Consider the following 112,742-nt stretch of genomic DNA (forward strand, 5'->3'; position numbering starts at 1 on the left):
CGACGCCGGCGATGCGCTGGTCGACCGCATCAAGCCGCTCGCCAGGAAGACGATGCGCGAAGGCGTGCTGGCCGGCATCGGCGGCTTCGGCGCCCTGTTCGAAGTGCCCAAGCGCTACAAGGAGCCTGTCCTCGTGAGCGGCACCGACGGCGTGGGCACCAAGCTCAAGCTCGCCTTCGAATGGAACATGCACGACACCGTCGGCATCGATCTCGTGGCGATGAGCGTGAACGACGTGCTCGTCCAGGGGGCTGAGCCCCTCTTCTTCCTCGACTATTTCGCCTGCGGCAAGCTTGACGTCGACACGGCGGCTGCAGTGGTCGGCGGCATCGCCCGCGGCTGCGAACTCAGCGGCTGCGCCTTGATCGGTGGCGAGACGGCTGAAATGCCCGGCATGTATCCCGCTGGTGAGTACGACCTCGCAGGATTCGCTGTCGGCGCGGTCGAGAAATCGCTGATCCTCACCGGCCAGAACGTGAAGCCGGGCGATGTGGTGCTGGGTCTGGCATCGGCCGGCGTGCACTCCAATGGCTTCAGTCTGGTGCGCAAGGTCATCGAACGCGCGGGCAACGCGCTGCCCGCTACGCTCGACGGCAAGCCGTTCCGCGAGGCTGTCATGGCGCCGACGCGGCTCTACGTGAAGCCGGTGCTGGCAGCGCTCGCCAAGCATCCGATCAAGGCGCTGGCGCACATCACGGGCGGCGGCCTGCTCGAGAACATCCCCCGCGTGCTGCCCGAGGGCACCGCCGCCCACCTTCGCAAGGGCAGCTGGCCGCAGAGCGAACTCTTCGCCTGGCTGCAGAAAGTCGCCGGCATCGACGACATCGAGATGAACCGCACCTTCAACAACGGCATCGGCATGGTGGTCGTGATCGACGCTGCCGAGGCCGTAGCCTGCGCGGCGACGCTGCGCTCGGAAGGCGAGACCGTGCACGAGATCGGCGTGATCGCCGAGCGTGGGTCCGGCGCGCCCGTCGTCGTCGCCTGAGCAACCCTGCGCCGCGTGAGCGAGTCCACACCCGTCCCTTCGCGCGCGCTGATCGCGTCCAGCTACCTGCTGATTGCCGGGGCCCTGCTGTTGGTCATGTGGCAGGGCTTGCTGCCCGGCCTGCTGTGCGTCTGCATCGGCTTCCTGGGCACTCGATGGATCGCCCGCCTGCTGGACGCAACACTTCGAGGCTCCCGACGACTGAGTGCGAACGATCCGGCTTGGTCCATGACCCCGCAGTTTCCCCGTGTTGCCGCGGCGACCTTGGTGATGCTGGCGCCGATCGGCCTGCTGACGCTCGGGTTCGCGGAGGCTCGAGAATTCGTTCTGAACGCGCCTGAGCAATACCAGGAACTTCTCGACTTCATCGCCCGCACGGTGCTGGAGTTGCGGCTCAAGTTGCCCGCCATCGCCGCCTATCTCCCTGAAGGCTCTGCGGAGGTGCAACGTGTCATCGCCGGCTACCTGCGCGCCCAAGCCGGCTCGCTCGCGCTGACCGGTCGTGCGTGGCTGGGCGGCGTGCTGTTCGCGTACGTCGGCCTGATCGTCGGCTCATTGGCCGCCATTGCCAATCAACCTCCTTCGAACCGCCCGCTGGCCCGGCAACTCAGACATCGCATCGTCCTGTTCGGCGAAGCGTTCGGACAGATCGTCGCCGCGCAGTTCTGGATTGCGGCCTTCAATACCTTCCTCACGGCCATATTTCTGCTGTTCCTGCTACCGCTTTGGAAGATGGAGTTGCCCTACACCCCGGCGCTCATCACCCTCACCTTCGTCGCCGGGCTGGTGCCGATCGTCGGCAATCTCATCTGCAACACCGTCATCACGCTGGTGGGGCTTTCGGTTTCGCCGTTCGTGGCGCTGGCTTGCCTTGCGTTCCTGATCCTGATCCACAAGGCCGAATACCTTATCAACGCCAAGGTGGTCGGAAGCCGCACGCAAATGTCGGTCTGGGAGTTGCTGGCCGTCATGTTCGTGGCCGAAGCGGTTTTTGGTCCAGCGGGTCTGGTGGCGGCTCCGCTGTTTTACGCCTATCTCAAGAAAGAACTGAAGGCGGCCAGGCTCGTCTAGGGCATCCAATGTCCTGAATTGATCGATTCCAGTCCGACTCGGGATGGTTGATCGCCTTCCATTGCTGGAAAATCGGTCGCATCATCCACCGACATTCGAAAGTCGCCGCCCATGAAGACCTGTCTCATAGTGATCGATGCGCAGGAATCCTTTCGCCATCGCCCGTATTTCGACGATCGCAGTCTGGCACCCTATCTGGCGGCCCAGAATGCGTTGATCGCGGGCTTCGCTGCGGTCGGGGCGCCCATCGTGCGGGTCCTCCATAGCGATGGGCCAGCCGTTTCAGACAACCCCTTCGCGCTGGAATCCGGGCAGGTGCGGCCCATCGAAGGCCTGGCTGCCTTCGAGCCCGCGGCCACATTCACCAAGGGCCGCCACAGCGCACTTGTCGGCACCGGACTCGACGTCTGGCTGACCCGGAATCGCATGGATCGCATCGTGATCAGCGGCATCCGCACCGAGCAATGCTGCGAAACGACGGCGCGCCACGCCTCGGACCTGGGCTGGCAGGTCGACTACGTTCTCGATGCCACGCTGACCTTCGACATGATTCAGCCCGATGGCAAGACGCTACCGGCGGCCGACATCAAGATGCGCACAGCCACGGTGCTCGAAGGCCGGTTCGCCACGATCTGTGGCGTAGATCAGGCGCTGGCGCGGCTGGCATGAGTCCCATCCCTCGAAGCTTGCGCGTCGCAATCCTCGCGTTCGACGACGTAGAGGCGCTGGACCTGGCGGGGCCCTACGAGGTCTTCACCACAGCCAGCCGAATGCAGCAGCGAGACACGCCAGCCAGTCCGCCTCTTTTCGAGGTGACTTGCGTCGCACGTTCCAGGGGGCCGATCCGCATGCGAGCGGGGCTTTGCGTGCTGCCCGGTCACAGTTTCGACGACGCGCCGAATCCGGATGTGTTGATCGTGCCCGGCGGCGTGGTCGATGTCGCGATGCAATGCAGCGCGACGACATGAGCCTGCACCTCGTCGCACGCCTCGCCGGCGAGCCGCTGGCACAGCGGACAGCAAGACAGATGGATTTCGCATGAACCCGGCTCGACTGACGGGCGAAGCGACGATCCGCGTCGTCTTCGCGCTGCTGCCTCAAAGCCTGGTGCTCGACTGGGCCGGTCCGGCGGAAGCGCTCCGGATCGCGAATCAGCTGCTCGTGTCCGGGGGGCAGTCGCCGCGATTTGAATTGGTGTTTGCAAGTCCACAGTCGACCTCGGCGAGTTCGGCCGGCATTACCCTGACGGGCCTGCAGCCGCTGCCTTCGGACTGGAACGGTCCATCCTGGGTGGTCCTCGTTGGCTCGCCCGGCGAAACGATCGCTGTCGACAACGAGCCGGCGCGGGCCCTTCTGCACTGGCTGCGCGGCTTGCGCCTCGAACGCGGACAACTGGAAGTCGTCACGGTGTGCGCTGGCGCCTTGCTGGCTGCCCATGCCGGCCTGTTGGCGGCCCGGCGGGCTACCACCCACCACCATCACCTCGATGAACTGCAACAGGTCGAGTCTCGTTGCGACGTCGTAGCCAATCGCGTTTTCGTGCTGGACCCGCCGATCTACAGCAGCGCGGGCGAAACGACCGGTATCGATCTGATGATTCACCGCATTGCCGAGACCTGCGGCGAACCGCTCGCGGCAAGGGTCGCCCAAACAATGGTCGTCGCGCTGCGGCGCGGGCCGAACGACCCCGAGCTCTCGCCCTTCCTGGCTTATCGCAATCATTTGCATCCCGCGCTGCATCGCGTGCAGGACGCTGTCAGCGCACAACCCCAGGCCGACTGGTCCGTGCCCCGCATGGCCGATGTTGCGCGCACCTCTCCGCGTCACCTGACCCGGCTGTTCGTGGAGCATGCCGGCGTGGCGCCACTCGAATACCTGCGGCGCCTGCGCCTTGCTACCGCGCAACTGGCACTCCAGTCTGGTGCCAACGTCACGCGTGCCGCGGAAATCTCGGGATTCGGTTCCGATACGCAGTTGCGCCGCGCATGGCGGCAGTTCGGGCGACAGGATTCGTCGCCCTCGTCCGGCAAATTCCGCGCAAGCCGCTCTGCGGCGAACTAAAGGTATCCGCAGAAGCGCAGGACATGCCCGTCGGGCTCGCGGATCGCAAATTCGCGCAAACCCCAAGGCTGAGAGGTTGGCGGCTCCAGAACCACGACGCCGCGCCTCACATAGGCGGCATGCAATCCGTCGACATCGCGCCCTACGTGGATCACGATCTCGCCGCGCCACGGCGAAGCTTCACGCCGGCCGCATTGCCAAAGGCGGATGTACACCGGGTCGCCGTAGCTTCGATCACCCTTTTTCACTCTCGCATAGCTTGGCGGTTCGCCGGCGATGAAGTCGAGTTCGAAGCCGAGCACGTCGCGGAAATAGCGGGCCGCGCGCGCCGCATCGGCCACCGGAAGCACCGGCTGGATGCCGTGAAATTCGTGCAGCGTGCCCAGATCAGCCGCAACGGGCGGTGTGGATTCCATCAGCTCTCCGCGCGTCGCAATGCGGCGACACGTTCGGCGATGGCGTCGATATCGAGCGCATCTTCGGCGTGCGCGAGATACGTCTCGAGGTCGCGCACGGCCTGCGCGCAATTGCCCTGCTCGGCATGTGCCAGCCCCCGATCCCGGTGTTCGGCCCAAGCCTCGGGAAGCAGCGCGATCAGCCGGTCTTGCACCGCGATCGCGCGCTGCCAGTCCTCCTGGGCGTGATGGATTTCCTTCAGGTTGCGCAGCATTCGTCCGATGATTTCGCGCGGCGTTGCGGGCTGAAGGTAAAGTCCCAACGGCACATCGAAGTCGCCGACCAGCCCGTTGCTGCGCTTGTAGGGTTCGAGCCGTTCGCTGAGCTCCTCGCGGGAAAGAGACTTTCCGGTGAAGGGATCGATGACCACCTGCCCTTTCGGCAAAGTGACCTTGAGCATGAAATGCCCAGGGAATCCGACGCCGCGCGCCTGCAGGCCAAGGCCGTGTGCAAGCTCCATCCACAGGACCGCGAGCGAAATCGGAATGCCGCGCCGGGTTCGCAGCACGGCATTGAGAAAGCTGTTGTCGGGGTCGTAGTAGTCGTTGACGTTGCCGCCGAAGTTCAGGTCATGAAAAAAGAACTGGTTGAGCGCCCGTAACCGCTGGAGCGGCGCCGCATCAGCCGGCAGTCGACGCTTGAGACGCGCGAGGAGTTGATCAACGTCGCCGAGCACCTGCTGCACGTCGAGTTCCGGATATTCGTCCTGGGCCAGGCTTGCTGCCGCCTCGAGCAATGGAAATTCTTCATCGCTCTTGACAAGCGAATCGAAATACTCGAGAGCGGTGGGCGCCGAGAAGCTGAACGTCATGTGGCTTTGTAGAGGAGCGGGCGGGGACCGTCAAGGCGTGCCGTTCAGTGCCGCACGAAACTGCGCAGCTTGACGCCGACGACCGCGAGAACCGCGAAATAGAGCACGGCGCCGCCCGCAATCAACGCCGCCAGCAGCCCGATGCGTTGCAGACGCTCCGAACGCATACCGATCCAATCGAAATGCTGCGCACCCCAGATCAGCAGGGCGGAGAGCACCGCCGTGCCGATCAAAACCTGCAATAGGAACTTGCCCCAGCCCGGCTCGGGTTTGTAACTGCCGCGCCGGATCAATCCGATCAGCAGCCAGACCGCATTGACGAGCGCTCCAATGCCGATCGTGAGGGTGAGCGCCGCGTGCTGCAGCACCGGCACCAGCAAGAAGTTCAGAGCCTGTGTGAGGACCAGCACACTGACCGCGATCAACATCGGCGTGCGCATGTCATGCTTCGCGTAGTAACCGGGCGCCAGGACCTTGATCGCTACCAGGCCCATCAGGCCGACGCCATAGCCCATGAGCGCGACAGTCGTACGCTGGACATCGGTTTCGCCGAATGCACCGTTGTGGAAGAGCACGGCAACCAGCGGCTGCGAGAAAACCAGCAACGCCAGCGCGCACGGCGCCGACAGCAGGACCACCAGGCGCAGACCCCAATCCAGCATCGACGAATAGCGCGCGTCGTCCTTGGCGGCACGGGCGCCAGCGAGCTGCGGCATCAGAACCACGCCAAGGGCCACGCCCAGCATGGCGGTGGGAAACTCCATCAGGCGATCGGCATTGGTGACCCAGGTGACGCTGCCAGTCGCGAGGTGCGACGCGATCTGCGTATTGATGAGCAACGAAATCTGCGCCACGCTGACACCGATCAGCGCAGGGAGCATCAGCTTGGTGATTTTCCGTGTCGTCGGGTCATTCCACGAAGCACGAATCGCGCTGGCGCTGGCGCCGATCCGCGGCATCATGCCGAGGCCGCGCAATGCGGGAATCTGGAGCGCGAGCTGCAACGCGCCGCCGACCATCACGCCGACGCACTGGGCGTAGATCGGCTCGATGCCGTGCCGGCTAAACAAGGGCGCGCCAACGACGATCGACAGGATCAGCGCCACATTCAGCAGCACCGGCGAAGCTGCGGGAACCGCAAACTTGCGCCAGGTATTGAGCACGCCGCCCGCCAATGCGACCAGCGACATGAAGCCGATGTACGGGAACATCCACCGCGTCATGACGACCGCGGCGTCAAAGCCGTGCGCGGTCTGCTTCAGGCCACTGGCCATGGCCCACACCATGAGAGGCGCCCCGATCACGCCGAGCACGCAGACGACTACGAGCGTCCAGGTCAGCAGGGTCGCCACATGGTCGACCAGATTTTTCGCTCCTTCGTCGCCCCGCTCGGTCTTGCAGGCCGCCAGAACGGGGACAAAGGCCTGGCTGAAGGCGCCCTCCCCGAACACCCGCCGGAACAGATTCGGGATCCGGAAAGCGACGTAGAAGGCGTCAGTCATCGCGCTGACGCCAAATACTGAAGTCATGAGGACGTCGCGGATGAGGCCGGTCACCCGGGAAGCGAGCGTCAACAACGAGACGGTGGAGGCGGATTTGAACAGGGACACGGGGCAGAAGTGTATGTGCCTGCCCGTGTTCTCCGGATGGAATAGGACGAGTCTGAACGCCTCGCCTATAATGGAGGGCTTTGCTGCATCATCCCCAGACACTCAAGGAATATCACCGTGGCATCCACCAAGCCCAAGAAAAAGAACCCGCGCCTCGCGTCGGGCCGTAAACGCGTCCGCCAGGACGTCAAGCTCAACGCCGCGAACACCTCGCTGCGTTCCAAATACCGCACCGCCGTGAAGAACGTCGAAAAGGCCGTCCTGGCCGGCGACAAAACCAAGGCGGCAGAACTCTTCGCGAAGGCCCAGAGCGTCGTCGACACCGTCGCCGACAAGGGCATCTTCCACAAGAACAAGGCTGCTCGCGACAAGAGCCGCCTCGCGGCCAAGGTCAAGAACCTGGCCCTCGCCCCTGAAAAGGCCGCCGCCTGACGCTTTCAGGCAAACAGCCCGGACTGGTTCGCTGGTCCGCCGTTTGATCGGGGTGCGCTGCAGCAAAGTAGAAAACCGCCTTCGGGCGGTTTTTTCATGGGCGCTCGCCTTGAACGCCTCTATTTCTTATCGACTGCGACAGGCCTCGCGACGGCCACAGGCAGGGCATCCGGTACCAGGCAGGCTTCGGCGACTTGCAAGTCGTTGTCCTTGGCGAAATTGAGACAGAAATCCCAGGCCATGGGTTCGGCATCGCGCAGTTCGCGATTGACGACGACGCACTTCACGCCGTTGATGACGGTTGGGACGCACCAGGGCGAATAGTTCAGGTGGCTTCCCGGTTGGGGGCCACCGGGACGGAACGAGCACATCACGCCCGCCAAGCGTTCCGCCCAGTCACTCGGGCGAAATGTCCGGCCATCTCGAGTGATGCCCTGGATGAAAACTTCTTTGGCGTTGGGAGAAACCATCGGTTGGCGAGAGTGAATGCACGGGCTCGTGCTGCGCCGCACAACGATTCTATCCGGGGGTCCCTTGGGCGACATGCACAGGGGCATTGCTGTGATGAGCAATCCTCACTGAAGCCGTCAAACTGGACGCCTAGAATCCGCGTTCCCTTTTCCGGAGATACGCATGAGCGCCACTGCCGCCCCCTCTTCGCCCCACGTCATGAACACCTACGGGCGCCTGCCGATCGCGCTGTCGCACGGTCAGGGATGCCGAGTCTGGGACACCGAGGGGCGTGCGTACCTCGACGGCCTGGGCGGTATCGCGGTCAATACCCTGGGTCACAACCATCCCGAACTGGTGCCCGCGCTGCAGGACCAGATCGCCAAGCTGATCCACAGCTCCAATTACTACTACGTGCCCGGCCAGGAGCAGCTCGCGGCCAAGCTGACCGAACTCTCGGGACTGACCAACGCCTTTTTCTGCTGTACGGGCCTGGAGGCCAACGAGGCTGCGCTGAAGCTGGCGCGCAAGTTCGGGCACGACAAGGGCATCGAAAGGCCCGAAATCGTGGTTTACGAGGCCGCGTTCCATGGCCGCAGCATCGCCACGCTGTCCGCCACGGGCAATCCCAAGGTGCAAAAGGGCTTCGGCCCGCTGGTTGAGGGCTTCATTCGCGTTCCGCTCAATGATTTCGATGCGCTCAAGAAAGCCACCGAAGGCAACCCGAACGTCGTGGCCGTATTCTTCGAAACCATCCAGGGCGAAGGCGGTATCCATCCCATGCGCTGGGAATACCTGCGCCAGGTCCGCCAGCTCTGCGACGAGCGCGACTGGCTCATGATGATCGACGAGGTGCAGTGCGGCATGGGGCGCACGGGCAAGTGGTTTGCTCATCAGTGGGCCGGCATCAAGCCGGACGTGATGCCGCTTGCCAAGGGCCTGGGTTCGGGCGTGCCGATCGGCGCCGTCGTTGCGGGACCACGCGCCGCCCACATTTTCGGGCCGGGCAATCATGGCACGACCTTCGGCGGCAATCCGCTCGCCATGCGCGCCGGCATCGAGACGATCCGCATCATGGAAGAGCAGAAGCTCCTGGATAACGCAGCCAACGTCGGGTCGCACCTGAAAGGCGCGCTGGAGCGCGAACTGGGCACCGTGCCCGGCGTGACGGAGATCCGCGGCCAAGGACTGATGCTCGGCATCGAACTCGACAGGCCCTGCGGCGTCATCCTCAACCGCGCCTGTGACGCAGGTCTGCTCCTGAGCGTGACGGCCGACAGCGTGATCCGCCTCGTGCCGCCGCTGATCCTCAGCATTGCCGAAGCGGACGAGATCGTCGCGATCCTGGCGCCGCTGGTGAAAACCTTTCTCGCGGAGCCTCTGCCATGACAGCCCAGCCGACCATCAGACACTACCTGCAGTTTTCGGATTTCACCGCAGACGAGTATGCGTACGTGCTGGCGCGCGCCGCACTGATCAAGAAGAAGTTCAAGGCTTACGAAAAGCACCAGCCGCTGGTCGACCGAACGCTGGCCATGATCTTCGAGAAGGCCTCGACCCGCACGCGCGTGAGCTTCGAGGCCGGCATGTACCAACTGGGCGGCAGCGTGGTGCATCTCACCACAGGCGATAGCCAACTGGGCCGTGCCGAGCCCATCGAGGACAGCGCCAAGGTCATTAGCCGCATGGTCGACCTGGTGATGATCCGCACCTTCGAGCAGACCAAGATCGAGTCCTTCGCCGCGCATTCGCGCGTGCCGGTGATCAACGGGCTGACCAACGAATTCCACCCTTGCCAAATCCTCGCGGACATCTTCACCTACATCGAGCACCGCGGCTCGATCGCGGGCAAGACGGTGGCCTGGGTCGGTGACGGCAACAACATGGCCAATACGTGGCTGCAGGCCAGCGAGATCCTGGGCTTCACGGTCCATGTGAGCACGCCGAGCGGCTATGAGGTCGACCAGTCGATCGCGGGAATCCGCTCCTCGGAGAGCTACAAGGTGTTCAAGGACCCCATGGAAGCCTGCCGCGGCGCCGACCTCGTGACCACCGACGTCTGGACCAGCATGGGCTACGAAGCCGAAAACGAAGCTCGCCGCGCGGCCTTTGCCGATTGGTGCGTCGATGCGGAAATGATGCGCGAGGCGCAACCCGACGCTCTGTTCATGCACTGCCTGCCAGCACACCGTGGCGAGGAAGTCGAGGCCGATGTGATCGATGGACCGCAATCGGTCGTCTGGGACGAGGCCGAGAACCGGATGCACGTCCAGAAAGCCCTCATGGAGTACCTCCTCCTCGGGAGGGTCTAGCTCGCCCCCAGGTTGCCCCGCACTTCGTGTCGGGGCGCCCACCCCCTGCCGGGGGCGCAGCCCGTGGCCCGGCGGAGCCGGTTCCACGGCTACCCACGAACAGGCGCGCTACGCGCAGCCGAAGACAAAGCGCAACGCCGGTATTCACCGGCCGGCGAAGCCAAGCCCGTTGGTGAAACACCGCGGAACCGGCTTTGCCGGGCCGCTGGTGTTGCCCCCGGTAGGGGGTGGGCGGGCTACACGAAGTGAGCCCAACCTGGGGGCGAGTTGTTTTAAAACGACACCACGACCCCATTCGCGGCGCTAACTTCGCGCCATGAACCAAAAACTCTGGGATATTTCGCCGCCGGTGCATGAAGGCGCGCCAGTATTTCCGGGCGACACGCCCTATCGGCAGCGCTGGGCCGCCACCATTTCACCGGGCTGCCCGGTGAATGTCAGCGAGATCACGTTGTCGCCGCACGTCGGCGCCCATGCCGACGCGCCACTTCACTACGACCCCGCCGGCGCCACGATCGGCAACGTCGACCTCTTCCCGTATCTGGGCCCTTGCCGGGTGATTCATGCCATCGGATGCGGGCCGTTGATCGAATGGCGACATCTTGCGCATGCTGTCGAAGGTCTGCCACCGCGCGTGCTGGTGCGTACCTACGAACGTGCACCAACCGCTTGGGACGGTGCCCTCGCGGCCTATGCCCCCGCCACCATCGAGCGCCTCGCCGCGATGGGCGTGAAACTGATCGGCATCGACACCGCAAGCATCGACCCGGCCGAGAGCAAGACGCTCGAAAGCCATCAAGTCATTCGCCGCCTCGGCCTTCGTGTGCTCGAAAACCTCGTCCTCGACGACGTTCCCGAAGGCGACTACGAACTCATCGCCCTGCCGCTCAAGTTCGTGAGCGCGGATGCCTCCCCTGTTCGCGCGGTTCTGCGCGAACTTCACCCAAGCCAGCCATGACACTCGACGACTGCCGCCAACTCGATGCCCAGGACACTCTCGCTATCCTGCGCGACCAGTTCTCCCTGCCCGAGGGCGTGATCTATCTCGACGGCAACTCGCTGGGCGTGCTGCCCAAGGCCGTCCCCGCGCGCATCGCCGCCGTGATCGCCCAGGAATGGGGCGAGGGGCTCATCCGATCATGGAACAGTGCCGGCTGGTTCGACCTGCCGCAGCGACTGGGGGACAAGGTGGCTCGGCTGATCGGCGCGGCGCCCGGCGAAGTTGTCTGCACCGACAGCACGTCGATCAATCTCTACAAGGTGCTCTTCGCCGCCCTCAGTCAAGTCAGCCAGGCGGCAGCCGGCGACAAAGGCAAGCGTCGCATCGTTCTCAGCGAGCGCAGCAACTTTCCGACCGACCTCTACATCGCCGAATCGATGTGCCGCGAGCGCGACTTCACGCTCCGACTGATCGACGTGAGCGATCTGCCCGCCGCGCTCACGGACGAGGTTGCAGTCCTGATGCTCACCCATGTCAACTACCGCACCGGCGCGATGCATGACATGAAGGCAGTCACCGCCGCGGCCCACGCAGCCGGCGCACTCACGGTGTGGGACCTCGCGCACAGCGCGGGCGCGGTGCCGGTGGCACTGAACGACAGCAATGCCGACTACGCGATCGGCTGTGGCTACAAGTACCTGAACGGCGGTCCCGGCGCGCCGGCCTTCGTCTGGGTGCACACCCGGCACGCCGGCCAGTTCCAACAACCGCTTTCGGGCTGGTGGGGGCACGCGGCGCCCTTCGAGTTCACGCCGCACTATCGCCCCGCGCCGGGCGTGGCGCGCTATCTCTGCGGCACCCAGCCCATCGTTGCGCTGGCGGCCCTCGAATGCGGCCTCGACACGGTGCTCGCAGCAGACGCGTTGGCGGACGGCCAGGGCAGCATGGCGGCGTTGCGCCGAAAGTCGCTGGCGCTGACCGACAACTTCATCGCGCTCGTGGAAGCACGCTGCCCCGGCAAATTCACGCTCGTGACCCCGCGCGATCACGACCTGCGCGGCTCCCAGGTCTGCCTCGCACTTCGCGACGGCGGCCCGGGCGCCTACGCGATGGTCCAAGCACTGATTGCGCGCGGCGTGATCGGCGACTTCCGTGCCGGAGACGCGCAGATGCCCGACATCCTGCGCTTCGGGTTCACGCCGCTGTATCTCCGGTTCGAGGAAGTGTGGGATGCGGTCGAGCACCTCGTCCAGGTGCTCGAGCGCGAGGAATGGAAACGCCCCGAGTTCAATCAAAAACAGGCCGTGACCTGAGGAATTACGATGAGTACCGAAAAAATCGTCCACGACGAAAAGGCGCAGCTCGATTTCAGCGGGTCGATGAGCTACACCGACTATCTGAGCCTGGACGCGATCCTGACATCCCAGCACCCGCGATCGCCGGCGCACGATGAACTGCTCTTCATCATCCAACACCAGACAAGCGAGCTATGGATGAAGCTCATGCTGCATGAGCTTCGCGCGGCGATCCGCTGTATCGCGGGAGACGATCTGTCGAGCGCCTTCAAGATGCTGGCGCGCGTGTCGCGCATCATGGAGCAGCTGGTGCATGCATGGGATGTGCTGGCGACCATGACGCCACCCGAGTACAGCGCGATGCGTCCCTACCTCGGGAGCTCCAGCGGCTTCCAGAGCTGGCAGTACCGGTGCATCGAGTTCGCGCTCGGCAACAAGAACGCCGCCATGCTCAAGCCGCACGAGCACCGCGCCGACCTGCTGGCCGAGGTTGAGCAGGCCTGGCGCTCGCCGTCCCTCTACGACGAGGCGCTGCGCCTGCTGGCACGCCGCGGCATCGACGTGCCAGCGGATCACCTCGAACGCGACTGGTCGCGCCCCTATGAGGCGAGCGACGGCGTCGAGCAAGCCTGGCTCAAGGTTTACCGCGACCCGAAGAATCACTGGGAGCTCTACCAGCTCGGCGAGGAACTCACCGATCTCGAGGACGCCTTCCGCCTTTGGCGCTTCCGCCACGTGACGACGGTCGAGCGCATCATCGGCTTCAAACGTGGCACAGGTGGCACCGGCGGCGTAAGCTATCTGCGCAAGATGCTCGACGTTGTGCTCTTCCCCGAAATCTGGAAGCTGCGAACGGATCTGTGACCGAGGGGGAGCACCCCATGACGGAGACAAGAAAATGGAGGTGACCCATGTTCAGTGACGACGAACTCGCTCAATTGCGTGCACACGGCATCGTTCTCTTTGCCAAGCGCGTGATCTTCGACGCGCAACCGCCGATGTCCGCCGAGCAGATCGCCGCCGTGCAGGCGGTCTGCGCCGGGCCGCTTCCCCCAGACATCCTTTCGCTCTGGCGCGCAACGGCTGGCGGCCGCCTCGACTACGACCTCCATCTGCATATGAACGGCAACGAGGAGTCCTTCAACTGGAATGAACTCTTTTGGAACGGCAGCGACACCTACCACGACCTGCAAGGCTGGATCGACCATGAACTCGAGGGTGCCAAGGAAGCCGCCGCCGAAAGCGCCGACGCCTGGGATGGCAAACTGACCCTGCTGCCCTTCGGCGGCTTCGAATACTGCGACCGTGTCTATGCGGTGGTCGAATCAGGCGCCGACTACGGCCATGTCCTCGCCTGGAAGCAAGGGCTCCCTTCGGCCTGGACGCATGAGATGCACGAGGACGGGATGACAACCGTGGCCCACGATCTGTGCGCGGCCTTCGAGGCGCTGCATCTCGACGAAGATCCGCTCAAGCCGGCAGGCGAATATTTCACCGGGCAGACGCTCATCGAATACCTTGACGAAAGGCACGAGGACCACGGCCTGTCCATCGAATTGATGGACAAGCTGATCGCCTTCTATCGACAGGCGATGGTCGACTGGCGATCCGCGCTCGCCGACGGTACGCTGGGCCAAAACGGCGCGCTCTCGCGCATCGCACTACGGCATGCGGTCGCCACGGACGACGCAACGCTGGTCGAAAAGCTGGCCGCCTCAGGCGTTGCGCTCGACGGACCGTTGGCCGGCAGCGCGATCGCAACCGACTTGGCGCTCAGCCACGGCGCACACGCGGCGGCGGCGGCCCTCGTGCGTGCCGGTGCGCCTGTGGCGCACGACGCGCTGGACTACATCGACAGCGCTGTGTCACCGGAACTCGTCGACCTGCTGCTCTCGCGCGGCGCCGAGCCCACTGCCACGGCCATCGCCGAATGCGTGGCCTGCGGCGCACCCGCGGCCGCGCGCCTGATCGCCGACGCCTATGGGCGGCAGCATGACGACCTTCCGACTGCATACGCCACCGTCAGGGACGGAATGCTCGCAGAACTCGAATCATCGCTGGTCGAGGTTCACGCCGGGAGGCTGACCCACTACCTGGGGCCCGTCGGTCTCGCAAAGCGCGTCGACCACCTGCAGAGCTTCAGCCTCTGAATCAAGCGTCGTAGAGCCAGGGGACGTCCAGCAGCTTGGCGCCGAGCAAACGCAATGCCGCATCGCGTCCCATGCGCACGAGGCCGGTCGCGTGAAAGATCTCGCCGTTGCGCCGGGCCCGCGCCTGCACATTGGCATTGCGTTCCCAACGCGCGCTGGCGTAACGTGCGAAGGCTGCTGGCACCTCGGCCGCGGTGCCGCCGTCCAGTGCCTCCGCCAGTGCAACGGCGTCCTCGATCGCCATGCCCGCGCCTTGCGCCAGATAGGGCAGCATGGGATGCGCCGCATCGCCGACCAAGGCGACGCGGTCGCCGGCCATCTGACGAGGACTGGTGAGCGGTGGCCGGTCATTGAGCGTCCATGCTCGCCATGAAGGCACCGACTCGAGCAAAGCCTGAAGCTCACCGCAGGTGCGGCCGGTCGCATGTTGCAGCGCCGAGAGGCTGGTTGCTTGATCCCAGTCGCGCGCATCGCCGACGGGTGCCGCCTCGGCGAGCACGACGACGTTGAGCGCGTCGCCTCGGCGAACAGGATAAGCCACCGCATGCAGCCGGGGACCCAACCACACATCGACCCTCGTGCTGCGGAGCGCGGCGGGCAACGCCGACTGGTCGACCATCGCGCGCCATGCCGTATGACCGGTGGCACGGGGCGGTGTCGCGTCTTCGATCACACAGGGGCGCACCGTGCTCCATAGGCCGTCGGCACCAATCAGCGCATCGCCCTCCCACACACGAGCGTCGGTACTGGCCACACAGACGGTGTCGCCGCGCGCAGTCACCTCCGTCACGCGAGCGCCGGTGGTGAGCTTGACGGCGCCGCTCCCGCGCACCGCCGACAGCAGGACCGCGTGCAGATCGGCGCGATGGACGCAGAGATAAGGCGCCGCGTAGTTGTGCAGCATGGCATTTCCGAGCCGCAGCCGGGCGATTTCCTTGCCATCGATCGCGCTCTGAACGACGAGCGCTTCCGGCCTCGCGGCAATGCGCATCAGGCCTTCCGAGACACTGAGTGCCTGCAGTCGCCGCGTCACGTTGGGGCCGAGTTGAATGCCAGCGCCGATTTCTGCAAAGGCGACAGCTTGCTCGAGCAGGTCGATCCGATGGCGCCGGCGCCCCAGCGCGAGCGCACTCGCGAGGCCCGCGATGCCTCCTCCTGCAATCAGGACGTGCGCAGACATCGTGCGGTCTCAGTGCGAGCGCGCGACGCTCGATTTGCTTCCGTCGACCGCCTTGCCGCTCGCCGTCGAGCAACTGCCGCAGCTCTCGCACGAACCGCAGCCCGAGGTCTTGCCAAGCGACGCCGCCAGTTGCTGCGCGCGTTCAGCATCGACAAGGCCCGCGCGCTGCGAGCCGACGGCGACCTTGGCCGCGGCTGCGCGGCGCCAGCTGCCGGGCATCCAGCGCCAAACGGCATAGATCGCGGCGAGTGCGACGATCAGCGCGACGACGATTTGTTGTGTCATCTCATCCTCCTGTGAGCGCCAGGGCCACCCGATAGGTGATCCAGCACGCAATGTAGGCGAGTCCGAACAGGTAGCCGGCCATGATCCATACATAGCGCCAGGAACCCGTCTCGCGCTTGACGGCCGCCAGCGTCGAGATGCATTGTGGCGCGAACACATACCAGACCAACAACGACAGTGCGGTCGCGAGCGACCAACTGCCCGCGATCAGCGGAGCCAACTGCCCCGCAACGTCGTCGCCGGTGGCCGAAAGCGCATAAACCGTACCCAGCGCGCCTACTGCCACCTCGCGCGCCGCCATGCCCGGCACGAGCGCGATCGAGATCTGCCAGTTGAAGCCGATGGGCGCGAAGACGTGCTCCAGGCCACGGCCTATCATTCCGGCCAGGCTGTACTGAATCGCCGGGCCGGTCGCACCTTCGGGCGGGGACGGAAAGGTCGACAGGAACCACAGCAGGATCGTGAGCGTCAGGATGATCGTCCCGACGCGCTGAATGAAGATCCATGCCCGCTCGTAGAGCCCCAGCGCCAGATTTCGCAGGTTGGGCCAGCGGTAGGCCGGCAGTTCCATCATCAGTGGCGAATGCTGCTTGTTGTCGCGGAAGCGCTTCATGACCCAGGCCACGGCCATCGCGGAGACGATGCCGAAGAGATACAGCGCGAACAACACCACACCCTGCAGATTGAACACACCGCCGATGGTGCGCGCCGGAATGAACGCCGCAATCAGCAACGCATAGACCGGCAGACGCGCCGAGCAGGTCATCAGCGGCGCGATCATGATCGTCGTGATCCGGTCGCGCCAGTTGGTGATGGTGCGCGTGGCCATCACGCCAGGAATTGCGCAGGCGAAGCTCGACAAAAGCGGAATGAATGAGCGGCCCGACAGGCCGACGGTGCCCATCAAGCGGTCGAGCAGGAACGCCGCGCGCGGCAGGTAGCCGGAATCTTCCAGGGCCAGGATGAACAAGAACAGGATCAGGATCTGCGGCAGGAACACGATCACCCCGCCGACGCCGGCGATGATGCCGTCGACCAGCAAACTCTGGAGCATTCCTTCCGGCACGTAGTGCTTGATGAACTCGCCGAATGCGGTGGTCGCATCCTTGATGGCGTCCATTGGCACCTCGGCCCAGCTGAACACGGCCTGGAACATCAGGAACATCGTGAGCGCCAGCACCAGCATGCCCCACACCGGATGCATCACGACGCGATCGATGCGGTCGCTGGTCGCCAGGCTGCCCACCGGCTCGTGCACGGCGACGGAGAGAATTCGCCTCACCTCGCGCTGGGTTTCGAGCACGTCGTCGAGTGCCGGGGCCTGCCAGGCGCGCGGCACCGCGGCAGCCACCGGCAGGTCAAGCGCTTCGATGAGGTCCTGTGCGCCGTTGCTGTGCACGCCTACCGTCTCGACCACCGGCACGCCGAGTTCTCGAGCGAGGACGGCGCTGTCGACCACGATGCCCTGCTTCCTGGCCATGTCGGTCATGTTCAGCGCCACCACCATCGGCAGGCCCAGGCGCTTGGCCTCGAGCACGAGCCGCAGGTTGAGACGCAGATTGGTCGCATCGGTCACGCACACAAGCAGCTCGGGGGGCGCCTCCTTGCTCTTGCCCGTGACGACGTCGCGCGTGACGGCCTCGTCGGCGGACAGCGCGTTGAGGCTGTAGGCGCCCGGCAGGTCCAGCACGAAAACGCGGCGACCGGCTGCCGTCCGCAAAGTGCCTTCCTTGCGCTCGACGGTCACGCCCGCGTAGTTGGCGACTTTCTGGCGGCTGCCCGTCAGCAAGTTGAACAACGCCGTCTTGCCGCAGTTGGGATTGCCCAGCAGCGCGATACGCTCCGGCGGGTTCGTCGACACGGCGGCACCAGGCTGGAACGTGAGGGTCGCCTCAACCATGGCCGGCCGCTCCCGGCGTCACGCGAATCAACGATGCCTCGTGACGGCGCAAGGCAAAGGTCGTGTGGCCCAGCCGAACGGCCAGGGGCTCACGACCGGGAACGCCATTGGCGACGATGCACACCGCTTCACCGGGGACGAATCCGATCTCTGTGAGCCGCAAGACCAATTCGCGGTCTTCCGGCGAATCGGGCCGAAGCACGTCGAGCACGGTGGCCCATTGGCGGCTGGGAAGCTGATGGAGGCTGATGGCGGCCAAGGCCGCACCGGTCATTGTGGTCACCCGCGGAATCCGAATCTTCAAAATGAGAATTATTCTCGAAATCGAGGACCAGCGGGCGATTAGGCTGGCGAAGGCCACAAGCATTCATGAATTGGCACAACAACGCGCGCTTTCAGGCCCTTCAGATTCATTTGTCAGAAACGTCTCGAAAGCTCTCGGATGAGTTACTGAAAGATACATTGAAGGCTACACTGCGCCGATAAAAAATCGGTTCAGGGAGTTTCAGTGATACATAGCAACGCTATCGGCCAGCGGTTTTTGGCACGCCTGTCCAATGCCCGGACGGGGCCCGCGAACTTCGCGCTTCGCGGCTTCCATCAGTTCGGCCTTCCTCGTCATCCAGCGATCCAGCCGTGAGCGCGGCTGCGATGACGCGCGCCCTGCGGGGCTGCGCAGCCTTGCCCGTCGTTTTTGTACTTGGCGCATGCGGGACACCTCCGGCACAGGACTACGGCGGCAGTTGGATGCCCGTGAACAGGTTCCAGGACACGCCGGCTGAGATTCCACTGTCTCCGGCCTACACCTTCTACGCCACGCCCATCGATGGAACGCTGAAGACGATGCTCGAGCGATGGGCGACGGACAGCGGCCTGAAGCTCTCCTTCCGCTTGGGCTCCGACTTCGCGCTGTACAAGCCCGTCGCCCGGATCCGCACCACGGATCTCCAGGCGGCGGCATCCGAGCTGAGCGCCGTCTACGCGGCGCAAGGCGTCTCCGTCACGGCTGATAGCAAGCAAATCCTGGTGCAGCCCGCCAGCGATACCCACGTCGATCCAATGCCGACCAACGACCGAGGCGATCCTTGCCAAGCCGGGCTTTGCTGATGTTCAACAAGAATTCCTCCACTCCGAAAATCGACGAGGCCGTTGCCAAGGCCGTCAATTTCGAGCTCACCATTGCCGACATCGCCCGCCGCAGCGAGCGGCGCGCATGGGGCGTGGCAATCAGCGCCATCGCCATGGCGCTGATTCTTGCGGGCGGCTGCTTCTACATGCTGCCGCTCAAGGAAAAAGTGCCGTTCCTCGTCATGGCCGACGCCTACACGGGCACGAGCACCGTCGCCCGCCTCACCGAAGACGTCGTCAACCAGCGGATCACCGCCAGCGAAGCCATCAATCGCAGCAACGTCGCTCATTTCGTGCTGGGGCGAGAGTCGTACGACCTGGCGCTGACAAACCTGCGTGACTGGACCACGGTCCTGACGATGTCATCGCCCGGCGTCGCTGCTGCCTACACGAGCCTGCATTCGTCACTCAACCCGGACAGCCCTTTCAAGACCTACGGCAAGGACCGCGCGATACGCGTGAAGATCTTGAGCATCGTCCTGCTCAACGGCGACGCCAAGGCCACCCCGAGAGGAGCCACGGTGCGCTTCCAGCGCAGTCTCTTCGACAAGCAGACCGGCGCCAGCCGGCCGTTGGACAGCAAGGTCGCGACGATGGAGTTCACCTACAAGCCCAACCTGAAGATGGACGAACAGCACCGGATCGAGAATCCGCTGGGCTTCCAGGTCACAAGCTATCGCGTCGACCAGGATTACGCCTCGGCGCCGCCCGAAGAAATTCCCGTCCCGTCAGCGCCCGATCTCGTCGTTCCGCCGCCGCCAATCGCCGAGCAGGGCGCGACCGCAGCGCCTGCGACAACTGCAAGCGACGGGGCGCAGCGCCGATGAATCCGTCGAATCGATTTTCTCTCGCCGCCGTCGTGTGCGTCGTCGCGGCCATTGCCATGCACAACGCCAGCGCACAGGCGGTGCAGCTCTACGAATACCAAACTGACAGCATCTATCAGGTACGCGCCGGATTGGGCATCACCACGCAGATCGAGCTGAGCCCCAATGAAAAGGTCCTCGACTACAGCACTGGGTTCAGCAACGGCTGGGAGCTGACCCGGCGCGACAACGTCTTCTATCTGAAGCCCAAGAATGTCGACGTCGACACGAACATGTCGATCCGCACGGAGACGCACGCCTACATCTTCGAGTTGAAAGTCGTCGCCACCGATTGGACGACGCTGGAATCCGCGCGCGCCGCTGGCGTCCAGTACAAGATCAGGTTCAGCTATCCGTCCGATGCGAGCTTCTCGAATGAAGTCGTCAAGGCCGAGCGCGCGCCGGAACTCAGCACCTCGCTGGTCAAGGGCCGCACATACAACTTCGACTACGACTACGCGACCCGCAGCACGGGCGCGCCGTGGCTGATCCCCGCGAGCGTCCACGACGACGGGCGATTCACGTACATCAAGCTGAGCGACATGAAGCAGTTCCCTACCGGGAACTTCCCTTCGATCTACATGCGCCAGGCCGAGCACGGCGAAGACTCGGTGGTGAACACCACCGTCGAGGGCAACACCATCGTCGTTCACGGCACCTACCCCTACCTGATCGTTCGCCATGACAGCAACGTCGTGGGCCTCAGAAGGAACACCGTCAAGTGAGCCAGAACGACACTCCGGGGAGCGACAACACCTTCGCGCCCGACAACCCCTATTTCGACCGCTTTCAACAGGCCGATCCCCCCGATCTGGATGCTGCCGCGCCCGAATTGAGGAGCAGCGAGATGCGTCGCATGAACCGACGCGCCCTGGGCTTTCTGGCGGGCATCGTCGTTCTGCTCGCGGCAGCTGCGCTATGGATGTTCGACAGCGTGCTCCAACGCAAGGACGGCCAAAAAAAGCCGCTCGAAGAGACGGTCACCGTCCCTGCGGCGCCACAGCCACACCTGCCGCCGCCTCTTCCCGCGACACGCCAGGCCGAAGCCATAGCGCTCGCACCGCCGCTGCCGGCGCTACCCCCGCAAACCCAGCTGGCCACGACCAGACAGGGGCCGCATCAGCCAAGCTTGATGGAGCGCCGCATGATGTCGGCCGAGAGTTCCGCCGCCATCGGAGTGGGCAGCAACAACGCGCGGCCACCCTCCTCGCCTGCGGCTCAGTCTGCAGGCCCGTTCGGCGGCCCAGGCTCGGAACAGGGCGTCCCGCCCAATAGCGCATATTCGGCGAAGGCACTGGCGCAGACATCCAGCGCCGAGCCACTCATCCGGCCTGACACATTGATGCTGCGCGGAACCTACATCCGCTGCGTGCTCGAGACCCACGTCGTTACCGACATCCCCGGCTTCACTTCGTGCGTCGTCACCGAGCCCGTCTACTCTTTCAGTGGCAAACGCCTGCTGCTGCCCAAGGGTTCCAAGGTGCTCGGCAAGTACAGCACCGAACCGAACGGTCCTCGCGTGGCCGTCATCTGGGACCGCATCGTCACGCCCACCGGCATCGACGTGAACATGGCCAGCCCAGGCGTCGACAGCCTCGGCGGCGCGGGCCATCCAGGCCACCTCGACGAGCATTGGGGGGCGCGTATCGGCTCGGCCATGTTGATCAGCCTCTTCAGCGACGCATTCAAGTACGCGGCCGCCGAATACGGCCCCAGCGGCACGACTGTCGGCAGCGGCGGAGTCGTCGTCCAGTCGCCCTTCGAAAGCTACACGGCCCAGACGCTGCAAAGCCTTGCCACGCAAGCCGTCAGACGCGCGGCCAATCGGCCGGCCACCGTGACCATCCATCAGGGGACCGTCGTGAATGTCTATGTCGCCAAGGACGTGGATTTCAGCGGCGTGGTCGCGCGCTACTGAACCATCGACACGATCGGATTGCACGCCATGACTGACGAACCCGTTGCCGCCGTCTCGAACGAATTCCTGGCCTACCAGTATGAAGTACTGGGCATCCAGGACTACATGACCTCTTCGGAGGTCACCGAAATCTGCATCAACCGACCGGGCGAGCTCTATCTGGAAAGGCGCGACGGCTGGCACCGGAAAGAGGCGCCTGGCCTGACCTTCGCCCGAGCCCTGCAGTTCTGCACCGCCGTCGTCAACGAAAGCAACACAGGCCAGCGCATCACGGACGCCAATCCCGTCGTGTCGCTGACCTTTCCCACCGGCCAGCGCGCTCAGTTCGTCATTCCACCGGCCTGCGAAGCCGGCAACATATCGATCACGATCCGCCTGCCCTCGAAGCAAATGAAAACCCTGGCCCAGTACCAGGAGGACGGCTTCTTCGATCAGATCCTCGAAGAGGGGAACGGCATCGGCGAGCAAGACCGCGAACTGCTCGAACTGCGCGCGGCGCGCCGCTACGCCGACTTCTTCCGGCAGGCCGTTCTCAGCAAGAAGAACATCGTGGTCTCCGGCGCCACTGGCAGCGGCAAGACGACCTTCATGAAATCGCTGGTCAACCACATCCCGGCGGAAGAGCGGCTGGTCACCATCGAAGATGCGCGCGAGCTTTTCATCGACCAGCCCAACGTCGTGCATCTTCTCTACGCCAAGGGCGGCCACAGCACCAGCAACGTCACGGCCAAGAGTTGCATGGAAGCGTGTCTGCGCATGAAGCCCGATCGCATCATCCTCGCGGAGCTGCGCGGCGACGAATCGTTCTACTTCATCCGGAACTGCGCCTCCGGGCATCCCGGCTCCATCACGAGTTGCCACGCCGGCAGCACCGACCAGACCTGGGACCAGCTCGCGCTGATGGTCAAGGCCTCCGCCGAAGGCGCAGGACTGGAATTCGGCACCATCAAGCGCCTGCTGATGATGACCATCGACATCGTGGTGCACATGAAGGCGCACGCCGGGCGTCGCTACCTCACCGGCATCGACTTCAACCCCGGTCGAATGTCCCCCCCGAACACTGCCTAGTCATCGGGCCGCAACGAACAAACAAGAAATGGGAGAGCGCGTTGTGCTGCCTGGAATTGAAATGATGGGCTGCCCGAACCTCGCGGTTCCGGCAACCGTGATGCGCCACGTCGTCGATGTCGAATCGGGCGCCAACCCCTATGCGATCGGCGTTGTGGGCGGACGGCTGTCACGTCAGCCGAAGAGCCTGGACGAAGCGGTGGCAACGGCACGCATGCTGGAGGCCAAGGGATACAACTTTTCCCTCGGCATCGCCCAGGTCAACCGGGCGAACCTCGGGAAGCACGGGCTCGACACGCACGAGAAGGCCTTCGATCCCTGCTCGAACCTGCTGGCCGGCTCCCGCATCCTCGCCGATTGCCACACAAGCGCCGGCGGGCACTGGGGGAAGGCATTCAGTTGCTATTACTCGGGCAACTTCGTGACGGGATTCGAGCACGGCTACGTACAGAAGATCTACGACGCGATCAGCCGCGGCAGCACGGTCGCCGGTACTGGCACCACGGCGGCGGCGATTCCGCTGCGACAGGCCGCACGTTCGGCAGTCTCCTCGTCCATTGGCGCCAAAGGAAGCACGACTGCGCGCGCAACCCGCGCACCTGACCGGATCGCCATGCGCAGCATGACGACGGACCACGAACCAAGCATGCCGATTGCAACCGACACCACGACCGCTGGACCGGTGACCAGCGCAGGCGTCGGCGGCGGATCGAACATCTTCGTGCCGCAGGTGCGCGGCCCGGGCGATTCGCGAGCCACTTCGACAACTCCCGCCGGCCGGACTGGCCAGCGCAACGGAGACCTGGACGGCGCGTTCGTCTTTTGACGGCCCAGGCGATCCGGCTGCGTGACCGCGGCCACCCAAAAAGCGGCGCAGACCGCCTTTTCATCCAACCAGAGAGGAAAACCTGAAATGCAAACTCAACACGTCACCTGCAACCTTGCCCATTCATCCCGACGCGCCCGTCTGCGCTCGCTCCTCGACACGACGCTCGTCGCTGCCCTCCTCGTGCCCGGCCTGGCAGCGGCCCAGGTCGGTGGCTCTGAAGCACTGACCACCACCTGCGGATTCCTCGGGAGCATCCTGAGCCTGCTGAATGCCGCATCGGTCGTGGTCGTCACCATCGCGGTCATCTTTTCGGGCTACCAGATCGCCTTCGCGCACAAGCGCATTTCCGATGTCGCCCCCGTCATGATCGGCGCCATCCTGATCGGCGCGGCGAGCCAGATCGCCAAGATGTTCCTTTCGAGCAGCTCGGGCAGCAACGCCTGCTCTACCGGCACCTCCAGCATCTGGACGCCCACGATGGATCACCTGGCCTCGGCGGTGCAGCTGCTGGCCTCGCATGCTTAAGAACCCGATGTTCCGCGGCTGCACCCGCCCGCCCATGTTCCTGGGCGTGCCCTACGTGCCCTTTTTCATGGGCGCGGGCGGATGCATGTTGCTCGCGATGTACTTCAACCTGTTCTATCTGCTGTTGACCCCGCCGGTGATCTTCGTCATGCGACAGATGGCGCGACGCGACGAAATGATCTTCCGGCTGCTGGGGCTTCGGCTGCAGTTCCGCCTCAGGGCCCGGAACATCCAACAGCACGACGGCATGTGGGTCTTCACGCCCAACAGCTACCGAGGCCAATCCAAGGACGACAGCTGACCATGTCGAAACCGCTATTCAGTCCCGATACAGCCATCGGTGAGTTCGTCTCGCTGTCCACTCACGTCTCGCCGACAGTCATCAAGACCACCGGAGGCGATTTCCTCCTGACCTGGCGTCTGGAGGGCCTGCCATTCGTCGGACGCGAAGAGTGGGAACTCGAGCACCGTCACAACACATTCAACCGGATGCTGCAAACCCTGCGCGCGCCGGATTTCGTCAATGTCGCCTTCTGGGTTCACGACCTGCGCCGCCGCCGCGCCATCACGGACACGAGCCGCTTCGAGCACACGTTCAACCAGTCCCTGTCCGATGCCTACTATGGCGCGCTGTCGGCGCAGAAGCTCATGCAGAACGAGCTGTACCTCACCATGATGTACCGCCCGGTGGTAGGCGGAAAACGCCTCGTCGAAAAATCGAGCGACCTGTCCAGGCTCGAATCCGAACAGCAGCAAGCCATCAGCAAGGTGCACGAGTTGGCCGGCAACGTCGAAGCCGTCCTCAAGGACTACGCACCCACCCGCCTGGGCATGTACGAGACCTCCAACGGCACCGTGTTCTCCGAGACGCTCGAATTCTTCGGCTACCTGCTCAACCACATCGACGAGCCCGTGCCGGTGCTGCAGGCGCCGGTCCACCGCTATCTGGCGGTCAGCCGGCAGCGCTTCTCCGCCAAGACCGGTGCCTTCGTTCTCACCACGCCGGCCGGCGTCAACCACTTCGGCGCCATCCTCAACATCAAGGAATACCCGAGCGGCACCTATCCAGGCATCCTCAACGGACTGAAGTACCTCGATTTCGAGTACGTCATCACGCACTCCTTCAGTCCCATGGGCCGGCACGACGCGCTCAAGGCGCTCGAGCGCACCAAGGGCATGATGATCTCCTCCGGCGACAAAGCCGTCAGCCAGATCGTCGAGATGGACCAGGCCATGGACCAGCTCTCATCCGGCAACTTCGTGCTCGGCGAATACCACTTCACTATCGCCATCTACGCGCCGGACCAGCCGACGCTGACTCAGCACATCGCCACCGCGCGTGCGGAGCTCTCCAATGCCGGCTTCGTGTCGGTCAAGGAAGACCTCGCCGTCACTGCTGCGTTCTATGCGCAGTTCCCTGGCAATTGGAAGTTCCGCACCCGCCTCGCGAATGTCAGCTCGCTGAACTTCCTCGGCCTCTCGCCGCTGCACAACTTCGCCACGGGCAAGAAGCATCGCAACCCATGGGACGAGTGCGTCACCACCTTGCAGACGACCAACGGCCAGCCCTACTACTTCAACTTCCATGCCACGCACCTTGGCGAAAACTCGCTGGGCGAAAAGGCCATCGCCAACACCATGGTGATCGGCAAGTCAGGCACCGGCAAAACGGCGCTGATCAACTTCCTGCTCAGCCAGGTGCAGAAGCTCGAGCCATCGCCGACCATCTTCTTCTTCGACAAGGACCGTGGCGCAGAGATCTTCGTTCGCGCATGCGGGGGCAACTACCTCGCGCTCGAAAACGGCATGCCCACCGGCTTCAATCCCTTCCATTGCGAACGCACGGAAGCGAACGTTCAGTTCCTCTGCGACCTCATCAAGGTCCTGGCCGGCAAGACCGTCTACAGCTCGCGCGAAGAGGAAGACATTTTTCGCGCGGTCGAGAACATGCTCGACACGCCCATGCACCTGCGCAGCATGAGCAACTTCCAGAAGAGCCTCCCCAACATGGGCGACGACGGCATCTTCATTCGCCTGCGCAAGTGGACCGCGGGCAACTCGCTGGGCTGGGTGTTCGACAACCCGGCGGACACCATCGATCTGGATCGCGCCAACATCATCGGCTTCGACTACACCGACATCATCGACAACCCCGAAGTTCGGGTGCCGGTCATCAACTACCTCCTGCACCGGCTCGAAGCCTTGATCGACGGCCGCCGGCTGATCTACGTGATGGACGAATTCTGGAAGATCCTTGCCGGCGAGGGTGGTCTCAAGGAGTTCGCGAAGAACAAGCAGAAGACCATCCGCAAGCAGAACGGCCTGGGCATTTTCGCGACGCAAAGCCCGGAAGACGCGCTCGCCAGCGACATCGCCGCCTCGCTCATCGAGCAGACGGCCACCATGATCCTGCTGCCCAACCCGAATGCGAGCCGCGAGGACTACGTCGACGGCCTGAAGCTCACCGAATCCGAATACCAGGTCGTCGTGAGCCTCGACGAACGCTCGCGCCGCTTTCTCGTCAAGCAAGGGCACATGTCGTCGGTGTGCCAGCTCGACCTTCGCGGCATGGACGATGCGCTGGCAGTCATTTCGGCGTCGACCGACAACATCGAAATCATGCACAGCGTGCTGCGCGAGCGCGCCGCCGCTGAAGGGGTCGCAGTGAATGATCTGCGACCTGACCAGTGGCTCCAGACCTTCTATGGAAGGCGCAAGGGCAGCGGCAAGACACGGCCCGATTCGCGTCGGACGGATGGTCGCTGAACGGTGCCAGACCACGCTGCCTATCGCCCATCCTCCAAGCACAACACCGATGTTCCCTAGTCCCCTCCGAACCCACCGGCCGGCTCGACGTCGCCATCTGCACATCTCGCTGATGCTCGCCTCCGCGCTGTCCGCATCCGTTGCGCATGCGCAATGGTCTGTCGTCGACAAGGAGGCCAACAGGACGCTCAGCGATGCCAACAGCAAGCTCGACGACATCGAGCGCAAGATCGCCAGCACCAACGAGCAGTTGGGCAGCGCCCAAGAGGGTGGCGACGCGAGCATCAACAAGAACCTCGACACGCTCAACAAGCGCTTCGACCTTGACACGTCCAACGCATCACATTCACCCGGTATGCGTGTCGAGGATCCGAAACAGCCTTGGGCCCAGTTGCAACTCGAGCAAGGCGCGGAGCAATGCAACCAGATCGCGGCTTCGCAGCAGGCTTTCTGCATCGAGCTCGTCAGGACCAGGAATGCGCAATACATGTACATGAAGACCATGTATGACAACACTGGTGCGCGCAACAAGCGCTTGACCGACCTGGTAGACGCGCGCGGTCGCCTCGAGGCCTATGACTTCGGCAAGCTCGAAGACAACACCAATCAGATCCTGGCGCTCCAGACCCTCATTGCGCTCGACCGGCAGCAGATGGAATCCGTCAATCACGCCTATCAGGCACGCATCGAGTATCTCAACACCCAGATCACCAGGCAGGCCAACGCGGCGACCAGCGGGATTCCCGTGGACGGGGGTGACCTCAGCGGCGCGATCGGTTCGATCGTGGGCAGTGTGGTCAGCGGCGTCGTGCTGAAGGGTGGCTTGAACATTTCCAGGCATGAGAGCGCTCCGGGCCAGCGAACGCTGAGCATCGAACAGTAGTCGGCACGCACGCCATCTCACGCAAAGCAGGAGCACATGCCCATGGCAGACGCCAGCAATTTCGTCTTCTTCCAACTGATCAACGACTACCTCCGCGACGAGATCAACACCTTCCAGTGGATCCTGCTGACGAGCACGGCCCGGTTGATTGGTGCGATCGGGCTGATGTTGCTCACGGTCTGGATCATGTATCAAGGCTTTCGCATCGTCACGGGGCGCACGCAGCAGCCCATGATGGCGTTGGTGGGTGATGCCCTCAAGGCCACGCTCGTCATCGGCATCGCCACGAGCGCGGCAAGCGCGTCCTCCTCTCTTTACTGGACGCTGACTGATGGCACGGCCAGCGCCATCACCTCGCTGGTTTCGCCGAACTCCGAGAGTCCTTACCAGAGCATCGACAAGAACCTTGCCTACATGCAGGGCATGCTTTCGGCGATCGATACGCTGGCCAGCGGCGGCGATCCTTCCGTGGACAGCGCCAAGGAGAGAGCCAAGTGGTTTTCCGGCATCGGCATTGCCGGCCCGGGCCTGGTTGGCGGATCGATTCTTCTACTCAACAAGATCGCCATAGCCCTGTTCGTGGGGTTCGGGCCGCTGTTCATCGTCTGCCTGTTGTTCGAGCAGACAAAGTCGCTGTTCAGCAAGTGGCTGTTCTATGGCATCGGCACGATGTTCTCGCTGGCAGTCCTCAGCTTCATGGTGGGGCTGGCGAACAACGTGATCCAGTCCGTGGCGGCGGCGTTCCTGACCAAGTACGCGGCGATGCTGGCACTTGGTGGCGCAGGAATGAATGACGAAGGGATCACGTCGATGGCACTGCAGCAGGGCGGCCTGGGCTTGATCCTCACCACGTTGATCGTGAGTGCGCCGCCGATGGCTGCGGCGTTTTTTCAGGGGACGCTGGGAAGCTTCATGTCGTATTCGGCGTTTGGAAGCGTCGGCGCGAGTGGGGCTGCGCGTGATGCGCATGCGCTGGCGCAAGGGCGGGGGCCACAAGTTGGCCTGCCGCTGGGGCAAGGCGCCGCGAACGGCGGCGATCCTGCGTCGTTTCCCAATTCTTCCCAAGGAGGCGCCATGGTCCGAGCCACGCCTCAACCAGATGCAATCAAACAGGGCGTCGCCCGCCTTGGTAACACACGAGGAGTCGTATGAGGCATTCAAGAAACCTTGCTCTGCTAGCCGTTCTAGGCGCAATGTACATACCAACGGCATTCTCGGAGGGCCCATGCCCATCGGGACAGCGAATGGTCGGTCAGCAGGGTGCTCCCGGTGCAGTCTTTCCCATCTGTCAGCCCATCCCTGGCCATGGCAGTTCTCCGCCACAGCCGCGCGAGGTATGGGCCAACCGGTTCGGAGCAATAGCTTTTGACGGAAAGGCGGGCGCCGCAGGCATCGTCGCCGATCAGGACAGTGAATCCAAAGCGCAACAGATGGCGCTGGCAGAGTGCGCGAAGGATGGTGCCCAGGACTGCAAGATCAAGATGTCGTACGGCAACCAATGTGTTGCAGTTGCCTCCAGCGCCAACCGAAGCGGCTTTGCCCGCTCACCGGCTTTGCAGACTGCAGGGACCGAAGCCGTTGCCGCTTGCGGGGAGCCTTCTTGCACAGTCGTCTACAGCGCTTGCAGTCTTCCCGTACGCGTGCGATAGGCCCCAGAACCATGAAGCCACGTCTTGCCGGCGCTTTCATGCTTCTGGCGCTCCTCACCTCTGCATGCAACTCATCCATGAAAACACTCGACATCAAGCGCAACCCGAATCCGAAGATGCGATATGAGATCACGCTGACTGTTCACGATGCGCCAGGCGCGTTCGCGTCCGTGTCGGGATATATGCAGCATCAAGTTCTAGACAAAGCGTGCGTCCCGGAAATTCCATTCGAGGGGGCGAAGGTGATGCCCGACCACCCTGTCGACTTCGCGTTCACTCGTATCAACGATCAAGAGTACGTGGGCACCGTTTATCTCGATCTGCTCCAAGACGACGACTACTACGGACTGGGCGAGTGTCACTGGACCATGACACTCGCAGGCGTCGTCCTCAAGACGCAATCCGCGTCCTTCGTTTCATCCATTCCGTTGTCAAGCATCGTTGCGCGAACCCCAAATTCTGCATACCTTCCAAAGAAGGCCTACTTCGCGAAGGCCAGCGAACCCGCTGTCATGTCCATCAGCGGCATGCCGTTCGGAACACCCGTCGCTGAATATGCCGCCAAGCACCCTGAAGAATTCTTCGTCGTCACCTTGACGAGCAGTGAGATCCGCCAATGATCGCGGGCACTCGCGAACACGCTGCGCTTGCAAATGACGCTTACAGCGATCGATCGAAAGACATAGGTGGAGACAAGTTCGTCTTCATCGATGAAGTCCGCTACAGGATCCTTGCCACAGCGGACCGATCGTCCGGTTATCAGGGTACGGCTTACGAGCGCCTCGACACCGGCGCCGTGGTGATCGCCCATCGCGGTACCGAATCGGTCAAGGATGGCATCACAGACGCAAGCATGGTTGTCGTCGGCCGTAACAATCAACTCGACGATGCCATGGCCTTCACTCAGCGCGTTGTGGAAGAGGCCAGGAAATGGGCTGAACTGAAACACCAACCGCTCAATGTCACCGTCACCGGGCATTCTCTCGGCGGCACTCTGGCTGAGATCACAGCCGCCAAGTACGGCCTGCCCGCCGAGACGTTCAATGCCTACGGCCCCACGAGCCTGAAGGACCTCCGCGACCATGACGTCGATGTGAACGGCCGGTACCCCCATATCGTCAACCACGTCCGTGCCACCGATGTCGTGGGGGCCGGCAGCCCTCATTTCGGCGAGGTCCGTACCTATGCCACTCCGCAGGACATCGAGAGTTTGAAGCGGGGGCGCTACCTCGAAACGGGATTGCTTCACCTGCCCACCAATCCGTTCCTCACCGCTGACTTGTCTGCGCACAAGATGAGCAACTTTCTGCCCAACAACGATGCCACGGGCAGTTCGATCATCAACGCGGACAACGAAGCGCGGGCACGCACCTATCACGGTGCCATCGAACATTTCCACAAGGACGTTGTGCGGAACCGAATCGATCTGACGATGGTGGTCAATCGCGCTCCCTCACCGCTGCACGCACTGAATCCGCTCGACCCCGCAGTCAAGCTCAAGCTGCAGGCAATCGATGCGGGGATGACCATGACAGGTCAGATCGTGGCGAACCAGGTGACGCAGGGCGTGCGTGTGGCTGAGCGCACGGGGCAGCAAACTGCGCAGCTTGTGAGCGATGGCGCTGCCCGTGCGTATGAAGCGCTGACTCGTCCAGGTTCGTGGTTTGACAAGAAGACCGCGACGAATCCAGCTTCGGCTACGCGCCTGGATCAACCAGATCACCCCGACCACGCACTTTTCAAACAGGCCCAAGGTGGCGTGCATCTGATGGATGCAAAGGTCGGTCGCACGCCCGACGAGCGCAGCGACAACCTGGCCGCGGCGCTGGTGGTGGCTGCGCGCAGCGACAGCTTGAAGCGCATCGATCACGTGGTGCTGAGCACCGACAACTCCAAGGTGTTCGCCGTGCAGGGCGCGTTGGATTCGGCGCTCAAGAAGATTGCAAGCGTGCCAACGGTTGACGCCCTCGACACGCCGGTCGCGCAGAGCACCCGGATCCTGGATCAGGCCATTCAGCAGAAGGCGGTGGAGCAACAAGCACAGCGACAACGCCAAGACCCAATGCCCTCGCAACTTCAGCAGCGCTCCGGGGCAACGATGGCAATCTAGAACACGCGCGAACAGGGAGAAAAAGGATGAACCAAAAAAATGTGTCGAGCACAACCCATGACCGTATTCGCAGAAGGACGATGAAACGTCGCATGGGTTGGCTCGCCCTGGGTCTGGTGCTGCCGGCATACGGCCAGTTTTACGAGCCGCTCCAATTCCGCGCCAACGATCCATTTGTCTTTTGCCACTACGGGTACGAGCCACTGCAGATCAATGCCTGCTGGATCCCTGTTTCGCCGTACACGGGTGCGTTGGCATTGACGGGCGTGTGCGATCCACCCAATACCTACGGGCGGCCCTGGACGGCACGCGACATCCAGGCATTGCAGCAGTATGTGACCGCATGCCCCGCAGCCGTGAACAGCGGCGAGTGGTCGGGCAGTGGCGATCCTCAAACGACGCCTTTTCAGCATTGACCCGCAAGGGGCGGGTCCCTTCGAGTCGTCGCGGACGCATGCGCCACGACGTCGCCCAAATCCAATAGGTCTTGACATGAAACAAATCATCCGTCCTTCCGCACTCGCGCTCTGTCTTGCGCTGGCGGGCTGCAGCGGCAGCGACTCTTCAGCCGCGACCACATCGAGCACGGCGCAAGCATCGCGTGCTGTTCCGGACGCTGTCGCACCGACGACTTCTCCCACAGTCGCACCATCAAACCCCTACAAGAAGGACGAGTTGCAGGCCTTTGCAGGCGGCGGCACCCGGATTCTGAGTTCGCAGATCGGCGACTTGAATGGCGATGGTCGGCCTGACGCCCTGATCGTTCTCGATCCGCCGAGTACCAGCCAGACGGCAGGAGAAGGCCCATCGAGACCAATGCTGCTGGTGACTCGCAACGCTGATGGCCATCTCCAGGTGGCTGCACGCAACGACAGGATCGTTCCCTGCGAGCGATGCGGTGGTCTTGCGGGCGATCCCTTTGGTTACGCGCGCATCGACAAGGAGGGATTCACCTTGGTGACGGAAGGCGGCTCTCGCGGGCACTGGTGGAACGAATACACCTTCAAGTACGACACAGCGCGACGCAATTGGATGCTCGAAGAAGTCCGACGCGGCGTCAGGGACACGGTGGATGGCAGCGCCAGTGAGATCACGCTGACAGAGAAGAATTTAGGGACGGTGCGGTTTGAGGACTTCGACCCGTCCACATTGCCGCAAGTGACATTGCCCTGACTGCATCCTGCCGCAGAGCAGGGACGCAGAAAGCTCGACAGAAATGGAAAGAGGGAGTGAATGACGACAAATCGAGAAGCCCAGCTAATGCTGGATGCCGTGGCCGCGGGCATCAGGGCGCCGAAGGAATTGGCCAACTTCATGGCTCAGGTGACCTACGAATCCAGTGATCTCAAGCGGCTCGAAGAAGGTTTTCGATACACCAGGAACATCGCTCAGATCCCCGTTGACTCGGCGTTGCGAAAGGGTCGGGAAGCATTGGAGGCGGCTCGCCTGGAGGCATTGAGCGGCCGCCCTGAACAGCTGGCTGATCTTATGTACGGCGGTCGGATGGGCAACAACGAGCCTGGGGATGGATTCAGGTACCGCGGTCGCGGGTACATACAGTTGACCGGGAAGAATGGTTACCGTGAAGCGGGTGAGGTATTGGGTCTTGATCTTGTCGGTCACCCGGAGTTGGCCGCCGAACCGGAAACTGCCTCGAAGATTGCAGTCTGGTACTGGAACAGGTATGTGCACCGCGTCGCGCCCGAAGACGTCACAAGCGTCACCCATATCATCAACAATGGCGAAATCGGCCTGGCAGAGCGGAAGGCCCGCTTTGCAATTTGGGAAACCAAGCTCACTCCTGAGTTGATGGCAAGCCTGACCGGGAGCGAAGCGATCATTCCAGTGTCGACCGTGGCGCATCGACAAGCGGCGGCCAAGGTTGGCGCTCACGGTGAGGCCGTCCGCGAACTGCAAAACCAACTCAACAATCTCGGCTATACCGACAAGCGCGGCAATGCGCTCAAGGCTGACAGCCACTTCGGCGCCAACACCCTCTACGCCGTCAAAGCTTTTCAGCTGACCCATGGTCTGACGCCGGACGGCATCGCCGGCCCCCATACATTGGGCAAGCTTGATGCGTTGGTCCAACAGACAAGGCAGGCGCAGCAGGTTCCTGCTGCGCCCGTCGCTCAGATCGACAACGCCATGCATCCCGACCACGCGCTGTTCAAGCAGGCGCAAGGCGGTGTTCACAAGCTCGATGCCCAGGTCGGCCGCACACCCGATCTGCAGAGTGACAATCTGGCCGCTGCACTGGTGGTCACTGCGCGCAGCCACGGAATGAGCTCCATCGACCACGTGGTGCTGAGCACGGACACCTCCAAGGTGTTCGCAGTGCAGGGCGCATTGGATTCGGCGCTCAAGCGGGTCGCCAGCGTGCCGACGGTCGAAGCACTCAACACGCCGGTCGCTCAAAGCACGCAATGCCTGGATCGGACCATCGAGCAACAGCAACAGGCCGCGCTCACCCAGGCCCAGCTCGCGCAACAGTCGATGCGCGAGCCATCGCCTTCGCGCGTGTCATGAGCAGGCGACACTCGTGAACAAGTCCAAATTGTGCTGGGCAATCGGCCTGACTTTGATCGTCATGGTGGCGGCCAGCTACTTGTCTGGCTTCATCGTCCTGGTGTTGCTCCACCTCGGCGCCGAATCGCTCAGGTGGGACACCTACCTGGGCTACGTCAGGGCGCTCGACGTTCCACAGGTGCGACCCTATGCCGGCCACATCAAATGGGCCGGCTATATCGGCTTCGGCCTCCCGCTTGCCGCCTGGTCCGCCGCGCTGCTTCTGCTGGTCAGGAAAAAGCCACCCTCCCTCCACGGCGACGCGCGATTCGCGGAAGCCGGTGATCTGAGCAAAGTCGGCATGTTCAAGCCTTCGAGCAATGGCATCCTGGTGGGAAAGTTCAGGGGCGAACTGGTCCGGCTGGGCGGCCAGCAATTCGTGATCCTGGCTGCGCCGACGCGCTCCGGCAAGGGCGTGGGCGTGGTGATACCCAACCTGCTCGACTACCAGGAATCGATGGTGGTCCTGGACATCAAGCAGGAAAACTACGAACTCACCAGCGGCTGGCGAGCCACCCAGGGCCAGGCCATCTATCTGTTCAATCCGTTCGCCGAAGACCGGCGCACGCACCGCTGGAATCCGCTGAGCTATGTGTCGAAGGACCCCTCTTTCCGCGTGTCCGACTTGATGAGCATCGCGGCGATGCTCTACCCGGACGGATCGGACGACCAGAAATTCTGGGTCAGCCAGGCGCGGAATGCGTTCCTGGCCTTCACGCTGTACCTGTTCGAGAAACTGGAATTCGAAGTCAGGAACGGACTGCCACAAGAAGCACGAGCGACGCTTGGCGGCGTCTACCGCCTGTCATCGGGCGACGGCACGGATCTGCGCAAATACTACGAGGGCCTCTCGAAGGAACCGTTTCTCAGTGACAACACGAGGTCGGCCTTCGCGAACCTGTTGTCGCAAGCGGACGAGACTTTCGCTTCGATCCTGGGCTCGTTCAAGGAGCCTCTCAACGCCTGGATCAACCCGGTACTGGATGCGGCGACCAGCGCCGATGACTTCCTGCTGACGGACGTGCGGCGCAAGAAGATGACGATCTACATTGCCATTCAGCCCAACAAGCTGGCCGAGAGCCGGCTGATCGTGAATCTCTTCTTCAGCCAGCTCATCAATCTCAACACGCGCGAGTTGCCGCAGAACAATCCCGGCCTGAAGCACCAGTGCCTGCTGCTGATGGATGAATTCACTTCCATCGGAAAGGTGGACATCATTGCCAATGCGGTCTCCTACATGGCCGGCTACAACATCCGCCTGTTGCCCATCATCCAGAGCGTGGCGCAACTTGACGCCACCTACGGCAAGGAAGTCGCCCGCACCCTGATCACCAACCACGCGCTGCAGATTGTCTATGCGCCACGCGAGCAGCAGGATGCCAACGACTATTCGGAAATGCTCGGCTACACCACGGTGCGCAAGGAAAACCTGACGCGCAGCCGCGGCGACGTTTCACGCGGGCAGTCCGAGGAACGGCGCGCGCTCATGCTGCCGCAGGAACTGAAGGCCATGGGGCCGGACAAGGAAGTCTTCCTGTATGAAGGCATTCCTCATCCGGTGATGTGCGAGAAGATCCGCTACTACCAGGACCGCCGCTTCACGGCGCGTCTGCTGCCCAAAGTGGATATTCCCGCGCTGGCGATCTAGGCGGCCAGCAATTGCCGCAGCACGAACGGCAGGATGCCGCCGTGCTTGTAGTAGTCGACCTCGATCGGTGTATCGATGCGCAGGCGCACGGTCACCTCCTGGTGGCTACCGTCCGAACGGTGCACGACGAGCTTGACGTCCATCTGCGGCTTGAGTTCGCCGCCGATCACCACGTCGATCTTTTCTTCGCCGGCGAGCCCGAGGCTTTCCCACGAATCGGCACCGCGGAACTGCAACGGCAGCACGCCCATGCCGACGAGGTTGGCGCGGTGGATGCGCTCGAAGCTGCGGGCCACCACGGCCTTGATGCCGAGCAGCTGCGTGCCCTTGGCTGCCCAGTCGCGCGAAGAGCCGGTGCCGTATTCCTCGCCGCCGAAGACGATCGTCGGCACGTCTTGTGCGATGTATTTCATGGCGGCGTCGTAGATGAACATCTTCTCGCCACCCGGCTGGAAGAGCGTCACGCCGCCCTCTTCACGCGAGCCGTCGGCTCCGGCGGGAATCATGAGGTTCTTGATGCGCACGTTCGCGAAGGTGCCGCGCATCATCACGTCATGGTTGCCGCGGCGCGATCCGTAGCTGTTGAAATCAGCCTTCGACACGCCGTGTGCCTTGAGCCAGATTCCGGCGGGCGAGCTTTCCTTGATGGAGCCGGCCGGAGAGATGTGGTCGGTCGTGATCGAGTCGCCGAAGAGCGCCATGATGCGTGCGCCGGTAAAGCCGGCGTCGGTCGCATGCGGCTCCATCTTGAAGCCTTCGAAGAACGGCGGCTCGGCGATATAGGTGGACTTGGGCCAGTCGTAGACCTGCCCGGTCGTTCCCTTGATGCTGCTCCACAGCTTGCCGGGGTTGTCCTTGATCTGCTCGTAGTTCTTGCGGAATGCCTTGGCGTTCATGGCGTAGCGCAGGTTCTCGTCGATCTCCTTTGCGGTGGGCCAGATGTCGCCGAGATAGACGTCCTTGCCCTTCTTGCCCTTGCCAACGGGCTCGGTCATGAGATCGACCATGACGTTGCCGGCGATTGCATAGGCGACGACCAGCGGCGGCGAGGCGAGGAAGTTGGCCTTGATGTTGGGATGAATGCGTGCCTCGAAATTACGGTTTCCGGAAAGCACCGCAGCGCCGACCATGTTGTTCTTGGTGATCACCTCGTTGATCTCCGGTGCCAGGTCGCCGGCGTTGCCGATGCAGGTCGTGCACCCGTAGCCCGCGAGATAGAAGCCGAGCTTTTCCAGGTACGGCAGCAGTCCCGCCTTTTCGAGGTACTCGGTCACGATGCGCGAGCCGGGCGCCAGCGATGTCTTGATGTGCGGCTTGACGGTGAGCCCGGCCTCCACCGCCTTCTTGGCCAGCAGGCCGGCCGCGAGCATCACGCTTGGGTTGGACGTGTTGGTGCACGACGTGATGGCGGCGATCAGCACGTCACCGTTGCCGATCGTCACCTTGCCCGAGGGCGACTTGGGCGCCGCGGCGCCGACGTGTGCGGCTTCGCGCGTCGAGCGGTTCGCGACCATTTCGACATTGGGTCGCGGTGAGCCCGGCACCGGATCGTGATCCTGCTCGGCCGTCTCGCCTTCGTGCGTCAGGGGGAAGCGCACATTCAGCGTCTCGGCCGGCAGATTGAAGCCGTTGGCCTCGATGGGCTTGCTGTAAAGCTCCGAGAACTTGGTGGCGAGATGCCCGAGGTCGATGCGGTCCTGCGGCCGCTTCGGGCCGGCGAGGCTGGGCGTCACGGTACCGAGGTCGAGCTTGACGACCTTGGTGTAGTTGAGCGCGCCAGGCGCGGGCATTCCGAAAAGCCCTTGCGCCTTGTAGTAGGCCTCGAAGCGCTCGACTTCCTTGTCGGTGCGGCCGGTGCCCTTGAAATAAGCCACCGTCATCTCGTCGACGGGGAAGAAGCCCATCGTCGCGCCGTACTCGGGCGCCATGTTGCCGATGGTGGCGCGGTCCGGCACCGCGATCGATGCCGCACCCGGACCGAAGAACTCGACGAATTTGCCGACCACCTTCTCGCCGCGCAGGATCGCCGTGACGTAGAGCACCAGGTCGGTGGCCGTCATGCCCTCGCGGAGTTTGCCGGTGAGTTCGAAACCGACCACGTCGGGGGTCAGCATGTAGACCGGCTGTCCCAGCATCGCCGCTTCGGCCTCGATGCCGCCCACGCCCCAACCGACAACGCCAATGCCGTTGATCATGGTCGTGTGACTGTCGGTACCCACCAGCGAGTCTGGGTAGTACACGGGAGGATCGCCGCGGTCACTCGCGCTCTTGTAGACGCCGCGCGCAAAGTATTCGAGATTGACCTGATGCACGATGCCGAAGCCGGGCGGCACCACGCCGAAGGTGTCGAAGGCCTGCATGCCCCACTTCATGAACTGGTAGCGCTCGTTGTTGCGCTGGAATTCGAGCTTCATGTTGAGGTCAAGCGCCTTGGGCGTGCCGTAGTAGTCCACCATGACCGAGTGGTCCACCACGAGGTCGACCGGCACCAGCGGCTCGATGGTCTTGGGCGACTTGCCGAGCGACTTCGCCACGCTGCGCATGGCTGCAAGATCGGCCAGGAGCGGCACGCCGGTGAAATCCTGCAGCACCACGCGCGTCACGACGAAGGGAATCTCCTCGGTGCGCTCCGCATTGGGTGCCCAGTTGGCGAGTTGTTCGACGTGTTCCACCGTCACTTTCTGGCCATCGCAATTGCGCAGCACGGACTCGAGCACGATGCGGATCGAAACCGGCAGCTTCTCGACGTTCGGATACTGCTTGGCCAGGTCCTTGAGAGACCAGTACTTCCCGGCCTTGCCCGACGCGGTCTTGAAGGTTTTCAACAGGGGGGCAAAGGCGTGTGCCGGTTCTTTGGCCATAGGGAAACTCCTGTGAGGTCGTGGAAGCTCCGCAAAGATAGCAGGGTTCCACGACATCGGCAGTAATCTGGCACGCCGAACCACATCAAAGGCTCAGGTCGCCAGTGCCGCGCGTCCTGTATTGCGGCTTTGGCGAAGGCCGACCCACTGCAGTTCGGCTAGCACGACGACGGTCAGGGCCTGCGCCAGCACCCAGGCCCAGCCCAGCGCCGTGATGACGGACCCGGCAGTGGCCAGCAGCGCCACACAGGCCACCGCCCAGGCGAAGTTGCCTGCGACCACCAGCCCGATAAGGCGGCGCGGCGGCAACGCGCGACTCGCCATCCAGGCCGCCGCGGCGGCGTAGGCCAGCAGGAAGGTGCCGGTCGCGAGCAGCAGCGGCGCCGGCAGCCCGGTCATGCGGGCCATTCCATTCAAGAGCACGAACTGCAACGCCCCGGTGGCTGCACACGAAACGGCATCGACCCACATCACGCGGGACAGAAAACGAGGGGAAGCAAAGACGGACATGACAGACTCCTTGATCGACACGCTGCAGGCCCTTCCTGCTGCGTTGGGGTCCATCATTCCGGCTGTCCGGCGGCCGGTCGATGACGTGAAAGGTCATGGCCGCGGCGCAAGGCTTCACTAGGATGGCAGCCATGAGCACCCACCAACCCTCCCCCACAGCGGCCGATCCGTTCGGCACTCACCTGCGCCACTGGCGCCAGCATCGCCGCCTGAGTCAACTCGATCTGGCCAACGAGGCGCAGATCTCGACCCGCCACCTCAGCTATGTGGAGACCGGGCGCGCCGAGCCGAGCCGGGAAATGGTCCTGCGCCTGGCCGAACGGCTCGAAGTGCCCTTGCGGGAGCGCAATGCCCTGCTGGTGGCCGCGGGTTACGCGCCGATGTACCGGCAGCGTTCGCTGGACGATCCCGCGCTGGCCTCGGCCAAGCGGGCGGTGGACCTGGTCCTGAAAGGGCACGAGCCATTTCCCGCGCTGGCCGTCGATCGGCACTGGAACCTGGTCGCGCACAACGCGCTGGTGCCCTTGCTGATGGCCGGCGCGGCACCGGAACTGGTCGAGCCGCCGATCAATGTCCTCCGCCTCAGCCTGCATCCAAACGGCCTGGCCCCCAGGATCGCCAACCTGCACCAATGGCGCGCGCACCTGCTCGAGCGCCTTCAACAGCAGATCGCCGCAACGGGCGACGCCTCGTTGTCGGCGCTGCACGACGAACTGGCCGCCTATCCGTTGCCGAACGTCAGCCACGACGCCCCCGCCGCCGGCGGCGAACTGACCAACGTGGTGGTGCCCTTCCAACTCGTGACACCGGACGGTTTGCTGAGCTTCATCAGCACCACGACCATCTTCGGCACGCCGGTGGACGTCACGCTGCAGGAACTCGCGGTGGAATCGTTCTTTCCGGCGGATGCGCAAACAGCAAAGGCGCTGGCTGTGCTGGCCGGGCAAAAGCCGGGCTGAGTCGGCTCGATCGCGACAAACAAAAAGCCCCGCCAAGGCGGGGCTCTCTGAAGGTTTGTGCGTCGATCAGGCAGCGACCGTCGCCGCAACTTCCTTGTAGTCGTCGATCTTGTCGAAGTTCAGGTACTGGTAAATCTGCTTGCTGGAAGCGTCGATCACGCCGACATCCGTCATGTACTCCTCACGCGTCGGGATGCGGCCGAGGCGCGAGCAGATCGCGGCAAGTTCGGCGCTTCCGAGGTAGACGTTGGTGTTCTTGCCCAGGCGGTTCGGGAAGTTCCGCGTGCTGGTCGACATCACCGTCGCGCCTTCGCGCACCTGCGCCTGGTTGCCCATGCACAGCGAGCAACCCGGCATCTCGGTGCGGGCGCCGGCGTTGCCGAACACGCCGTAGTGGCCTTCCTCGGTGAGCTGATGCGCGTCCATCTTGGTCGGGGGCGCGATCCACAGCTTGACCGGGATGTCGCGCTTGCCTTCGAGCAGCTTGGACGCCGCGCGGAAGTGGCCGATGTTCGTCATGCACGAGCCGATGAACACTTCGTCGATCTTCGCGCCGGCAACGTCGGACAGCGTCTTCACGTCGTCAGGATCGTTCGGGCAGGCCACGATGGGTTCGTGGATGTCGGCCAGGTCAATCTCGATCACGGCCGCGTAGTCGGCATCGGCATCGCCCTTGAGCAATTGCGGGTCCTTGAGCCAGGCCTCTTGCGCGGCGATGCGGCGAGCCAGCGTGCGGGCGTCGGCGTAGCCTTCGGCGATCATCCACTTCATCAGCGTGACGTTGCTGTTGATGTACTCGATGATCGGTTCCTTGTTCAGGTGCACCGTGCAACCGGCGGCCGAACGCTCGGCCGAGGCGTCGCTCAGCTCGAAGGCTTGCTCGACCTTGAGATCCGGCAGGCCTTCGATTTCGAGGATGCGGCCCGAGAAGATGTTCTTCTTGCCCTTCTTCTCGACCGTCAGCAGTCCCGACTTGATGGCGTAGAGCGGAATCGCGTTGACCAGGTCGCGCAGCGTCACGCCCGGCTGCATCTTGCCCTTGAAGCGCACGAGCACCGATTCAGGCATGTCGAGTGGCATCACGCCGGTAGCGGCCGCGAAGGCCACGAGGCCCGAGCCGGCCGGGAAGCTGATGCCGATCGGAAAGCGCGTGTGGCTGTCGCCGCCGGTGCCGACGGTGTCGGGCGTCAGCAGGCGGTTCAGCCAGCTGTGGATCACGCCGTCGCCCGGACGCAGCGAGACACCGCCGCGCGTCGCCATGAAGTCAGGCAGTTCATGGTGCATCTTCACGTCGACCTTCTTCGGATAGGCCGCCGTGTGGCAGAACGATTGCATGACCAGGTCGGCGCTGAAGCCCAGGCAGGCCAGGTCCTTCAACTCGTCGCGGGTCATCGGGCCGGTGGTGTCCTGGCTGCCGACCGAAGTCATCTTCGGCTCGCAGTACGTACCCGGGCGCACGCCCTGCCCTTCGGGCAGACCGCAGGCGCGGCCGACCATCTTTTGCGCGAGCGAGAAGCCCTTCCTGGTGTCGACCGGGCTGACCGGCAGACGGAACAGCGTCGACACCGGCAGGCCCAGGGCTTCGCGCGCCTTGGCCGTGAGGCCGCGGCCGATGATCAGCGGAATGCGGCCACCGGCGCGCACTTCGTCGAAGAGCACGTCGCTCTTGACGGAGAACTCGGCAATCACCTTGCCATCCTTGAGCGCCTTGCCCTCGTAGGGGCGCAGTTCGACGACGTCGCCCATGTTCATCTGGCTGACGTCGAGTTCGATCGGCAGCGCGCCCGAGTCTTCCATCGTGTTGTAGAAGATCGGCGCAATCTTGCCGCCCAGGCAGACACCGCCGAAGCGCTTGTTCGGCACGAAGGGAATGTCTTCGCCGGTGAACCAGAGCACCGAGTTGGTCGCGCTCTTGCGCGACGAGCCCGTGCCGACGACGTCGCCGGCGTAGGCAACCAGGTGGCCGCGTGCGCGCAGGTCTTCGATGAACTTCACCGGGCCGCGCTTGCCGTCCTCCTCGGGAACGATGCCGGGGCGTGCATTCTTGTGCATCGCGAGTGCGTGCATCGGGATGTCCGGACGCGTGGTCGCATCGGGTGCGGGCGACAGGTCGTCGGTGTTGATCTCGCCCGCCACCTTGAAGATGCTGACGGTGATGCTTTGCGGCACTTCGGGACGGCTGGTGAACCACTCGGCGTCGGCCCAGCTCTGCAGCACGGCCTTGGCGTTGGCATTGCCCTTGTCGGCCTTTTCCTTGACGTCGTGGAATTGGTCGAACATCAGGAGCGTTTTCTTGAGGCCTTCGGCCGCGACGGCGCCGACTTCGGCGTCGTCCAGCAGGTCGACCAGCGGTCCGATGTTGTAGCCGCCGAGCATCGTGCCGAGCAATTCGGTGGCGCGAGCGCGCGACAACAGTGCGCTCTTTTCGGTACCGTGTGCCACGGCGGCGAGGTAGCTCGCCTTGACCTTGGCTGCGTCGTCCACGCCCGCAGGCACGCGATGCGTCAGCAGGTTGAGCAGGAACTCGGCTTCGGCGACGTTCGGCGCCTTCATGAGCTCGATCAGTTCGGCGGTCTGCTTGGCAGTCAGCGGCAGCGGCGGGATGCCGAGCGCGGCGCGCTCGGCAACATGGTCAACGTAGGCTTGCAACATCTTTCTTTTCTCCGGATACACAAATGGGCGGGCGGCTCCCGCTCGGGAAGCAAGAGCCGCGCCTTGGGGACGGCTACTTCTTGACGGGGGTCGCCGAGTCGGCGCCTTCGAACAGGCTCTTCGGCGGATTCTTTTTCATGTCCTCGGCGACCTCGACCTGCTTGGCCGCCTGGCATTCATCGGCCAGCCGCAAGCCTTGCTTCTGGCTCATCAACATCGACTTGTTGCCGAGTTGCAGCCACATCGCACCTGCGGACGGGTCCTCCAGGCGGATCGCGCCGGTACGGCTTTCGACCGGGTGGATGCGATAGCGCTTGCCGTCATGCGTCAGGATGAAGAAGCCGGGCTTCTTCTCGTCGGCCTGGATGTTCACGCTGGCGCCGAGTTCGCACTTGATGACGCCCGTGTAGACGCGTTCGGCGACTTTCAGGTCTTCAGCCGACAGGGTGACGTCAGTCTCCTCACTGATCGGCTGCTTTTCTTCCATCTTCTTGACGATCTTCTTGGGCAGCACCTTGTGGGTGACCTTCGGCTTCTTCGCCGGGGCATCGGCTTGGGCCATTGCTGCCAGCGGCATTGCGAAGGCGGCAGCGGCAATCAGCGCAATTGTCTTCATGGTGTGGTTCTTTCGCGGGTTGGGTTTCAGGATGACGACGGGGCAAACCACGCCTGCGCCTCGGTTGGCAAGGTGCGGCCTGTGGCATGCGCCCGTTCTAGGACCTGCCAGAAATGTCGGTAACTGGCGCGGTCATGCAATGTGCCATCGATGCTGACCGGTGCCCAAGCGGCACCAGCCGCGGTCGCAATGATTTTTGTAGCGATTTGAATCTGCCGATCATCGGGTGCGAATGCTTCGAGGATCGGGCGGATCTGGCTGGGATGGATGCTCCACATGCGCGTGAAGCCGAACTCGTTGGCCGCCTTCTTCGCCGCGCTGCGCATCGCTTCGACATCGTTGAATTCGGTGACAACGCAATGCGAAGGCACCTTGCCGTGCGCATGGGCGGCGGAAGCGATTTCGAGCTTTGCACGCACCACGAGCGGATGGGTGAACTGTCCCGCAGCCCCCATGCCCTCGGCAGGAATCGCGCCTCCATGGGCGGACACGAAATCCATCAGGCCGAAGCTGAGTGATTGCACCCGTGGATGCGCGGCGATCTCGAAGACATGGTGAACCGCGAGCGGCGATTCGATCAGCACGTGCAGCGGCAGTGCCTCGGCGCTGGCGGCGTCGAGGGCCTCGACCGCAGCGTGCACGTCTTCGATCGACTCGACCTTGGGCACCATCAGATGGCTCAGCCGATGTCCCGCCCGCCCCGCAATGGTGATCACATCACCGGCAAAAGCTGGATGATCGACCGGATGCACCCTCGCGCCGACACGCATGCCTGGAGCGGCGGAGAGCGCAAGTTCGGTGACGAGTGCCGCATGTTCGGCCTCGCCACCCACGGGCGCGCCGTCCTCGCAATCGAGCGTGACGTCGAAGACGCAGGCACCAAACTCCGCGGCCATCTCGGCCTGCAACGCGAGGCTCTTGCGCATACGCGCTTCGACCCCGCTGTAGTGATCGCAAACCGGCAGCACGACCGCGCCGGCCTGGGCGCCAAGAAGAACCTGGCGCGGATGAACAACTGAAGAATCCGCGCTCATCGTGACAACCTCATGCCTTTCGTTTCGCGACGATGAACATGCGCGGAAATGCAAGCAGCAAGCGGCCATCGGCGCGCGGCGGATAAGCCGTTGCGATCCGACGTTCGTATTCCGCCAGGTAGCTGGCCTGCAACTCGGGCGTCAAGCGATCGACGAAGGGCTTCAGACCGGTGCCGCGAACCCATTCGACGATCGCGGCCGCGGAAGCCATCGGGTGCTGATAGGCAGTGCGCCAGACGTCGACCTTTTCTGCATCTGCGGCGAGGAGGTCGTAGTAGCCCTCGATCCCCAGCAGATCCGTCCGCAGCTTGTCGGCATTGCCGATTGCGTGCGCCCAGGGAGCTTCTCCGGCGACTTCGCGCATCAGGCGATGCGTGGGTTCTTGCCGGTTGTCGGGCATCTGGATCGCCAGGACACCGCCCGGCGCCAAGGCTGCGAAGAGTCTCGGGATCAGGGTCTCGTGATCAGGTACCCATTGAAGGGCGGCGTTGGCGTAGATGAGGTCGGGCGGCGACTCGGGCCGCCACGTTGCGATGTCGCTCAGTTCGAAGCGCGCTTGCGGCAGGCGCTCGCGCGCGCTCGCCAGCATGGCATCGGAATTGTCGGTCCCGACGACTTGCGCCGTCGGAAACCGATGCACCAGCAGCTCGGTGGAGTTGCCCGGCCCGCAGCCGAGGTCGAACACGCGCGCGGCTTCGGCCAGTGGCACCCGCGCAAGCAACTCCTGCGCGGGGCGCGTGCGCTCATCCTCGTAGCGACGATAGAGCGCGGGGTTCCAGTCGAGCATGGCCGGCGGATGCGTGCTCAGAGCAGATGGGCGACGCCAGCCTGTTCGTCTTGCAATTCCTTGAGCGTCTTGTTGATGCGCTCCTGGCTGAAGGCGTCGATGTCGAGGCCCTCGATCAGCTTGTACTCGCCGTTTTCGGTGGTGACCGGGAAGCCGAAGATCACGTCCTTGGGAATGCCGTACTGACCGTCGGACGGGATGCCCATCGTGACCCACTTGCCATTGGAGCCCAGTGCCCAGTCGCGCATGTGGTCGATGGCGGCATTGGCAGCCGAGGCGGCCGAAGAGAGGCCGCGCGCATCGATGATGGCGGCGCCGCGCTTGCCGACGGTCGGCAGGAACACGTCGGCATTCCAGACCTGGTCGTTGATCAAGTCCTTGACGCTCTTGCCACCGACGGTGGCAAAGCGGTAGTCGGCGTACATCGTGGGCGAGTGGTTGCCCCAGACGGTGAGCTTTTCGATGTCGCCCACGGCGGTGCCGGTCTTGGCGGCAATCTGGCTGGCGGCGCGGTTGTGGTCCAGGCGCAGCATGGCGGTGAAGTTCTTGCGCGGCAGGCTGGGCGCGCTCTTCATCGCGATGTAGGCATTGGTGTTGGCGGGGTTGCCGACCACGAGCACCTTGACGTTGCGGCTCGCAACCTGGTCGAGGGCCTTGCCCTGGGCCGTGAAGATCTGGGCGTTGGCGGCCAGCAGGTCTGCACGCTCCATGCCGGGGCCACGGGGACGCGCACCGACGAGCAGTGCATAGTCAGCGTCCTTGAAGGCGACGAGCGGGTCACCGGTCGGGATGACGCCGGCGAGCAGCGGAAACGCGCAGTCTTCGAGTTCCATGATCACGCCCTTGAGCGCCTTCTGGGCTTTCTCGTCGGGGATCTCGAGCAGTTGCAGGATGACCGGCTGGTCCTTGCCGAGCATTTCGCCGGAGGCGATGCGGAACAGCAGGGCGTAACCGATTTGGCCAGCGGCACCGGTGACGGCAACGCGAACAGGCTTTTTGCTCATGGGAAAACTCCAGGAAATGGTGAAACGGTGCATGGCCGCGGAGTGCGGCCGCGAGGTCGGCCCGGACGATGGCGCCCTGGCTTCAGGCCGTCTCGGATTTTATGCCGATTTACTGTTTTGATGGCGCCTGTCTTATGTCTTATATAAGATGTCGACCCGAAGACGCCATTGAAGCGCGCGACCGATGCCATGACCACCACCCCTACCGCCATCGCGGATCTCTCGACACCGTCGTTCAGCCCGCTCTATCAGCAGATCAAGTCGTTGATCCTGCAGAGCCTGCACGCCGGCGAATGGAAGCCGGGGGAACCGATCCCGAGCGAAATCGACCTCGCCGCGCGTTTCCGCGTCAGCCAAGGCACGGTACGCAAGGCGATCGACGAATTGGCGGCCGAAAATCTCGTGGTGCGGCGCCAGGGCAAGGGCACCTTCGTCGCGACACACGCCGAGCAACACGTCCAGTATCGTTTTTTGAAGCTGGTGCCCGACAGCGGCGATGTCGACAGCGAAGGGCCGGCCGAGCGCGAAATCGTCGACTGCCGTCGGCAGCGCGCCGCCGCCGATGTCGCCCGCGCACTGGCCCTGCGCACCGGCGATGCAGTGCTGCAGGTGCGACGCGTGCTGGCCTACCGCGGCACACCCACCATCCTCGAAGACCTCTGGCTACCGGGAGCCCCCTTCAAGGGTCTGACGGCGGAGCGCCTCACCGCGTGGCACGGCCCCATGTACTCATTGTTCGAGACGGAGTTCGGCGTTCGCATGGTCCGCGCCGAAGAAAAGATTCGCGCCGTACTGCCCGACGAAGAACAAGCGACGCTTCTCGCCGTCACGACGGCGACACCGCTGCTGAGCGTAGAGCGCGTGGCCCATACGTACCACGACACCCCGATGGAATTGCGTCGCGGCCTCTACAGGACCGACACCCATCACTACCGCAACGAACTCGGGTGATGATCTGTCTCTTCCCTTCCCTTCAAGCAATGCGCGCACACTCCCGTCCCGGGGCTGCCGCGGAACCGGCTTCACCCGGCCGCAGGCAACTCCCACGACTAGGGGTTGGTAACCATACGACGTGGGCAAGCCTGGGTGCGAGCAACAAGCGTGTTGCGTTGCAATAGAATTTTGAGTTGTTTGCATTTCTGCTACAGATTGCCGCCCCCCTAAAAAAATACTGAAAGCCCCCATGACAGAGCTGGCCACACCACCCCGACCGCAGCGGCGCGAGTTCCGCAACATCAACGCCATCACCGATCTGACGACCTACCGGCTTCCTCCGGCCGGCCTCGTGTCGATCCTCCACCGCGTGAGCGGCGCGCTGATGTTCCTGCTGCTGCCCTTCATCATCTGGATGTTCGACACGTCGGTGTCTTCCGAGATTTCGTTCGCTCGCTTCAAGGCTGCCTTCAACAGCGGCCTTGGTTTCGTTCCGGGCTGGTTCATCAAGCTCGTTGCGCTCGCGCTGATCTGGGCCTACCTGCACCACATCATCGCCGGCCTGCGCCATCTGTGGATGGACGTGAGCCACGCTGCGGTGAGCAAGGAATTCGGCAAGAGCTCGGCCATTGCCACGCTGGCGCTCAGCATCCTGCTGACCGTCGTCCTCGGCGCCAAGCTGTTCGGCCTGTACTGAAAGGGAGCAATCGATGTCTGTGAACTACGGCTCCAAGCGCACCGTCGTCGGCGCGCATTACGGCTTGCGCGACTGGCTCAGCCAGCGCGTCACCGGCGCCCTGATGGCGCTCTTCACCATCATCCTGCTGGCACAGGTGATCTTCTCGCGCGGTCCGATCGGCTATGACACTTGGGCCGGCATCTTTGCCGCGCAATGGATGAAGGTGCTCACCTTCGTGGTGATTGCCTCGCTGCTCTATCACGTCTGGGTCGGCATGCGCGACATCTGGATGGACTACGTCCAGCCCGTCGGCATCCGCCTCGTGCTGCAAGTTTTCACGATCGTCTGGCTTCTGGCGTGCGCAGGTTGGGCCATTCAAGTGCTTTGGAGGCTGTGATGCCCCCAAGCTTTTCGTTTCACGTAATCGCTGCCCCCCGAGGGGGCGAGGCCTCCCTTGGGGCGGCCCGGCAGGAGTCCTGACCCCATGACCTATACAAAAGAACAAATCACGAAGCGCAAGTTCGACGTCGTCATCGTCGGTGCCGGCGGCTCCGGCATGCGCGCCTCGCTGCAGCTGGCGCGGGCCGGCCTCAATGTCGCCGTTCTGTCCAAGGTGTTTCCGACGCGCTCGCACACCGTCGCGGCGCAGGGCGGCGTTGGCGCCTCGCTCGGCAACATGAGCGAAGACAACTGGCACTACCACTTCTACGACACGATCAAGGGTTCCGACTGGCTCGGCGACCAGGATGCGATCGAGTTCATGTGCCGCGAAGCACCAAAGGTTGTGTACGAGCTCGAACACTTCGGCATGCCCTTCGACCGCAATCCGGACGGCACGATCTATCAGCGCCCTTTCGGCGGCCACACGGCCAACTACGGCGAGAAGCCGGTGCAGCGTGCCTGCGCGGCGGCTGACCGCACCGGCCACGCGATGCTGCACACGCTCTATCAGAAGAACGTCGAAGCACGCACGCAGTTCTTCGTCGAGTGGATGGCACTGGACTTGATCCGCGACGCCGAAGGCGACGTGGTCGGCGTGACGGCACTCGAAATGGAAACCGGCGACCTGCACATCCTGCAGGCCAAGACCGTGCTGCTGGCCACCGGCGGCGCCGGGCGCATCTTCGCGGCATCGACCAACGCATTCATCAACACCGGCGACGGGCTCGGCATGGCCGCACGTGCGGGCATCCCGCTGCAGGACATGGAGTTCTGGCAGTTCCACCCGACCGGCGTGGCCGGCGCCGGGGTGCTGTTGACCGAAGGCTGCCGCGGCGAAGGCGCGATCCTGCTGAACAGCAACGGTGAACGCTTCATGGAGCGTTACGCACCGACGCTCAAGGACCTCGCACCGCGTGACTTCGTCTCGCGTTCGATGGACCAGGAAATCAAGGAAGGCCGAGGCTGCGGGCCCAACAAGGACTACGTGCTGCTCAAGCTGGATCACCTCGGCGCCGAAACGATCCACAAGCGCCTGCCCTCGGTGTATGAGATCGGCATCAACTTCGCCAACGTCGACATCACCAAGGAACCGATCCCGGTCGTGCCGACCATCCACTACCAGATGGGCGGCATCCCCACCAACATCAACGGCCAGGTCGTCATCCAGAAGGGCGAGGAAAACAGCGCCGTGGTTCACGGCCTCTACGCCGTCGGCGAATGCTCGTGCGTGAGCGTGCACGGCGCGAACCGCCTGGGCACGAACTCACTGCTCGATCTGCTGGTGTTCGGCCGCGCAGCCGGCAACCACATCGTCGAGTTCAACGACAAGCTCAAGGAGCACAAGGACCTGCCGGCCGACGCCGCCGACCGCACATTGGAGCGTCTCAACCAACTCGAGCGCTCCGCCAGCGGCGAATACGCCCAGGACGTGGCCAACGAAATCCGGTCGGTCATGCAGCAGCACGCCGCGGTGTTCCGCAAGCAGGCATCCATGGACGAAGGCGTCCAGAAGATCGCAGCCGTGCGTGAACGCGTCGCGGAAGTCACTCTCAAGGACAAGTCGCGCGTTTTCAACACCGCGCGCATCGAAGCCCTGGAAGTCGACAATCTCATCGAAGTCGCGCAGGCCACGATGGTTTCGGCCGCCGCTCGCAAGGAATGCCGTGGCGCGCACACGGTCGAGGACTACGAGCGCCCGGCGGACGATCCGGTCGCGCCGCTCGGCCGGGACGACGCGAACTGGATGAAGCACACGCTCTGGTACAGCCAGGACAACCGCCTCTCGTACAAGCCTGTCAAGCTGCAGCCGCTGACCGTAGAGTCCGTGCCGCCCAAGGTCCGCACGTTCTGAGATTCCACGACACAAGCATTACAAGGCATCACGATGAAGCGCACATTCCAAATCTACCGTTACGACCCGGACAAGGACGCCAAGCCCTACATGCAGACCATCGAGATCGAACTCGACGGCCACGAGCGCATGCTGCTGGACGCCCTGATGAAGCTCAAGGCGCAAGATCCTTCCTTGTCGTTCCGCCGCTCCTGCCGCGAAGGCGTTTGCGGCTCGGACGCCATGAACATCAACGGCAAGAACGGCTTGGCCTGCCTGACCAACATGCTCACGCTCAAGGGCACGATCGTGCTGAAGCCGCTGCCCGGCCTGCCGGTGATCCGCGACCTGATCGTGGACATGACGCAGTTCTTCAAGCAGTACAACTCGATCAAGCCGTACCTGCAGAACGACACGGTGCCGCCCGAAAAGGAACGTCTCCAGTCACCCGAGGAGCGCGACGAGCTCAACGGCCTCTACGAGTGCATCCTGTGCGCGAGCTGCTCGACCAGCTGCCCGAGCTTCTGGTGGAATCCCGACAAGTTCGTCGGCCCCGCCGGGCTGCTGCAGGCCTATCGCTTCATTGCCGACAGCCGTGACGAAGCCACCGGCGAGCGCCTCGACAACCTCGAAGACCCGTACCGCCTGTTCCGCTGCCACACCATCATGAACTGTGTGGACGTGTGCCCCAAGGGCTTGAACCCGACCAAGGCCATCGGCAAGATCAAGGAATTGATGGTGCGCCGCGCCATCTGACAAAAGCCTTGGACATCATGCAAGCCACCGACGATCTCAACCAGCCGATCGGCGTACGCGCGCTGAGCAAGCTGAAATGGCGTTGCCGGCGCGGCTTGCTCGAAAACGACCTGTTCATTGCCCGTTTCTTCGAGCGGCACGAGGCAAGCCTGACCCTTGGGCAGGCGCAGGCACTGGAGACATTAATGGACCTGTCGGACAACGATCTGCTCGACCTTTTGCTTCGTCGAAAGGAGCCCGAGCCCGGATGGGCCGGTGCCGGAGTGATCGAACTGCTGCAGTTGATGCGCACTGACGGCGCGCAATTCCTATCTTCCTGAACATTTCCATTGAAAGACCCGAAATGAAAGCATCCGAGACCAAGGCCACCCTGTCGTTCAGCAACGGCGGACAGAACGTCGACCTACCGATCTACAAGGGAACGATGGGCCCCGACGTGATCGACATCCGCAAGCTCTACGCCCAGACGGGTATGTTCACCTACGACCCTGGCTTCATGTCGACGGCCTCGTGCGAATCGGCCATCACCTACATCGACGGCGACAAGGGCGAACTGCTCTACCGCGGCTATCCCATCGAGCAACTCGCGACCAACTGCGACTTCCTCGAGACCTGCCACCTGCTGCTGTACGGTGAACTGCCCAACCCGGACCAGAAGGTCAACTTCACGAAGCTCGTGACCAACCACACGATGGTCAACGAGCAGATGCAGTTCTTCCTGCGCGGCTTCCGCCGTGATGCCCATCCGATGGCCATCATGACCGGCCTGGTCGGCGCGCTCTCGGCCTTCTATCACGACAGCACGGACATCAACAATCCGAAGCACCGCGAAATCGCCGCGATCCGCCTGATCGCCAAGATGCCGACGCTGGTGGCCATGGCCTACAAGTACACCGTGGGCCAGCCCTACATGTACCCGAAGAACGAACTCAGCTATGCAGGCAACTTCCTGCACATGATGTTCGCGACGCCGTGCGAAGAGTACAAGGTGAGCCCGGTGCTCGAGCGCGCGCTCGACCGCATCTTCATCCTGCACGCAGACCACGAGCAAAACGCCTCGACCTCGACCGTGCGCCTGTGCGGCTCGTCGGGCACCAACCCGTTCGCGGCGATCGCGGCCGGCGTGGCCTGCCTCTGGGGCCCTGCCCACGGCGGTGCCAACGAAGCAGCGCTCAACATGCTCTACGACATCCAGAAGGCTGGCGGCGTCGAGAAGATCGGCGAGTTCATCAAGCAGGTCAAGGACAAGAACTCGAATGTCAAGCTGATGGGCTTCGGGCATCGGGTCTACAAGAACTACGATCCGCGCGCGAAGCTGATGCAGGAAACCTGCAAGGAAGTGCTCGGCGAACTGGGCCTCGAGAATGATCCGCTGTTCAAGCTGGCCATGGCCCTCGAGAAGATCGCACTGGAAGACGAATACTTCGTGTCGCGCAAGCTCTACCCGAATGTCGACTTCTACTCGGGCATCGTGCAGCGCGCCATCGGCATCCCGGTCCCGCTGTTCACCGCCATCTTTGCGCTCGCGCGCACTGTCGGCTGGATTGCCCAGTTGAACGAAATGATCGGCGACCCCGACTACAAGATCGGTCGTCCTCGCCAGTTGTTCGAAGGTTCGCCCAAGCGCGACGTCAAGCCGATCACGCAACGCTGATCACCGCTTTGCCCTCACCCAGGAAAGCTGCCTTCGGGCAGCTTTTTTGCGTTTTGGCTTACATGGCCTGAATGGGCGGGACGGTAATTTTGGAATCGGAGGGTCACTCCTTCATTCACCTGTTCCTTTCGATTCCTAAGGAGTTCCGTCATGAAAAAAATCGCTGCAATGATGGCCGTCACTTTTGCCTTGGTCATCCCGCTCGCTGGATGCAACACCATGAAGGGCGCAGGCCAGGATATTCAGAAGGGTGGCCAAAAGATGGAAGACGCGGCGACGACGAAGAAGCAGTGAGGATTTGGACGCCCGCGGCGCTCATCGCGCCGCGGCAATGAAGTCATCGCAGATCACGATGACTCAACCCCCAAAACAAGGAGAAAATAGGGCCCACCATCTCTGAACGAGATGCCAGAGCCCCTATGACTTCCTCCGAACGCAGTTTCGCCCGCCGCATCGACCTGACGTCGCTGCAGTTGTTCGTGGCCGTCTGCGAACTGGGCAGCATCGGACGGGCAGCGGAGCGCGAGTTCATTGCGGCTTCGGCCATCAGCAAGCGCCTGTCGGACCTGGAAGCCACCCTTGGCACCCCCCTCCTCTATCGCCACGCGCGCGGCGTCGACCTGACACCCGCGGGCGAAAGCCTGCTCCATCACGCCCGCTCGGTGCTCTACAGCCTCGAAAAGATGCAGGGCGAGCTCAGCGAATACGCGGACGGCGTGCGAGGCCACGTTCGCGTCCACGCCAACATCTCGGCCATCGTCCAGTTCCTGCCGGAAGACCTCGGCGCATTCACGCGCGAGCACGACGCCATCAAGATCGATCTTGAAGAGCATCTCAGCAGCGAGGTCGTGCGGGCGGTCCACGAAGGCGCCGCCGACCTGGGCGTCTGCCATCTGCCGGAGGGCACGAGCGAACTGCAGAGCCTTCCCTATCGCAAGGATGCGCTGGTGTTGGTCGTGCCGGCGCGACATCCGCTTGCGTCGAAACAGGCGGTCGACTTCGCCGATTCCCTGGATTTCGACCACGTCGGGCTGCACACCAACAGCTCCATCTACGTCGCCATGCACCAAGCCGCGCTGGCCCAGAACCGCGCGATCAAGCTTCGCATTCACGTGACGGGACTCGACGCGATGTGCCGGATGATCGACAACGGCCTCGGCATCGGCGTGATGCCGCTTCGCGCCTTCGAGCTCATGCAAGGCGGCATCGGCCGCGGCCTGAAGAACATCGCGCTCAACGACCGGTGGGCCGCGCGGGAGATTCGCCTGGTCGCGCGCGATTTCTCCACCCTCCCGGTAGCGGCCCGCATGCTCGTCACGCACCTGCACTCGCCTTCCTCGGCGCCCGAACAACTCGCCGCATAAGACATTCATTTCCCCACGAAAGAGACCACCATGTCACGCACGCTTTACGACAAGCTCTGGGACGAACACGTCGTCCACACCGAGGAAGACGGCACCGCGATCCTCTACATCGACCGTCACCTCGTCCATGAAGTGACCAGCCCCCAGGCTTTCGAAGGCCTGCGCGAAGCCGGGCGCAAGCTGTGGCGTATCAGCTCCGTGGTGGCGACCGCCGACCACAACACACCGACCACCCACTGGGAGCGCGGCTACGACGGCATCGAGGATCCGATCAGCAAGGAGCAGATCACCACGCTCGACAGCAACATCAAGGAATTCGGCGCCGCCGCGTTCTTCCCGTTCCTGAGCAAGCGCCAGGGCATCGTGCATGTGATCGGCCCCGAATCGGGCGCCACGCTGCCGGGCATGACCGTCGTGTGCGGCGACTCTCACACCTCCACGCACGGCGCCTTCGGCGCGCTCGCGCACGGCATCGGCACCAGCGAGGTCGAACACGTCATGGCCACGCAGACGCTGCTCGCCAAGAAGGCCAAGAACCTGCTCGTGAAAGTCGAGGGCAAGCTGCCCCTGGGCTGCACGGCGAAGGACATCGTGCTCGCGATCATCGGCAAGATCGGCACCGCGGGTGGCACAGGCTACACGATCGAATTTGCCGGGTCCGCGATTCGAGACCTGACCATGGAAGGCCGCATGACGGTCTGCAACATGGCGATCGAAGCCGGCGCGCGCGCCGGAATGGTGGCCGTTGACGAAAAGACCATCAACTACGTCAAGGGCCGTCCCCTCTCGCCCACGGGTGTCGAGTGGGACCAGGCCGTGGCCTATTGGAAGACGCTGCACTCCGATGCCGGCGCGCATTTCGACACGGTGGTCGAACTCGACGCAGCGCAGATCAAGCCGCAGGTGACCTGGGGCACTTCGCCCGAAATGGTCGTCCCGGTGGACGGCCGCGTGCCGGATCCCGACAAGGAAAAGGACGCGAACAAGCGCGGCGCGATCGAACGCGCCTTGACCTACATGGGCCTGGAGCCGAACAAGCCGATGAACGACATCCTCATCGACAAGGTGTTCATCGGCTCCTGCACCAACAGCCGCATCGAGGACATGCGCGAAGCCGCTGCGATGGTCAAGAAGCTCGGCCAGAAAGTTGCCAAGAACGTCAAGCTGGCAATGGTCGTTCCCGGCTCGGGCCTCGTGAAGGAACAGGCTGAGCGCGAAGGCCTGGACCTGATCTTCAAGGCCGCAGGCTTTGAATGGCGCGAACCCGGCTGCTCGATGTGCCTCGCCATGAACGCCGACCGGCTGGAGCCGGGCGAGCGCTGCGCATCGACCAGCAACCGCAATTTCGAAGGACGCCAGGGCGCGGGCGGCCGCACCCATCTGGTCAGCCCAGCCATGGCCGCCGCTGCCGCGGTGCACGGCCATTTCGTCGACGTCCGCCAATTCGCCTGAACCTGGAGCCACACACCATGCAGAAATTCACCGTGCACAAGGGCCTCGTGGCACCGATGGACCGCGAGAACGTCGACACCGACGCCATCATCCCCAAGCAATTCCTGAAGTCGATCCGCAAGACCGGCTTCGGCCCGAACCTGTTCGACGCCTGGCGCTACCTGGATCCGGGCGAGCCGGGCCAGGACCCCAAGTCGCGCAAGCCCAATCCGGACTTCGTGCTGAATCAACCGCGTTACGCGGGCGCCTCGGTGCTGCTTGCGCGCAAGAACTTCGGCTGCGGATCGTCACGCGAGCACGCGCCCTGGGCGCTCGACCAATACGGCTTCCGCGCCATCATCGCGCCGAGCTATGCCGACATCTTCTTCAACAACAGCTTCAAGAATGGCCTGCTGCCGATCGTGCTGAGCGAATCGCAGGTCGCGCAGCTTTTCGACGAGACCTTTGCGTTTCCGGGCTACAGCCTGACCATCGACCTTGAACGCCAGGTCGTGATCAAGCCGGACGGCACCGAGATTCCGTTCGAAGTCCAGGCTTTCCGCAAGTACTGCCTGATCAACGGATTGGACGACATCGGCCTGACGCTGCGCCACAAGGACAAGATCAAGGCCTTCGAGACCGAGCGCCTGGCGACGAAACCGTGGCTGTCGCACCAGTTGATCGCCTGATCGCCCACAATCAAAACTTCCAGACAAACCTTCATGAAAATCGCAGTACTCCCCGGTGACGGCATCGGCACCGAAATCGTCGCCGAGGCGCTCCGTGTCCTCGAAACGCTCGATCTCTCGTTCGAGACCGAAACCGCACTCGTCGGCGGCGCAGCCTACGAGGCCCACGGCCATCCGCTACCCGAATCCACGCTCAAGCTCGCCAAGGAAGCCGACGCCGTGCTCTTTGGCGCCGTGGGCGACTGGAAATACGACAAGCTCGAACGCTCGCTGCGTCCCGAGCAGGCCATTCTTGGCTTGCGCAAGAACCTCGGCCTGTTCGCGAACTTCCGTCCGGCCATCTGTTACGAACAACTCGTCGATGCGTCGAGCCTCAAGCCCGAGTTGATCGCCGGGCTGGACATCCTCATCATTCGCGAACTGACCGGCGATATCTATTTCGGCCAGCCGCGTGGCCGCCGCACTGCCGTCGACGGCCACTTCCCAGGCGCTGAAGAAGCTTTCGACACCATGCGCTACTCGCGCCCCGAGGTCGAGCGCATCGCCCACGTCGCATTCCAGGCGGCGCGTAAACGCAGCAAGCGCGTGACCAGCGTCGACAAGGCCAATGTGCTGGAGACCTTCCAGTTCTGGAAGGACATCGTGACCGAGGTCGGCAAGGAATACCCCGACGTCGAACTCGACCACATGTACGTCGACAACGCAGCCATGCAACTGGTCAAGGCGCCCAAGAAATTCGATGTGGTGGTCACCGGCAACATGTTCGGCGACATCCTCTCGGACGAGGCCGCGATGCTCACCGGATCGATCGGCATGCTGCCCTCCGCATCGCTCAATTCAAGCAACCAGGGCCTCTACGAGCCCAGCCACGGCAGTGCGCCAGACATCGCAGGCAAAGGGGTTGCCAACCCTTTGGCTACAATCCTGTCCGCTGCCATGATGCTCCGCTTCTCCCTGAACCAACCCGAGGCTGCCGACCGAATCGAGTCGGCGGTCAAGCACGTGCTGGCTCAGGGCTTGCGTACGGCAGACATCTGGTCCGCTGGTACCACCAAGGTAGGCACCCGCGAAATGGGCGATGCCGTGGTGGCTGCCATCACCAAAAAGACGATTACCGGCTAACCGCAGCCCGATTCGTCACGCCCCTCCCCGGCTCTGACGAGCCGGGCGCAAAGAGAAGACAACTTTCTTTTTTCACAAGGGCAAACTGAAATGGCGAACGCAAATCAACCTCTGGTCGGCCTCGTAGGCTGGCGCGGCATGGTCGGCTCGGTCCTGATGGACCGCATGCAGGCCGAAGGCGACTTCGGACTGATCGAGCCGGTCTTCTTCTCGACTTCCAACGCCGGCGGCAAGGCCCCGGCCATGGCAAAGAACGAGACCACGCTCAAGGACGCCCACGACATCGATGCACTCAAGAAGTGCGACATCGTCATCACGGCCCAGGGTGGCGACTACACGACGGAGGTCTTCCCTAAGCTGCGCGCAGCCGGCTGGAAGGGCCACTGGATCGACGCGGCATCCACGCTGCGCATGAACGACGACGCGATCATCGTTCTCGATCCTGTCAATCTCCCGGTCATCGAGAACGCGCTGGCCAAGGGCGGCAAGAACTGGATCGGCGGCAATTGCACGGTCAGCTGCATGCTGATGGGCGTCGGAGCGCTCTACAAGGCCGGCCTGGTCGAATGGATGACCAGCATGACGTACCAGGCGGCATCCGGCGGCGGTGCCCAGCACATGCGCGAGTTGCTCACCCAGTTCGGCACGATCAATGCCGAGGTGCGCGCCCTCCTCGACGACCCGAAGTCGGCCATCCTTGAAATCGACCGCAAGGTCCTGGCCAGGCAGCAATCCTTCTCTGCCGCTGAAACGGCGAACTTCGGTGCTCCCCTCGGCGGCAGCCTGATTCCCTGGATCGACAAGGACCTGGGCGACGGCATGAGCAAGGAAGAATGGAAGGGCGGCGCCGAAACCAACAAGATCCTCGGCCAGGGCGCGGGCTTCGGAACGGCTGCGACGCCGGTGGACGGCTTCTGTGTGCGGATCGGCGCGATGCGCTGCCACAGCCAGGCGCTGACCTTCAAGCTCAAGAAGAACGTCCCCGTGGCTGATATCGAGGCGTTGATCGCCGCCGACAACCAATGGGTCAAGGTCGTGCCGAACAACCGCGAAGCCACGGTCAAGGACCTGACGCCCGTCGCAGTCACCGGAACCATGACGATCCCGGTCGGCCGCGTGCGCAAGCTGGCCATGGGCCCCGAATATGTCGGCGCCTTCACCATCGGCGATCAACTGCTCTGGGGCGCGGCCGAACCGCTGCGCCGCATGCTGCGCATCCTTCTGGAAGCCTGAAGCGTCCCGAGCGCGTCCTCCGGGACGCGCGCCGTTGCTGTGCCGCAACGGCCAATGCATGACGAAGTTTGCACGCACTGGGTAGATAAGGCCTGTCGCCTTGTCAGTGGGGGGTGTTGATGTTAACGTCCCCTTACACTTTTGGGCCGAGCTGCCCCCTTACAGCATGACACGACAACCGTTGACCGCGGCCCGCCTCTCGGCCACACGCCCCGCTCCGACGACCTTGGGTCGCGGACAGCTTTCAGTACTCAGTGCAGCTGTCGCGGTGGCGTTGGGGGCCTTCAGCGCCGACTCCAGTGCAGTGACGCTCGGGCGCCTCAACATCCAATCAGCCCTCGGCGAGCCGCTGCGCGCTGAAATCGAGGTCGCCGACCTCACTCCGGCAGAGGCGGATGGCCTCAAGGTCAACATCGCTTCGTCCGCCGCCTTCAAGGCTGCCGGCGTTCCCTACAACTCCGCGCTGTCCGATGTTCGCGTCGGCGTCCAGCGACGGGCCGACGGGCGCTACGTCGTACGGCTCACCAGCAACCGGCTGGTCAGCGAGCCCTTCATCGACCTGCTGCTCGAAGCCAATTGGAGTTCGGGACGGATCGTCCGGGACTACACGATGCTGCTCGATCCCCCGACCAGCCGCCAGGCAGCCGCACCCGTCGCACCGACTGCGCCGCAGATCAGCGCGCGCCCACAAACCGCAGCGCCTGTCGTGGTTCAGGCGCCGCCGGTGCGTTCGCAGCGCCCCGCTGCGACACCAGCAGTTCCGCCGGAACCCGATGCAATTCGCACCGGAACAGGCAGCGCCACGGGAGATCAACAGGTCACCGTGAAAGCAGGTGACACAGCGAGCAAGATCGCGGGCGCATACAAGCCGGCCGACGTGTCGCTCGACCAGATGCTGGTGGCACTTCTGCGCGCCAATCCCAATGCCTTCATCGGTGGCAACGTCAACCGGATCAAGGCCGGCGCGGTGCTGGATGTACCCGGTGCTTCCCAAGCCGAAGCGATTCCGCCGGCCGAAGCCAAGCGCACCGTGGTGGCACAGAGCCGCGATTTCGGCGACTACCGTCGGCGCCTTGCGGAAAACGCACCGACGTCCCAGGTGGCCGATGCCAGCCGTCAGGCCACGGGCAAGCTGCAGGCCAATGTTGAGGACCGCAACGCTGCGAACGCTGCCAGCGACAAGCTGAAGATCTCCCAGGGCATCACTCCCGGCCACCCGACCGAAGAGCAGATCGCTCAGGCGCGACAAGCGCAAGAGAGCAACGCGCGCGTCGCCGAGTTGTCGAAGAACATCAGCGATTTGAACAAGCTGCAGGCTACCGGAGGCAGCGCCGCCCCGGCCGCTGCGCCGAGCCCTACACCCGCTCCTGCCGCTCCTGCCGCTACTCCCGCTCCTGCCCCTGCCCCTACTGCGGCGGTTGTCGCGCCCGCAATTCCGCCCGTAACAACAGCGGCACCCCCTGCCGCAGCACCAACGCCCAGCGAGACCGCTGCGACCCCCGCCCCTCCAATTGCGGCTGCCCCTGTGGTCACCGCCGGCACAACGTCGGCTGCTGCCGCACCGGCGCCCGCACCTGCGCAGCCGCCAGCCGCCGCCGCGACGCCCGCGCCCAAGGCAGCCAAGCCTGCAGCGCCTCCGGCACCCGCAGAGCAGGGCTTCTTTGCGGAACTGCTCGAAAACCCACTCATGGTCGGGGCGGCTGCGCTGATCGCGTTGCTGATCGGCTTCCTGCTCTACCGCGTACTCGGCCGCAAGCGTCGCGACGCAGGCGACAGCGTCTTCATCGAGAGCCGAATCCCCAAGGACTCCTTCTTCGGCGCCAGCGGCGGCGAATCGGTCGACACGAAGAATCGCGGCAATTCAGTGGTGTCCTCGCTCTCGTACTCGCCCAGCCAACTGGATGCCGGCGACGTCGACCCCGTGGCGGAGGCCGATGTCTATCTGGCCTATGGTCGCGACCTGCAGGCCGAGGAAATTCTGCGTGAGGCGTTGCGCGTGAACCCGGAACGCACCGCAATTCACCTCAAGTTGCTGGAAATTCACGCCAAGCGCCGCGATCTTCGCGCTTACGAGGCACTCGCCGCGGACGTTCACAAGCTCACCGGCGGCACCGGGACCGACTGGAACCGCGTCGTGGAACTGGGCAAGGATCTGGATCCTGGCAACCCCTTGTACGAATCGGGCGGCCGCGGCGCGTCGGCGGCAGAAGCTGCTGCCTTCGCCGGAACGCTGGCAGCGGCGTCGACGGTAACGGCACCTGCAACCGCACCCGCCCCTCTGGCCGCTGCGGCCGAGCCGGCCGAAGCCCCGCCTCCGGCTTTCGTGCCCTCCGTGGCGCCGCTGGACTTCGATCTCGATCTGAGCAAGCCGCCGGTACCTGCGGCAACCGCGCCGGTGCCCATCAGCGCGACCCTGCCGCCCGTGCCGGTTCAGCCCGCTCGCGAAATTCCGCGCGCCGTACCCGTTTCGGGGGGCATGAATGGCCATGCAGCGGCGAGCCACGCGCCTCGACTCGATCTTGAAAACGACTTCGATACCGCCCCCGGGGCCCTGGAGCCGATCACGCGCGCTCCCTCGTCGTCCGATGAAGAACGCACACAGCCGGCGCCGCTGCGCGCCGGTCTCCCCGCAGACTCCGGGTTCATCGAATTCGACATGAGTTCGCTGGCCGGCCTGTCGAGCCGCAACCCCGGCGACACGGAACGTGGCCGGCTCGAACCCGTGGAGGAAAGCGGCGAGGGTCCGCACGCGATCAAGCTCTCCCTGGCACGCGAACTCAAGGCGCTCGGCGACGTCGAAGGCGCCCGCTCGCTGGTGGAAGAAGTCGCCGCCGAAAGCTCCGGCGACATCAAGGCCGAGGCCAAGCAGCTCCTCGGTCAGTTGCGCTGAGTGGCCATGCGGCCGCCGATCCTGTCGTGAGGCTGGCTCTCGGTGTCCGCTACAACGGTCAGGCTTACGAAGGCTGGCAGAGCCAGCTTTCGGGCCGGACCGTGCAGGACAAGCTCGAAGCCGCCCTGACCAAATTTGCCGCGCAGCCGATCTCCACGCTCTGCGCAGGCCGCACCGATGCAGGTGTCCATGCCCTGATGCAGGTGGTGCATTTCGACACTTCCGTCGATCGCGCGCCCTTTTCCTGGATGCGTGGCACCAACCGATTTCTCCCCGACGATATCGGTGTGCAATGGGCGCAGCCCGTCCCCGATCAGTTCCATTGCCGCGCGAGCGCGCTCGCGCGCCGCTACGTCTACATCCTTTCGCAATCGCCGGTTCGCCCCAGCCTTGACGCCGGGCGCGTGGGCTGGTCGATGTACCCGCTGGACGGCGATGCCATGCGCGCCGCCGCGGAAATGCTCCTGGGTCAGCATGATTTCAGTTCGTTCCGGGCCTCGGCTTGCCAGGCGCGCTCGCCGATCAAGAACTTGCGCCGCATTGTCATCACGCGGCACGGAGATACGGAGCGTTGCCGCTGGCACTTCGAGTTCGAGGCCGATGCGTTCCTTCATCACATGATCCGCAACATCATGGGCTGTCTCGTGCGCATCGGCCGGGGCGACGAACGGCCGGAATGGATGCTCGAAGTCCTGGAAGCGCGCAGTCGCGTGGTCGCGGCGCCGACCTTCTCGCCGAACGGCTTGTACTTTCTCGGACCGTTGTATGCCGCCGGCTGGGGTCTCCCGCCCGAGGCGACCCTGGACGGAGGAGGCGCTGCGTATGATGGCCCGCCATGAACGCCACCGTCTCGAGCAGCCGCACTCGAATCAAGATCTGCGGGCTGACGCGCGAACAGGACGTTGACGCCGCCGTGGAGGCTGGTGCCGATGCGATCGGCTTCGTCCTTTATCCGCCCAGCCCGCGCGCGGTGACGGTGGAGCGAGCGGCGGATCTGGCCTCTCGGCTTCCGCCCTTTGTCACGCCGGTATTGCTGTTTGTCAACGAAGACACGACACGAAGCGTGGGAGCCCTCTCCTCGGTAACCGGCGCCATCGCCCAGTTCCACGGCGACGAGACGCCCGAACAATGCTGGGAAGGCTGCGGCCGGGGCGCCCACCGGTTCATGCGTGCAGCCCGGATTCCGCTGGGCGCCGCCGGCGCGGGCTTCGACCTCGTAAAATACGCGTCCGATTACTCCCGCGCCCAAGCCATCCTGCTCGACGCTCACGTCGAAGCCTATGGCGGCGGCGGCAAGGCATTCGATTGGTCACTTCTTCCACCCGCCGTCGACGCTCACCTCGTCTTGAGTGGTGGGCTCACACCTGCAAACGTGGGCGATGGCATTCGCCAGCTGCGGACGCGCTGCAAGTCGCTGTCCGTTGACGTGAGTTCGGGCGTCGAAGCCTCCAGGGGCATCAAGGACGCCGGAAGGATTCGCGAGTTCGTCGCCGCAGTTCGCGCGGCCGATGCCTCTTCCTAGTTTGCTGCCGGCAGCCCGTCTCGATCGTCGGGCGCTGGCCCACTGATCGAGACCATGAACACCTATCAGCAACCAGACGCCACCGGCCACTTCGGCATCTACGGCGGGACCTTCGCCAGCGAAACGCTGACCCACGCCATCAATGAATTGCGTGACGCCTACGCAAAGTACAAGGACGACCCGGAATTCCTTGCCGAATTCCGCTACGAACTCGCGCATTTCGTTGGCCGGCCGTCGCCGATCTATCACGCCGCACGCACCAGCCGCGAAATGGGCGGTGCGCAGATCTATCTGAAGCGCGAAGACCTCAACCACACCGGCGCCCACAAGGTAAACAACACCATCGGCCAAGCCATGCTGGCCAAGCGGATGGGCAAGCCAAGGGTGATCGCAGAGACCGGCGCAGGCCAGCACGGTGTGGCTACCGCCACCATCTGCGCGCGCTATGGCCTCGAATGCGTGGTCTACATGGGCAGCCAGGACGTCAAGCGCCAAAGCCCCAACGTCTACCGGATGAATCTGCTTGGCGCGACCGTCGTGCCGGTAGAGTCCGGCAGCAAGACCCTGAAGGACGCCCTCAACGAGGCCATGCGCGACTGGGTCACGAACGTCGAGAACACGTTCTACATCATCGGCACGGTCGCCGGGCCTCACCCCTACCCGACCATGGTGCGTGACTTCCAGAGCGTGATCGGCAACGAATGCATCGATCAGATGCCGGCCATGCTCGCGGCGCAAGGCATCACCGGCGAAGCCGAAGGCAGGCAGCCTGACGTGGTGGTCGCCTGCGTGGGCGGGGGCAGCAATGCGATGGGCATCTTCCATCCCTACATTCCGTTCGAGGGCACGCGGCTGATCGGCGTCGAGGCGGCCGGCGAAGGCCTGGACAGCGGCAAGCACTCCGCTTCGATCCTGCGCGGCAGCCCCGGTGTGCTGCATGGCAACCGTACGTACCTGCTACAGAACGACGACGGTCAGGTGACAGAAACCCATAGCATCAGCGCGGGTCTCGACTACCCCGGCGTGGGGCCCGAGCACGCCTACCTGGCCGACATCGGTCGCGCCGAGTACGTCGGCATCACCGATACCGAAGCGCTCGAGGCGTTCCACTATCTCTGCCGCACCGAAGGCATCATCCCCGCGCTGGAATCGAGCCATGCAGTGGCCTATGCCATGAAGCTGGCAAAGACGATGCGCCCGGACCAATCGATCCTGGTCAACCTGTCCGGCCGCGGCGACAAGGACATCGGCACGGTCGCCGATCTCTCAGGCATCGACTTCTACGACCGGCCGTCGATGCGCGGCCTCAACGTGAAGGGAGGCAAGGCATGAGCCGCATTGCAGCCACCTTCGAAGCCTTGCAGAAAGACGGCCGCAAGGCACTGATTCCGTACGTGACAGCGGGCTTCCCTTACGCCGACATCACGCCCGATCTCATGCACGGCATGGTCGAGGCCGGCGCCGATGTGATCGAGCTCGGCGTTCCGTTCTCCGATCCGATGGCGGACGGTCCCGTGGTCCAGCAGGCCGGCGAAGCCGCCCTGGCCCTGGGCATCGGCACGAAGCAGGTTCTGGCCATGGTTGCGGCCTTCCGCCAGCAGGACCAGGCCACGCCCGTCGTGCTCATGGGCTACGCCAACCCGGTCGAGCGCTATGACGGCGTGCATGGCAAGGGCAGCTTCGTCCGCGATGCAGCGGCGGCTGGCGTCGACGGCCTGCTGGTGGTCGACTATCCGCCCGAGGAGTGCGAGGAATTCGCCGCCGACCTCAAGGCGAAAAACATCGACCTGATCTTCCTTCTCGCGCCGACCAGCACCGACGAGCGCATGGCGCAGGTCGGTCGCATTGCTTCCGGCTACGTCTACTACGTCTCGCTCAAGGGTGTGACCGGCGCCGGAAACCTCGACACGGAAGCGGTCGGCCAGATGATTCCACGCATCCGCCAGCACGTGAAAGTGCCTGTCGGCGTGGGCTTCGGCATCCGCGACGCACGCACCGCGCAGGCCGTGGGCTCGGCGGCCGACGCCGTCGTGATCGGCAGCCGGATCATTCAATTGATCGATGGCCAGCCGCGCGACGCAGTCGTGCCCCTGGTGCGGGAATTTCTGGCCGGAATCCGGCAAGCACTCGACGCCCTGCCCGCAGCCATTCCGAAGAACGCGGCTGGCCGATAATCGCCGCCAACACAAGGAGCCCCCATGAGCTGGCTTGAAAAACTGCTACCCCCAAAGATTGCGCCGACCGACCCGAGCGAGCGCCGCCAGATGCCCGAGGGCCTCTGGATCAAGTGCCCGAGCTGCGAGACCGTGCTCTACAAGACGGATCTGGAACACAACCAGAATGTCTGCCCGAGCTGCGGCCATCATCACCGCATCGGTGCGCGAGCGCGTCTCGACGCCTTTCTCGATTCCGAAGGCCGCTACGAAGTGGGCCAGGAAGTCCTCCCGGTCGATGCCCTCAAGTTCAAGGACAGCCGCAAGTACCCCGAACGCCTCAAGGAAGCGCTGGAAAACACCGGCGAAACCGATGCGCTCGTCGTCATGGGCGGCTCAGTCCACAGCATCAATGTCGTGGTTGCCTGCTTCGAGTTCGACTTCATGGGCGGCAGCATGGGCAGCGTGGTCGGCGAGCGCTTCGTGCGCGGCGTCGAAACCGCCATCGAGCAGAAGGTGCCGTTCATCTGCTTCACCGCAACCGGTGGTGCGCGCATGCAGGAAGGCCTGCTCTCGCTGATGCAGATGGCGAAGACCAATGCGGCGCTGACGCACCTCGCCAAGAAGGGACTGCCTTACATCAGCGTGCTGACCGATCCGACCATGGGCGGCGTGAGCGCAGGTTTTGCGTTCGTGGGCGACGTGGTCATCGCCGAGCCGAAGGCGCTGATCGGTTTTGCCGGCCCGCGCGTGATCGAATCGACCGTGCGCGTGACCTTGCCCGAAGGCTTCCAGCGCGCAGAATTCCTCCAGACCAAGGGCGCCATCGACTTCATCTGCGATCGGCGCGAGCTGCGCAAGACGGTGGCAAACACCCTGGCGATGCTGTTGCGTCAACCCGCGGACGCGGTGATCTGACAGGCGCGAAGACCCGGCTTACGGCCCCAGGGTGAAGACCGAAGCCATCGCGCTGCCCAGGACGATCGCGCCGACCTGCAGCAGCACGATGGCGACCAGCGGTGAGAGGTCCACGCCGCCGACCAGCGGAACGAAGCGCCGCAACGGCCGCACCAGCGGGTCCGCCAGGCGCGCAATCAAGTCGTGCAGCATCGAAGACGCATTCGGCACCCACGACAACACCGCGTAGACAATCAGCAGCGCAGTGAGCCCCGACACCGCGAGCTGCAGCAGACCGATGAGCGACACCAGCGGAAGGATCGTCCAATGGCCAAGTCCGCCCATCAGCAACCACAGCAGCACGAACTTCGCCATGACGAGCAGCCAGGCGGCCACCGCGCTGGCCAGGTCCCAGCGCTTGACCGAAGGCACGATTCGGCGCAGCGGCAGCACGATCCAGTCAGTGATGGCGAACACGAAGCGCCCCAGCGGATTGCCGAACGGCACCCGGTGGTATTGCATGTAGAGACGCAGCAGGCAAGCGCCGCCCAGAAGGCCGACGATCACGTCGAGCAGGAACGATGGGATCTGATAGAGCATGGCGCGAGGTCGTGAGCGGAATGCGATGATAGCCACGCCAAGGTTCACCAATGACGACACAACCCGTTCTGCGCTCCCTTCCCTTGTTCCCCCTGGGCACCGTGTTGTTTCCCGGCGGCCTTCTGCCCTTGCGCATCTTCGAGGTGCGCTACCTCGACATGATCGGCAGATGCCACAAGAACGGCTCGCCCTTTGGCGTGGTCAGTCTCACGCAGGGCTCGGAGGTTCGCAGGGCGGGGGCTGAAGCCGAGCGCTTTGCCACGCTCGGTACCTTCGCAACCATCCGCGAATTCGAATCGCCGCAAGCCGGGTTGATGCAGATCGAATGCGTCGGCACGCAGCGCTTTCGCATTCGCTCGAGCGAATTGCAGAAGCACGGGCTGTGGACGGCCGAGGTCGAATCCATCGCCGACGATCTGCCTCTCGAGGTTCCCGACGACCTTCGCCACGCGGCCGACGCGCTGCGTCGACTGGTCGACACGCTGGAAGAGCGTCGGCGCAACGAAGGCGACCCGAACGTTCGCTTGCCCATTCCGGAACCCTGCCGCTTCGGCGATTGCGGATGGGTCGCCAATCGCTGGTGCGAACTGCTGCCGGTGCAGCCCGAACTCAAGCAGCGGTTGATGGAACTCGACAGCCCGCTGATGCGCCTCGAACTGGTCAGCGATTTGTTGGCGCGCACCGGCATCGTCAAGTAGCCTGCTACAAGTTCGATAGCAATCGATCCAGCATCGGTGCGCCATGGAGGGCGGTTCGCCACGAGCCCTGCAAGGCTAAAATGGCGGGTTGCGCGCGCCTCCGCGCGCGCCACCATCCAGCCCCATGTCCGACCACCTGACACCCTCTGTTCCCACCCCCGCCGCAACGCCAGCCGCGGCCATTGACGACAACCAGCTCATCGCCGAACGGCGCGAAAAACTGAAGGCGCTGCGCCAAGCCCAGGCCGAGGGCAAAGGGGTCGCGTTTCCGAACGACTTCAAACCCGGTCACCGCGCAGCGGCATTGGTTGCCGCACACGGCGAGACGTCGCCCGAAGTGCTCGAGGCCGCTCCCATCGAGGTCAGTGTCGGCGGACGCATGATGCTCAAGCGCGTGATGGGCAAGGCCAGTTTCGCCACCGTGCAGGACGCCACCGGACGCATCCAGCTCTACGTCACGCGCGACGCCGTCGGCGAGGACGCCTACGCCGAGTTCAAGCGCTGGGATCTGGGCGACATCGTGGGCGCCGAAGGCACCGTCTTCAAGACCAAGACCGGCGAACTCTCCGTCAAGGTCACGAAGCTGCGCCTCCTGACCAAGAGCCTGCGGCCATTGCCGGACAAGTTCCACGGCATGGCTGACCAGGAACAGAAGTACCGCCAGCGCTACGTCGACCTGATCACCGATGCAACGGCACGCGAACGCTTCGCCGCGCGCAGCCGGGCCGTGAGCGCCCTGCGCGAGTTCATGGTGGCCAATGACTTCCTCGAAGTCGAGACGCCGATGCTGCATCCCATTCCAGGCGGCGCCAATGCCAAGCCGTTCGTGACGCACCACAACGCGCTCGACCAGGAGATGTTCCTGCGCATCGCGCCGGAGCTGTACCTCAAGCGACTGATCGTGGGCGGCTTCGAACGCGTGTTCGAAATCAACCGGAGCTACCGCAACGAAGGCATCTCGGTGCGGCACAACCCCGAGTTCACGATGATGGAGTTCTACGCGGCGTACTGGAACTACCGCGATCTGATGGACTTCACCGAAACGCTGATCCGCACGATCGCCGACAAGGCGGTCGGCACCCAGCAGTTGACCTACCAGGGCAAGGAAGTCGACCTGACCCAACCTTTCGAGCGGCTCACCATCCGCGAGGCGATCCTCAAGCACACCGATGCCGGATCGAATGTCGACGACGCGGCCTGGCTGGTCAACGCCCTGCGCAAGCTCGGCCTGAGCGAAGAGAAGGACAAGCTCTCGCAGCGCAGCCTCGCAAGCCTGCAGGTGATGTATTTCGAAGAGACCGTGGAAGAGAAGCTCTGGCAGCCGACCTTCATCATGGAACACCCCACCGAGATCTCGCCGCTCGCACGCGCCAACGATGATCGCCCCGAAGTGACGGAGCGCTTCGAGCTCTACATCACTGGTCGCGAGTTCGGCAACGGCTTCAGCGAGCTCAACGATGCCGAAGACCAGGCGGCACGACTGAACGCGCAGGTCGCGGCCAAGGACAGCGGCGACGACGAAGCGATGTACTTCGACCACGACTTCGTGCGCGCGCTGGAATACGGCATGCCGCCTACCGGTGGCTGCGGCATCGGCATCGATCGCCTGATGATGCTTCTGACCGATTCGCCGAGCATTCGCGACGTGATCCTGTTTCCGGCATTGCGGCGGGAATCTTGAGTACACGCGGCCCGGCGATCGGGATCGACTTCGGCACGTCGAATTCCGCCGTCGCCTTCGTGGCGGACGATGGAATGGCGCGTCCGCTGCCGATGGAAGGTACTGCAACGACGATCCCGACAGCCGTGTTCTTTAACGCCGAGGAACGCACCACGCACTTCGGTCGCGAGGCGATCTCGCTCTATCTGGCGGGCACCGAAGGCCGGCTGATGCGATCGCTCAAGAGCCTGCTGGGCAGCTCTCTCATGCAGGAGCAGACCGAGATCTTCAACGAGCGGATGCGCTTCGAGGACATCATCACCCTGTTCCTGTCGGAACTGGGTATGCGGGCCCGCAAGCAACTCGGAGCGCAGCCGAGCCGCGTCGTGGTCGGGCGCCCGGTTCGCTTCGTCGATGATGATCCGGAACGCGACAAGCTGGCGGAGAGCACCCTGAGGCGCGCAGCGAAGAACGCCGGGCTGGGTGAAGTGTCATTTCAGTACGAGCCGATCGCAGCGGCATTCGACTACGAGCGGCGCATCGATCGGGAGTCTCTGGTCCTGATCGTCGACATCGGCGGCGGGACCTCCGATTTCACGGTGGTGCGCCTGGGTCCCGAACGCATGGCGAACGGCGACCGAGCGGCCGACGTGTTGTCCACTACCGGCGTGCACATCGGCGGCACCGACTTCGACCAGCGACTGAGCCTCGAATGCGCGATGCCGGAACTCGGCTTCCGCCATATCGGGCCCCAGGGCCGCGAAGTGCCGAGCCGCACATTCTTCGACCTCTCCTCCTGGCACCTGATCAACTGGCTCTACGCGCCCAAGGCGATTCGGCAGGTGCAGGATCTGCGAACCAGCTACCTCGACACGCGCCTGCATGACCGCCTGATGAACGTGCTCGTGCACCGCGAAGGCCACCGGATCGCTAACGAGGTGGAAGGCGCCAAGATTCGCGCGTCCATGTCGGACGACAGTGTCGCCATCGACCTGTCGTGCGCGGAATCCGGCCTGGCGGTGACCCTCGGAGCCGATGCCATGGCACAACACCTCGCCGTCGCGCTCGACAACGTCGTCGCCTGCGCTCGGGATTGCGTCCAGCGTGCCTCGCACGGCAGCGGAAAACTCGACGCGATTTATCTGACAGGTGGATCGTCGGCGCTCCGTCCATTCCAGAGCGCACTTCGGACGGCGTTCCCCGGCGTCGAGATGGTCGAAGGCGATCTTTTCGGCGGTGTCGCCGCCGGACTGGCCTACGCCGCGGCTTCGGAACGTGTACCGGAACCCGCATGAAGTATCTCGCCGCATACCCTGCGGCACTTCGCGCCCAGGTCGAGCAACTCATCGCACAGGGTCGCCTGGGCGACTTGCTGAAGAAACGCTACGGCAGCACGCACGACATACGCACCGACCGAGCGCTGTACGACTACGTGAGCGATCTCAAAAGCGAGTTCATGCGCAACGCGGAGCCGCTGTCCAAGGTCGCGTTCGACAACAAGCTCCACGTGATCCGGAACGCGCTCGGTACCCACACGACCGTCTCACGCGTGCAGGGCAGCCGCTTGAAGGCAAAACGCGAGATCCGCGTGGCGAGCCTGTTCAAGGAGGTGCCGGAGGAATGGCTGCGGATGATCGTGGTCCATGAGCTGGCCCACACCAAGGAGCGCGAGCACGACAAGGCCTTCTACCAACTGTGCACGCACATGGAGCCGGACTACCACCAGTACGAGTTCGACCTGCGTCTCTATCTGACGCATCTCGATCAGGGCGGCGACCGTCTTTGGTCGACCGCAGTCTAATCAAGGGCGCGGCAGCATCTCGACGGCTTGGCAGTACGCGGTCGACTGCATCAACGCCTTCCACTCCAGCGCCGGGGTCCTGGGCAGCAGGCTCAAGCGGCGCGCTTCACTCGCACCGTTCGGTTTCCACTGCCCGCTCCGCGCGGCTGCAGCGAAGCCATCGAGCAACTCGTCAAGCGCAGAACCCTCTCCGACGCTCTGGTTGCAAAGCAGCGCCAAGTCGCAGCCCGCCTGGAGAGCGGCCAGCGCCGCATCGGTATAGCTCAGCAGATTGCCCTGCACCCGGCGCGCTGCTTCCATGCTGAGGTCGTCGCTGAACACGGCGCCGTCGAAGCGCAACTTGCCGCGCAGGATCTCCTGAAGCCACTTCGAGGAAAACCCGGCCGGCCGCGCATCGACCTTCGGATAGACCACGTGCGCCGGCATGACCGCCGCGAGCGAGCCGACCAGCCAGTCGTAAGGGCGGGCATCGTCTGCAAGGATCGCCTTGAGGCCGCGCCGATCGACAGGAATCGCGACATGCGAATCGGCCTTGACGAAGCCGTGTCCGGGAAAATGCTTGCCGCAATTGGCCATGCCCGCCTGCAGCAATCCGTGCATCAGACTCCTGCCGAGCAGGGCCACAACGCGAGGATCGCGGTGAAAGCTGCGGTCACCGATCACGCTGCTTTCGCCGTAGTCCAGGTCGAGCACGGGCGTAAAACTGAAATCGACGCCACAAGCCCGGAGTTCGGTTGCCAGAACGTGCCCGCAGGCAACCGCCGCCTGGGTCGCCCGGAGCGGATCATTCATCCACATCTCGCCGAGGGTGCGCATGGACGGCAACCGCGTGAAGCCATCGGTGCGGAAACGCTGAACGCGGCCGCCCTCATGGTCCACGCAGATCAGGATGTCGGGTCGCAGCGCCTTGATTTCGGCATTCAGCGCGCACATCTGGGCGCGGTCGCGCCAGTTCCGCGCGAAGTGAATCACGCCGCCGACCAGCGGATCTGAGAGACGGCGGCGGTCGGCGGCGTTGAGTTCGGCTCCCGCGACATCGATGATCAGCGGGGCATGTTGTGCTTTGTCGGTCATTCCTTGCGCTCGATGACGACGAAACTCGCCGCATAGTCGGTTTCATCGGTCACGGTCACGTGGGCGCTCAGGCCCTGCCCTTCGAACCAGTCCTTGAGGGGGCCGTGCAGCACGATCACGGGCTTGCCGCTCTTCAGGTTGGCAATCTCGCAGTTCCGCCAGCTCATCGGCATGCGCATGCCCATGCCGATCGCCTTGCTGAAAGCCTCCTTGGCGGAAAACCGGGTGGCCAGATAGCGCAAGCCCCGATGGGGCCAACGGGCGCTGCGCGCCTGCCAGGTAGCGTACTCGGCGTCGCTCAGGACCTTCCGCGCGAATCGATCGCCCTGGCGCTCGAAGGTGGCGGCGATGCGCCGGACATCGCAGATGTCGGTGCCGATGCCGAAGATCACGTTGCCTCGTCGATACGGCGCAAATACTCGCGCGTGGCCGCGACGTAGCCGAGTTCGAGAGCGTCCGACACGAACGCGTGGCCGATCGACACCTCCCGCACGCCGGGCACGGCGCGCAGGAATTCCGTGAGATTCTCGCGGCTCAGGTCGTGTCCGGCGTTGACCTCGAGGCCGGCGGCATGCGCGGCGCGCGCGGCTTCCACATAAAGCTGCAGAACGGCTTCCGCCTTCGAGGTATCGCGCGAGGCGGCGTAGCCCTCGGTGTAGAGCTCGACGCGATCGGCGCCGACCGCCTTGGCCGCCGCCATCATTTCCGGATTCGGATCCATGAACAGGCTCACGCGCACGCCCAGCGAACGCGCCTCGGCGATCACGGGCCGCAGGCGATCGGCATCTTCAGGGAAGCTCCATCCGTGGTCGCTGGTCGACTGGGTTTCGCTGTCCGGCACGAAGGTGGCCTGGTGCGGACGCAGTTCGCGCACGAACTCCATCAGATTGTGGAAAGGATTGCCCTCGATGTTGAACTCGGCCGCCGGCCAGTCCCTGTGCAGCAAGGCCGACAGATCGTGCACATCCTGCGGGCGGATGTGCCGCTCATCTGGCCGCGGATGCACCGTGATGCCGTGCGCCCCGGCGTCGAGACATAGCGCGGCCGCGAACAACACGCTCGGAATGCCGAGCTGCCGCGTATTGCGCACCAGCGCGACCTTGTTGAGATTGACCGAAAGGGCGGTGGAAGTGGAAGAGCTCATAGGGCTTGCAGGTCCCGCATCATCTGCCGCGTACGCAGCGTTGCAACGCCGCAATGGTAGTTGAGCAAGGCGCGCAATTGGGTACGAAGTGCGCCGTTGACGCCGGCACATGCCCTGAGTGTCGACGCGAATGGCGCACGGTCGTCGAGCGCGGCCTGCAGCATCAGCCAATCGGCGCCCTGCAGTGCGGCCTCGTCGTCAAAGGCTTCACGCAGGCCGGCTTCGGGGACGAGCGCATAGCGGTCGCCCGGCGTCAGTGGCGCCAGCGTGAGCGTCTGGGCGTTGAGCGCCGGCAGGAAGCCGACCTCGCGCAGCAACAGCAGTTCGAAGGCGCGCAGCGCGGCGGATTGCGTGGCGGCCTGCGCACCGGCATGGTCGCCGGCCAACACCTGGACCACCGCGGCATAGGCATCGAAAAGTGCCTCGTGCGGGTCGTCCCGGGCCAGTAGGCGCAGCAGCAACTCGTTGACGTAGTAGCCCGACAGGAGCGCCTCGCCCGTCGGCATCACATGGCCACCCATCCACTCGGCGCCCTTGAGGGTGCGGATTTCGGCGTCGCCACTGAAGTTCAGCTGCAGCGGCTGCAGCGGCAGCAGCACGGGCCGGAAATTGGAGCTGGGTCGCTTGGCGCCCTTGGCCACCAGCGCGATACGGCCATGGTGCCGGGTGAAGGTCTCGAGGATCAGGCTCGATTCGCTCCAGTCGTAGCGATGCAGCACATAGGCCGGCTCATGAGTGGCTCGCATACCCGCAGGCTTGCTCCGATCGGGGGAGCATCAGCCTCTGCTCATTCGTAGCCGAAGGAACGGACGCGGGCTTCGTCGTCGGCCCAGCCGGACCGCACCTTGACCCAGAGCTCGATGAACACCTTGGCGTCCATCAGCTTCTCGAGTTCCTGGCGCGTCTCGGTGCCGATGCGCTTGATGCGCTCGCCCTTGTCGCCGATGACCATGGCCTTGTGGCCGTCTCGCTCCACGACGATCGTCGCAGCGATCTTGAGCAGGCGCTTGTGGCCCTTGCGCGCGGGCGGCTCTTCCTCGAACTTGTCAATGATGACGGTCGACGTGTAGGGAAGTTCATCGCCGGTCAGGCGGAACAGCTTCTCTCGTACCATTTCGCTGGCCAGGAACTGTTCGCTGCGATCGGTGAGTTCGTCTTCGGCATACCACCAGGCTTGCTCGGGCAGGTATTTCTCGCAAATGCCGAAGACGCGCTCGATGTCCTTCGAATTCTTTGCCGACATCGGCACGAACTCGGCGAAGGCATGCTTCTGCTGCATGGTCTGCAGCCACGGCGCGATGTCGGCGCGGCGATGCACGTTGTCCAGCTTGTTGGCGATCAACACTGTGGGAATCCCGCTGCCGAGCAGCTTCAGCACGCGCTCATCCGCCGCGGTGAAACTGCCGGCTTCCACCACGAAGAGGATCAAATCCACGTCCGACACCGCCCCGACGACCGTCTTGTTGAGGGAGCGGTTCAGTGCGTTGGCATGGAGCGTCTGGAAGCCCGGCGTGTCGACGAACACGAACTGCGTGGCGCCGAGCGTGCGCATGCCGGTGATGCGGTGGCGCGTGGTCTGCGCCTTGCGCGAGGTGATGCTGATCTTCTGGCCCACCAGTGCATTGAGCAGGGTCGACTTGCCGACGTTGGGCTTGCCGACGATGGCGACCAGGCCGCATCGTTGAGAAGACGAAGCCGGGTTGGCAGCGTCCATCCCGCCTTCCGGCGGATGGGGAGCGGAGTCTTTGGGGTCGTTCATGGGGATGCCTTCGCGCCGCGCGCCTTGAGCCGGATCAACATCGCCGCCGCGGCAGCCTGCTCGCCGGCACGGCGCGAGCCGCCGATACCGTGCTCGCGCAGACCCAGATCAGGCGCTTCGCATTCGACCTCGAAGGTCTGCTTGTGCGCCGCGCCGAGTGTTCCGACCACGCGATAGACCGGCAACTTCATTTTGTGGCCCTGGAGCCATTCCTGCAATTCGGTCTTGGGGTCCTTGGCCGCCGCATCCATGCGTGGATTGATCTCGACGGCCACGTACAGACGCTGCACGAGCGCTTGAGCGGCAGCGAAACCAGCATCCAGATAGACGGCGCCGATGACAGCTTCGAGCGCATCGGCCAGGATCGATGGCCGATTCGATCCGCCCGAACGCGCCTCGCCCTCGCCAAGCCGCAACAGCGGCGACAACGCCAGCTTGATCGCGAGCTGATGCAGCGTGTCCTGCTTGACCAGATTGGCCCGAACCCTGGACAGATCGCCTTCGGGCATTTCCGAAAGGCGCGTGAAGAGCAGGTGCGATACGGCGAGATTGAGGACGGAATCGCCGAGAAATTCGAGCCGCTCGTTGTGATCGGCCGAAAAACTGCGATGGGTCAGGGCCCGCTGCAGGAGCCGCGGATCCGCAAACGAATGCTGAAGGCGCGCCTGGAGCGCGGCGAGGCCACTCTCGGTCACGGCGCGATCGACGCCGCCAACCCGGCAAGCCTGGGGGTGCGTTTCATCTAGCTCGATTGGCCTCGGTACTTCAACACGAGATAGGCCGGCCCGAAGAGGTGGATTTCGCGGTCGTAGGCAAAGGACACAATCACCTTGTCACCATCCTTCTTCACGTCGAGGTCCCTGCCGCTGACGGACTTGAAGTCATCGATGGCCTGCGCGCGGTCGAAGATGGCGCGGACTTCAGGCACCGTCGTGCCTTCCTTGGCCTTGTTCGCGGCCTTGGTGATCGCCTGATACTCGATCAATGTCGGGATGACTTGCGCCACCACCACGCCCACACACGCGACCACGATGGCCACGAACAAAAGCCCCACGAACGAGATTCCGCGCTGTTTCTGTTTTGCCTGCTGAGTTCTCATGCCCTCTTTCCCCTCGATGAAATGCCGAATATTTATTGGAACGTGCCGATGCGCCTCAGGTCACCGAAATTCATCCAGATCAGGAACGCCTTGCCGACGATATTCTGGTCTGGAACGAACCCCCAATAGCGCGAATCGAGCGAATTGTCTCGGTTGTCGCCCATCATGAAGTAATAGCCCGGTGGCACTTTGCACACGACACCTTCAACACTGTAGCGGCAATTTTCCTGGTTCGGGAACGGCATGATTTCAACTTCGGAAAGGCCGGCGCGGCGCGTTTCATCGTTGAGCAGCTTGTGCTGCGTGTCGCCGAGCTTTTCCGTGTATTGCTTGAGGTAGCGCATCGTCTCCTCGTCAAAATAGTCCGGCACGGCGTCCTTGCTTACCGGCTGGCCGTTGATCGTGAGCTTCTTGTTCAGATAGGCCACCTCGTCGCCCGGCACGCCCACCACGCGCTTGATGTAGTCCATGCTCGGCTTGGGCGGATATCGGAACACCATGACGTCGCCGCGCGCTGGCGGTCGACCGTCAGTGATCTTGGTATTGATGACCGGCAGGCGCAGCCCGTAGACGAATTTGTTGACGAGGATCAGGTCGCCCGTGAGGAGCGTCGGCATCATCGAACCCGAGGGAATCTTGAATGGCTCGAACAGGAACGAACGCAACAGGAACACCACCAGGATCACGGGGAACAGACCGGCAGTCCAGTCCAGCCACCATGGCTGCATGACCAGGCGTTCGCTGGCCTTGGCGTCGACCGTGTCGACCTGTGTGATGCCCTGGCGAGTCAATTCCTCGCGCCGTTTGGCGAGTGCGGCGTCGAGCGCCTCGGCCGCACGCCGGCGCTTGGGCAGGAAATAGAAGCGCTCGGCGAGCCAATAGATACCGGTGACAACGGTCGCCAGGAAAAGCAGCAATGCGAAGTTGCCTTCGACCGCGCCGAAATACCAGGCACCGACATAGCCGACGAAAGCCGCGAGAATCAGTGAAGTGAGGAATGCCATCTTTAGTCTTCGACTTGCAGGATGGCGAGAAAGGCCTCTTGCGGGACCTCGACCGAGCCGATCTGCTTCATTCTTTTTTTGCCCGCTTTCTGCTTTTCGAGCAGCTTGCGCTTGCGGGTGATATCGCCGCCATAACACTTGGCAAGCACGTTCTTGCGCAGGGCCTTGATTGTCTCACGCGCAATGATATTGGCCCCGATGGCCGCCTGGATTGCAACGTCGAACATCTGGCGCGAAATGATCTCGCGCATCTTTGAAACCACCGCCCTGCCGCGGTACTGGCTCTGGCTCCGGTGCACGATGATCGACAGGGCATCGACCTTCTCGCCGTTGAGCAGGATGTCGACCTTGACGACATCCGACGCGCGGTATTCCTTGAACTCGTAATCCATGGACGCATAGCCGCGGCTGACCGATTTCAGCTTGTCGAAGAAATCGAGCACGATCTCGCCCAACGGCATTTCGTAGGTCAACATGACCTGCCGGCCGTGATAGGCCATGTTCATCTGGACGCCGCGCTTTTGATTGGCAAGCGTCATGACCGCTCCGACGTACTCCTGCGGCATGTAGAGATGGACGGTGACGATCGGCTCGCGGATCTCGGACATGCGGCCGACGTCGGGCATCTTGGAAGGGTTCTCCACCATGATGACCTCGCCGTCGCTCTTGACGACCTGGTAGACCACACTGGGCGCCGTCGTGATCAGGTCCTGGTCGAACTCGCGTTCCAGGCGCTCCTGCACGATCTCCATGTGCAGCAGGCCGAGAAAGCCGCATCGGAATCCAAAGCCCAGGGCCTGCGACACCTCCGGCTCGTAATGCAGCGACGAATCGTTGAGCTTGAGCTTTTCGAGCGCGTCGCGGAGCGAGTCGTACTCGCTCGCCTCCGTCGGATAGAGGCCGGCGAAAACCTGGGGCTGGATCTCCTTGAAGCCCGGCAATGCTTCGGTCGCGGTAGCGGCCGCACCGCCGGTGCCAGCCTTGATCAGCGTGACGGTGTCGCCCACCTTGGCGGCCTGCAGTTCCTTGATCCCGGCAATGATGAAGCCAACCTCGCCGGCTTCGAGGGACTCGCGCGCTTCCGTCGCGGGAGTGAACACCCCCAGGTTGTCGGCGTTGTAGCTTGCGCCCGATGCCATCATCTTGATTCGCTCGCCCTTGGCGAGACGGCCATCGACCACGCGCACCAGCATCACGACACCCACGTAGGCGTCGAACCAGCTGTCGATGATCATGGCGCGCAACGCGCCGTCGGGATTGCCGCGCGGCGATGGGACCTTCGCGACGATGGCCTCGAGAATTTCGTCGATGCCCATGCCGGTCTTTGCCGAACATGGAATCGCATCGGTCGCATCGATGCCGATGACATCCTCGATCTCGGCCTTCGCGTTGTCGGGATCCGCCTGTGGCAAATCCATCTTGTTGAGCACCGGCACCACTTCAACGCCGAGGTCGAGCGCGGTGTAGCAGTTGGCCACCGTCTGCGCTTCGACACCTTGGCTCGCATCAACAACGAGCAGCGCGCCTTCGCATGCAGAGAGCGAGCGACTCACTTCATAAGAGAAGTCGACATGGCCCGGTGTATCAATCAGATTGAGGTTGTAGACCTGTCCATCGCGTGCCTTGTAGTGCAATGCGGCGGTCTGTGCCTTGATGGTTATCCCACGCTCCTTCTCGATGTCCATCGAGTCGAGCACTTGCGCCTCCATCTCGCGGTCGGCGAGTCCACCGCAACGCTGGATCAAGCGATCCGCAAGCGTCGACTTGCCGTGATCGATGTGCGCAATGATCGAAAAATTTCTGATGTGATTCATCAACGGGAACGCTTAAGTACTTGAATTGGCTCGCGCGAAGTCGGGAGCGCACAAGAAAAAAGGGCGCGTCTACAAGAGACGCGCCCTGAACCAACAAGCAATGGCAACTGCAGTAGTTGGAACTTCATTGTAGGCAAAAAGGGGGGCGCGTACAGCCGGGCCAGAGCCCTCGGACGGTCGTTGCAGGTCAGCAACATGGTGCTTATGAACAGCTTATCAACAGCATCGGTGGAGCAATTCCTTAACAACTTGTGGGTGAACTGTGGACCGACAGTGGACGGATAGCGGGCATCTCGCATCGTGAAGATCACCGGCCCGCTTATGCACGGACCGGCGTCTGGAAGGCCTCTATTCTACCGAAACTCGTCATTAGATGACTGCTAAGTTAGTAAGTGCAAACTAAATTGAAGGTTCAGGGACGGGAAAATTTTTTTCATCGCAATGCTGCCCGCGCGCGACAACCTCGAAAAAAAGGCCCCAAACCCGACTGTTGGGTGGGGCCACTTGACGCAGGACCCGAGTTCAGCGTGCAGGCCGGAGCAGCGCATATTGCGCCCAGTCGCCTCGACGGAAAAGCAGGCTGACAGGCTTGCTCTTATCTGACTTCGCCAAGACGGTCTCGAAATCCTTCACGTTGGCCACTTCCACATTGCTGATCGCCAGCACGACATCGCCTTCGCGCAGTCCGGCCCGGGCCGCAGCGCCGGTGGCCGCATCGATCTTCACGCCGCCCTTGAGCTTCAACTCCTTCTTCTGCACTTCAGTGAGATCGCTCAACGTCAGCCCCATGGACTTTGCGGCAGCGGACGCCGGCGTCTTGCTGGAAGAATCATCACGATCCGACGCTTGCCTGGCGGGTTTGTCAGGCTCGATCTCCGCGATGGTCACGTTCAGATCGCGCACATTGCCACGGCGGAACACAGTCACCGAACTCTTGGTGCCGGGCTTCGTATTTCCGACGAGACGCGGCAGATCGCTGGGCTTCTCGATGGATTTGCCATCGAACTTGGTGATGATGTCGCCCGGCTCGATCCCGGCTTTCTCGCCTGGCGATCCGGTCTCGACGCCACGGACCAAGGCACCTTGCGCCTTGCCGAGGCCGATCGATTCGGCCACATCCTTCGTGACCTGATCGATCTGCACGCCGATTCGCCCACGCGAAACGCGGCCGAACGCGCGTAATTGATCGCTCACACGAATGGCCTCATCGATCGGGATCGAGAAAGAGATGCCCATGAACCCACCAGAGCGCGAGTAGATCTGGCTGTTGATGCCGACGACTTCGCCGCGCATGTTGATCAAGGGGCCACCGGAATTCCCGGGATTGATGGCCACGTCCGTCTGGATGAAAGGCAAGTAATCCCCGGTGTCCCGCTGCTTGGCGCTCACGATGCCTGCTGTGACGGTGTTCTCCAAGCCGAAAGGCGATCCGATCGCCATCACCCATTCGCCGACACGCAGTTTCGAAATGTCGCCGACCTTGACCGCGGGAAGGCCGGTCGCGTCAATCTTCACGACGGCAACATCGGTCCGCTTGTCGGCGCCGACGATCTTTGCCTTGAATTCACGCTTGTCCGTCAAGGTCACCAGCACTTCGGATGCGCCGTCGACCACATGCGCGTTGGTCATGACGAAACCATCCGGCGAGAGGATGAAGCCGGACCCCACGCCGCGAGGCCGCTCCTCTTCCTGTGGTGCTTGGGGCCTGTTCGGCCGGGGGCCCTGGCGCGGAATGCCTGGCATCGGCTGGCCGAAAAAGCGCCGGAAGAAGTCCTGCATCTCCTCATCCATCTCGCCGTTGCCGGCTCCCTGCGTCACCTTCTCGACGGTGCGAATGTTGACCACCGCAGGGCCGACCTGATCGACCAGATCGGTGAAGTCCGGAAGCACGCGCGCTTGCGCGAACGCAGGGGTTGATGGCAGCAACGCGGCGGTCGACACGACGGCGAAAGCACAGGCAACCAGGCATGAGCGGAATGTGTTCCCCTCGACTTTGAACATCATCAGCTTCTTTCGTTTGAGAGTCTTAGACAAAAACACCATCTATGAGCGCACACGAAACGTGAGGTTCAACCCGCGGTTTCGGCCCGGCGATTCAACGCGCTCGGACAAGACCTTGCGCAAGGGCGTCGAGCGTCTGTGGCGGCACTTCCCCCACCGCTGTCAGCCACCAATCGCCGTCCTTGTCGGCCAACCGGCGTGTGAGCGTAAAGGTTGCTCCCAGCGCAAGCAGAACTTCGCGAGGCTTGCGCTGCGCATCGTAAGGCTCCAGGAACAGCGAGACCGAAGCAAGACCGTCCGAGAAGGTCCACTGCATCGTATGCCCCTGGCCCTCGCCAGCCAAGGGACGCCGATAGCAATTGATCGGCTTGAAGCCGGCAACACCTTTCTTGAGCGCCCATCCCTCGCGCTGCGCCGTGGTGCGCTCGAGCTCGGACTTCTCGATGCGATAACCAGCCGTGCTGCCCATCATCTGCACGAGCGCGTGGATCTTGATCGGTGCATCGAGCTGAAGTTCGGAAAACGCCGACTGTTCGATCACCTTGTTCTCGCCATCGATGGTCTGCAACTTCACCACCAGCCCCGAGCGCCGCTCGCTCCAGACTCGGTAACCGAACCGGAGCTTGTCCCTTGGTTCAAGTTGCACCACATCGGTGTCAAAGCCAGCCACGCGGTCTTTACCGATCACATGAACATCATAGAAATCCGCGATGGACGAATCGGGCGAACCCAACAGGTTCGGGAACAACTCAAGGCTTTCGCGCTTCTCGCTTTTGACGACCTTTGATTCCGGCAGGAAGGTCACGACATGATCGTTACGCCGAAATGTCGAACGGGGGGGCCCCGACAAGGCTTCGATGCGCTCCATCTGAAGATCGCCTTCGCACACATGCCAGATCCGTGCACTTGAGAGGTTTCCGGCTTCGGCAGAGACGACGAATGTGCCCGCGTAGCTACGTTGCCGCGACGCGGCGTGCATGCGCTGGAGCCATTCGACGACGCCCAGCGACGGGGCTTCGCTGACGTTGGCGCCTTTGGCTGGCGGCGAGGAGATCCGCGTCTGGGCGACAGCAGCCTCCGCCATGCAAAGCGCAGCCATCAAGATCACAGACCTACGCGCGGGAATTGGCATCGAAACAGTCATCGCATGAGGCACAGGCACGCAATCAGCGCGAAGGTCTTTCGAAAGTGGCGTTGCGCAGGAAGCCCGATGGCAGCTGCGCGCCGCCAACCTGCTGATGAGCCTCCAGGAGCTGATCGAGCCTCGGATCGCGCAGCATGACCTGCGGGTTTCCGTTTCCAACCAGCACGCGTGTAGGGACAAGGGTCTGAGACGCCTGCTGAGCGACATTCGCGGTCGCGACAACCGCAGTCGGAGCCTGTTGCTGCGCCAACTGCGCGCCCACCGGCCGAGCCCCTTCGACACCTACCCAATTCCACCCAATGGCTGCCGCGGCCGCCAAAGACGCGGCGCCGGCGACCAGTTTCCACCGAAACACAGGCTCATTGGCAGCCTTGAGGTGCCGAGCCTGCAACCGCTTTGCATTGGTCGGGACCGCGACAAGTGCCGGTGTAGCGGGCTCCGCAGCCAGTCGACTTTGAAGGCGGGACAGAAACGATGAGGTGTCGCTGCATGCCGCATGCCCCCCCGAACGCAGCACATCACCGACCAAATGATAGGTCTGCCATGTCGCACGCAATTCTTCGTCGACACCGACCTTGCCAATTACCTGGGCGAACTCATCGTCGCGCAGGTGGCCATCGGCGAGCGCGGACACCTGCTCACGAGCTATGTTTGTGTGGTTCATCTCATTCACCTGCTTACCAACGCTTGCCAGACTGGTTGTCCAGCAAGGGCTTGACCCTGGCCGAAATCGCTTCGCGTGCCCGAAAGATCCGCGATCGCACCGTGCCGATCGGACAACTCATGACCTCGGCAATCTCTTCGTAACTCATACCCTCGATCTCGCGCAGCGTCACTGCCTGCCGAAGCTCGGCAGGCAGCGCTTCCATCGCCGCTTCGACCGCCGCCGCAATTTCGTTGGCAGCCAGAACGGATTCGGGGGTCTCGTCGCTGATTGGTTCGTTTCCGGGTCGGTAAGTTTCATCGTCGTCTTCGGAAGACGAACGCAGAGCGCTCTCCGTGACGGTCGGGTCGCGCTTCATGTCCACCAATGCCTTCTTGGCAGTGTTTACCGCGATCCGGTAGAGCCAAGTGTAGAACTGCGCCTCGCCACGAAACTGATGCAGGGCGCGGTAGGCGCGGATGAAGGTTTCCTGGGCGATGTCTTCGACCAGATTTACATCTCGCACCATGCGGCCGATCAATCGTTCGATCCGACGCTGGTACTTGATGACGAGCAGTTCAAAGGCCTTCTGATCCCCGGCCACGGTGCGCTGAACAAGCTGAAAGTCAACCTCTCCCGGTCTCGCGGCTTCGACCGGCGCGTCGGTGAGACCGGCGTCCGGTGGTACGGGAGGTGGCGAAACTGTCATGGCGAGGAATAAGGCGCATTGGCCGCGATCGGATCCTGCGCCCGTGCGGCCGGATCATCCGGAGCGGCGCGCGAATATAGCGCACGGCGCAAATCCCGCCATCGGGCAGGCACGGCATTCCGATCAAGCCAGATCCAGCGTCGCGTCCGGACGGACTCCGTCAGGCAAATCAGCAGCAAGAACTGGAGGTCCAATGCCACGCTCGCCCGGGCCGTTCGAACTGGGATGCGTCCCGACATCGTCCAGTGTTGCCCGTCAAAGGTCAAATCGGCCGGGGCTGAGCATCTGAGCACACCAGTCCATGCCGCCATCCCGGCGACGACTGCGCTGAGCAGCAGAATGCCCTCCCGCCAACCCAGGGTAGCCGATTGAAGACAGGCAACGGAGACGCCGCAGACGCCCAGCCCCCACAAAATAAGGAGGAGGCGCTCGGCATTGCGCGAGCGCCCCACCGGATAGCTCACCGATGGGGCGCTGTGCATGAGTCGGGCAGGATCAAACGCGCTTGAACACCAGCGTGCCGTTGGTGCCGCCAAATCCGAAGTTGTTCTTGACCGCGACATCGATCTTGAGATCACGCGCTTCATTTGCGCAGTAGTCGAGATCGCACTCCGGATCTTGATTGAAGATATTGATCGTCGGCGGGCTCTTCTGATGATGCAGCGCCAAGACGGTAAACACTGATTCGATACCGCCGGCGCCGCCGAGCAAATGACCTGTCATCGATTTCGTCGAGTTGACGACAAGCTTTTTGGCGTGATCGCCGAAGGCGTTCTTGATCGCGTTGGTCTCGTTCAGGTCACCCAGCGGCGTCGACGTTCCATGCGCGTTGACATACTGCACCTGATCAGCGTTCACGCCGGCATTGGCGAGCGCCATCTTCATGGACCGGCGCGGGCCATCCACATTCGGCGCAGTCATGTGATAGGCGTCCCCACTCATCCCGAAGCCAGAGACTTCCGCGTAAATCTTGGCGCCCCGCGCCTTCGCATGCTCGTATTCTTCAAGAACCAGCACGCCAGCACCCTCGCCGAGCACGAACCCGTCACGATCCTTGTCCCACGGCCGAGAGGCGGTCGTCGGATCGTCGTTGCGAGTGGACAAGGCTCTTGCTGCCGCAAACCCGCCCAAGCCAAGCGGAGATACCGTGGATTCAGCACCGCCGGCAATCATCACATCGGCATCGCCGTACTCGATCATGCGCGCGGATGTCCCGATCGCATGCAAGCCCGTGGTGCACGCAGTGACGATAGCGATATTGGGGCCCTTGAAGCCGTACTGAATGGAGACGTGGCCCGAGATCATGTTGATGATCGACGCCGGCACGAAGAACGGAGACACGCGGCGCGGACCACGGTTCACCAGTTCGGCATGGGTGTCTTCAATCAACGGCAGCCCGCCGATACCCGAGCCGATATTGCACCCGATGCGTACCGCCTGCTCGTCCGACAACGCATCGCCCGTCGGAAGGCCGCTGTCTTGCACCGCCTGCATTGCTGCGGCGAGCCCGAGGTGAATGAAGCGGTCCATATGGCGCGCTTCCTTCTCCGGGATGTACTGCTTGATGTCGAAACCCTTCACTTCACCTGCGAACTTGCAAGAGAAGCCGCTCACGTCGAACTTGGTGATGGTGTCGATGCCCGATTTCCCGGCCAATAGATTGGCCCAGGACTCGGCGACGGTGTTTCCGACAGGAGCGAGGCAACCGAGTCCGGTCACGACGACGCGGCGTTTGGTCATGCCGGCAAACCTTTCTGGGAGCACTGAGACCATTGCACGGCGCAGGCCTATGGAATGGAGACTCAGCTTGGCCGATCAGGCCTTTTGATTCTTGGTGGCGTAGTCGACGGCGTTCTGCACCGTCGTGATCTTCTCGGCGTCTTCGTCCGGGATCTCGATGCCGAACTCGTCCTCGAGCGCCATCACGAGTTCGACCGTGTCGAGCGAGTCTGCACCGAGATCGGCAACAAAGGCCTTTTCGTTGGTGACCTGGGACTCTTCAACGCCGAGTTGTTCGGCAATGATTTTCTTGACACGTGCTTCGATATCGCTCATTTGGTTCCCTCTGAGGGTTGTAAGTAATCGGTGGATTTTAGCCGGCCGCGTTGTGGCATTTGCCGCACAGCGGTCGTTGAAAGGGATTGCGTCTGGAGCTTACATATGCATGCCGCCATTCACGTGCAGTTCCTGCCCCGTGACATAGGCGGCTTGCGGAGAAGCCAGGAAGGCGACGGCATGGGCAATGTCCGCCGGTTTGCCCAGGTGGCCGAGCGGAATCTGGGCGAGCAGCGCCTGCTGTTGCGCCTCGGGCAGGCTGGCGGTCATATCGGTTTCGATGAAGCCCGGGGCAACGCAATTGACAGTAATGTTGCGACTCCCGAGTTCGCGCGCCAAGGCGCGCGTCATGCCCGCGACGCCGGCCTTTGCAGCGGCATAGTTGGCTTGGCCTGCGTTGCCCGAAGCGCCGACCACACTGGTGATGTTGATGATGCGGCCGTAGCGCTGCTTCATCATGGGCCGAATCACCGCGCGGGAAAGACGGAAAACCGCCTTCAAATTGGTGTCGAGCACGGCATCCCAATCCACATCCTTCAGGCGCATTGCAAGCGTGTCGCGGGTGATGCCTGCGTTGTTCACCAGCACGTGGACTGCGCCGTAGACCTTCACGATTTCATCGATCAGCGCCTCGACCGCCGCACCGTCATTGACGTCGAGCGCGCATCCGCGGCCGTCATATCCACCCAAGGCCGCCGTGATCTTGGCCGCGCCCTCTTCGGTGGTGCCGGTACCGATGACCTTGAGCCCGCGTTGGGCCAACTCGAGCGCGATCGCCGCACCGATACCACGAGACGCGCCAGTAACCAGCGCGACCTGTCCTTCAAATTTGGGTGTGCTCATGAAAACAACCTTGGGGCTCGGGCCTCAGATGCCGAGCATTTGCCTGGTTTCGGCGAGGGTCGCCGGGTCGTAGACCGAAACTGCGGCCATCTCGGGTGCGATTCGCTTCGCCATGCCGGACAGTACCTTGCCTGGACCGCACTCGACGACGGCTTCAACGCCTCGGGACTTCAAGGCCTGTACGGTCTCAACCCATCTCACGGGACCCGCGGCCTGACGCACCAAGGCGTCGCGAATCAACTCGGGATCGTCTGTGACGCTCACGTCGATATTGTTGATGACAGGAATCTGAGGCGCCAGAAGCGCCATCGGTGCGAGGCGCTCACGCAACGCCTGCGCAGCAGGCTTCATCAGACTCGAATGGAAGGGCGCGGAAACAGGCAAGGGCAATGCCCGCTTTGCGCCGCTCGCCTTCAACACTTCGCAAGCCTTGTCGACGGCAGCCTTGCTTCCCGCAATCACGGTCTGCATCGGATCATTGAAATTCACCGCTTCGACGACCTCGCCGCTGCCCGGTCCGAACGCAGCGGTCACTTCAGCGCAACCGGCCTTCACCTTTTCCGCGTCCATGCCCAGGATGGCCGCCATCGCCCCCACTCCGACCGGAACAGCCTGCTGCATGGCCTGGGCGCGAAAGCGCACCAGCGGTGCAGCCTGGGCCAACGTGAGGACTCCGGAAGCGACCAGCGCGGCGTACTCGCCCAGTGAGTGGCCAGCTACGACCGACGGACGACCCCCTCCCTCTGCCAGCCAGGCACGCCAAGCGGCCACACCTGCGACCAGCATCACCGGCTGGGTATTGGTGGTCAGGGCCAGGGCCTCCTTGGGGCCTTCATGAATGAGACGCGCGACGTCTTCGCCGAGGGCATCGGACGCCTCGCGCAAAGTTTCGGCGACTGCAGGGTGATCGCCCCAGGCGTCGAGCATCCCGACAGCTTGCGAGCCCTGTCCCGGAAAGACAAAAGCGAAGGTTTTCATTGTTCGTGTGTGTCCTGGCGCGCAATTGCCCCGTCGGGCAGCGCGCAAGTATCAATAGTCCAACAACACCGCGCCCCAGGTGAAGCCACCGCCAACGCCTTCGAGCATCAAGGTGTCGCCCTTCTTCACCTTGCCGGAGCGCACGGCATGATCCAGGGCCAACGGTATGGAGGCAGCCGAAGTATTGCCGTGCTCATCGACTGTCACGATCAGCTTTTCACGGGGCAATTTCAGTTTCCTGGCGGTGCCTTCCATGATCCGGATATTTGCCTGATGAGGAATCAGCCAGTCGATATCGTCGTCCGTCTTGCCCGCTTTTTGCAGGGTGGCGCGAGCGGCTTCCTCGAGGACACGCACAGCCAACTTGAATACCGCCTGTCCATCCATGTGAAGCAAAGGCGTGCCGAGCACGGATCCACCTGACACGTGACCTGGCACACAGAGGATGCCGACATGCTTGCCATCAGCATGCAGATCGCTGGAAAGTATCCCGGGTTCGTCGCTGGCCTCGAGGATGACGGCACCTGCGCCATCGCCGAAGAGCACGCACGTGGTGCGATCGTTGAAGTCCAGAATGCGGGAGAACACTTCTGCCCCCACGATGAGAGCGCATTTGGCGCTGCCGGTGCGAATCATTGCATCTGCAACGGTCAACGCGTAGACAAAACCGCTGCACACTGCCTGGACATCGAACGCCGGGCAACCGGCGATTCCCAGCTTGTGCTGGAGAATTGCGGCCGACGACGGAAAGACCATATCTGGCGTCGAGGTCGCAACGATGATCAAGTCGATATCGGCCGCACTGCGGCCCGCAGCCTCAAGTGCATGCCGTGCCGCCTCGAGACCCAGATCGCTGCTTGACACATCTGGTGCAGCGAAATGTCGAGCCCGGATACCGGTGCGCTCGATGATCCATTGGTCCGAAGTCTCGACGCCGCGCGCGGCCAAGTCTCGGGCGAGGTCGTCGTTGGTGACGCGGCGTGGCGGCAGGTAGCTACCGGTGCCTGTAATACGAGAGAAAGGGGTCATCAAACGTGGAGCGCCGCGGTGTCGGCCGACGCCGCCGATTCTTGCCGCGCGAGCAGTGGCGCGGCGTGGGCGATGCGGGCCCGCACGCGATCGAGCAGGTTGTTGCGAGCGGCATCATAAGCGCGATCAAGGGCATGTCCGAAGGCCACTTCGTCGGCAGAGCCATGGCTCTTGAACACCAACCCTCGAAGGCCGAGCAATGCCGCGCCGTTGTATCTACGATGATCCAAACGTTTTTTAAGCGCTTTTAGAACAGGATAGGACACGATCGCAGCAAATTTGCTGAACAAGCCGCTTGTGTACTCGATGCGAAGAAAATCGACAATCATTGAGGCGACGCCTTCGGTCGCCTTGAGAGTGACATTTCCGACAAACCCGTCGCACACGACGATGTCAGTTGTCCCCTTGAAGATGTCGTTGCCTTCCACGTTACCGTAGAAGTTCAAGTCCTGTGAAGCAGCCGCTTTTCGAAGCAGTTGGCTCGCTTTCTTGATGGTTTCGCTGCCTTTGATGGCCTCTTCCCCAACGTTGAGGAGCCCAACGGTCGGTGATTCATTGCCGGTCAAGGCAGACACCAGCGCAGACCCAAGCACTGCAAATTGCAAGAGATCTTCGGCGTCGCAATCGACATTGGCCCCAAGATCCAGGACCGTCGTCGCACCACCCTTGCTGTTTGGCAATTGAGGCGCGATGGCAGGCCGATCGATCCCGTCGAGGGTCTTCAGCAAATATCTCGCGATGGCCATGAGCGCGCCGGTGTTCCCGGCCGAAACCGCAGCCTGGGCTGCGCCGTCCTTTACTTGCTGGATAGCGACCCGCATCGACGAGTCTTTTTTCTTGCGAAGCGCGACTTCAATGGGATCGTCCATGCCGACCACTTCGCGCGCGGGAATGACGGTTGCACGAGGATGCGAGAAGCCGGCAAGTGCGTCAGGCATTCCAACGAGAAGCAGCGAGGCCTCCGCATGACGATCGAGAAACGCTCGGCAGGCCGCGAGCGTGACGCGCGGGCCATGGTCGCCGCCCATGCAATCAACAGCAAGCGTGATCACGGACGGGGCGGGAGCAAGTGCAGACGGTGTGGCCATCAAAACAAAGGCCCGACGCTACGGAAAAAGTAGCTTCGGGCCTTGGCCTTGAAACGAAATCAGGCTTCAGATTTGGTCTTAAGAACCTTGCGGCCACGATAAAAGCCGTTCGGGCTGATGTGGTGACGCAGGTGCGTCTCGCCCGTGGTGGGCTCAACGGCGATGCCGGGCACGCCCAGCGCGTTGTGCGAACGATGCATGCCGCGCTTCGACGGCGACTTCTTGTTTTGCTGGACGGCCATGCTGGCTCCTGGAAGTATTCGGGTGGGTTGGTGTGCATGCGGGGCGGCGATAACGCTTTCAAAGCACTAGCGGCGGCGCGCGCGAAGCCCATGAGTATAGCCTAACAGGGCACCGAGCGCCAATGGACTTGCCTCCGGGCTACTTTGACTTGTCCGATCGCAGTGCGCCCAGGACCGCGAAAGGATTGGGCCGTTCGGCCTCTGCTGCCTCGAAATCGGGATCCACGGCCGAAAGCCGCGTCGGTTCGGGGCAAGCCTCGTGCCGCGGGGTCACTGGAATTTCCATCAGAAGTTCGTCTTCGATGAGTTCGTGAAGATCAAAGTCGCGGCTCGCCACCAGCACGTCCTCTTCCGCTTCCTCGTCTTCGGCGGCTGCGGTGGCCTCGTCGGCGGCAAAGCGGTACCAGCGGTCGACATGCAACGGCACATCGACCGGCGAAAGGCACCGTTGGCAAACAAGGGGGGCAAGGACATCCGCCGTCAGGTGCAGCCACGAAACAACCGCGCCGTCGGGGCCAGCGCGGCCCTGGCCGACAGCTTTCCAGCGAACCATCAAGTTCTCGGCGGGATCGACCAACTCAGCGCGCAAGCGCTTGTAGTTTCGGATGGGGTCGTTTCCGGAAATGGCAGCAGCGGCTTCGGCGAAGCCGTTCACGTCAAGGCGACCGGGGGCAAATTCTCTCGTCATCCACGCCAGTCTAAACCGCTCGCGCACAATCCTGTCCATGCAACGCCAAGTGATACTTGCTTCGACCTCGCGCTATCGGCGAGAACTCATGCTCCGATTGCGCCTGCCTTTCGACGTCCACGCGCCGGAAGTCGATGAAACGCCCATGGCGGACGAGACGCCACGCGTGCTCGCCGAGCGACTCGCGCTTGAAAAGGCGACGGCGGTTGCGCGTCGTTTTCCCGAGGCCGTCGTGATCGGATCCGATCAAGTGGCCGACCTGTCCGGCGAGCCCCTTGGAAAACCCGGGGACCACGCTCGCGCCACTGCCCAGTTGCGACGCATGCGTGGGCAGACGCTGATATTCCAGACGGCCGTAGCCGTGGTGTGTCAAAACACGGGCTTCGCACAGCGGGATCTGGCGCCCGTGAAAGTGACGTTTCGCGACCTGAGCGATGCAGCCATCGAGGCCTATTTGAATGCCGAGCAACCCTACGACTGTGCCGGGAGCGCTAAAAGCGAGGGCCTGGGCATCGCATTGCTCGATTCCATAGAGAGCGATGACCCGACCGCGCTCGTCGGCCTGCCGCTGATTCGAACGGCCAAGATGTTGCGGGCGGCAGGAGTCGACCTGCTGTGAACACCAAGGCGTATGGAAAGCTGTATCTCGTCCCAGCGCCGCTCGATTTCGGATGCGACGAGCAGACGGATCTTCAAGATGCATTGCCCCTAGGTACCTTGCAAGTGGCTGCGCAGATCACCCACTGGATCTGCGAAAACGCGAAGTCTGGCCGCGCCTATCTCAAGCGCATCGACGCCGTCGTGCCGCTCGCCGCTCCTTTGCAGGCCCTGCAGATCCAGGAGCTGCCGCGTGAGGTCCATAAGAAGGGCGATCACGGCGGGCAATTCGATGCACGACCACTTCTGGCCGCCGCCCTGGAAGGTCATGACGTGGGGTTGCTCAGTGAAGCGGGCATGCCTGCCGTCGCCGACCCCGGCTCATCGGTGGCGAAGGCTGCCCACGAACTGGGCGTTGCAGTCGTCCCGCTGACCGGCCCCGTGTCGCTCCTGCTGGCATTGGCGGCAAGCGGTCTGAACGGCCAGAACTTCGCCTTCGTTGGTTATCTCCCGCAGGACGCCGACGCGCGCGTTCGGCGAATTCGCGAACTCGAGGCGCTCGCACTCAAGACCGGCCAGACGCAGCTTTTCATCGAGACGCCCTATCGCAATGCTGCCGTGCTGCAGGCACTCACGCAGACGCTGCAGCACAACACCCGCCTGGCAGTGGCCAGAGGGCTCACGCTCGCGTCTTCGCACGTTCGCAGCGAGACCGTGAAAGCCTGGCGTGCAAAGCCGGCGCCTGCGGATGAGCGCACACCGGCCGTGTTCGCCATCGGCCGCTAGAGGCCAGTTCGACGCGATGACGGTCGTTCCCGCAAGCATGCGCTTGGCTTCGCGGGCGCAATTCTTCTGTTCAGGGTTTGTCTTCGCGACGTGGGGAGTCCACATCCCTACCGTGAAAGCGCACTACGGCGTCAACGAAGCCCAGTTGGGCCTCGCACTGCTGGCAGCGGGCATCGGCGCGCTCCTCGGTCTGACGCAGGCGAGCCGCTGGATCGGCCGCTACGGCGCTGGCCGCATGGCCGGTCTTTGCGGCTCGGCCTACGCACTGCTGCTCGCGGGTCTATTGATGGCGCCGGGCTATGCCGCGCTACTGGTCCTGCTCGCGACATTCGGCATCGCGACGAGTGTGTTCGACGTCGCAATCAACACCGAAGCGGCGCAGCTCGAACTCCAAGGCGACAAGCCACTGATGAGCGGCATGCATGGCATGTTCAGCCTGGGCGGCATGGTCGGCGCGACCACGGGCAGCGCGGCCATCGCGGCGGGATTGGGCGCGCAACACCATTTGACGCTTGTCGCCACGACCATGGCGCTCACGGTGGCGGTATCCGCTCAACGGATGCTCCCCAAGGAGGCGACCGCATTCGCCAGCGGAGACAGCGGTTTTCGGCTGCCTCGCGGCACCCTCGCGGTACTCGGGCTCCTGGCCGCGCTCGGACTGATTGCGGAGGGCGCGATCTACGACTGGAGCGTCCTCTACCTGCAACAGGAACTGGGTAGCCCTCAGCAGCAGGCAGCCCTCGCCTATGCGAGTTTTTCGGCGGCAATGGCAACCGCGCGCTTCGGCGGCGATGCGATGCGGGCACGCTTCGAGCCGGCCGTACTCCTGCGTGCGAGCGCCCTGCTGGCGGCCGCGTCCATGACGCTGGTATTGATCACCGACACACCCTGGTTGGCCTTGGTCGGATTTGCAGGCGTCGGCATTGGATTCGCCAACGTGGTGCCCGTTCTTTTCGCAGCATCCGCCCGCGTGCCCGGCGTCGAGCCGGCGCAGGGCATCGCCGCGGTATCGGCGGTCGCCTATCTGGGCTTCATGGCGGGACCGCCAGTGATCGGGTTCCTGGCGCAAATCAGCACGCTGACCGCTGCGCTGTACGTCGTGGTGCTTTTCGCCGCGGGACTGGCGGCTTCGGCGCGCCACGCCAATACGACCTGAATCGGTCAGTGCAGCACAGGCGCGGCGCGCATCGCCCGCACTGACGCGTCGCCAAGGGCGGCGCCGAATTTCTTGGCGAGCTTCTCGGCGACGTTGTCGCGACGCGTGTAGTCGATGACTTCTTCGGCCTTGATCACTTCGCGTGCCACGTAGTCGACATTGCCGAGTTGATCTGCGAGGCCCAGCTCGATCGCCTGCTGGCCGCTCCAGAACAGTCCACTGAACAGGCCCGGGGTATTGACCTTGAGACGATCGCCGCGACCGCTCTTGACCACCTCGATGAACTGCGCGTGGATCTGATCCAGCATCTGCTGCGCGTGCGCGCGCTGGGGTTCGCTCATCGGACTGAACGGATCCAGGAAGCCTTTGTTCTCCCCGGCCGTGAGGAGCCTTCGCTCCACGCCCACCTTGTCCATGAGGCCGGTGAATCCGAAGCCGTCCATCAGCACGCCGATGCTTCCGACGATGCTGGCCTTGTCGACGAAAACCTTGTCGGTGGCAGCGGCGATGTAGTACGCGGCGGAAGCGCAGGTCTCTTCGACGACGGCGTAGATCGGCTTGTTGTATTTGGCGCGCATGCGCTTGATTTCGTCGTTGATGATGCCCGCCTGCACCGGGCTGCCGCCCGGCGAGTTGATCAGCAGTACGATGCCCTTGGCACCTTCGTCTTCGAAGGCCGTCTTCATTGCTGCAACGACGAATTCAGCGCTCGCATCCGCGCCGCTGGCGATTTCGCCCTTGATTTCGACCACTGCGGTATGCGCTGTCGTCTTCGCCGCCGTGGGCGTGGCGCGCGACACGGCAAACCACGCCAGGAAGATGAAGAAGGCCAGCCAGGCAAGACGCACGAAGATCTTCCACCGCCGGGCCGCTCTTTGTTCGCGCAAAGCCGCAAAGGCCAGTTTTTCCAGGGTCGCGCGTTCCCAGCCGGCCTGCTGCGTCGGGTCGTTCTTTGACATGTTCATTGAAGTAGAGACGGGCGCAGCGCGCTCGAAAGGCTCGAAACCCTCGGGCTCCTTGCGGTTGGAATCTGTCATTTCAGAAGGCGAGAGGTTGGAGGTTCCAGTCAGTATGCCAGTGGACAACGCCGTCCCGTTCGCTCAACGTGATCTTCACGAGGCCGCCACGACAAGGGCCCCCGGCGCATTCACCGGTATCCGGCTTGTAGACCGCGCCATGCGTCGCGCACAGGAGCCATTGCCCGCTGTCGTCGAAGAAGCGATCGGGCTGGAAATCCAGTTCCATCGCGACATGGCTGCAGCGGTTCAGGTAGGCATGCGGCCTGCCCTCGAATCGGATGGCGAAGGCGCGGCATGTCTGGCCACCATGCACCACATCGAACGGCACTCCGCGGCCGCCCTCGACCAAGTCAGCGGCATTGCAGAGAGGAACGCATTCGCTCATGCCCGAATTGTCACGCGTTCGCGAGAAGCCATTCCGTCAGACCGGAAACCGAATGAGCCACATGCACGGGCGACAAGGCCTCGAAGTCGTCGGATTCGTGGGCCCCATAGCTCACGCCGAGGCTCGCGCAGCCTGCATTGATCGCGAGTTGGAGGTCGTGTGTGGTGTCTCCGATCATCAGGGTTCGTTCGGGCGGCACATCGAGCTCTTCCATCAGTTCGAGCAGCATGCGCGGATGAGGCTTCCCGAAGGTCTCGTCCGCCGTGCGAGAGGCGTCGAAGCGATCACGCAAGGCGACAGTCGCCAGCGCCTCGTTCAGTCCGCGCCGAGACTTGCCGGTCGCAACGGCCAGCAAGTGGCCGCGCGCCCGGAGCGCATCGAGCATCGGCAGTACGCCGTCGAACAGCACAAGATCGTCCTGATGCTGAAGATAGTGGTATCGGTAGCGAGCGCCGAGTTCGGGGTACTTTTCCTTCGGTACGTCCGGTGCCGCGCGAGCGAGCGCTTCCGCAAGGCCGAGCCCGATCACCCAGGCGGCGTCGTTTTCGCTCGGCTTGGCGCCGCCGACGTCGACCACCGCGGCCTGAATGCAGCGAACGATCAGGCGTGTCGAGTCGTAAAGCGTTCCGTCCCAGTCAAAGGCGATCAGGTCGAAGCGGCGTGGGCGGATATCAGTCATTGAGGGGTTGTCACGGGGTGAGTCGCAAGCACTTCCAGTGCAGGTTTGGGCATCAGTACATGCAATTCCGGCGGCAGGTCCGCCTGCAGTGCCATGCGTTCATTGCTCGCGGGATGGGTGAACTGCAGGCGCCATGCGTGCAGGAACATGCGCTTGAGGCCGAGTTTCTGAAGCGCCCGGTTGCGCTCGAAATCGCCGTACTTGTCGTCCCCAGCGATGGCATGTCCAGCCGAAGCCAGATGGACGCGAATCTGGTGTGTTCGGCCGGTCTTGATGGTGACTGCCAGAAGCGACACCGGCGCGGCATCTCCGGCCAGGGTGAAACGGGCCAGCACTTTCACCAGCGTAACGGCTCGCATCGCATCGGGATGGTCCTTGGCTACGACGCGCACGCGACGCTCGCCAGCCTCGGAAGCGCCGGGTGGACCCGCCAGGAGATATTTGGCCAGGGGCGCGTCAAGCACTTTCTTATTAGCGGGCCAACTTCCTTCGACCAGAGCGAGGTAGGTCTTTCCCGTTTCGCGCTCCCGGAATTGGTCCTGCAATGCGGTCAACGCGCTGCGCTTCTTCGCAATCAGAAGAATGCCGGACGTTTCCCGATCGAGTCGATGCACGAGTTCCAGGAAGCGGGCAGCAGGCCGCGCCCTGCGCAACTGCTCGATGACGCCGAAGCTGACGCCGCTGCCGCCATGAACGGCAACGCCCGCAGGTTTGTCGATCGCGATCAGTGCGTCGTCTTCGTGCAACAGGGGGAATTCACGTGCGGGCGCGGGAGAGGAAGCGCCTTCCTCCGTTCGAGGCGATACGCGAACCGGCGGCAGACGCAGCACATCGCCGGCGGCCAGGCGGGTCTCGGCCTGCGCGCGTCCCTTGTTGACCCGCACCTCTCCCGACCGAATGATCCGGTAGACGTGGGTCTTTGGCACGCCCTTGAGATGGCGGAAGAGGAAGTTATCCAACCGTTGGCCCGCAGACTCCTCGTCGACTGTCAGAAAGCGAACTTCGGCCACCGCGGGACTCGGCTTCGCACCTATAATGTTTTTCACCAGCGCGGTCATGTAAGTGCTTGATTAATCAGAAGTTTAGAGCACTGCAGGAGGCGCTGTGAGGTCGATGCCGCTTTGATGTCGAGTTCGCAAGCCACGCGCAAATGCGCAAGGCGGCGGGCGCTTCACCCGAGTCAAGCCGACGCCCACGAAACACCGATACGGAATACCCCAGCCGGCAGGCTCAAAGCTGCCGGCGGATCGAAGCGAGTACCTTGTGTTGATGCTATTGGTTCAACTTGTTCTGCGTTGGCTGATGCCGACGAGTTCAGGCATTGAGCCGCCAGCTTCGCGCGCCACCATTGCGCCAATCGCTATAAAAAGTGTAGCGAGTCAACATCACATCGGGCTCGCGCCCATCCATGCGCCCCCACCCTGGCCGGCATTGAGTTGACTCTCGATGCGGCTGTCCGCGCTCGCGCGGTGGCCACCATCCGCCAGGGCTTAGCGGCAATTCCTTCGTTTCGCGACGCGTCGTCCGTGCATCGTTAGGTCCGTCATGGACCGGTAGAACGAGACGAACATACAAAGGACAACGCATCATGAAACGGATGCTGATCAACGCCACGCAGGCTGAAGAACGCCGCTTGGCCATCGTCGACGGGCAAAAGCTCCTCGACTACGAAATCGAGATCGAAGGGCGCGAACAGCGCAAGGGCAACATCTACAAGGCAGTGGTGACGCGCGTCGAGCCGTCGCTGGAAGCCTGCTTCGTCGACTACGGCGAAGACCGCCACGGCTTCCTGCCGTTCAAGGAAATCTCCAAGCAATATTTCGCAGAGGGCGTGTCGGCCAGCCAGGCACGGATTCAGGACGCGATCAAGGAGGGCCAGGAACTGGTCGTCCAGGTCGAAAAGGAAGAGCGCGGCAACAAAGGTGCGGCGCTGACGACATTCATTTCGCTGGCCGGACGCTACGTCGTGCTGATGCCGAACAATCCGCGCGGCGGCGGCGTGAGCCGGCGGATCGAGGGTGACGACCGGGCCGAACTGAAGGAAGCGATGGACCAGCTCGAATATCCCAAGGGGATGAGCATCATCGCGCGCACTGCAGGCATCGGACGCTCGGCACCCGAACTGCAGTGGGACTTGAACTACCTGCTCAAGCTCTGGGCCGCCATCGACGGCGCTGCCAAGGGCGGCAAGGGCGCCTTCCTGATCTACCAGGAATCCTCGCTCGTGATCCGTGCCATCCGTGATTACTTCAATCACGACATCGGCGACATCCTGATCGATACCGACGACATCTACGACCAGGCGCAGCAGTTCATGGCGCACGTGATGCCGGAGCATGCTTCGCGCGTGAAACGCTATCGCGACGATGCGGCCCTCTTCAGCCGATTCCAGATCGAGCATCAGATCGAGTCGGCCTATGCCCGCACGGTGCAGTTGCCCAGCGGCGGCGCCATCGTGATCGATCACACGGAAGCACTCGTCTCGGTCGACGTCAACTCGGCACGCGCCATCAAGGGCGGCGATATCGAAGAGACGGCCACTCGCACCAATCTCGAGGCCGCGGACGAAGTGGCGCGCCAGATGCGTCTGCGCGATCTGGGCGGCCTGATCGTGATCGACTTCATCGACATGGACGAGTCGAAAAATCGCCGTGAAGTCGAAAGCCGGCTGCGTGACGCTCTGCGGCAGGACCGTGCGCGTGTGCAGTTCGGGTCGATCAGCAAGTTCGGCCTCATGGAAATGAGCCGCCAGCGGCTGAAGCCCGCGCTGAGCGAAGGCTCGTCAATCCCCTGCCCCCGTTGTGGCGGTTCCGGCCACATTCGCGACACCGAATCGAGCGCGCTGCAGATCCTTCGCATCATTCAAGAAGAATCGATGAAGGACAACACGGCGGCAGTGCACGTGCAGGTTCCGGTCGAGGTTGCCTCGTTCCTCCTGAACGAGAAGCGCCCAGAGATCGCCAAGATCGAACTCAAGCAGCGCGTGACCGTGCTGATGGTGCCCAACAAGACGCTCGAAACGCCCAATTACAAGCTGGAGCGCCTCAAGCACGACGATCCGCGTCTCGATCACATCGAAGCCAGCTACAAGATGGCTGACGAGATCGAAGACCCGACCTCCGTCACGCGCCGCTCGCAAGAGCCTACCAACAAGCAAACGCCGGTCATCAAGGGCGTCCTGCCCGACGCACCGGCGCCCGTGGTGGCACCGAAGCCCGAGACCGCTCGCCCACCCGTTTCTGCTCAGGCAGCCGCAACCCCGGCAACAGCCGCCCCAGCGGTGGCCAAATCGGCCGAATCCGGCCTATTCGGTTGGATCAAGAGCCTCTTTGGCGCCACACCGGCGCCCGCACCCGCGCCGGTCATTCCTGTCGAAGCTCCAAAGCCGCGCAAGGAAGGTCGCACGGGCCGCGACGGCGAAACGCCGCGCACCGCGCGAGACGGTGAACAGCGCCGTGGACGCGGCGAGGGCCGTAGCGGCCGCGACGGCGAGCGCCGCGGAGGCCGTTCAGGCGAGCGCCGCGAAGGCGAACGTCGGGACGGACGCAACGAGGCTCGCAACGACAGCCAGGTTCGGGAGCCGCGCGAAGCACGGCCCGCCCGCGACGGTGAGCGCCGCGGACGTGGCGAGCGTCGCGAAGGCGATGCGCGGCAGCAGCCGGTCGAGACGACGGAAGTTCAGTTCGACGCTCAGGCAGCCGCCGCAAACAGCCCTTCTGGCGACTTGGGCGCCCCGTCGGAACGCACGCCGCGCGGACGCGGCGAGCGCCGGGACCGCGGTGGCGAACGCAACGCGGACGCTTCGCGCGAACGCAGCGGCGATGCGACGCGCGACGCAAGCCTGAGTGGAGAGGCAACGCCAAACGCCGGACAGGCTGATCGCGGCGGACGCAACGGTCGGGAAGACCGGGCGCCCCGCAACGAGCGCGGTGAAGGTCGTCGGGAACGGCGCTACGAGGGCCCCGCGCAAATCAGCGAGTTGCCCACGCCTGACCAGCAACCGGTGCTCGACCGCAACGCCGTCAATGAAGCCAGCACCCAAGAGGCCCAGGGAGCGGAACTTGCACCGCGTCGCGAGGGCGACGAGCGTCGCGGGCGCTCCCGCGATCGATACGGACGCGACCGCCGCGACCGTGGACCTCGCGAAGACGGCGATGTGAATGAATCCGCTTCGATGCCCGTCTCGACCGCAGAAAGAGACGATGCCCAAGAAGCGCCGGTTCCGGTTCGCACCCCACAGGTCGTAACCGCGCCGGCCGCACCCATCGTGGTGGAAGCCAAGGCCCCATCTACGCGTGCACTCCCGAAGGTCCAGCCATTCGTTCTACCCCTCGACGAACTGGCTCAAGTCGCCGAGGGCTCGGGCCTTCACTGGGTCAATTCGGACGCCGAGCGGGTTGCGCAGGTCCGCGCAGCCATCGCCGCTGAACCCAGGCCCCTGCACGTTCCTCGCGAGCGCCCGCCCGCGATCGTGATCGACGAAGGTCCGTTGGTGCTCGTCGAAACCCGGCGCGATCTGGCTGGAATGGTGTTGCCGTTCGAGAAGGCGGCTCAAGACTCGGGCGCTCGCCCCTGAGTCACAGGGAGGCTCGCCCTCCCTTTTTTCTCGTCTCAAAAAATGGCATGGCCGGCGCCCGCGCGCGCCGGCTCCCGAGGGAGAACGCCCTCGGCGCCAGAATTGGCCGACACCATCGTCCGTGCGACGCTGGCATCAGGCGGCCAGTGCCACCCTGAAGATTCCGCTATCAGTGCGTTCCTGACGCCGCCCGTGGGGCTGCGCGCGCACCAAAAACTGGCCTTCGACCCAGGCTCCCGGTTTCTGTATCGAGACCCCGCGTCTCGAAGCGACGTGTGATGCTGCATCGCACAAAACGAAGCCTTCTGGACTTATTCACGTTTCGCCAAACGGCGTATGTAAACAACACCTTCTCCTACAGCCCCGTTAACAATTTGTCATACCAAAGGACTACACTGTGCTCGAGCATGCTGCGATGCATCAAACGCGTTCGCACTTCTCATTACAGAGGAAGAAGACTAGGCCGTTTGGCGGACGATGTACGGCTTTTGTTGACACGACAGCGGCAGGCGCATATGTTCAAATTCTTGCCGATAGTAGTAAAGCGTTACACTGCCCCGCTCACCCGATTGAGGCAGCACCCGTTACGGGAGAATTGCAAATGTTTCGTTCTGACTCGACCGCAAATGGCAACGTGGTCCGACGTTTTTCTCCTGATGGGGGCGGCCCTTCTGCACCCGCATATGCACAGCCACGCCGGCTGACCTACCTTGAACGCACGGCAAAGCGGACCATCGACATCGTCGGCGCGCTGACTTTCTTCGCCCTCTTCGGCCCGCTTTATCTGATCGTGGCCTTGAGCGTTGCTGTCAGCATGGGTCGGCCGGTTCACTTCTGGCAAAACCGGCTTGGCGAAAGCGGTCAGCGCTTTCGCTTCTACAAGTTTCGGTCGATGGTGCGCAATTCGGAGGATGTGCTGGACGAGTTCCTGAGCCGCAATGACATGGCCCGGACCGAGTGGGACACCTTCCAGAAACTCGAGAAAGACCCTCGGATCACCCCCATCGGCGTTTTCATCCGCAAGCTCAGTCTGGACGAACTGCCCCAGTTCTGGAATGTGCTCAAGGGTGACATGAGCCTGGTCGGCCCGCGCCCGTGCATGGAGCGCCAACGGAGTCTCTATGGCAAGGGCTGGGAGCACTATTGCGCGGTGCGCCCCGGCATTACCGGGCTGTGGCAGGTGAGCGGCCGCAACCGTCTTTCCTACGCGCGCCGCGTCGAACTCGACGTTGAGTACGTCTGCAACTGGTCGCTTTGGCTGGACGTCAAGATCTTGTTGAGGACTGTTCGCGCGGTCGTGAGCGGCGAGGGGTCGCGGTGACTTCCGTGCAGCCCGTGGTGCTCTGCGGCGGCAGCGGCACCCGCTTGTGGCCTCTTTCGCGCAAGACACTGCCCAAGCAGTTCGCCCCGCTGGTGGGCAACAAGAGCCTGCTCCTTCTCACACTGGAGCGTCTGCGCAAGCTCAACACCGAAGTGACTTGCGTGGCCGCCGAAGAGCATCGATTTCTTGTTCAGGAAGGCATCGATGCGGCACAGGTCAGCGGCAAGCAGTTGCTCGAGCCCGTCGCTCGCAACACCGCTGCCGCGATGGCGGCGACTGCGCTGCTCGCCGATCCGGATCAACTGTTGCTCTTTGCACCGGCCGACCACCACATCCCCGACGCCGACCGCTTCGTCGAGACAATCCGGCAGGGCATTCCCGCAGCGTTGCAAGGGTACCTGGTGACTTTCGGCGTCGAACCCACCTTCCCGAGCACGGCCTATGGCTACATTCGCCAGGGCGAAAAACTCAACGGCGACTTGGCAGCCGAGGCAGGTCACGCCGTGGCCGCCTTCATTGAAAAGCCCGCAGCGCCGCGCGCCGAACAATTGCTGCTCGAAGGCGGCAACCTCTGGAACGCCGGCATCCTGCTCGTGCAGGCCAAGGTACTGATCGCTGCGCTCCAAGAGCACGCCGGCGACATTCTCGACTCATGCAAGGCTGCTACCGCAGCCATCGAGACCGACGGGGATTTCCTGCGAATGGACAGTGCAGCCTTCGCGCGCTGCCGCAGCCAAAGCATCGACTATGCGGTGCTCGAGAAATGCGACCGGGTGGCCGTCATCCCGTTTCAAGGCCGGTGGAGCGATGTGGGCAGTTGGAATGCAGTCGCCGATCTCCACGAAACGGATGTCAATGGCAACCGCATCAGCGGACACGGCTTTGCGATGAGCGCCAGCAACACCTTCATCCACGCGCCCAGCCGCCCGGTGGTCGCCCTGGGGACCAAGGATCTGCTGGTGGTCGACACGCCCGATGCATTGCTCGTCGTTCACAGGGAATATGCGGAACAGGTCAAGGACGTGGTGGCCCTGCTGACCGCGCAAGGTCATAGCCAGGCGACCCGGCATCGTCGGATTCCCAGGCCGTGGGGCGCCTACGACAGCATTGACGACGGCGAGCGCTTTGCCGTCAAGCGGCTGACCGTCAAGCCGGGAGCGCGACTCGCGCTGCGGATGCACCATCACCGCGCCGAACACTGGGTCGTCGTCAAAGGGGCGGCGCGAGTCGTCTGCGACGAGGCAGTGCGGCTCGTGAAGGAAAACGAATCGATCTACATCCCCGTGGGTGCGGTCTATCGCCTTGAAAACGCGGGCAAGACCACGCTCGAGGTGATCGAAGTACAGACCGGCGGCTACCTGGGCGACGACGACGTCGTGCGCTTCGACGAGGCGTCGCCGGCCGCGCAGGGCGAAAGAAAACTCGCCTGATTCTTGATTCTTCAACCTTGCGTCGAGGGTGATTCCCAATGAACGAGTTCCAGAAGCGAATCTTTGTGGCGGGTCACCGCGGCATGGTGGGCAGCGCGATCGTCCGCAGCCTGACCGACAAGGGTTACACGAACATCATCTGCCGGAGCCATTCGGAACTCGACCTGACCGACCAGTCACAGGTGAGGGCCTTCTTTTCCATGGAAAAGCCGCAGGAGGTGTATGTGGCAGCCGCCAAGGTCGGCGGCATCCATGCCAACAACACCTACCCGGCCGAGTTCATCTACTCGAACCTGATGGTCGAGGCAAACCTGATTCATGAATCCTGGCGCACGGGTGTGAGCAAGCTTCTGTTTCTCGGGTCCAGTTGCATCTACCCGCGCCTCGCGCCGCAACCGATGGCCGAAGACGCCTTGCTGACAGGCAAGCTGGAGCCCACCAACGAGCCCTATGCCGTCGCCAAGATCGCGGGCATCAAGCTCTGCGAGAGCTACAACCGCCAATACGGATGCGACTTCCGCAGCGTGATGCCGACCAATCTTTACGGCCCCGGCGACAACTATCACGCCGAGAACAGCCATGTGTTGCCGGCGATGATCCGACGCTTTCATGAAGCGAAGTTGTCGGATGCGCCCTCGGTCGTCATCTGGGGCACAGGCTCACCGAAGCGGGAGTTCCTGTACGTCGACGACATGGCGAGCGCTTGTGTCCACATCATGGACCTTCCGCGGGAGGTCTACGCCGCCCACACGGAAGTCATGGCAAGCCACATCAATGTCGGAACCGGCGAAGACCTGTCGATCGCCGAACTCGCGCAGATGGTGAGCGACGTCGTGGGCTATCGGGGCGAGATCCAGTACGACACGAGCAAGCCGGACGGCACACCCCGCAAGCTGCTCGAGATTTCCCGGATCCGCAAGTTGGGTTGGATGCCGAGAATGACGCTGCGCGAAGGAATTGCGCATGCCTACGAAGATTTCTGCAGCGAAGAACTGGTCGCCTGAGCCGGCTTGCCCGCCGGGTTCGTCATGATGCAAGGATCCTCGGTTTCTCTGATTCCGCCGGGCGGCGGCGGTGTGCAGGACTATGCGACCGTCGTCGGTGGCCCACTTCATGCGCCGCCGCTGGAACTCACGCCCAGCACCGACTCGTCGTCGTGGTCCGGGGACCTGCTGTTGCTGCACTTCAGCGGCTACGGCTTCCAGAAACGCGGCGTGCCGATGTGGCTGATCAAGAAGATCAACAGCCTGCGCACGCAGTTCAAATCCTTCGGCGTGGTCTTCCATGAGCTCTTCGCGTTCGGACCGCCATGGGGCTCGGCATTCTGGCTCAACGGATTTCAGAAGGGGATCGCGCGCGAGCTGGTATCGATTTCCGACTTCTGGCTGACCAACCGGGACGAGTCGGCCCGATGGCTGCTCGATCAATGCGACGGCATACCGCATCGCGTCCTTCCGGTGTTCTCGACCGTCGGCGAGCCGCAGTCCATCGAAACCGAGAGGCAGCCACGGGTGGTCGTATTCGGGAGCTCGGGCGTGCGGGCGAACGTCTATCAGTGGGCTGACGGCGAGATCTTCCACTGGGCCCGCAAGGCGGGCCTAGAGATTCACGACATCGGTCCCCGTTCGCCGGACAGCTCGCTCGTGCAACGGCTTCAACAGGAAGGCGTCGTTTCGCATGGAAGGCTTTCAGTGGAAGAGGTCAGCAAGGAGCTGGCGGCGGCAATGTGCGGTGCCCTGGCCTACCCCACCGACTACGTCTCGAAAAGCAGTGTCTTTGCTGCCTACTGCGCGCACGGCATCTGCCCTGTATTGCTCTCCAAGGAATATGGCTCTCATGACGGCCTGACGCCCAACGTGCACTATGCTGCGGGCTTCGGCTCGCTGGACCTGGCGAGCTCGGATACACGCGCCATCGGCCGCGAAGCGCGCCAGTGGTATGAACCACATCGCATCGATGCGCACGTGTCTGCCCTGAGGACGTTGGTGACCGAGGTCCAAAAGTGAACGACCTGCAATTTCTCTGGACATCACGCGAGCGACCCGAATTCGGTTCGAGGCGCTGGCTGGTGGTATGGGCGAAGCGGGCGCTCCAGTTTCGTGCCTTGATGGCCATGACCTGGCACCGGCGCAAGCTGCGTTCCAAGGGCACTCGGATCGGGCAGCTTTCCGTGCTGGACTCGCCCGACCTGAAGGGCTCGCCAGCCAATATCAGCGTCGGGGAGCGGACGTTCATTGCCCGCTCCGCGGAGATCGTCGCGCTTGAAAAGGTCACGATCGGCTCGCGCGTCGTCATCAACGACAGGGTGACCATCCTGACGGGGAGCCACCATGTCGGCGATCCCACCTGGCGCCAATTCAGAAAGCCGGTCCGCATCGACGACTACGCCTGGATCGCCGTCGGCGCGACCATCCTGCCCGGTGTCACGATCGGCTATGGTGCTGTCGTCGGGGCGGGTGCCGTTGTCGCCAAGGACGTTCCAGCCCTGGCTGTGGCAACCGGCAATCCCGCAACCATTCGCCTCGACGTGCGGCCGCGGGATCTGGACTACGACCCTGTCATCTTCCTCGCACCCTACGAAGCATGGGTCGGGCGCAGCAAGGGCGCGCTTGTCTCTCCGGCCGATGGCTTCCCGGCGGACAAGGCGGCCATGAAGCACGAGAAGCCCTCGCCATGAACGGGACGACGCTCGCCACCCCCGCCTCCTATCCGAAGGCGTTGAACAAGCCCCTGGCACTCAGTCGCGCCGGATGGATGTTCATCACTGTGTTCCTGATCGTCGTGTACGAGGGCGCCGTGCGAAAGTGGGTGGCGTCTTCCGTCACCCTGCCATTGATCCTGCTGCGCGACCTCGTGGCGCTGGCCTTGATTTTTTACGCCTGGAAGAACGGCCACCTGCGGCGCCAGATGAAGGTCGTGGCCGTCCTGATCACCTGGTCCTGCCTGGTGTTCGGATGGGGCCTCCTGCAACTCGTCGCAGGCGAAAGCTCCCCCGTCATCTTGATCATCGGCATTCGCTTCTGGCTGCTCTATACATGGTTCGCGGTGGCTGCCTTCGCTTCCATGACCGAGGCCGACTATCGCGCGGCCATGCTGTTGGGCGCCTGCATGATGCTGCTGATGGCGCCGCTTGCGATATTGCAGCACTTCTCTCCGCCCGGCGCGCGCATCAACGCACAGTTGGACACCGAAGACGAGGAAGGCATCTTTCTCGCCGTGGTCGGCGTCGTGCGCACCACCGGGACGTTCAGTTTCACCTCCGGCTACGCCACATTCATGACCATGGTGGCCCCACTCGTCTTTGGTGTCCTGTCCGCCAGGAAGCACCGGACAGGGCAATACGTGTTCGCCATCTCGGCTTTCGCGGCCTTCGCTGTGGGCGCGTTGGTGAGCGGCTCCAGAACTGCGGTGATCTCGTCAGGGCTGATGTTTGTGACCTACCTGGTGGGCAGGCTGTTTTTCTCGAAGGTGCAGCACAAGGCGGCGGCCGCTCTCGCGGTCGTCGCGGCGGTGGCCTTTTTTGCCGTTTTCGCTTTCTTCTTCCAGGAGTCCATCAGCGTCACGCAAACGCGTTTTGAACAGGCATCGGAGGTAGAAGACTTCTGGGGGCGCGTTCTCACGATCCTCATCGGTGAGCCCGATGTGTTCAGGGTGGTCAATTGGTTGGGCAGCGGTGTGGGCTACGGTTCGAACCTGGCAACCTTCGTGCGCGTCGGCACCTCCGAGGCGTTCGCGCTGGCCGAATCCGAGGGTGGACGCATCCTTCTGGAAGGCGGACTCCTGGGCTTCGCCTACGTGTTCTTCAAGCTCATCGTCATCGCTGTCGGTGTTTTCAAGAGCCTGCGGGTCGCCGCGAAGACGAACTCACCCTACCCGCCGGTCATGTGGGTCACCGCTACGCTCGCCATCCTCACATGGCAAACGAGCGGCCAACTGACCGCCAACGGCATGCTCGGCATCGTGCTCGCTTTCGCCCTCTTGCTCTTCCGATACCCGCGGCTTGAGATTTTCCCGACGCGTGCCCCCCAAACGTGAGACTGCTTCACTTCGTTCCTTCGGTCGATCCCCGCAGCGGAGGCACCATCGAAGGCGTCAGGCGGCTTCGGGATGCCCTCGCAGATCTCGGCCACGAGTGCGATCTGATCAGCCTCGACAGCCCGGATGCGGATTTCGTGACCGGGTTTCCTGGCCAGGTCACTGCGCTCGGCCCCCCGACCAGTAGCTATCTCTACAACAGTCGGGTGGTCCCGTGGCTCGAAGCGCATGCCGACAGCTACGACGCGGTGATCGTCAACGGTCTCTGGCAATACACCGGCTTTGCCGCGTGGCGCGCCCTGAGCCGCTCGACGACCCCGTACTTCGTCTACACGCACGGCATGCTCGACCCCTGGTTCAAGCGCCGCTATCCGCTCAAGCACTTGAAGAAGTGGCTGTATTGGCCGTGGGCCGAATACCGGGTGTTGCGCGATGCGGCCGCGGTGATCTTCACCTGCGAGGAAGAACGCCTGTTGGCACGTCAGTCGTTCTGGCTCTACCGGGCCAGGGAAGTCGTGGGCTCGTACGGCACGTCCACGCCGCCTTCGAACGCGCGGGCGCTGTCGTCGGCATTCCTCTCGACATACCCTGAGCTTCAAGGCAAGCGGTTGCTGCTCTACCTCGGCCGCATTCACGAGAAGAAAGGCGGCGATCTGCTGGTAGACGCCTTCGCGCGTGTGCTCGGCGACTCGCCGGATCTGCACTTGGTCATGGCCGGCCCCGGCGATGACGACATCGTGGGCCAACTGAAAGGTCGCGCCGAGCAGTTGGGCATCGCTTCCCGCATCAGCTGGACGGGGATGCTGTCCGGCGAGCTCAAATGGGGAGCGTTCTACGCTGCCGATGTGTTCTGCCTGCCCTCGCACCAGGAGAACTTCGGCATTGCCGTCGTCGAAGCGCTCGCGTGCGGCAAGCCCGTGCTCATCAGCGACAAGGTGAACATCTGGCGCGAAATCATGAACGACGGCGCGGGCATGGTCGGACCCGACACGCTCGAAGGCACCGTCGCCACGTTGCAACGCTGGCTGGCATTGCCGCGCGCAGAGGTCGCCGCCATGCGCATCGCGGCATTGCGATGCTTCCAGGAACGGTTCCAGATCGGTCAGGTGGCGGAAACGCTCGTCCGGATCATCGGCGACCACTCGCCCGGGACTTCGCATTTCGGCCCCATCGAGCGCGCGCCGAGCCAGCATCGGAACGCTGCCTGAGGGGTCAATGAAGCTTCTCGTCTACGGCATCAATTTCGCGCCCGAACTGACCGGCATCGGCAAATACACCGGCGAGATGGTCGCGTGGCTCGCCGCGCAAGGGCACGAAGTGCGCGTGGTGACGGCGCCGCCCTACTACCCCGATTGGGCCGTCTGGCCTGCCTACAACGCATCGCGCTATGCCCGTGAAGAGTGGCATGGGGCGACGGTCATCCGCACGCCGCTGTGGGTGCCTCGCAAGGTGACCGGGCTGCGTCGCCTCCTCCACCTGGGCAGTTTTGCGCTGACCAGCATTCCCGCACTGTTCGCGCAATGGAACTGGAAGCCGGACGTCGTCTGGGTCACCGAACCACCCTTGTTCTGTTCGCCCGCGGCGCTGGCCTTTGCGCGCCTTCGCTCGGCCAAGTCATGGCTGCACATTCAGGACTACGAAGTGGATGCCGCCTTCGAACTCGGGCTGCTGAAGGGCGCGCGGCTGCGATCGCTCGTCGCGTCCGTCGAGCGCAGCCTGATGCGGCGCTTCGACCGCATTTCGACCATTTCCATGCGCATGCGGGAGCGCGCGAGCAGCAAGGGCACCGAAGATGCGCGGCTCGTCTCGCTGCCCAACTGGGCCCATGTGTCCGGCATCCAGCCCCTGGGATGCGAAAGCCCCTACCGCTCCGAGCTTGGTATTCGGTCAGACGCCGTGGTCGCGCTGTACTCGGGAAACATGGGCTCCAAGCAGGGACTCGAACTGCTTGCGGAGACTGCCTCCGCGCTGGCGGGTCGGCCGGACATCGAATTCGTGTTCTGCGGCAACGGCGCGGGCCGGGCCGAACTCATGCGGCGCTGCGAAAAGCTGTCCAACGTGCGCTTTCTCGAGCTTCAGCCAAGGGAGCGGCTGGGTGATCTCCTGGGCCTTGCGGATATCCATCTGCTGCCGCAGCGCGCGGATGCGGCGGACCTCGTGATGCCATCCAAGCTCACGGGCATGTTGAGCAGCGGCAGGCCGGTGGTGGCCGGCGCCCGCCCCGAGACCGAACTCGGCCAAGTCGCCTCGCAATGCGGCATCGCTGTCCCGCCGGACAACCCCAAGGCCTTCGCGGACGCGGTCGTGTCGCTCGCTTCGCAACCCGAACTGCGGCGTGAACTCGGACTTCGCGCCCGGCGCTACGCCGAAGAACGCTTCGACCGCGATGCGGTGCTCAAGCAGTTCGAGCGCGACCTCCAGGATTGCATCAGCCCCGAGGCCTCCGGCCGGCGCGGCCAGGCCCGTTCGTGAAACACCGCGGAACCGGCTTCGCCGGCCCGCTGGTGTTGCCCCCGGCAGGGGGTTGGCGGCCACACGAAGTGGGCAAGCCTGGGGGCGAGCACTCCTACTGCTCTTCGGGCAGGATGCTCTCGTAGTTGTAGTTGGTGTGGCGGTAGCGGCCGTACTTGTAGGCACTGTAGCCTCGGCGTCCGATATTCATCGCATTCAGCAGCACGCCGGTGGCGACCTTGCCGCCCATGGAAAGCCGGCGCGTGCTTTCCTTGATCTCACCCATGGTCGACAGGTCGGACCGTGCCACCAACAGCACGGTGCCCGTATGTGAGGCAACCGTGCTGGTATCGGCGGCCACCAGTACCGGCGGCGTGTCGATCACGACCAGGTCGTACTGCTCGGACAGACGATCCAGCGTCGACTTGAAGGAGTCCGACACCAGCAGCTCGGCCGGGTTCGGAGGCAATTGGCCGGTCGCCAGGAAATCCAGGCTCGGAACCACCTGCCGGTGAACGGTTTGCTGAATCGTCAGGCTGCCGGCAATCAATTCCGACAGCCCGCCGTGGCGCTGCAAGCCGAAATACTGGTGCGTATGGCCACGGCGAAGGTCGGCGTCGATCAGCAAGGTGCGGCGTCCGGCGGCGGCCATCAGTGCCGCGAAATTCGCCGACACGAAACTCTTGCCGACACCCGGCGTCGGCCCGGTGATCAGCACCCGGTTGTTGGGCGACTCCAGCATCGCGAACTGCATCGCAGTGCGCAGGCTCCGCAGGCTTTCCACGGCGGGGTCATCCGGATGTTCGATCGCGAGCAGCCTGACGCCGGTCGCGCCAGTCAAGCGCCGTTTGGCGATGGCGTCCTGGTTGCCGCTCAGCGGAATGGAAGAGAACACCGGCAACCCGGTATTGGCCTCGACTTCGTAAGGATCGCGAATCCGGCGTTCGACGAAGGCATTGCGCACGAACGCTGCAACGATGCCGAGGAACAGCCCCAGCGCCAACGCGGCCGCCATGATGACATTGCGATTCGGCTTGATCGGGTAGAGCGGCAACACAGGCTCGTCGAGCACGCGAACGTTGCCGACCTTGCCTTCCTTCACGAGACGCAACTGCAGCGCGTTGTTGAGCAGCGACTGGTACAGCTCGGTGTTCACCTTCACGTCGCGCTCCATGCGAACCGCTTCCTGCTGGATCGCCGGCAGCCCCTTGATCTTCGTCTGGATCTCGGCCATGTCTGTCTTCAGGGCCGCGATCTGCGAGTCCAGTGTCTGGATCAAGGGGTGGTTCGAGGTGAAGCGGGCCTCCAGTTCGCGCCGGCGCTGCTGCGCGTCCAGCAACTTCGTCTGGCGATCCACCGCCTGACCCAGCACGAGATTGGCTTCCTCGCTGAAGGCCACCGTCCCCTTCTGGTTGCGATAGCGGTTGTAGACTTCTTCCGAAGCCTCGAGCTGCTTCTTGAACTGCGGCAACTGGACGTCGAGGAAGGCGAGTGTCTTCTGCGCTTCCGCCGATTTACGTTCGACGTTTTGCTTGACGTACTGGTCGCCGACCGCGCGCAGTATCCGCGTCAGCCTGTACGGATCGGTGTCCTGCCGCGACACATTGATGATGCCGGATGCCTTGCCCCGCTCCGACGCGCTCAGGCTGTTCTGAAGGGCGATGATGGTCGGCAGTTTGGCGAATCGCTGGACGTTGAAGTCCGCGCCGGACTTGCCGGCGAGCTTGGACACCAGCAATTCGATCTGTCCGCGCGCCGAATCGGTCTTGAGGAGCGTGCCGACGGTGCCTGCCACCGGCTCGGGCAACCCCGGCCCCGAAAGCGTGTAATTGCCATCGCCCTTGGCGGTGATGGTGAAGAGCGTGCCTTCGAGTTCTGCCGGCACCTCGAATTGGTCGACCACGATGGCTTCCTGGCCCGAAACATAGCCCTGGAGCCACAGGAAACCGGGCTCCGAGAGGCCGCTCGAGCGGCGGGCCATCCAGCCTCCGATATAGGGAACGTAGCGCGGAGCCGCCGCGATATAGAGCCTCGTCGCGTCGGCCGCTTCGGCTGCGATCATGCGCGAGCGGAGGATTTCGATTTCCGCACTCGCCGGCGTCTTCAGGTCGATCAGGCCGCCGGCCTCTCCCAGGACGCCCTTGCCGCCGGTGTCCGGCTCTTCGACCTGGATGACCATATTGGTCTCATACACGGGCCTTTCCAGGAATGCGTAGACGAATCCGACCGCGAACACGACCAGCGTGATCGCGGCAATCAGCCACTTGTTCGCCAGCAGCACCTCGACATATCGCCCGAGGTCGAAATCCTCCTCTTCGGTCGGGCCGAAGGAGCTGGGACTGGGACTGGGGCTGGGCTTGGGGGTGGTGGGGGAGTTCATCAGCTGGATACTCTAGAAATGCGTTTGGCCCACTGCTGGGCACCATCCTCTATGAGCGACAGCGCGCGCCGGAATGCATCGCGGCCCGCGCGATACGGGTCGGGCACATCCTGATCGCTGAACTCGCAAAGCCGAAATACCTTGCCGGTGGCAAATTGATAGCGCTCCTCGATCTCGCGCCGTTGTTGGCGGTCCATCACCAGAATCAGGTCGGCCCGCTGGCACATGTCCTTGCTCACCTGCTGCGCGCGATGACCGGCAATGTTGATTTCGCGTTCATCCATCAACTCGCAGGCGATCGGATCCGCCGACTGCCCGAGCAGCGCTTCGAGCCCGGCGGAGGTGATCTGCGTTTCCGGCAACGCGGCTCGCAACAAGCCCTCGGCCATTGGACTGCGGCAGATGTTTCCTATGCACACGATGAGGACGTTTCGGATGGTCACGTCGGTCGCGCCTACGGGGTCGGCCTGATGACCGCGCGATACGTCGTCGCGGTGGTGGCGGTTGGGAGAACCAGGTTCAGGACGCGATTCCACTGCACCAGCGGCACCGGGTCGACATAAACCACATCCTTCGCACGCAAGTCGAAGCCGTCCGCCATCGCGATGGCTGTCGGCGTGGCCGCATCGAGATGGAAGATCGCCTGGCCGCCCTTTTCTTCGTTCCGGATCACATAGATCTGAAGCGGATTCGCGGTGGTCAGATTCACACCACCCGCTTCGGTCAGGGCGTCGTTGAGCGAGAGCTTTCCATTGCGCATCAGCAGGCCGAGTTGCTGCGTCACTTCACCCATCACCGTGACCTTGCTCTCGTCGCGATTGCGCACATAGATCATGTCGCCGGATTTCAAGGGAATGCGGCTGGGATCGATGCCCGCGTCCGCCATGGCCATCAGGTTGATGCGCGTCGTCTTGCCATCGCGCGTCAGGTTGATGGCCGAGCGATCGCCCGTGGGCGCTATGCCGCCGGCGCGATTGATCGCCTCGGAGAGCGTCATCGGAATATCGGTGAACACAAGCAGGCCAGGCGCCCGAATCTCACCTTCCATGTAGGCGCGCTTGCTCCGGAAGGCCTCGACACGCACGCTCAGCTGGGGGTTCTTGTAAACACGCGACAGACGCTTGACGAGCGCGTCTTCCATTTCCTGGATGGTCATGCCGGCCACGTTGAGCGAGCCGGCGAATGGAAAGCTCAACTGTCCCGTGTTCGACACGATGTAGCCGGGCGCCGGCGAAACGCTGGCCGGGTCAGCCACCGTTGTAGCCGGAGTGGTGCTGAACACAATTTCCGGGTGGTCCAGCACAGTGATGCCCACGACGTCACCCGGTCCGATCCGGTAAGGACCCGGCTCACCCAGCAGCCCCATGACTTCGGGACCCAGCGTGGTCAGCTGAGTGGCAGCGCGCTGGGCCCGAATCAACTCGGGCGTGATCTCGGTGATGGCACCGGCCGGCGGCGGGTCGATCCCGGGCGACGAGAAACCTGAAGGCGAAACGGCTTTCGCAGCGTCATTGCCCGAGGAACGGAACCCGGGGGCCAACGGCGCGCAGCCTTGCACCAACAGCCCTACGGCGATCAAACAAGCTGCATGTAGTGAAAAGCGTTTCAAGACCGACCTCATCGTGACCCAAGAATGAATACTTTTGCAAACAGTTACGCACTGTACAACAGGAAAGGTTGCCACTCAAACCCTTTCTTGGCGTAGTTCATTAGGCAGAGGAAGACGTAGGAAAAAGACGATCCGAGACGTCATCCAAAATACCCGGCCCCGTCCGAATGGCCGAGGCTATTGGTCAGAGTGCTATGAATTCAATAGCACGTTTCCTCACGCCGCCGCGAAGGATCAAGGGTTTTCAGTTTGCGCGGCACGCTTCCAGGCTGCAGAGGCCTGATCGGCATCGTCGCGGGCTTCGGCGAGTTGCGCAAGCGCCTGCCAG

The 112,742-nt window shown here is 63.3% G+C and carries 112 protein-coding genes (2 of these 112 only partly in view); 67 read left to right on the forward strand and 45 right to left on the reverse strand.

Translation table 11 applies throughout. From position 1 onward, the window contains the following. The 5 genes from purM to AC1DHL_RS13795 all read left to right on the forward strand — a co-directional run. Window positions 1-988 carry the 3' portion of a phosphoribosylformylglycinamidine cyclo-ligase gene (gene purM, locus AC1DHL_RS13775; RefSeq protein WP_478100499.1) on the forward strand. The gene continues 53 nt to the left of window position 1, outside the view, so 988 of the gene's 1,041 nt are visible here — the last part of the coding sequence; the start codon falls outside the window, past its left edge; its stop codon occupies window positions 986-988. Window positions 989-1,003: 15 nt separating this feature from the next. Then, on the forward strand, window positions 1,004-2,059 hold the full coding sequence (locus tag AC1DHL_RS13780; RefSeq protein ID WP_478100500.1) for an AI-2E family transporter: 1,056 nt from the start codon (window positions 1,004-1,006) through the stop codon (window positions 2,057-2,059). 111 nt (window positions 2,060-2,170) lie between these two features. After that, on the forward strand, window positions 2,171-2,728 hold the full coding sequence (locus AC1DHL_RS13785; protein WP_478100502.1) for an isochorismatase family protein: 558 nt from the start codon (window positions 2,171-2,173) through the stop codon (window positions 2,726-2,728). Next, window positions 2,725-3,027 (forward strand): DJ-1/PfpI family protein, encoded by a 303-nt coding sequence (locus AC1DHL_RS13790; RefSeq protein WP_478100504.1) that lies wholly within the window; start codon window positions 2,725-2,727, stop codon window positions 3,025-3,027. Before AC1DHL_RS13785 ends, AC1DHL_RS13790 begins: the two co-directional genes overlap by 4 nt. Window positions 3,028-3,097: 70 nt before the next feature. After that, a complete protein-coding gene (locus AC1DHL_RS13795) occupies window positions 3,098-4,120 on the forward strand; it encodes a GlxA family transcriptional regulator (RefSeq protein WP_478162317.1) in 1,023 nt (340 codons plus the stop codon). On the opposite strand, the gene AC1DHL_RS13800 is transcribed toward AC1DHL_RS13795, so the two are convergent. The 3 genes from AC1DHL_RS13800 to murJ are packed head-to-tail and all read right to left on the reverse strand — an operon-like array spanning window position 4,117 to window position 6,997. Next, entirely contained in the window at window positions 4,117-4,536 is a 420-nt protein-coding gene (locus tag AC1DHL_RS13800) for a bleomycin resistance protein (protein WP_478100508.1), read from the reverse strand. The genes AC1DHL_RS13795 and AC1DHL_RS13800 overlap by 4 nt on opposite strands. Next, window positions 4,536-5,387 carry a SirB1 family protein gene (locus AC1DHL_RS13805; protein ID WP_478100510.1) on the reverse strand — a complete coding sequence of 284 codons (852 nt, stop codon included), beginning with the start codon at window positions 5,385-5,387 and terminating at the stop codon, window positions 4,536-4,538. Before AC1DHL_RS13805 ends, AC1DHL_RS13800 begins: the two co-directional genes overlap by 1 nt. Window positions 5,388-5,431: 44 nt before the next feature. After that, the gene (gene murJ / locus AC1DHL_RS13810) at window positions 5,432-6,997 is read right to left on the reverse strand and encodes a murein biosynthesis integral membrane protein MurJ (protein WP_478162318.1); all 1,566 of its coding nucleotides are present in this window, start codon (window positions 6,995-6,997) and stop codon (window positions 5,432-5,434) included. Window positions 6,998-7,114: 117 nt separating this feature from the next. On the opposite strand from murJ, the gene rpsT reads away from it, so the two are divergent. Further along, complete coding sequence (gene rpsT, locus AC1DHL_RS13815; protein WP_478100514.1) at window positions 7,115-7,429, forward strand: 30S ribosomal protein S20; 315 nt, start codon at window positions 7,115-7,117, stop codon at window positions 7,427-7,429. Between the two features lie 119 nt (window positions 7,430-7,548). Here rpsT and AC1DHL_RS13820 read toward each other — a convergent pair whose 3' ends face one another. Continuing rightward, the gene (locus AC1DHL_RS13820) at window positions 7,549-7,899 is read right to left on the reverse strand and encodes a DUF3579 domain-containing protein (protein WP_478162319.1); all 351 of its coding nucleotides are present in this window, start codon (window positions 7,897-7,899) and stop codon (window positions 7,549-7,551) included. A 163-nt stretch (window positions 7,900-8,062) separates the two neighbouring features. Between AC1DHL_RS13820 and AC1DHL_RS13825 the strand changes: the two genes are divergently transcribed. The 6 genes from AC1DHL_RS13825 (at window position 8,063) to AC1DHL_RS13850 (ending at window position 14,576) form a co-directional block, all read left to right on the forward strand. Beyond that, window positions 8,063-9,268 (forward strand): acetylornithine/succinylornithine family transaminase, encoded by a 1,206-nt coding sequence (locus AC1DHL_RS13825; RefSeq protein WP_478100516.1) that lies wholly within the window; start codon window positions 8,063-8,065, stop codon window positions 9,266-9,268. Beyond that, the gene (gene argF / locus AC1DHL_RS13830) at window positions 9,265-10,191 is read left to right on the forward strand and encodes an ornithine carbamoyltransferase (RefSeq protein ID WP_478100518.1); all 927 of its coding nucleotides are present in this window, start codon (window positions 9,265-9,267) and stop codon (window positions 10,189-10,191) included. Before AC1DHL_RS13825 ends, argF begins: the two co-directional genes overlap by 4 nt. A gap of 316 nt (window positions 10,192-10,507) precedes the next feature. Beyond that, complete coding sequence (gene kynB, locus AC1DHL_RS13835; RefSeq protein ID WP_478100520.1) at window positions 10,508-11,149, forward strand: arylformamidase; 642 nt, start codon at window positions 10,508-10,510, stop codon at window positions 11,147-11,149. Further along, window positions 11,146-12,444 carry a kynureninase gene (gene kynU / locus AC1DHL_RS13840; protein WP_478162320.1) on the forward strand — a complete coding sequence of 433 codons (1,299 nt, stop codon included), beginning with the start codon at window positions 11,146-11,148 and terminating at the stop codon, window positions 12,442-12,444. Before kynB ends, kynU begins: the two co-directional genes overlap by 4 nt. Window positions 12,445-12,453: 9 nt before the next feature. After that, complete coding sequence (gene kynA, locus AC1DHL_RS13845) at window positions 12,454-13,290, forward strand: tryptophan 2,3-dioxygenase (protein WP_478162321.1); 837 nt, start codon at window positions 12,454-12,456, stop codon at window positions 13,288-13,290. A gap of 47 nt (window positions 13,291-13,337) precedes the next feature. Beyond that, entirely contained in the window at window positions 13,338-14,576 is a 1,239-nt protein-coding gene (locus AC1DHL_RS13850; RefSeq protein ID WP_478162322.1) for an SMI1/KNR4 family protein, read from the forward strand. 1 nt (window position 14,577) lies between these two features. Here the strand turns inward: AC1DHL_RS13850 and AC1DHL_RS13855 are convergent, their stop codons facing one another. The 4 genes from AC1DHL_RS13855 to AC1DHL_RS13870 are packed head-to-tail and all read right to left on the reverse strand — an operon-like array spanning window position 14,578 to window position 18,215. Then, window positions 14,578-15,756: an FAD-dependent monooxygenase gene (locus AC1DHL_RS13855; protein ID WP_478162323.1), complete on the reverse strand. Its 1,179-nt coding sequence runs from the start codon at window positions 15,754-15,756 to the stop codon at window positions 14,578-14,580. Window positions 15,757-15,765: 9 nt separating this feature from the next. Beyond that, entirely contained in the window at window positions 15,766-16,041 is a 276-nt protein-coding gene (locus AC1DHL_RS13860) for a DUF6587 family protein (protein ID WP_478162324.1), read from the reverse strand. 1 nt (window position 16,042) lies between these two features. Beyond that, window positions 16,043-17,941: a ferrous iron transporter B gene (gene feoB, locus AC1DHL_RS13865; RefSeq protein ID WP_478162325.1), complete on the reverse strand. Its 1,899-nt coding sequence runs from the start codon at window positions 17,939-17,941 to the stop codon at window positions 16,043-16,045. Beyond that, the gene (locus tag AC1DHL_RS13870) at window positions 17,934-18,215 is read right to left on the reverse strand and encodes a FeoA family protein (RefSeq protein WP_478162375.1); all 282 of its coding nucleotides are present in this window, start codon (window positions 18,213-18,215) and stop codon (window positions 17,934-17,936) included. The genes feoB and AC1DHL_RS13870 overlap by 8 nt, the downstream gene beginning before the upstream one ends. A 479-nt stretch (window positions 18,216-18,694) precedes the next feature. Between AC1DHL_RS13870 and AC1DHL_RS13875 the strand changes: the two genes are divergently transcribed. From AC1DHL_RS13875 to AC1DHL_RS13960, 18 genes are all read left to right on the forward strand, one after another. After that, on the forward strand, window positions 18,695-19,048 hold the full coding sequence (locus AC1DHL_RS13875) for a hypothetical protein (RefSeq protein ID WP_478162326.1): 354 nt from the start codon (window positions 18,695-18,697) through the stop codon (window positions 19,046-19,048). Next, entirely contained in the window at window positions 19,048-19,896 is an 849-nt protein-coding gene (locus tag AC1DHL_RS13880; RefSeq protein WP_478162327.1) for a VirB8 family type IV secretion system protein, read from the forward strand. The genes AC1DHL_RS13875 and AC1DHL_RS13880 overlap by 1 nt, the downstream gene beginning before the upstream one ends. After that, window positions 19,893-20,660 carry a TrbG/VirB9 family P-type conjugative transfer protein gene (locus AC1DHL_RS13885; RefSeq protein ID WP_478162328.1) on the forward strand — a complete coding sequence of 256 codons (768 nt, stop codon included), beginning with the start codon at window positions 19,893-19,895 and terminating at the stop codon, window positions 20,658-20,660. Before AC1DHL_RS13880 ends, AC1DHL_RS13885 begins: the two co-directional genes overlap by 4 nt. Beyond that, a complete protein-coding gene (locus AC1DHL_RS13890; protein WP_478162329.1) occupies window positions 20,657-21,853 on the forward strand; it encodes a TrbI/VirB10 family protein in 1,197 nt (398 codons plus the stop codon). Before AC1DHL_RS13885 ends, AC1DHL_RS13890 begins: the two co-directional genes overlap by 4 nt. Before the next feature lie 27 nt (window positions 21,854-21,880). Next, window positions 21,881-22,921, forward strand: coding sequence for a P-type DNA transfer ATPase VirB11 (gene virB11 / locus AC1DHL_RS13895; RefSeq protein ID WP_478162330.1), 1,041 nt, complete (start codon window positions 21,881-21,883; stop codon window positions 22,919-22,921). A gap of 28 nt (window positions 22,922-22,949) precedes the next feature. Further along, window positions 22,950-23,747: a lytic transglycosylase domain-containing protein gene (locus AC1DHL_RS13900; RefSeq protein ID WP_478162331.1), complete on the forward strand. Its 798-nt coding sequence runs from the start codon at window positions 22,950-22,952 to the stop codon at window positions 23,745-23,747. An 87-nt stretch (window positions 23,748-23,834) separates the two neighbouring features. Continuing rightward, window positions 23,835-24,275: a TrbC/VirB2 family protein gene (locus tag AC1DHL_RS13905; protein ID WP_478162332.1), complete on the forward strand. Its 441-nt coding sequence runs from the start codon at window positions 23,835-23,837 to the stop codon at window positions 24,273-24,275. Next, a complete protein-coding gene (locus AC1DHL_RS13910) occupies window positions 24,268-24,576 on the forward strand; it encodes a VirB3 family type IV secretion system protein (RefSeq protein WP_478162333.1) in 309 nt (102 codons plus the stop codon). Before AC1DHL_RS13905 ends, AC1DHL_RS13910 begins: the two co-directional genes overlap by 8 nt. 2 nt (window positions 24,577-24,578) lie before the next feature. After that, a complete protein-coding gene (locus tag AC1DHL_RS13915; protein ID WP_478162334.1) occupies window positions 24,579-27,041 on the forward strand; it encodes a VirB4 family type IV secretion/conjugal transfer ATPase in 2,463 nt (820 codons plus the stop codon). A gap of 49 nt (window positions 27,042-27,090) precedes the next feature. Then, window positions 27,091-27,924, forward strand: a complete 834-nt coding sequence (locus AC1DHL_RS13920) for a hypothetical protein (RefSeq protein ID WP_478162335.1) — start codon at window positions 27,091-27,093, stop codon at window positions 27,922-27,924. A 42-nt stretch (window positions 27,925-27,966) separates the two neighbouring features. Further along, window positions 27,967-29,076 (forward strand): TrbL/VirB6 family protein, encoded by a 1,110-nt coding sequence (locus AC1DHL_RS13925; protein ID WP_478162336.1) that lies wholly within the window; start codon window positions 27,967-27,969, stop codon window positions 29,074-29,076. A gap of 92 nt (window positions 29,077-29,168) precedes the next feature. Beyond that, window positions 29,169-29,573, forward strand: a complete 405-nt coding sequence (locus tag AC1DHL_RS13930; protein ID WP_478162337.1) for a DUF4189 domain-containing protein — start codon at window positions 29,169-29,171, stop codon at window positions 29,571-29,573. Between the two features lie 11 nt (window positions 29,574-29,584). Then, complete coding sequence (locus AC1DHL_RS13935; protein WP_478162338.1) at window positions 29,585-30,193, forward strand: hypothetical protein; 609 nt, start codon at window positions 29,585-29,587, stop codon at window positions 30,191-30,193. After that, window positions 30,190-31,683: an XVIPCD domain-containing protein gene (locus AC1DHL_RS13940; RefSeq protein WP_478162339.1), complete on the forward strand. Its 1,494-nt coding sequence runs from the start codon at window positions 30,190-30,192 to the stop codon at window positions 31,681-31,683. Before AC1DHL_RS13935 ends, AC1DHL_RS13940 begins: the two co-directional genes overlap by 4 nt. A gap of 26 nt (window positions 31,684-31,709) precedes the next feature. Continuing rightward, window positions 31,710-32,099: a hypothetical protein gene (locus tag AC1DHL_RS13945; protein ID WP_478100560.1), complete on the forward strand. Its 390-nt coding sequence runs from the start codon at window positions 31,710-31,712 to the stop codon at window positions 32,097-32,099. Between the two features lie 76 nt (window positions 32,100-32,175). Beyond that, on the forward strand, window positions 32,176-32,856 hold the full coding sequence (locus AC1DHL_RS13950) for a hypothetical protein (protein WP_478100562.1): 681 nt from the start codon (window positions 32,176-32,178) through the stop codon (window positions 32,854-32,856). A gap of 60 nt (window positions 32,857-32,916) precedes the next feature. Further along, window positions 32,917-34,212: an XVIPCD domain-containing protein gene (locus AC1DHL_RS13955; protein WP_478100563.1), complete on the forward strand. Its 1,296-nt coding sequence runs from the start codon at window positions 32,917-32,919 to the stop codon at window positions 34,210-34,212. 13 nt (window positions 34,213-34,225) lie between these two features. After that, entirely contained in the window at window positions 34,226-35,899 is a 1,674-nt protein-coding gene (locus AC1DHL_RS13960) for a type IV secretory system conjugative DNA transfer family protein (protein ID WP_478100565.1), read from the forward strand. Here the strand turns inward: AC1DHL_RS13960 and AC1DHL_RS13965 are convergent. After that, a complete protein-coding gene (locus AC1DHL_RS13965; protein ID WP_478162340.1) occupies window positions 35,896-38,760 on the reverse strand; it encodes an aconitate hydratase in 2,865 nt (954 codons plus the stop codon). The two genes, AC1DHL_RS13960 and AC1DHL_RS13965, sit on opposite strands and share 4 nt — an antisense overlap. 93 nt (window positions 38,761-38,853) lie before the next feature. Continuing rightward, the gene (locus tag AC1DHL_RS13970; RefSeq protein ID WP_478100569.1) at window positions 38,854-39,270 is read right to left on the reverse strand and encodes a hypothetical protein; all 417 of its coding nucleotides are present in this window, start codon (window positions 39,268-39,270) and stop codon (window positions 38,854-38,856) included. Here AC1DHL_RS13970 and AC1DHL_RS13975 point away from each other — a divergent pair. Together AC1DHL_RS13975 and AC1DHL_RS13980 are read left to right on the forward strand one after the other, a co-directional pair. Continuing rightward, complete coding sequence (locus tag AC1DHL_RS13975) at window positions 39,269-39,391, forward strand: hypothetical protein (RefSeq protein WP_478162341.1); 123 nt, start codon at window positions 39,269-39,271, stop codon at window positions 39,389-39,391. The genes AC1DHL_RS13970 and AC1DHL_RS13975 overlap by 2 nt on opposite strands. Window positions 39,392-39,401: 10 nt before the next feature. Beyond that, window positions 39,402-40,229, forward strand: a complete 828-nt coding sequence (locus AC1DHL_RS13980) for a helix-turn-helix domain-containing protein (RefSeq protein WP_478100571.1) — start codon at window positions 39,402-39,404, stop codon at window positions 40,227-40,229. Between the two features lie 66 nt (window positions 40,230-40,295). Here AC1DHL_RS13980 and AC1DHL_RS13985 read toward each other — a convergent pair whose 3' ends face one another. The 5 genes from AC1DHL_RS13985 to AC1DHL_RS14005 form a co-directional block, all read right to left on the reverse strand. After that, window positions 40,296-42,881 carry a bifunctional aconitate hydratase 2/2-methylisocitrate dehydratase gene (locus AC1DHL_RS13985; RefSeq protein ID WP_478162342.1) on the reverse strand — a complete coding sequence of 862 codons (2,586 nt, stop codon included), beginning with the start codon at window positions 42,879-42,881 and terminating at the stop codon, window positions 40,296-40,298. Between the two features lie 73 nt (window positions 42,882-42,954). Further along, complete coding sequence (locus AC1DHL_RS13990; protein ID WP_478162343.1) at window positions 42,955-43,497, reverse strand: hypothetical protein; 543 nt, start codon at window positions 43,495-43,497, stop codon at window positions 42,955-42,957. Window positions 43,498-43,523: 26 nt separating this feature from the next. Continuing rightward, entirely contained in the window at window positions 43,524-44,531 is a 1,008-nt protein-coding gene (locus AC1DHL_RS13995; RefSeq protein WP_478162344.1) for an HpcH/HpaI aldolase/citrate lyase family protein, read from the reverse strand. A 10-nt stretch (window positions 44,532-44,541) separates the two neighbouring features. Beyond that, a complete protein-coding gene (tam, locus tag AC1DHL_RS14000) occupies window positions 44,542-45,318 on the reverse strand; it encodes a trans-aconitate 2-methyltransferase (protein ID WP_478162345.1) in 777 nt (258 codons plus the stop codon). A 17-nt stretch (window positions 45,319-45,335) separates the two neighbouring features. Further along, window positions 45,336-46,322 (reverse strand): malate dehydrogenase, encoded by a 987-nt coding sequence (locus tag AC1DHL_RS14005; RefSeq protein ID WP_478100581.1) that lies wholly within the window; start codon window positions 46,320-46,322, stop codon window positions 45,336-45,338. A gap of 189 nt (window positions 46,323-46,511) precedes the next feature. Here AC1DHL_RS14005 and AC1DHL_RS14010 point away from each other — a divergent pair, with 189 nt between their 5' ends. The 19 genes from AC1DHL_RS14010 (at window position 46,512) to accD (ending at window position 65,938) form a co-directional block, all read left to right on the forward strand. After that, window positions 46,512-47,273: a GntR family transcriptional regulator gene (locus AC1DHL_RS14010; protein ID WP_478100583.1), complete on the forward strand. Its 762-nt coding sequence runs from the start codon at window positions 46,512-46,514 to the stop codon at window positions 47,271-47,273. Window positions 47,274-47,505: 232 nt separating this feature from the next. Beyond that, complete coding sequence (sdhC, locus tag AC1DHL_RS14015; protein ID WP_478100585.1) at window positions 47,506-47,952, forward strand: succinate dehydrogenase, cytochrome b556 subunit; 447 nt, start codon at window positions 47,506-47,508, stop codon at window positions 47,950-47,952. 13 nt (window positions 47,953-47,965) lie between these two features. After that, window positions 47,966-48,331, forward strand: coding sequence for a succinate dehydrogenase, hydrophobic membrane anchor protein (sdhD, locus tag AC1DHL_RS14020; protein ID WP_478100586.1), 366 nt, complete (start codon window positions 47,966-47,968; stop codon window positions 48,329-48,331). A gap of 87 nt (window positions 48,332-48,418) precedes the next feature. After that, window positions 48,419-50,227 (forward strand): succinate dehydrogenase flavoprotein subunit, encoded by a 1,809-nt coding sequence (gene sdhA, locus AC1DHL_RS14025; protein WP_478162346.1) that lies wholly within the window; start codon window positions 48,419-48,421, stop codon window positions 50,225-50,227. Between the two features lie 33 nt (window positions 50,228-50,260). After that, on the forward strand, window positions 50,261-50,962 hold the full coding sequence (locus tag AC1DHL_RS14030; protein WP_478100588.1) for a succinate dehydrogenase iron-sulfur subunit: 702 nt from the start codon (window positions 50,261-50,263) through the stop codon (window positions 50,960-50,962). 17 nt (window positions 50,963-50,979) lie between these two features. Then, window positions 50,980-51,282 carry an FAD assembly factor SdhE gene (locus tag AC1DHL_RS14035; RefSeq protein WP_478100590.1) on the forward strand — a complete coding sequence of 101 codons (303 nt, stop codon included), beginning with the start codon at window positions 50,980-50,982 and terminating at the stop codon, window positions 51,280-51,282. A gap of 23 nt (window positions 51,283-51,305) precedes the next feature. After that, the gene (gene gltA / locus AC1DHL_RS14040) at window positions 51,306-52,616 is read left to right on the forward strand and encodes a citrate synthase (RefSeq protein ID WP_478100592.1); all 1,311 of its coding nucleotides are present in this window, start codon (window positions 51,306-51,308) and stop codon (window positions 52,614-52,616) included. Window positions 52,617-52,784: 168 nt separating this feature from the next. After that, on the forward strand, window positions 52,785-52,910 hold the full coding sequence (locus tag AC1DHL_RS14045; RefSeq protein WP_478162376.1) for an entericidin A/B family lipoprotein: 126 nt from the start codon (window positions 52,785-52,787) through the stop codon (window positions 52,908-52,910). Between the two features lie 125 nt (window positions 52,911-53,035). Then, on the forward strand, window positions 53,036-53,980 hold the full coding sequence (locus AC1DHL_RS14050) for a LysR family transcriptional regulator (protein ID WP_478100595.1): 945 nt from the start codon (window positions 53,036-53,038) through the stop codon (window positions 53,978-53,980). A gap of 30 nt (window positions 53,981-54,010) precedes the next feature. After that, a complete protein-coding gene (gene leuC, locus AC1DHL_RS14055) occupies window positions 54,011-55,432 on the forward strand; it encodes a 3-isopropylmalate dehydratase large subunit (protein WP_478162347.1) in 1,422 nt (473 codons plus the stop codon). Window positions 55,433-55,449: 17 nt separating this feature from the next. Further along, window positions 55,450-56,100, forward strand: a complete 651-nt coding sequence (gene leuD, locus AC1DHL_RS14060; RefSeq protein WP_478100599.1) for a 3-isopropylmalate dehydratase small subunit — start codon at window positions 55,450-55,452, stop codon at window positions 56,098-56,100. A gap of 33 nt (window positions 56,101-56,133) precedes the next feature. Further along, window positions 56,134-57,222 carry a 3-isopropylmalate dehydrogenase gene (leuB, locus tag AC1DHL_RS14065; RefSeq protein ID WP_478162348.1) on the forward strand — a complete coding sequence of 363 codons (1,089 nt, stop codon included), beginning with the start codon at window positions 56,134-56,136 and terminating at the stop codon, window positions 57,220-57,222. A gap of 90 nt (window positions 57,223-57,312) precedes the next feature. Then, complete coding sequence (asd, locus tag AC1DHL_RS14070) at window positions 57,313-58,455, forward strand: aspartate-semialdehyde dehydrogenase (RefSeq protein ID WP_478162349.1); 1,143 nt, start codon at window positions 57,313-57,315, stop codon at window positions 58,453-58,455. 166 nt (window positions 58,456-58,621) lie between these two features. Continuing rightward, window positions 58,622-61,345, forward strand: a complete 2,724-nt coding sequence (locus AC1DHL_RS14075) for a motility hub landmark protein FimV (protein WP_478162350.1) — start codon at window positions 58,622-58,624, stop codon at window positions 61,343-61,345. 26 nt (window positions 61,346-61,371) lie between these two features. Beyond that, the gene (gene truA / locus AC1DHL_RS14080; protein ID WP_478100607.1) at window positions 61,372-62,184 is read left to right on the forward strand and encodes a tRNA pseudouridine(38-40) synthase TruA; all 813 of its coding nucleotides are present in this window, start codon (window positions 61,372-61,374) and stop codon (window positions 62,182-62,184) included. After that, complete coding sequence (locus AC1DHL_RS14085; RefSeq protein ID WP_478100609.1) at window positions 62,181-62,867, forward strand: phosphoribosylanthranilate isomerase; 687 nt, start codon at window positions 62,181-62,183, stop codon at window positions 62,865-62,867. Before truA ends, AC1DHL_RS14085 begins: the two co-directional genes overlap by 4 nt. Window positions 62,868-62,921: 54 nt before the next feature. After that, entirely contained in the window at window positions 62,922-64,199 is a 1,278-nt protein-coding gene (trpB, locus tag AC1DHL_RS14090; RefSeq protein ID WP_478162351.1) for a tryptophan synthase subunit beta, read from the forward strand. Next, the gene (gene trpA / locus AC1DHL_RS14095; RefSeq protein ID WP_478162352.1) at window positions 64,196-65,041 is read left to right on the forward strand and encodes a tryptophan synthase subunit alpha; all 846 of its coding nucleotides are present in this window, start codon (window positions 64,196-64,198) and stop codon (window positions 65,039-65,041) included. Before trpB ends, trpA begins: the two co-directional genes overlap by 4 nt. A 24-nt stretch (window positions 65,042-65,065) precedes the next feature. Beyond that, window positions 65,066-65,938, forward strand: a complete 873-nt coding sequence (accD, locus tag AC1DHL_RS14100; protein WP_478100615.1) for an acetyl-CoA carboxylase, carboxyltransferase subunit beta — start codon at window positions 65,066-65,068, stop codon at window positions 65,936-65,938. Between the two features lie 18 nt (window positions 65,939-65,956). Here accD and AC1DHL_RS14105 read toward each other — a convergent pair whose 3' ends face one another. Beyond that, window positions 65,957-66,517, reverse strand: coding sequence for a YggT family protein (locus AC1DHL_RS14105; RefSeq protein WP_478100617.1), 561 nt, complete (start codon window positions 66,515-66,517; stop codon window positions 65,957-65,959). Window positions 66,518-66,567: 50 nt separating this feature from the next. On the opposite strand from AC1DHL_RS14105, the gene AC1DHL_RS14110 reads away from it, so the two are divergent. The 4 genes from AC1DHL_RS14110 (at window position 66,568) to AC1DHL_RS14125 (ending at window position 70,676) form a co-directional block, all read left to right on the forward strand. Continuing rightward, window positions 66,568-67,215 carry an LON peptidase substrate-binding domain-containing protein gene (locus AC1DHL_RS14110; RefSeq protein WP_478100619.1) on the forward strand — a complete coding sequence of 216 codons (648 nt, stop codon included), beginning with the start codon at window positions 66,568-66,570 and terminating at the stop codon, window positions 67,213-67,215. 124 nt (window positions 67,216-67,339) lie between these two features. Next, window positions 67,340-68,896 (forward strand): lysine--tRNA ligase, encoded by a 1,557-nt coding sequence (gene lysS / locus AC1DHL_RS14115; protein ID WP_478100621.1) that lies wholly within the window; start codon window positions 67,340-67,342, stop codon window positions 68,894-68,896. Next, window positions 68,890-70,170 (forward strand): Hsp70 family protein, encoded by a 1,281-nt coding sequence (locus AC1DHL_RS14120; protein WP_478100764.1) that lies wholly within the window; start codon window positions 68,890-68,892, stop codon window positions 70,168-70,170. Before lysS ends, AC1DHL_RS14120 begins: the two co-directional genes overlap by 7 nt. Beyond that, window positions 70,167-70,676 (forward strand): M48 metallopeptidase family protein, encoded by a 510-nt coding sequence (locus AC1DHL_RS14125; protein WP_478100623.1) that lies wholly within the window; start codon window positions 70,167-70,169, stop codon window positions 70,674-70,676. The genes AC1DHL_RS14120 and AC1DHL_RS14125 overlap by 4 nt, the downstream gene beginning before the upstream one ends. On the opposite strand, the gene nagZ is transcribed toward AC1DHL_RS14125, so the two are convergent. The 21 genes from nagZ to AC1DHL_RS14230 form a co-directional block, all read right to left on the reverse strand. After that, window positions 70,677-71,750 (reverse strand): beta-N-acetylhexosaminidase, encoded by a 1,074-nt coding sequence (gene nagZ / locus AC1DHL_RS14130; protein ID WP_478162353.1) that lies wholly within the window; start codon window positions 71,748-71,750, stop codon window positions 70,677-70,679. Then, window positions 71,747-72,142, reverse strand: coding sequence for a holo-ACP synthase (gene acpS / locus AC1DHL_RS14135; RefSeq protein ID WP_478100627.1), 396 nt, complete (start codon window positions 72,140-72,142; stop codon window positions 71,747-71,749). Before acpS ends, nagZ begins: the two co-directional genes overlap by 4 nt. Next, window positions 72,139-72,894 (reverse strand): pyridoxine 5'-phosphate synthase, encoded by a 756-nt coding sequence (locus AC1DHL_RS14140; RefSeq protein WP_478100629.1) that lies wholly within the window; start codon window positions 72,892-72,894, stop codon window positions 72,139-72,141. Before AC1DHL_RS14140 ends, acpS begins: the two co-directional genes overlap by 4 nt. Further along, the gene (gene recO, locus AC1DHL_RS14145) at window positions 72,891-73,640 is read right to left on the reverse strand and encodes a DNA repair protein RecO (protein WP_478100631.1); all 750 of its coding nucleotides are present in this window, start codon (window positions 73,638-73,640) and stop codon (window positions 72,891-72,893) included. Before recO ends, AC1DHL_RS14140 begins: the two co-directional genes overlap by 4 nt. A gap of 41 nt (window positions 73,641-73,681) precedes the next feature. Continuing rightward, window positions 73,682-74,653: a GTPase Era gene (era, locus tag AC1DHL_RS14150; RefSeq protein ID WP_478100633.1), complete on the reverse strand. Its 972-nt coding sequence runs from the start codon at window positions 74,651-74,653 to the stop codon at window positions 73,682-73,684. Beyond that, window positions 74,650-75,348, reverse strand: a complete 699-nt coding sequence (rnc, locus tag AC1DHL_RS14155; protein WP_478100635.1) for a ribonuclease III — start codon at window positions 75,346-75,348, stop codon at window positions 74,650-74,652. The genes era and rnc overlap by 4 nt, the downstream gene beginning before the upstream one ends. Before the next feature lie 47 nt (window positions 75,349-75,395). After that, window positions 75,396-75,752, reverse strand: coding sequence for a DUF4845 domain-containing protein (locus AC1DHL_RS14160; RefSeq protein ID WP_478100637.1), 357 nt, complete (start codon window positions 75,750-75,752; stop codon window positions 75,396-75,398). A 32-nt stretch (window positions 75,753-75,784) separates the two neighbouring features. Then, window positions 75,785-76,756 carry a signal peptidase I gene (lepB, locus tag AC1DHL_RS14165; RefSeq protein WP_478100639.1) on the reverse strand — a complete coding sequence of 324 codons (972 nt, stop codon included), beginning with the start codon at window positions 76,754-76,756 and terminating at the stop codon, window positions 75,785-75,787. A 2-nt stretch (window positions 76,757-76,758) separates the two neighbouring features. After that, window positions 76,759-78,570: a translation elongation factor 4 gene (lepA, locus tag AC1DHL_RS14170; RefSeq protein ID WP_478162354.1), complete on the reverse strand. Its 1,812-nt coding sequence runs from the start codon at window positions 78,568-78,570 to the stop codon at window positions 76,759-76,761. A 522-nt stretch (window positions 78,571-79,092) separates the two neighbouring features. Then, on the reverse strand, window positions 79,093-80,574 hold the full coding sequence (locus AC1DHL_RS14175) for a DegQ family serine endoprotease (RefSeq protein WP_478100643.1): 1,482 nt from the start codon (window positions 80,572-80,574) through the stop codon (window positions 79,093-79,095). Between the two features lie 91 nt (window positions 80,575-80,665). Further along, on the reverse strand, window positions 80,666-81,715 hold the full coding sequence (locus tag AC1DHL_RS14180) for a MucB/RseB C-terminal domain-containing protein (protein ID WP_478100644.1): 1,050 nt from the start codon (window positions 81,713-81,715) through the stop codon (window positions 80,666-80,668). A gap of 22 nt (window positions 81,716-81,737) precedes the next feature. Next, window positions 81,738-82,379: a sigma-E factor negative regulatory protein gene (locus tag AC1DHL_RS14185; RefSeq protein WP_478100646.1), complete on the reverse strand. Its 642-nt coding sequence runs from the start codon at window positions 82,377-82,379 to the stop codon at window positions 81,738-81,740. A 13-nt stretch (window positions 82,380-82,392) separates the two neighbouring features. After that, window positions 82,393-83,067: an RNA polymerase sigma factor RpoE gene (rpoE, locus tag AC1DHL_RS14190; RefSeq protein WP_478100648.1), complete on the reverse strand. Its 675-nt coding sequence runs from the start codon at window positions 83,065-83,067 to the stop codon at window positions 82,393-82,395. A 495-nt stretch (window positions 83,068-83,562) separates the two neighbouring features. Then, window positions 83,563-84,807: a beta-ketoacyl-ACP synthase II gene (gene fabF, locus AC1DHL_RS14195; RefSeq protein WP_478100650.1), complete on the reverse strand. Its 1,245-nt coding sequence runs from the start codon at window positions 84,805-84,807 to the stop codon at window positions 83,563-83,565. Between the two features lie 75 nt (window positions 84,808-84,882). Then, window positions 84,883-85,122 (reverse strand): acyl carrier protein, encoded by a 240-nt coding sequence (gene acpP, locus AC1DHL_RS14200; protein ID WP_007830471.1) that lies wholly within the window; start codon window positions 85,120-85,122, stop codon window positions 84,883-84,885. A gap of 99 nt (window positions 85,123-85,221) precedes the next feature. Further along, the gene (gene fabG / locus AC1DHL_RS14205) at window positions 85,222-85,965 is read right to left on the reverse strand and encodes a 3-oxoacyl-ACP reductase FabG (protein WP_478100652.1); all 744 of its coding nucleotides are present in this window, start codon (window positions 85,963-85,965) and stop codon (window positions 85,222-85,224) included. Window positions 85,966-85,989: 24 nt separating this feature from the next. Next, complete coding sequence (gene fabD / locus AC1DHL_RS14210) at window positions 85,990-86,943, reverse strand: ACP S-malonyltransferase (protein ID WP_478100654.1); 954 nt, start codon at window positions 86,941-86,943, stop codon at window positions 85,990-85,992. Window positions 86,944-86,994: 51 nt separating this feature from the next. Beyond that, window positions 86,995-87,972 carry a beta-ketoacyl-ACP synthase III gene (locus AC1DHL_RS14215; RefSeq protein WP_478100656.1) on the reverse strand — a complete coding sequence of 326 codons (978 nt, stop codon included), beginning with the start codon at window positions 87,970-87,972 and terminating at the stop codon, window positions 86,995-86,997. Then, a complete protein-coding gene (gene plsX / locus AC1DHL_RS14220; RefSeq protein ID WP_478100658.1) occupies window positions 87,972-89,024 on the reverse strand; it encodes a phosphate acyltransferase PlsX in 1,053 nt (350 codons plus the stop codon). The genes AC1DHL_RS14215 and plsX overlap by 1 nt, the downstream gene beginning before the upstream one ends. Before the next feature lie 95 nt (window positions 89,025-89,119). Continuing rightward, complete coding sequence (rpmF, locus tag AC1DHL_RS14225; RefSeq protein WP_028248601.1) at window positions 89,120-89,302, reverse strand: 50S ribosomal protein L32; 183 nt, start codon at window positions 89,300-89,302, stop codon at window positions 89,120-89,122. Between the two features lie 139 nt (window positions 89,303-89,441). Continuing rightward, window positions 89,442-89,990 carry a YceD family protein gene (locus AC1DHL_RS14230; protein WP_478100661.1) on the reverse strand — a complete coding sequence of 183 codons (549 nt, stop codon included), beginning with the start codon at window positions 89,988-89,990 and terminating at the stop codon, window positions 89,442-89,444. Between the two features lie 37 nt (window positions 89,991-90,027). Here AC1DHL_RS14230 and AC1DHL_RS14235 point away from each other — a divergent pair, with 37 nt between their 5' ends. From AC1DHL_RS14235 to AC1DHL_RS14245, 3 genes are read left to right on the forward strand one after another with little or no spacing between them, the layout of a single operon-like run. After that, window positions 90,028-90,609 (forward strand): Maf family protein, encoded by a 582-nt coding sequence (locus tag AC1DHL_RS14235; protein WP_478100662.1) that lies wholly within the window; start codon window positions 90,028-90,030, stop codon window positions 90,607-90,609. Continuing rightward, on the forward strand, window positions 90,606-91,373 hold the full coding sequence (locus tag AC1DHL_RS14240) for an SAM-dependent methyltransferase (protein WP_478162355.1): 768 nt from the start codon (window positions 90,606-90,608) through the stop codon (window positions 91,371-91,373). The genes AC1DHL_RS14235 and AC1DHL_RS14240 overlap by 4 nt, the downstream gene beginning before the upstream one ends. 37 nt (window positions 91,374-91,410) lie before the next feature. After that, complete coding sequence (locus AC1DHL_RS14245) at window positions 91,411-92,529, forward strand: MFS transporter (RefSeq protein WP_478100765.1); 1,119 nt, start codon at window positions 91,411-91,413, stop codon at window positions 92,527-92,529. A 5-nt stretch (window positions 92,530-92,534) separates the two neighbouring features. Here the strand turns inward: AC1DHL_RS14245 and AC1DHL_RS14250 are convergent, their stop codons facing one another. Genes AC1DHL_RS14250 through AC1DHL_RS14265 form a run of 4 tightly spaced genes read right to left on the reverse strand, consistent with a single transcriptional unit; the run spans window position 92,535 to window position 95,670 of the window. Beyond that, window positions 92,535-93,566, reverse strand: a complete 1,032-nt coding sequence (locus AC1DHL_RS14250; RefSeq protein ID WP_478100666.1) for a S49 family peptidase — start codon at window positions 93,564-93,566, stop codon at window positions 92,535-92,537. 1 nt (window position 93,567) lies between these two features. Further along, window positions 93,568-93,933: a Rieske (2Fe-2S) protein gene (locus AC1DHL_RS14255; RefSeq protein ID WP_478100668.1), complete on the reverse strand. Its 366-nt coding sequence runs from the start codon at window positions 93,931-93,933 to the stop codon at window positions 93,568-93,570. Window positions 93,934-93,943: 10 nt separating this feature from the next. Next, the gene (locus AC1DHL_RS14260; RefSeq protein WP_478100670.1) at window positions 93,944-94,612 is read right to left on the reverse strand and encodes an HAD-IA family hydrolase; all 669 of its coding nucleotides are present in this window, start codon (window positions 94,610-94,612) and stop codon (window positions 93,944-93,946) included. Further along, a complete protein-coding gene (locus AC1DHL_RS14265) occupies window positions 94,609-95,670 on the reverse strand; it encodes an RluA family pseudouridine synthase (RefSeq protein ID WP_478162356.1) in 1,062 nt (353 codons plus the stop codon). Before AC1DHL_RS14265 ends, AC1DHL_RS14260 begins: the two co-directional genes overlap by 4 nt. A 530-nt stretch (window positions 95,671-96,200) precedes the next feature. Here AC1DHL_RS14265 and AC1DHL_RS14270 point away from each other — a divergent pair. The 9 genes from AC1DHL_RS14270 to AC1DHL_RS14310 all read left to right on the forward strand — a co-directional run bounded on the left by AC1DHL_RS14270 (window position 96,201) and on the right by AC1DHL_RS14310 (window position 108,446). Next, the gene (locus AC1DHL_RS14270; RefSeq protein ID WP_478100674.1) at window positions 96,201-99,188 is read left to right on the forward strand and encodes an Rne/Rng family ribonuclease; all 2,988 of its coding nucleotides are present in this window, start codon (window positions 96,201-96,203) and stop codon (window positions 99,186-99,188) included. Window positions 99,189-99,789: 601 nt separating this feature from the next. Then, window positions 99,790-100,509 (forward strand): sugar transferase, encoded by a 720-nt coding sequence (locus AC1DHL_RS14275; protein WP_478100676.1) that lies wholly within the window; start codon window positions 99,790-99,792, stop codon window positions 100,507-100,509. Beyond that, window positions 100,506-101,939, forward strand: coding sequence for a mannose-1-phosphate guanylyltransferase/mannose-6-phosphate isomerase (locus AC1DHL_RS14280; RefSeq protein WP_478162357.1), 1,434 nt, complete (start codon window positions 100,506-100,508; stop codon window positions 101,937-101,939). Before AC1DHL_RS14275 ends, AC1DHL_RS14280 begins: the two co-directional genes overlap by 4 nt. A gap of 38 nt (window positions 101,940-101,977) precedes the next feature. Beyond that, on the forward strand, window positions 101,978-102,943 hold the full coding sequence (gene fcl, locus AC1DHL_RS14285) for a GDP-L-fucose synthase (RefSeq protein ID WP_478100680.1): 966 nt from the start codon (window positions 101,978-101,980) through the stop codon (window positions 102,941-102,943). Between the two features lie 24 nt (window positions 102,944-102,967). After that, window positions 102,968-103,945 (forward strand): hypothetical protein, encoded by a 978-nt coding sequence (locus tag AC1DHL_RS14290; RefSeq protein ID WP_478100682.1) that lies wholly within the window; start codon window positions 102,968-102,970, stop codon window positions 103,943-103,945. Continuing rightward, window positions 103,942-104,616, forward strand: a complete 675-nt coding sequence (locus tag AC1DHL_RS14295) for an acyltransferase (protein ID WP_478100684.1) — start codon at window positions 103,942-103,944, stop codon at window positions 104,614-104,616. The genes AC1DHL_RS14290 and AC1DHL_RS14295 overlap by 4 nt, the downstream gene beginning before the upstream one ends. Next, window positions 104,613-105,974, forward strand: a complete 1,362-nt coding sequence (locus tag AC1DHL_RS14300) for a hypothetical protein (protein WP_478162358.1) — start codon at window positions 104,613-104,615, stop codon at window positions 105,972-105,974. Before AC1DHL_RS14295 ends, AC1DHL_RS14300 begins: the two co-directional genes overlap by 4 nt. Next, the gene (locus AC1DHL_RS14305; RefSeq protein ID WP_478162359.1) at window positions 105,971-107,182 is read left to right on the forward strand and encodes a glycosyltransferase; all 1,212 of its coding nucleotides are present in this window, start codon (window positions 105,971-105,973) and stop codon (window positions 107,180-107,182) included. Before AC1DHL_RS14300 ends, AC1DHL_RS14305 begins: the two co-directional genes overlap by 4 nt. A gap of 7 nt (window positions 107,183-107,189) precedes the next feature. After that, complete coding sequence (locus AC1DHL_RS14310; RefSeq protein WP_478162360.1) at window positions 107,190-108,446, forward strand: WcaI family glycosyltransferase; 1,257 nt, start codon at window positions 107,190-107,192, stop codon at window positions 108,444-108,446. Window positions 108,447-108,540: 94 nt separating this feature from the next. Here AC1DHL_RS14310 and AC1DHL_RS14315 read toward each other — a convergent pair whose 3' ends face one another. From AC1DHL_RS14315 to AC1DHL_RS14330, 4 genes are all read right to left on the reverse strand, one after another. Continuing rightward, window positions 108,541-110,805, reverse strand: coding sequence for a polysaccharide biosynthesis tyrosine autokinase (locus AC1DHL_RS14315; protein WP_478162361.1), 2,265 nt, complete (start codon window positions 110,803-110,805; stop codon window positions 108,541-108,543). After that, window positions 110,805-111,242, reverse strand: a complete 438-nt coding sequence (locus AC1DHL_RS14320) for a low molecular weight protein-tyrosine-phosphatase (RefSeq protein WP_478100766.1) — start codon at window positions 111,240-111,242, stop codon at window positions 110,805-110,807. Before AC1DHL_RS14320 ends, AC1DHL_RS14315 begins: the two co-directional genes overlap by 1 nt. Window positions 111,243-111,259: 17 nt before the next feature. Further along, window positions 111,260-112,345: a polysaccharide biosynthesis/export family protein gene (locus AC1DHL_RS14325; protein WP_478100693.1), complete on the reverse strand. Its 1,086-nt coding sequence runs from the start codon at window positions 112,343-112,345 to the stop codon at window positions 111,260-111,262. 303 nt (window positions 112,346-112,648) lie between these two features. Further along, window positions 112,649-112,742, reverse strand: the end of a protein-coding gene (locus AC1DHL_RS14330; RefSeq protein ID WP_478162362.1) for a heme biosynthesis HemY N-terminal domain-containing protein. 1,190 nt of this gene lie beyond the right edge of the window; the window shows 94 of its 1,284 coding nt (coding positions 1,191-1,284); its start codon lies off the right edge, out of view — the gene reads right to left on this strand; it ends in the stop codon at window positions 112,649-112,651.

The organism is Variovorax sp. 10L426, from assembly GCF_056395305.1.

What these genes read in the sequence shown, in the direction of transcription:
- AC1DHL_RS13785 (WP_478100502.1), top strand. Translation starts at nt 2,171, where the DNA reads ATGAAGACCTGTCTCATAGTGATCGATGCGCAGGAATCCTTTCGCCAT.
- AC1DHL_RS13790 (WP_478100504.1), top strand. Translation starts at nt 2,725, where the DNA reads ATGAGTCCCATCCCTCGAAGCTTGCGCGTCGCAATCCTCGCGTTCGAC.
- AC1DHL_RS13795 (WP_478162317.1), top strand. Translation starts at nt 3,098, where the DNA reads ATGAACCCGGCTCGACTGACGGGCGAAGCGACGATCCGCGTCGTCTTC.
- AC1DHL_RS13800 (WP_478100508.1), bottom strand. Translation starts at nt 4,536, where the DNA reads ATGGAATCCACACCGCCCGTTGCGGCTGATCTGGGCACGCTGCACGAA.
- AC1DHL_RS13805 (WP_478100510.1), bottom strand. Translation starts at nt 5,387, where the DNA reads ATGACGTTCAGCTTCTCGGCGCCCACCGCTCTCGAGTATTTCGATTCG.
- AC1DHL_RS13820 (WP_478162319.1), bottom strand. Translation starts at nt 7,899, where the DNA reads ATGGTTTCTCCCAACGCCAAAGAAGTTTTCATCCAGGGCATCACTCGA.
- AC1DHL_RS13825 (WP_478100516.1), top strand. Translation starts at nt 8,063, where the DNA reads ATGAGCGCCACTGCCGCCCCCTCTTCGCCCCACGTCATGAACACCTAC.
- argF (WP_478100518.1), top strand. Translation starts at nt 9,265, where the DNA reads ATGACAGCCCAGCCGACCATCAGACACTACCTGCAGTTTTCGGATTTC.
- kynB (WP_478100520.1), top strand. Translation starts at nt 10,508, where the DNA reads ATGAACCAAAAACTCTGGGATATTTCGCCGCCGGTGCATGAAGGCGCG.
- kynU (WP_478162320.1), top strand. Translation starts at nt 11,146, where the DNA reads ATGACACTCGACGACTGCCGCCAACTCGATGCCCAGGACACTCTCGCT.
- kynA (WP_478162321.1), top strand. Translation starts at nt 12,454, where the DNA reads ATGAGTACCGAAAAAATCGTCCACGACGAAAAGGCGCAGCTCGATTTC.
- AC1DHL_RS13850 (WP_478162322.1), top strand. Translation starts at nt 13,338, where the DNA reads ATGTTCAGTGACGACGAACTCGCTCAATTGCGTGCACACGGCATCGTT.
- AC1DHL_RS13855 (WP_478162323.1), bottom strand. Translation starts at nt 15,756, where the DNA reads ATGTCTGCGCACGTCCTGATTGCAGGAGGAGGCATCGCGGGCCTCGCG.
- AC1DHL_RS13860 (WP_478162324.1), bottom strand. Translation starts at nt 16,041, where the DNA reads ATGACACAACAAATCGTCGTCGCGCTGATCGTCGCACTCGCCGCGATC.
- feoB (WP_478162325.1), bottom strand. Translation starts at nt 17,941, where the DNA reads ATGGTTGAGGCGACCCTCACGTTCCAGCCTGGTGCCGCCGTGTCGACG.
- AC1DHL_RS13870 (WP_478162375.1), bottom strand. Translation starts at nt 18,215, where the DNA reads ATGACCGGTGCGGCCTTGGCCGCCATCAGCCTCCATCAGCTTCCCAGC.
- AC1DHL_RS13880 (WP_478162327.1), top strand. Translation starts at nt 19,048, where the DNA reads ATGTTCAACAAGAATTCCTCCACTCCGAAAATCGACGAGGCCGTTGCC.
- AC1DHL_RS13885 (WP_478162328.1), top strand. Translation starts at nt 19,893, where the DNA reads ATGAATCCGTCGAATCGATTTTCTCTCGCCGCCGTCGTGTGCGTCGTC.
- virB11 (WP_478162330.1), top strand. Translation starts at nt 21,881, where the DNA reads ATGACTGACGAACCCGTTGCCGCCGTCTCGAACGAATTCCTGGCCTAC.
- AC1DHL_RS13900 (WP_478162331.1), top strand. Translation starts at nt 22,950, where the DNA reads ATGGGAGAGCGCGTTGTGCTGCCTGGAATTGAAATGATGGGCTGCCCG.
- AC1DHL_RS13905 (WP_478162332.1), top strand. Translation starts at nt 23,835, where the DNA reads ATGCAAACTCAACACGTCACCTGCAACCTTGCCCATTCATCCCGACGC.
- AC1DHL_RS13910 (WP_478162333.1), top strand. Translation starts at nt 24,268, where the DNA reads ATGCTTAAGAACCCGATGTTCCGCGGCTGCACCCGCCCGCCCATGTTC.
- AC1DHL_RS13915 (WP_478162334.1), top strand. Translation starts at nt 24,579, where the DNA reads ATGTCGAAACCGCTATTCAGTCCCGATACAGCCATCGGTGAGTTCGTC.
- AC1DHL_RS13920 (WP_478162335.1), top strand. Translation starts at nt 27,091, where the DNA reads ATGTTCCCTAGTCCCCTCCGAACCCACCGGCCGGCTCGACGTCGCCAT.
- AC1DHL_RS13925 (WP_478162336.1), top strand. Translation starts at nt 27,967, where the DNA reads ATGGCAGACGCCAGCAATTTCGTCTTCTTCCAACTGATCAACGACTAC.
- AC1DHL_RS13930 (WP_478162337.1), top strand. Translation starts at nt 29,169, where the DNA reads ATGGTCGGTCAGCAGGGTGCTCCCGGTGCAGTCTTTCCCATCTGTCAG.
- AC1DHL_RS13935 (WP_478162338.1), top strand. Translation starts at nt 29,585, where the DNA reads ATGAAGCCACGTCTTGCCGGCGCTTTCATGCTTCTGGCGCTCCTCACC.
- AC1DHL_RS13940 (WP_478162339.1), top strand. Translation starts at nt 30,190, where the DNA reads ATGATCGCGGGCACTCGCGAACACGCTGCGCTTGCAAATGACGCTTAC.
- AC1DHL_RS13945 (WP_478100560.1), top strand. Translation starts at nt 31,710, where the DNA reads ATGAACCAAAAAAATGTGTCGAGCACAACCCATGACCGTATTCGCAGA.
- AC1DHL_RS13950 (WP_478100562.1), top strand. Translation starts at nt 32,176, where the DNA reads ATGAAACAAATCATCCGTCCTTCCGCACTCGCGCTCTGTCTTGCGCTG.
- AC1DHL_RS13955 (WP_478100563.1), top strand. Translation starts at nt 32,917, where the DNA reads ATGACGACAAATCGAGAAGCCCAGCTAATGCTGGATGCCGTGGCCGCG.
- AC1DHL_RS13965 (WP_478162340.1), bottom strand. Translation starts at nt 38,760, where the DNA reads ATGGCCAAAGAACCGGCACACGCCTTTGCCCCCCTGTTGAAAACCTTC.
- AC1DHL_RS13975 (WP_478162341.1), top strand. Translation starts at nt 39,269, where the DNA reads ATGACAGACTCCTTGATCGACACGCTGCAGGCCCTTCCTGCTGCGTTG.
- AC1DHL_RS13970 (WP_478100569.1), bottom strand. Translation starts at nt 39,270, where the DNA reads ATGTCCGTCTTTGCTTCCCCTCGTTTTCTGTCCCGCGTGATGTGGGTC.
- AC1DHL_RS13980 (WP_478100571.1), top strand. Translation starts at nt 39,402, where the DNA reads ATGAGCACCCACCAACCCTCCCCCACAGCGGCCGATCCGTTCGGCACT.
- AC1DHL_RS13985 (WP_478162342.1), bottom strand. Translation starts at nt 42,881, where the DNA reads ATGTTGCAAGCCTACGTTGACCATGTTGCCGAGCGCGCCGCGCTCGGC.
- AC1DHL_RS13990 (WP_478162343.1), bottom strand. Translation starts at nt 43,497, where the DNA reads ATGAAGACAATTGCGCTGATTGCCGCTGCCGCCTTCGCAATGCCGCTG.
- AC1DHL_RS13995 (WP_478162344.1), bottom strand. Translation starts at nt 44,531, where the DNA reads ATGAGCGCGGATTCTTCAGTTGTTCATCCGCGCCAGGTTCTTCTTGGC.
- tam (WP_478162345.1), bottom strand. Translation starts at nt 45,318, where the DNA reads ATGCTCGACTGGAACCCCGCGCTCTATCGTCGCTACGAGGATGAGCGC.
- AC1DHL_RS14005 (WP_478100581.1), bottom strand. Translation starts at nt 46,322, where the DNA reads ATGAGCAAAAAGCCTGTTCGCGTTGCCGTCACCGGTGCCGCTGGCCAA.
- AC1DHL_RS14010 (WP_478100583.1), top strand. Translation starts at nt 46,512, where the DNA reads ATGACCACCACCCCTACCGCCATCGCGGATCTCTCGACACCGTCGTTC.
- sdhC (WP_478100585.1), top strand. Translation starts at nt 47,506, where the DNA reads ATGACAGAGCTGGCCACACCACCCCGACCGCAGCGGCGCGAGTTCCGC.
- sdhD (WP_478100586.1), top strand. Translation starts at nt 47,966, where the DNA reads ATGTCTGTGAACTACGGCTCCAAGCGCACCGTCGTCGGCGCGCATTAC.
- sdhA (WP_478162346.1), top strand. Translation starts at nt 48,419, where the DNA reads ATGACCTATACAAAAGAACAAATCACGAAGCGCAAGTTCGACGTCGTC.
- AC1DHL_RS14030 (WP_478100588.1), top strand. Translation starts at nt 50,261, where the DNA reads ATGAAGCGCACATTCCAAATCTACCGTTACGACCCGGACAAGGACGCC.
- AC1DHL_RS14035 (WP_478100590.1), top strand. Translation starts at nt 50,980, where the DNA reads ATGCAAGCCACCGACGATCTCAACCAGCCGATCGGCGTACGCGCGCTG.
- gltA (WP_478100592.1), top strand. Translation starts at nt 51,306, where the DNA reads ATGAAAGCATCCGAGACCAAGGCCACCCTGTCGTTCAGCAACGGCGGA.
- AC1DHL_RS14045 (WP_478162376.1), top strand. Translation starts at nt 52,785, where the DNA reads ATGATGGCCGTCACTTTTGCCTTGGTCATCCCGCTCGCTGGATGCAAC.
- AC1DHL_RS14050 (WP_478100595.1), top strand. Translation starts at nt 53,036, where the DNA reads ATGACTTCCTCCGAACGCAGTTTCGCCCGCCGCATCGACCTGACGTCG.
- leuC (WP_478162347.1), top strand. Translation starts at nt 54,011, where the DNA reads ATGTCACGCACGCTTTACGACAAGCTCTGGGACGAACACGTCGTCCAC.
- leuD (WP_478100599.1), top strand. Translation starts at nt 55,450, where the DNA reads ATGCAGAAATTCACCGTGCACAAGGGCCTCGTGGCACCGATGGACCGC.
- leuB (WP_478162348.1), top strand. Translation starts at nt 56,134, where the DNA reads ATGAAAATCGCAGTACTCCCCGGTGACGGCATCGGCACCGAAATCGTC.
- asd (WP_478162349.1), top strand. Translation starts at nt 57,313, where the DNA reads ATGGCGAACGCAAATCAACCTCTGGTCGGCCTCGTAGGCTGGCGCGGC.
- AC1DHL_RS14075 (WP_478162350.1), top strand. Translation starts at nt 58,622, where the DNA reads ATGACACGACAACCGTTGACCGCGGCCCGCCTCTCGGCCACACGCCCC.
- AC1DHL_RS14085 (WP_478100609.1), top strand. Translation starts at nt 62,181, where the DNA reads ATGAACGCCACCGTCTCGAGCAGCCGCACTCGAATCAAGATCTGCGGG.
- trpB (WP_478162351.1), top strand. Translation starts at nt 62,922, where the DNA reads ATGAACACCTATCAGCAACCAGACGCCACCGGCCACTTCGGCATCTAC.
- trpA (WP_478162352.1), top strand. Translation starts at nt 64,196, where the DNA reads ATGAGCCGCATTGCAGCCACCTTCGAAGCCTTGCAGAAAGACGGCCGC.
- accD (WP_478100615.1), top strand. Translation starts at nt 65,066, where the DNA reads ATGAGCTGGCTTGAAAAACTGCTACCCCCAAAGATTGCGCCGACCGAC.
- AC1DHL_RS14105 (WP_478100617.1), bottom strand. Translation starts at nt 66,517, where the DNA reads ATGCTCTATCAGATCCCATCGTTCCTGCTCGACGTGATCGTCGGCCTT.
- AC1DHL_RS14110 (WP_478100619.1), top strand. Translation starts at nt 66,568, where the DNA reads ATGACGACACAACCCGTTCTGCGCTCCCTTCCCTTGTTCCCCCTGGGC.
- lysS (WP_478100621.1), top strand. Translation starts at nt 67,340, where the DNA reads ATGTCCGACCACCTGACACCCTCTGTTCCCACCCCCGCCGCAACGCCA.
- AC1DHL_RS14125 (WP_478100623.1), top strand. Translation starts at nt 70,167, where the DNA reads ATGAAGTATCTCGCCGCATACCCTGCGGCACTTCGCGCCCAGGTCGAG.
- nagZ (WP_478162353.1), bottom strand. Translation starts at nt 71,750, where the DNA reads ATGACCGACAAAGCACAACATGCCCCGCTGATCATCGATGTCGCGGGA.
- AC1DHL_RS14140 (WP_478100629.1), bottom strand. Translation starts at nt 72,894, where the DNA reads ATGAGCTCTTCCACTTCCACCGCCCTTTCGGTCAATCTCAACAAGGTC.
- recO (WP_478100631.1), bottom strand. Translation starts at nt 73,640, where the DNA reads ATGCGAGCCACTCATGAGCCGGCCTATGTGCTGCATCGCTACGACTGG.
- era (WP_478100633.1), bottom strand. Translation starts at nt 74,653, where the DNA reads ATGAACGACCCCAAAGACTCCGCTCCCCATCCGCCGGAAGGCGGGATG.
- AC1DHL_RS14160 (WP_478100637.1), bottom strand. Translation starts at nt 75,752, where the DNA reads ATGAGAACTCAGCAGGCAAAACAGAAACAGCGCGGAATCTCGTTCGTG.
- lepB (WP_478100639.1), bottom strand. Translation starts at nt 76,756, where the DNA reads ATGGCATTCCTCACTTCACTGATTCTCGCGGCTTTCGTCGGCTATGTC.
- lepA (WP_478162354.1), bottom strand. Translation starts at nt 78,570, where the DNA reads ATGAATCACATCAGAAATTTTTCGATCATTGCGCACATCGATCACGGC.
- AC1DHL_RS14175 (WP_478100643.1), bottom strand. Translation starts at nt 80,574, where the DNA reads ATGATGTTCAAAGTCGAGGGGAACACATTCCGCTCATGCCTGGTTGCC.
- AC1DHL_RS14180 (WP_478100644.1), bottom strand. Translation starts at nt 81,715, where the DNA reads ATGACTGTTTCGATGCCAATTCCCGCGCGTAGGTCTGTGATCTTGATG.
- AC1DHL_RS14185 (WP_478100646.1), bottom strand. Translation starts at nt 82,379, where the DNA reads ATGAACCACACAAACATAGCTCGTGAGCAGGTGTCCGCGCTCGCCGAT.
- rpoE (WP_478100648.1), bottom strand. Translation starts at nt 83,067, where the DNA reads ATGACAGTTTCGCCACCTCCCGTACCACCGGACGCCGGTCTCACCGAC.
- fabF (WP_478100650.1), bottom strand. Translation starts at nt 84,807, where the DNA reads ATGACCAAACGCCGCGTCGTCGTGACCGGACTCGGTTGCCTCGCTCCT.
- acpP (WP_007830471.1), bottom strand. Translation starts at nt 85,122, where the DNA reads ATGAGCGATATCGAAGCACGTGTCAAGAAAATCATTGCCGAACAACTC.
- fabG (WP_478100652.1), bottom strand. Translation starts at nt 85,965, where the DNA reads ATGAGCACACCCAAATTTGAAGGACAGGTCGCGCTGGTTACTGGCGCG.
- fabD (WP_478100654.1), bottom strand. Translation starts at nt 86,943, where the DNA reads ATGAAAACCTTCGCTTTTGTCTTTCCGGGACAGGGCTCGCAAGCTGTC.
- AC1DHL_RS14215 (WP_478100656.1), bottom strand. Translation starts at nt 87,972, where the DNA reads ATGACCCCTTTCTCTCGTATTACAGGCACCGGTAGCTACCTGCCGCCA.
- rpmF (WP_028248601.1), bottom strand. Translation starts at nt 89,302, where the DNA reads ATGGCCGTCCAGCAAAACAAGAAGTCGCCGTCGAAGCGCGGCATGCAT.
- AC1DHL_RS14230 (WP_478100661.1), bottom strand. Translation starts at nt 89,990, where the DNA reads ATGACGAGAGAATTTGCCCCCGGTCGCCTTGACGTGAACGGCTTCGCC.
- AC1DHL_RS14235 (WP_478100662.1), top strand. Translation starts at nt 90,028, where the DNA reads ATGCAACGCCAAGTGATACTTGCTTCGACCTCGCGCTATCGGCGAGAA.
- AC1DHL_RS14245 (WP_478100765.1), top strand. Translation starts at nt 91,411, where the DNA reads ATGCGCTTGGCTTCGCGGGCGCAATTCTTCTGTTCAGGGTTTGTCTTC.
- AC1DHL_RS14250 (WP_478100666.1), bottom strand. Translation starts at nt 93,566, where the DNA reads ATGACAGATTCCAACCGCAAGGAGCCCGAGGGTTTCGAGCCTTTCGAG.
- AC1DHL_RS14255 (WP_478100668.1), bottom strand. Translation starts at nt 93,933, where the DNA reads ATGAGCGAATGCGTTCCTCTCTGCAATGCCGCTGACTTGGTCGAGGGC.
- AC1DHL_RS14260 (WP_478100670.1), bottom strand. Translation starts at nt 94,612, where the DNA reads ATGACTGATATCCGCCCACGCCGCTTCGACCTGATCGCCTTTGACTGG.
- AC1DHL_RS14265 (WP_478162356.1), bottom strand. Translation starts at nt 95,670, where the DNA reads ATGACCGCGCTGGTGAAAAACATTATAGGTGCGAAGCCGAGTCCCGCG.
- AC1DHL_RS14270 (WP_478100674.1), top strand. Translation starts at nt 96,201, where the DNA reads ATGAAACGGATGCTGATCAACGCCACGCAGGCTGAAGAACGCCGCTTG.
- AC1DHL_RS14275 (WP_478100676.1), top strand. Translation starts at nt 99,790, where the DNA reads ATGTTTCGTTCTGACTCGACCGCAAATGGCAACGTGGTCCGACGTTTT.
- fcl (WP_478100680.1), top strand. Translation starts at nt 101,978, where the DNA reads ATGAACGAGTTCCAGAAGCGAATCTTTGTGGCGGGTCACCGCGGCATG.
- AC1DHL_RS14290 (WP_478100682.1), top strand. Translation starts at nt 102,968, where the DNA reads ATGATGCAAGGATCCTCGGTTTCTCTGATTCCGCCGGGCGGCGGCGGT.
- AC1DHL_RS14300 (WP_478162358.1), top strand. Translation starts at nt 104,613, where the DNA reads ATGAACGGGACGACGCTCGCCACCCCCGCCTCCTATCCGAAGGCGTTG.
- AC1DHL_RS14310 (WP_478162360.1), top strand. Translation starts at nt 107,190, where the DNA reads ATGAAGCTTCTCGTCTACGGCATCAATTTCGCGCCCGAACTGACCGGC.
- AC1DHL_RS14315 (WP_478162361.1), bottom strand. Translation starts at nt 110,805, where the DNA reads ATGAACTCCCCCACCACCCCCAAGCCCAGCCCCAGTCCCAGTCCCAGC.